Origin of the sequence: Kribbella solani (assembly GCF_014205295.1) — a bacterium.
GTDB classification, from domain to species: Bacteria; Actinomycetota; Actinomycetes; order Propionibacteriales; family Kribbellaceae; genus Kribbella; species Kribbella solani.
Window position 1 is genome coordinate 915926 of record NZ_JACHNF010000001.1, and the last position, 115092, is coordinate 1031017.

106 protein-coding genes (2 of these 106 only partly in view) are annotated in these 115092 nt (G+C 68.2%); 57 read left to right on the top strand and 49 right to left on the bottom strand.

Annotated features, from left to right (window positions below):
* The 9 genes from HDA44_RS03960 to aqpZ all read left to right on the top strand — a co-directional run.
* On the top strand, positions 1-23 hold the end of the coding sequence (locus HDA44_RS03960) for a dipeptidase (protein WP_184831423.1). It extends 1186 nt beyond the left edge of the window; only the last 23 of its 1209 coding nucleotides appear in the window; its start codon lies off the left edge, out of view; it ends in the stop codon at positions 21-23.
* On the top strand, positions 20-1654 hold the full coding sequence (locus HDA44_RS03965) for an ABC transporter substrate-binding protein (RefSeq protein WP_184831425.1): 1635 nt from the start codon (positions 20-22) through the stop codon (positions 1652-1654). The genes HDA44_RS03960 and HDA44_RS03965 overlap by 4 nt, the downstream gene beginning before the upstream one ends.
* A gap of 16 nt (positions 1655-1670) precedes the next feature.
* The gene (locus HDA44_RS03970) at positions 1671-2639 is read left to right on the top strand and encodes an ABC transporter permease (RefSeq protein WP_184831426.1); all 969 of its coding nucleotides are present in this window, start codon (positions 1671-1673) and stop codon (positions 2637-2639) included.
* Complete coding sequence (locus HDA44_RS03975; RefSeq protein WP_184831427.1) at positions 2639-3607, top strand: ABC transporter permease; 969 nt, start codon at positions 2639-2641, stop codon at positions 3605-3607. The genes HDA44_RS03970 and HDA44_RS03975 overlap by 1 nt, the downstream gene beginning before the upstream one ends.
* Positions 3604-4782, top strand: a complete 1179-nt coding sequence (locus tag HDA44_RS03980) for a M24 family metallopeptidase (protein WP_184831428.1) — start codon at positions 3604-3606, stop codon at positions 4780-4782. The genes HDA44_RS03975 and HDA44_RS03980 overlap by 4 nt, the downstream gene beginning before the upstream one ends.
* Before the next feature lie 12 nt (positions 4783-4794).
* Complete coding sequence (locus HDA44_RS03985; RefSeq protein WP_202887150.1) at positions 4795-5682, top strand: alpha/beta fold hydrolase; 888 nt, start codon at positions 4795-4797, stop codon at positions 5680-5682.
* Positions 5679-6665 carry an Lrp/AsnC family transcriptional regulator gene (locus HDA44_RS03990; RefSeq protein ID WP_202887153.1) on the top strand — a complete coding sequence of 329 codons (987 nt, stop codon included), beginning with the start codon at positions 5679-5681 and terminating at the stop codon, positions 6663-6665. The genes HDA44_RS03985 and HDA44_RS03990 overlap by 4 nt, the downstream gene beginning before the upstream one ends.
* Positions 6626-7672 (top strand): zinc-binding dehydrogenase, encoded by a 1047-nt coding sequence (locus tag HDA44_RS03995; protein WP_337905620.1) that lies wholly within the window; start codon positions 6626-6628, stop codon positions 7670-7672. The genes HDA44_RS03990 and HDA44_RS03995 overlap by 40 nt, the downstream gene beginning before the upstream one ends.
* Before the next feature lie 81 nt (positions 7673-7753).
* Complete coding sequence (aqpZ, locus tag HDA44_RS04000) at positions 7754-8512, top strand: aquaporin Z (RefSeq protein WP_184831430.1); 759 nt, start codon at positions 7754-7756, stop codon at positions 8510-8512.
* A gap of 38 nt (positions 8513-8550) precedes the next feature.
* Here the strand turns inward: aqpZ and HDA44_RS04005 are convergent, their stop codons facing one another.
* Positions 8551-8835: a hypothetical protein gene (locus tag HDA44_RS04005; protein ID WP_184831432.1), complete on the bottom strand. Its 285-nt coding sequence runs from the start codon at positions 8833-8835 to the stop codon at positions 8551-8553.
* 116 nt (positions 8836-8951) lie between these two features.
* On the opposite strand from HDA44_RS04005, the gene HDA44_RS04010 reads away from it, so the two are divergent.
* From HDA44_RS04010 to HDA44_RS04030, 5 genes are all read left to right on the top strand, one after another.
* The gene (locus HDA44_RS04010; RefSeq protein WP_337905621.1) at positions 8952-10178 is read left to right on the top strand and encodes a glycosyltransferase 87 family protein; all 1227 of its coding nucleotides are present in this window, start codon (positions 8952-8954) and stop codon (positions 10176-10178) included.
* A 62-nt stretch (positions 10179-10240) separates the two neighbouring features.
* Positions 10241-11800: a serine/threonine-protein kinase gene (locus HDA44_RS36940; RefSeq protein ID WP_238352356.1), complete on the top strand. Its 1560-nt coding sequence runs from the start codon at positions 10241-10243 to the stop codon at positions 11798-11800.
* A gap of 89 nt (positions 11801-11889) precedes the next feature.
* Positions 11890-13113: an IS30 family transposase gene (locus HDA44_RS04020; RefSeq protein WP_184830367.1), complete on the top strand. Its 1224-nt coding sequence runs from the start codon at positions 11890-11892 to the stop codon at positions 13111-13113.
* 223 nt (positions 13114-13336) lie between these two features.
* The gene (locus HDA44_RS04025; RefSeq protein ID WP_184831436.1) at positions 13337-14779 is read left to right on the top strand and encodes a GntT/GntP/DsdX family permease; all 1443 of its coding nucleotides are present in this window, start codon (positions 13337-13339) and stop codon (positions 14777-14779) included.
* Positions 14780-14810: 31 nt separating this feature from the next.
* Complete coding sequence (locus HDA44_RS04030; protein WP_184831438.1) at positions 14811-15449, top strand: VOC family protein; 639 nt, start codon at positions 14811-14813, stop codon at positions 15447-15449.
* A gap of 9 nt (positions 15450-15458) precedes the next feature.
* On the opposite strand, the gene HDA44_RS04035 is transcribed toward HDA44_RS04030, so the two are convergent.
* The 3 genes from HDA44_RS04035 to HDA44_RS04045 form a co-directional block, all read right to left on the bottom strand.
* Complete coding sequence (locus HDA44_RS04035) at positions 15459-16562, bottom strand: erythromycin esterase family protein (RefSeq protein WP_184831440.1); 1104 nt, start codon at positions 16560-16562, stop codon at positions 15459-15461.
* A 76-nt stretch (positions 16563-16638) separates the two neighbouring features.
* Positions 16639-17316, bottom strand: a complete 678-nt coding sequence (locus tag HDA44_RS04040) for a response regulator transcription factor (protein WP_184831441.1) — start codon at positions 17314-17316, stop codon at positions 16639-16641.
* 78 nt (positions 17317-17394) lie between these two features.
* Complete coding sequence (locus tag HDA44_RS04045; protein WP_184831442.1) at positions 17395-18747, bottom strand: sensor histidine kinase; 1353 nt, start codon at positions 18745-18747, stop codon at positions 17395-17397.
* A gap of 152 nt (positions 18748-18899) precedes the next feature.
* On the opposite strand from HDA44_RS04045, the gene HDA44_RS04050 reads away from it, so the two are divergent.
* From HDA44_RS04050 to HDA44_RS04075, 6 genes are all read left to right on the top strand, one after another.
* Entirely contained in the window at positions 18900-20273 is a 1374-nt protein-coding gene (locus tag HDA44_RS04050; protein WP_184831443.1) for an FAD-binding oxidoreductase, read from the top strand.
* Entirely contained in the window at positions 20270-20977 is a 708-nt protein-coding gene (locus tag HDA44_RS04055) for an SDR family NAD(P)-dependent oxidoreductase (RefSeq protein ID WP_184831444.1), read from the top strand. The genes HDA44_RS04050 and HDA44_RS04055 overlap by 4 nt, the downstream gene beginning before the upstream one ends.
* On the top strand, positions 20974-22104 hold the full coding sequence (locus tag HDA44_RS04060; RefSeq protein ID WP_184831445.1) for a phosphodiester glycosidase family protein: 1131 nt from the start codon (positions 20974-20976) through the stop codon (positions 22102-22104). Before HDA44_RS04055 ends, HDA44_RS04060 begins: the two co-directional genes overlap by 4 nt.
* Positions 22101-23006, top strand: a complete 906-nt coding sequence (locus HDA44_RS04065) for a decaprenyl-phosphate phosphoribosyltransferase (RefSeq protein ID WP_184831447.1) — start codon at positions 22101-22103, stop codon at positions 23004-23006. Before HDA44_RS04060 ends, HDA44_RS04065 begins: the two co-directional genes overlap by 4 nt.
* A gap of 50 nt (positions 23007-23056) precedes the next feature.
* Positions 23057-23356: a PadR family transcriptional regulator gene (locus tag HDA44_RS04070; protein WP_184831449.1), complete on the top strand. Its 300-nt coding sequence runs from the start codon at positions 23057-23059 to the stop codon at positions 23354-23356.
* Positions 23357-23611: 255 nt separating this feature from the next.
* Positions 23612-24439, top strand: a complete 828-nt coding sequence (locus HDA44_RS04075; protein ID WP_184842842.1) for an undecaprenyl-diphosphate phosphatase — start codon at positions 23612-23614, stop codon at positions 24437-24439.
* Between the two features lie 117 nt (positions 24440-24556).
* Here the strand turns inward: HDA44_RS04075 and HDA44_RS04080 are convergent, their stop codons facing one another.
* The 8 genes from HDA44_RS04080 to HDA44_RS04115 form a co-directional block, all read right to left on the bottom strand.
* Entirely contained in the window at positions 24557-25237 is a 681-nt protein-coding gene (locus HDA44_RS04080; protein WP_184831451.1) for a response regulator, read from the bottom strand.
* A gap of 40 nt (positions 25238-25277) precedes the next feature.
* Positions 25278-26564 carry a histidine kinase gene (locus tag HDA44_RS38400; RefSeq protein WP_202887160.1) on the bottom strand — a complete coding sequence of 429 codons (1287 nt, stop codon included), beginning with the start codon at positions 26562-26564 and terminating at the stop codon, positions 25278-25280.
* 73 nt (positions 26565-26637) lie between these two features.
* A complete protein-coding gene (locus HDA44_RS04090; RefSeq protein WP_184831454.1) occupies positions 26638-27483 on the bottom strand; it encodes an ABC transporter permease in 846 nt (281 codons plus the stop codon).
* Positions 27480-28409, bottom strand: coding sequence for an ABC transporter ATP-binding protein (locus tag HDA44_RS04095; protein WP_184831455.1), 930 nt, complete (start codon positions 28407-28409; stop codon positions 27480-27482). The genes HDA44_RS04090 and HDA44_RS04095 overlap by 4 nt, the downstream gene beginning before the upstream one ends.
* Positions 28410-28500: 91 nt before the next feature.
* Positions 28501-29757 carry a COG4705 family protein gene (locus tag HDA44_RS04100; RefSeq protein ID WP_184831456.1) on the bottom strand — a complete coding sequence of 419 codons (1257 nt, stop codon included), beginning with the start codon at positions 29755-29757 and terminating at the stop codon, positions 28501-28503.
* Positions 29758-29808: 51 nt separating this feature from the next.
* The gene (locus tag HDA44_RS04105; protein WP_184831457.1) at positions 29809-31071 is read right to left on the bottom strand and encodes a sensor histidine kinase; all 1263 of its coding nucleotides are present in this window, start codon (positions 31069-31071) and stop codon (positions 29809-29811) included.
* Positions 31062-31715: a response regulator gene (locus HDA44_RS04110; RefSeq protein WP_184831458.1), complete on the bottom strand. Its 654-nt coding sequence runs from the start codon at positions 31713-31715 to the stop codon at positions 31062-31064. Before HDA44_RS04110 ends, HDA44_RS04105 begins: the two co-directional genes overlap by 10 nt.
* A 63-nt stretch (positions 31716-31778) precedes the next feature.
* Positions 31779-32135 (bottom strand): cupin domain-containing protein, encoded by a 357-nt coding sequence (locus tag HDA44_RS04115; RefSeq protein WP_202887162.1) that lies wholly within the window; start codon positions 32133-32135, stop codon positions 31779-31781.
* Positions 32136-32178: 43 nt separating this feature from the next.
* Between HDA44_RS04115 and HDA44_RS04120 the strand changes: the two genes are divergently transcribed.
* A complete protein-coding gene (locus tag HDA44_RS04120) occupies positions 32179-33276 on the top strand; it encodes a LacI family DNA-binding transcriptional regulator (RefSeq protein ID WP_184831459.1) in 1098 nt (365 codons plus the stop codon).
* A 38-nt stretch (positions 33277-33314) separates the two neighbouring features.
* On the opposite strand, the gene HDA44_RS04125 is transcribed toward HDA44_RS04120, so the two are convergent.
* The 4 genes from HDA44_RS04125 to HDA44_RS04140 form a co-directional block, all read right to left on the bottom strand.
* Positions 33315-34070: an SDR family NAD(P)-dependent oxidoreductase gene (locus HDA44_RS04125; protein ID WP_184831460.1), complete on the bottom strand. Its 756-nt coding sequence runs from the start codon at positions 34068-34070 to the stop codon at positions 33315-33317.
* Positions 34067-35305 (bottom strand): DegT/DnrJ/EryC1/StrS family aminotransferase, encoded by a 1239-nt coding sequence (locus HDA44_RS04130; RefSeq protein WP_184831461.1) that lies wholly within the window; start codon positions 35303-35305, stop codon positions 34067-34069. The genes HDA44_RS04125 and HDA44_RS04130 overlap by 4 nt, the downstream gene beginning before the upstream one ends.
* A 257-nt stretch (positions 35306-35562) precedes the next feature.
* Entirely contained in the window at positions 35563-36861 is a 1299-nt protein-coding gene (locus HDA44_RS04135; RefSeq protein ID WP_184831463.1) for an ABC transporter ATP-binding protein, read from the bottom strand.
* Between the two features lie 119 nt (positions 36862-36980).
* Positions 36981-38135, bottom strand: coding sequence for an N-acetylglucosamine-6-phosphate deacetylase (locus tag HDA44_RS04140; RefSeq protein WP_184831465.1), 1155 nt, complete (start codon positions 38133-38135; stop codon positions 36981-36983).
* A 135-nt stretch (positions 38136-38270) separates the two neighbouring features.
* Here HDA44_RS04140 and HDA44_RS04145 point away from each other — a divergent pair, with 135 nt between their 5' ends.
* Positions 38271-39050 (top strand): 6-phosphogluconolactonase, encoded by a 780-nt coding sequence (locus HDA44_RS04145; RefSeq protein WP_184831467.1) that lies wholly within the window; start codon positions 38271-38273, stop codon positions 39048-39050.
* A 79-nt stretch (positions 39051-39129) separates the two neighbouring features.
* Here HDA44_RS04145 and HDA44_RS04150 read toward each other — a convergent pair whose 3' ends face one another.
* Positions 39130-40470: a Gfo/Idh/MocA family protein gene (locus HDA44_RS04150; protein WP_184831469.1), complete on the bottom strand. Its 1341-nt coding sequence runs from the start codon at positions 40468-40470 to the stop codon at positions 39130-39132.
* A gap of 9 nt (positions 40471-40479) precedes the next feature.
* Entirely contained in the window at positions 40480-41145 is a 666-nt protein-coding gene (locus HDA44_RS04155; protein ID WP_184831471.1) for an SGNH/GDSL hydrolase family protein, read from the bottom strand.
* 93 nt (positions 41146-41238) lie between these two features.
* Here HDA44_RS04155 and HDA44_RS04160 point away from each other — a divergent pair, with 93 nt between their 5' ends.
* Entirely contained in the window at positions 41239-42480 is a 1242-nt protein-coding gene (locus tag HDA44_RS04160) for a twin-arginine translocation signal domain-containing protein (RefSeq protein WP_184831473.1), read from the top strand.
* 49 nt (positions 42481-42529) lie between these two features.
* The gene (locus HDA44_RS04165; RefSeq protein WP_184831475.1) at positions 42530-43807 is read left to right on the top strand and encodes an alpha-amylase family protein; all 1278 of its coding nucleotides are present in this window, start codon (positions 42530-42532) and stop codon (positions 43805-43807) included.
* Between the two features lie 440 nt (positions 43808-44247).
* Here HDA44_RS04165 and HDA44_RS04170 read toward each other — a convergent pair whose 3' ends face one another.
* Both HDA44_RS04170 and HDA44_RS04175 read right to left on the bottom strand, forming a co-directional pair.
* Positions 44248-45150, bottom strand: a complete 903-nt coding sequence (locus HDA44_RS04170) for a 1-aminocyclopropane-1-carboxylate deaminase/D-cysteine desulfhydrase (RefSeq protein ID WP_337905622.1) — start codon at positions 45148-45150, stop codon at positions 44248-44250.
* 84 nt (positions 45151-45234) lie between these two features.
* Positions 45235-46227, bottom strand: a complete 993-nt coding sequence (locus tag HDA44_RS04175) for a LacI family DNA-binding transcriptional regulator (RefSeq protein WP_184831479.1) — start codon at positions 46225-46227, stop codon at positions 45235-45237.
* A 229-nt stretch (positions 46228-46456) separates the two neighbouring features.
* On the opposite strand from HDA44_RS04175, the gene HDA44_RS04180 reads away from it, so the two are divergent.
* The 6 genes from HDA44_RS04180 to HDA44_RS37870 are packed head-to-tail and all read left to right on the top strand — an operon-like array spanning position 46457 to position 52359.
* Positions 46457-48055 (top strand): ABC transporter substrate-binding protein, encoded by a 1599-nt coding sequence (locus tag HDA44_RS04180; protein WP_184831481.1) that lies wholly within the window; start codon positions 46457-46459, stop codon positions 48053-48055.
* Positions 48052-49056, top strand: coding sequence for an ABC transporter permease (locus HDA44_RS04185; protein ID WP_184831483.1), 1005 nt, complete (start codon positions 48052-48054; stop codon positions 49054-49056). The genes HDA44_RS04180 and HDA44_RS04185 overlap by 4 nt, the downstream gene beginning before the upstream one ends.
* Complete coding sequence (locus HDA44_RS04190; protein ID WP_202887164.1) at positions 49053-49973, top strand: ABC transporter permease; 921 nt, start codon at positions 49053-49055, stop codon at positions 49971-49973. Before HDA44_RS04185 ends, HDA44_RS04190 begins: the two co-directional genes overlap by 4 nt.
* Entirely contained in the window at positions 49970-50950 is a 981-nt protein-coding gene (locus tag HDA44_RS04195; protein ID WP_184831485.1) for an ABC transporter ATP-binding protein, read from the top strand. The genes HDA44_RS04190 and HDA44_RS04195 overlap by 4 nt, the downstream gene beginning before the upstream one ends.
* Entirely contained in the window at positions 50947-51918 is a 972-nt protein-coding gene (locus HDA44_RS04200; RefSeq protein WP_184831487.1) for an ABC transporter ATP-binding protein, read from the top strand. Before HDA44_RS04195 ends, HDA44_RS04200 begins: the two co-directional genes overlap by 4 nt.
* 18 nt (positions 51919-51936) lie before the next feature.
* On the top strand, positions 51937-52359 hold the full coding sequence (locus HDA44_RS37870) for a PASTA domain-containing protein (RefSeq protein WP_337905623.1): 423 nt from the start codon (positions 51937-51939) through the stop codon (positions 52357-52359).
* A gap of 77 nt (positions 52360-52436) precedes the next feature.
* Here the strand turns inward: HDA44_RS37870 and HDA44_RS04210 are convergent, their stop codons facing one another.
* Positions 52437-53078 (bottom strand): TetR family transcriptional regulator C-terminal domain-containing protein, encoded by a 642-nt coding sequence (locus HDA44_RS04210; RefSeq protein WP_184831489.1) that lies wholly within the window; start codon positions 53076-53078, stop codon positions 52437-52439.
* Positions 53079-53155: 77 nt separating this feature from the next.
* Here HDA44_RS04210 and HDA44_RS04215 point away from each other — a divergent pair, with 77 nt between their 5' ends.
* Positions 53156-53809, top strand: coding sequence for a GAP family protein (locus HDA44_RS04215; RefSeq protein WP_184831491.1), 654 nt, complete (start codon positions 53156-53158; stop codon positions 53807-53809).
* 23 nt (positions 53810-53832) lie between these two features.
* Here HDA44_RS04215 and HDA44_RS04220 read toward each other — a convergent pair whose 3' ends face one another.
* Entirely contained in the window at positions 53833-54474 is a 642-nt protein-coding gene (locus tag HDA44_RS04220; protein WP_337905624.1) for an HAD family hydrolase, read from the bottom strand.
* Between the two features lie 46 nt (positions 54475-54520).
* Here HDA44_RS04220 and HDA44_RS04225 point away from each other — a divergent pair, with 46 nt between their 5' ends.
* On the top strand, positions 54521-55543 hold the full coding sequence (locus tag HDA44_RS04225) for a DUF4037 domain-containing protein (RefSeq protein WP_184831493.1): 1023 nt from the start codon (positions 54521-54523) through the stop codon (positions 55541-55543).
* 7 nt (positions 55544-55550) lie between these two features.
* Here HDA44_RS04225 and HDA44_RS04230 read toward each other — a convergent pair whose 3' ends face one another.
* From HDA44_RS04230 to HDA44_RS04265, 8 genes are read right to left on the bottom strand one after another with little or no spacing between them, the layout of a single operon-like run.
* Complete coding sequence (locus HDA44_RS04230; RefSeq protein WP_184831495.1) at positions 55551-57068, bottom strand: sulfatase family protein; 1518 nt, start codon at positions 57066-57068, stop codon at positions 55551-55553.
* On the bottom strand, positions 57068-58831 hold the full coding sequence (locus HDA44_RS04235; protein WP_184831497.1) for a sulfatase: 1764 nt from the start codon (positions 58829-58831) through the stop codon (positions 57068-57070). Before HDA44_RS04235 ends, HDA44_RS04230 begins: the two co-directional genes overlap by 1 nt.
* Positions 58828-59643, bottom strand: a complete 816-nt coding sequence (locus tag HDA44_RS04240; protein ID WP_184831499.1) for an ATP-binding cassette domain-containing protein — start codon at positions 59641-59643, stop codon at positions 58828-58830. The genes HDA44_RS04235 and HDA44_RS04240 overlap by 4 nt, the downstream gene beginning before the upstream one ends.
* Entirely contained in the window at positions 59636-61453 is a 1818-nt protein-coding gene (locus tag HDA44_RS04245) for a dipeptide/oligopeptide/nickel ABC transporter permease/ATP-binding protein (RefSeq protein ID WP_184831501.1), read from the bottom strand. The genes HDA44_RS04240 and HDA44_RS04245 overlap by 8 nt, the downstream gene beginning before the upstream one ends.
* Complete coding sequence (locus HDA44_RS04250; protein ID WP_184831502.1) at positions 61450-62391, bottom strand: ABC transporter permease; 942 nt, start codon at positions 62389-62391, stop codon at positions 61450-61452. The genes HDA44_RS04245 and HDA44_RS04250 overlap by 4 nt, the downstream gene beginning before the upstream one ends.
* Before the next feature lie 4 nt (positions 62392-62395).
* Positions 62396-63910 carry an ABC transporter substrate-binding protein gene (locus HDA44_RS04255; RefSeq protein ID WP_184831503.1) on the bottom strand — a complete coding sequence of 505 codons (1515 nt, stop codon included), beginning with the start codon at positions 63908-63910 and terminating at the stop codon, positions 62396-62398.
* A gap of 10 nt (positions 63911-63920) precedes the next feature.
* Positions 63921-65498 carry a sulfatase family protein gene (locus tag HDA44_RS04260; RefSeq protein ID WP_184831504.1) on the bottom strand — a complete coding sequence of 526 codons (1578 nt, stop codon included), beginning with the start codon at positions 65496-65498 and terminating at the stop codon, positions 63921-63923.
* 39 nt (positions 65499-65537) lie between these two features.
* The gene (locus HDA44_RS04265; RefSeq protein WP_184831505.1) at positions 65538-66125 is read right to left on the bottom strand and encodes a helix-turn-helix transcriptional regulator; all 588 of its coding nucleotides are present in this window, start codon (positions 66123-66125) and stop codon (positions 65538-65540) included.
* A 139-nt stretch (positions 66126-66264) separates the two neighbouring features.
* On the opposite strand from HDA44_RS04265, the gene HDA44_RS04270 reads away from it, so the two are divergent.
* The 4 genes from HDA44_RS04270 (at position 66265) to HDA44_RS04285 (ending at position 69669) form a co-directional block, all read left to right on the top strand.
* Positions 66265-67269, top strand: coding sequence for an acetylxylan esterase (locus tag HDA44_RS04270; RefSeq protein WP_184831506.1), 1005 nt, complete (start codon positions 66265-66267; stop codon positions 67267-67269).
* A gap of 91 nt (positions 67270-67360) precedes the next feature.
* Positions 67361-67777 carry a VOC family protein gene (locus HDA44_RS04275; RefSeq protein WP_184831507.1) on the top strand — a complete coding sequence of 139 codons (417 nt, stop codon included), beginning with the start codon at positions 67361-67363 and terminating at the stop codon, positions 67775-67777.
* A 26-nt stretch (positions 67778-67803) separates the two neighbouring features.
* Entirely contained in the window at positions 67804-68838 is a 1035-nt protein-coding gene (locus tag HDA44_RS04280) for an RNA polymerase subunit sigma-70 (RefSeq protein WP_184831509.1), read from the top strand.
* A gap of 39 nt (positions 68839-68877) precedes the next feature.
* Complete coding sequence (locus HDA44_RS04285) at positions 68878-69669, top strand: IclR family transcriptional regulator domain-containing protein (protein ID WP_202887166.1); 792 nt, start codon at positions 68878-68880, stop codon at positions 69667-69669.
* Here the strand turns inward: HDA44_RS04285 and HDA44_RS04290 are convergent, their stop codons facing one another.
* The 5 genes from HDA44_RS04290 to HDA44_RS04310 form a co-directional block, all read right to left on the bottom strand.
* Positions 69670-71073, bottom strand: a complete 1404-nt coding sequence (locus HDA44_RS04290) for a serine hydrolase (RefSeq protein WP_184831510.1) — start codon at positions 71071-71073, stop codon at positions 69670-69672. It lies immediately after the preceding gene.
* A gap of 80 nt (positions 71074-71153) precedes the next feature.
* Complete coding sequence (locus HDA44_RS04295; protein ID WP_184831511.1) at positions 71154-72728, bottom strand: helix-turn-helix domain-containing protein; 1575 nt, start codon at positions 72726-72728, stop codon at positions 71154-71156.
* Between the two features lie 57 nt (positions 72729-72785).
* Entirely contained in the window at positions 72786-74129 is a 1344-nt protein-coding gene (locus tag HDA44_RS04300) for an NAD(P)/FAD-dependent oxidoreductase (RefSeq protein WP_337906814.1), read from the bottom strand.
* 4 nt (positions 74130-74133) lie between these two features.
* The gene (gene mdlC / locus HDA44_RS04305; RefSeq protein WP_184831513.1) at positions 74134-75726 is read right to left on the bottom strand and encodes a benzoylformate decarboxylase; all 1593 of its coding nucleotides are present in this window, start codon (positions 75724-75726) and stop codon (positions 74134-74136) included.
* A gap of 24 nt (positions 75727-75750) precedes the next feature.
* Positions 75751-76587: a fumarylacetoacetate hydrolase family protein gene (locus tag HDA44_RS04310; protein WP_184831514.1), complete on the bottom strand. Its 837-nt coding sequence runs from the start codon at positions 76585-76587 to the stop codon at positions 75751-75753.
* A gap of 91 nt (positions 76588-76678) precedes the next feature.
* On the opposite strand from HDA44_RS04310, the gene HDA44_RS04315 reads away from it, so the two are divergent.
* From HDA44_RS04315 to HDA44_RS04350, 8 genes are all read left to right on the top strand, one after another.
* Complete coding sequence (locus HDA44_RS04315) at positions 76679-77173, top strand: VOC family protein (RefSeq protein ID WP_184831515.1); 495 nt, start codon at positions 76679-76681, stop codon at positions 77171-77173.
* 47 nt (positions 77174-77220) lie between these two features.
* Entirely contained in the window at positions 77221-78252 is a 1032-nt protein-coding gene (locus HDA44_RS04320; RefSeq protein WP_184831516.1) for a Glu/Leu/Phe/Val dehydrogenase family protein, read from the top strand.
* A 1-nt stretch (position 78253) separates the two neighbouring features.
* Positions 78254-79885, top strand: coding sequence for a bifunctional 3-(3-hydroxy-phenyl)propionate/3-hydroxycinnamic acid hydroxylase (locus HDA44_RS04325; protein WP_420488550.1), 1632 nt, complete (start codon positions 78254-78256; stop codon positions 79883-79885).
* A gap of 70 nt (positions 79886-79955) precedes the next feature.
* Entirely contained in the window at positions 79956-81548 is a 1593-nt protein-coding gene (locus HDA44_RS04330) for an ABC transporter substrate-binding protein (RefSeq protein ID WP_184831520.1), read from the top strand.
* A 13-nt stretch (positions 81549-81561) separates the two neighbouring features.
* Positions 81562-82506 (top strand): ABC transporter permease, encoded by a 945-nt coding sequence (locus HDA44_RS04335; RefSeq protein ID WP_184831522.1) that lies wholly within the window; start codon positions 81562-81564, stop codon positions 82504-82506.
* Positions 82507-82509: 3 nt separating this feature from the next.
* On the top strand, positions 82510-84390 hold the full coding sequence (locus HDA44_RS04340) for a dipeptide/oligopeptide/nickel ABC transporter permease/ATP-binding protein (protein WP_184831524.1): 1881 nt from the start codon (positions 82510-82512) through the stop codon (positions 84388-84390).
* Positions 84387-85388 (top strand): ABC transporter ATP-binding protein, encoded by a 1002-nt coding sequence (locus tag HDA44_RS04345; RefSeq protein WP_184831526.1) that lies wholly within the window; start codon positions 84387-84389, stop codon positions 85386-85388. The genes HDA44_RS04340 and HDA44_RS04345 overlap by 4 nt, the downstream gene beginning before the upstream one ends.
* A gap of 11 nt (positions 85389-85399) precedes the next feature.
* Positions 85400-86815 carry an aldehyde dehydrogenase family protein gene (locus tag HDA44_RS04350; RefSeq protein ID WP_184831528.1) on the top strand — a complete coding sequence of 472 codons (1416 nt, stop codon included), beginning with the start codon at positions 85400-85402 and terminating at the stop codon, positions 86813-86815.
* 124 nt (positions 86816-86939) lie between these two features.
* On the opposite strand, the gene HDA44_RS04355 is transcribed toward HDA44_RS04350, so the two are convergent.
* Positions 86940-88037 (bottom strand): dipeptidase, encoded by a 1098-nt coding sequence (locus HDA44_RS04355; protein WP_337905625.1) that lies wholly within the window; start codon positions 88035-88037, stop codon positions 86940-86942.
* A gap of 150 nt (positions 88038-88187) precedes the next feature.
* Here HDA44_RS04355 and HDA44_RS04360 point away from each other — a divergent pair, with 150 nt between their 5' ends.
* On the top strand, positions 88188-88925 hold the full coding sequence (locus tag HDA44_RS04360; protein ID WP_184831532.1) for a beta-phosphoglucomutase family hydrolase: 738 nt from the start codon (positions 88188-88190) through the stop codon (positions 88923-88925).
* A 45-nt stretch (positions 88926-88970) separates the two neighbouring features.
* Positions 88971-91340: a glycosyl hydrolase family 65 domain-containing protein gene (locus tag HDA44_RS04365; protein WP_184831534.1), complete on the top strand. Its 2370-nt coding sequence runs from the start codon at positions 88971-88973 to the stop codon at positions 91338-91340.
* A 32-nt stretch (positions 91341-91372) separates the two neighbouring features.
* On the opposite strand, the gene HDA44_RS04370 is transcribed toward HDA44_RS04365, so the two are convergent.
* Together HDA44_RS04370 and HDA44_RS04375 are read right to left on the bottom strand one after the other, a co-directional pair.
* On the bottom strand, positions 91373-91627 hold the full coding sequence (locus HDA44_RS04370; protein WP_184831536.1) for a GlsB/YeaQ/YmgE family stress response membrane protein: 255 nt from the start codon (positions 91625-91627) through the stop codon (positions 91373-91375).
* 126 nt (positions 91628-91753) lie between these two features.
* Positions 91754-92662 (bottom strand): hypothetical protein, encoded by a 909-nt coding sequence (locus HDA44_RS04375; RefSeq protein ID WP_184831538.1) that lies wholly within the window; start codon positions 92660-92662, stop codon positions 91754-91756.
* An 88-nt stretch (positions 92663-92750) separates the two neighbouring features.
* Between HDA44_RS04375 and HDA44_RS04380 the strand changes: the two genes are divergently transcribed.
* Complete coding sequence (locus HDA44_RS04380; RefSeq protein WP_184831540.1) at positions 92751-93851, top strand: DNA glycosylase AlkZ-like family protein; 1101 nt, start codon at positions 92751-92753, stop codon at positions 93849-93851.
* A gap of 50 nt (positions 93852-93901) precedes the next feature.
* On the opposite strand, the gene HDA44_RS37875 is transcribed toward HDA44_RS04380, so the two are convergent.
* The 4 genes from HDA44_RS37875 to HDA44_RS04400 form a co-directional block, all read right to left on the bottom strand.
* Positions 93902-94093: a DUF1918 domain-containing protein gene (locus HDA44_RS37875; protein ID WP_184831542.1), complete on the bottom strand. Its 192-nt coding sequence runs from the start codon at positions 94091-94093 to the stop codon at positions 93902-93904.
* A gap of 65 nt (positions 94094-94158) precedes the next feature.
* Positions 94159-95574, bottom strand: coding sequence for an ATP-binding protein (locus HDA44_RS38405; protein WP_184831544.1), 1416 nt, complete (start codon positions 95572-95574; stop codon positions 94159-94161).
* A 95-nt stretch (positions 95575-95669) separates the two neighbouring features.
* Positions 95670-96347, bottom strand: coding sequence for a response regulator transcription factor (locus HDA44_RS04395; protein ID WP_184831546.1), 678 nt, complete (start codon positions 96345-96347; stop codon positions 95670-95672).
* Entirely contained in the window at positions 96253-97254 is a 1002-nt protein-coding gene (locus tag HDA44_RS04400; protein ID WP_184831548.1) for an EamA family transporter, read from the bottom strand. The genes HDA44_RS04395 and HDA44_RS04400 overlap by 95 nt, the downstream gene beginning before the upstream one ends.
* Positions 97255-97296: 42 nt before the next feature.
* Between HDA44_RS04400 and HDA44_RS04405 the strand changes: the two genes are divergently transcribed.
* The 6 genes from HDA44_RS04405 (at position 97297) to HDA44_RS04430 (ending at position 104971) form a co-directional block, all read left to right on the top strand.
* Complete coding sequence (locus HDA44_RS04405) at positions 97297-97788, top strand: MarR family winged helix-turn-helix transcriptional regulator (RefSeq protein WP_337905626.1); 492 nt, start codon at positions 97297-97299, stop codon at positions 97786-97788.
* A gap of 146 nt (positions 97789-97934) precedes the next feature.
* The gene (locus tag HDA44_RS04410; RefSeq protein WP_184831552.1) at positions 97935-98933 is read left to right on the top strand and encodes a glycosyltransferase; all 999 of its coding nucleotides are present in this window, start codon (positions 97935-97937) and stop codon (positions 98931-98933) included.
* A gap of 32 nt (positions 98934-98965) precedes the next feature.
* Positions 98966-101509 carry a YfhO family protein gene (locus tag HDA44_RS04415; RefSeq protein WP_184831554.1) on the top strand — a complete coding sequence of 848 codons (2544 nt, stop codon included), beginning with the start codon at positions 98966-98968 and terminating at the stop codon, positions 101507-101509.
* A 40-nt stretch (positions 101510-101549) separates the two neighbouring features.
* Positions 101550-103109 carry a glycosyltransferase family 4 protein gene (locus HDA44_RS04420; RefSeq protein WP_184831556.1) on the top strand — a complete coding sequence of 520 codons (1560 nt, stop codon included), beginning with the start codon at positions 101550-101552 and terminating at the stop codon, positions 103107-103109.
* An 82-nt stretch (positions 103110-103191) separates the two neighbouring features.
* On the top strand, positions 103192-104655 hold the full coding sequence (locus HDA44_RS04425; protein WP_184842860.1) for a glycosyltransferase family 87 protein: 1464 nt from the start codon (positions 103192-103194) through the stop codon (positions 104653-104655).
* A gap of 55 nt (positions 104656-104710) precedes the next feature.
* The gene (locus tag HDA44_RS04430) at positions 104711-104971 is read left to right on the top strand and encodes a WhiB family transcriptional regulator (RefSeq protein WP_184831558.1); all 261 of its coding nucleotides are present in this window, start codon (positions 104711-104713) and stop codon (positions 104969-104971) included.
* Between the two features lie 98 nt (positions 104972-105069).
* Here the strand turns inward: HDA44_RS04430 and HDA44_RS04435 are convergent, their stop codons facing one another.
* Genes HDA44_RS04435 through HDA44_RS04450 form a run of 4 tightly spaced genes read right to left on the bottom strand, consistent with a single transcriptional unit; the run spans position 105070 to position 109295 of the window.
* On the bottom strand, positions 105070-105945 hold the full coding sequence (locus HDA44_RS04435; protein ID WP_184831560.1) for an ATP-grasp domain-containing protein: 876 nt from the start codon (positions 105943-105945) through the stop codon (positions 105070-105072).
* The gene (locus HDA44_RS04440; protein ID WP_475584079.1) at positions 105887-107254 is read right to left on the bottom strand and encodes an MptA/MptB family glycosyltransferase; all 1368 of its coding nucleotides are present in this window, start codon (positions 107252-107254) and stop codon (positions 105887-105889) included. The genes HDA44_RS04435 and HDA44_RS04440 overlap by 59 nt, the downstream gene beginning before the upstream one ends.
* A complete protein-coding gene (locus tag HDA44_RS36625; protein WP_202887170.1) occupies positions 107254-108510 on the bottom strand; it encodes a DUF2064 domain-containing protein in 1257 nt (418 codons plus the stop codon). The genes HDA44_RS04440 and HDA44_RS36625 overlap by 1 nt, the downstream gene beginning before the upstream one ends.
* Entirely contained in the window at positions 108507-109295 is a 789-nt protein-coding gene (locus tag HDA44_RS04450; protein ID WP_184831564.1) for a glycosyltransferase, read from the bottom strand. Before HDA44_RS04450 ends, HDA44_RS36625 begins: the two co-directional genes overlap by 4 nt.
* 122 nt (positions 109296-109417) lie before the next feature.
* Here HDA44_RS04450 and HDA44_RS04455 point away from each other — a divergent pair, with 122 nt between their 5' ends.
* Genes HDA44_RS04455 through HDA44_RS04465 form a run of 3 tightly spaced genes read left to right on the top strand, consistent with a single transcriptional unit; the run spans position 109418 to position 111482 of the window.
* Complete coding sequence (locus HDA44_RS04455; RefSeq protein WP_184831566.1) at positions 109418-110113, top strand: response regulator; 696 nt, start codon at positions 109418-109420, stop codon at positions 110111-110113.
* Complete coding sequence (locus HDA44_RS04460; protein ID WP_184831569.1) at positions 110113-110328, top strand: hypothetical protein; 216 nt, start codon at positions 110113-110115, stop codon at positions 110326-110328. Before HDA44_RS04455 ends, HDA44_RS04460 begins: the two co-directional genes overlap by 1 nt.
* Positions 110329-110339: 11 nt before the next feature.
* Positions 110340-111482 (top strand): sensor histidine kinase, encoded by a 1143-nt coding sequence (locus tag HDA44_RS04465; protein WP_238352357.1) that lies wholly within the window; start codon positions 110340-110342, stop codon positions 111480-111482.
* A gap of 35 nt (positions 111483-111517) precedes the next feature.
* Here the strand turns inward: HDA44_RS04465 and HDA44_RS04470 are convergent, their stop codons facing one another.
* Positions 111518-112561 carry an NAD-dependent epimerase/dehydratase family protein gene (locus tag HDA44_RS04470; RefSeq protein ID WP_184831573.1) on the bottom strand — a complete coding sequence of 348 codons (1044 nt, stop codon included), beginning with the start codon at positions 112559-112561 and terminating at the stop codon, positions 111518-111520.
* A complete protein-coding gene (locus HDA44_RS04475) occupies positions 112558-113343 on the bottom strand; it encodes an S-methyl-5'-thioadenosine phosphorylase (protein WP_184831575.1) in 786 nt (261 codons plus the stop codon). The genes HDA44_RS04470 and HDA44_RS04475 overlap by 4 nt, the downstream gene beginning before the upstream one ends.
* Positions 113344-113428: 85 nt before the next feature.
* On the opposite strand from HDA44_RS04475, the gene HDA44_RS04480 reads away from it, so the two are divergent.
* Entirely contained in the window at positions 113429-113923 is a 495-nt protein-coding gene (locus HDA44_RS04480) for a hypothetical protein (protein WP_319044868.1), read from the top strand.
* An 80-nt stretch (positions 113924-114003) separates the two neighbouring features.
* On the opposite strand, the gene HDA44_RS04485 is transcribed toward HDA44_RS04480, so the two are convergent.
* Positions 114004-115092, bottom strand: partial view of an HAD-IC family P-type ATPase gene (locus HDA44_RS04485; RefSeq protein WP_184831577.1) — the final stretch only. Its footprint extends 1251 nt past the window's final position; the window shows 1089 of its 2340 coding nt (coding positions 1252-2340); its start codon lies beyond the right edge, outside the window; its stop codon occupies positions 114004-114006.

Genomic DNA, 115092 nt, shown 5'->3' on the forward strand with positions numbered 1-115092 from the left:
TTCTGAAGGAGGTCTGGGTGTGACACCTCGTTCGCGGGTCGCGGCCGCTGTTGCGGCCGCGACCGCAGTGATCGCCGCACTGGCGGCTTGCGCCCCCGAGGCGCCGGGCAGCGGCAGTGACGCAGGGACGGGCGGCCAGGCGGTCGCCGATCCGACTTTGACGATCGCGACCACCACCGACGTGGTCAACTTCAACCCGCTGGTCGGCAACAGCCGCAGCGACTACTGGATCACCAACCTGATGTACCCGCACCTGCTCTCGATCGGCGCGGACGGCCAGAAGGCACCCGAGCTGGCGGAGAAGTGGGGGTACGTCAACAGCACCACCGGCTTCTACGAGCTGAAGCCCGGCATGAAATGGTCCGACGGCAAGCCGCTGACCGCGAAGGACGTCGCGTACACGCTGAACGCGGTGAAGAAGGACGCGCCGGCCGGCACGCTGTACGGCCAGCTGACCAACTTCGCGTCGGCGACCGCGGTCTCCGACACCCGGGTGGAGATCAAGCTGTCCAAGCCGGACGCGTCGCTGATTCCGGAGATCGGGTTCTGGGGCAACGTCGTACCGCAGCACGTGTTCGAACCGGCCGGATCGGTTGCCGCGTTCGCCAACGACGGCAAGAACGGCGGCTGGGTCAGCGCGGGACCGTACGTGCTCAAGAGCGTCCAGCGCGGCCAGAGCTACACGATGGAGCGGGTCGACAACTATCCGCTGGTCCCGGGCGGCAAGCCGAAGGCGGCGAAGGTCGTCTACCGCGTGTACCCGGACGTGAACGCGGAGATCCTCAGCCTGAAGAACGGCGACGTGGACGCGATCGCGAACACGCTGCCGCCGGCGCAGGTGAAGAACCTGAAGAGCACGCCCGGTATCACGGTCGAAGAAGTACCGGGACTCGGGTACGCGCATCTGACCTACAACATGACGAAGCCGGCGCTCGCGAAGAAGGACGTCCGGCTGGCGCTCGCGCAGACCGTTGACTACAACGCGATCCGCAAGGTGGTACTGCAGGACCAGGCGGTGTCGACCGGTTCGAGCCCGATCATGCCGGTGCTGAAAACATTCTACGACGATTCGCTGAAGGAGTACGAGTACAACCCGGACGCGGCCCGCAAGCTGCTGGAGCAGGCCGGGTACGTTGCCGACGGCAACGGGAAGTTCCCGCTGAACTTCCGGATGATCTACTCGTTGCAGGACCCGGTCACCACCCAGTGGGCGAACCTGGTCAAGGACGGCGCGGCCAAGGCCGGGGTGACGGTTCAGTTGCAGGGCCTGGAGCGCAACACGTACCTGGCCAAGACGAACGCTGGTGACTTCGACATCTACGCCGGCAACTTCGCGATCATGGACGACCCGGCCACGAACATGGCGCTGACCTATCTACCGAAGGGCGCGATCAACTACTCGTACGTCGACGATCCGCAGCTGAACGCGCTGATCGAGAAGGCACGGGTGACGTTCGACCAGAAGGAGCAGGTGCCGATCCTTCAGCAGGCGGCGAAGCTGGTTCACGACAACGTGTACGACAACGTGATGTACACGCAGAACCTGTTCGTCGCGCATCGCAGCGAGTGGAGCGGGTTCTCGGTCAAGCCGAGCGAACTGCTCTCCATCGTCAACCCGGTCTCGGTCGCGTCCGCCACCAAGACCGCGAAGTAGGGCGGGAGATCCCCGGATGTCGTTGTTCTCGTTCGTGCTCCGCCGGATCGGCCGGGGCGTACTCACCCTCTGGTTCGCGGTGACGGTGACGTTCCTGATGCTCCGGTTGCTGCCGGGCGACCCCGCGCTCGCGATCGCGAGTACGAACATGACGCCCGAGATCCGGGCCCGGCTGCTGAACCAGTACGGCCTCGACCAGTCGCTGCCGGTGCAGTACGTGAAATACCTCGGCCGGCTGGTGCAGGGCAATCTCGGCATCTCCTTCAGCCAGAACATCAGCGTGACGGACTCGCTGATGGAGATGCTGCCCTGGACGTTGCTGCTGGTCGGGGTGTCGTTGCTGGTGACGATCCTGCTCGGTATCCCGCTCGGGGTCGTGGCCGCGTCCCGCGCCGGGGGAGTCGTGGATCGGGTCGTGCAGGTGGTTGCCGTCACGGGTCAGTCGTTGTTCGTACCGAGCGTCGGCATCCTGCTGTTGTACGTCTTCGGCCTGCGACTCGGGTTGTTTCCGATCGGTGGCGCGTACACGGACGGTACGTACGGCGGCGCCTGGTACTTGTCGGTGTTCACGCATCTCGTCCTGCCGGCCGTGTCGCTGGTGCTGGTCCAGCTGGGGGCGTACGTGCTGACCGTACGCTCCACGTTGATCGAATCGCTCGGTGAGGACTATGTGGTGCTCGCCCGCGCGAACGGTCTGCCGTACCGGCGGGTGCTGTGGAAACACGCGCTCCGGAACGCATTGTTGCCGACCACAACGTTGATCGGTCTGCAGATCTGCCTGTACCTGGTCGGCGGGGTGATCCTGATCGAAACCGTGTACGCGTACCCGGGGATCGGGCGCGGGATCTACGACGCGGTGGTCCGGCTCGACTTCCCGCTGCTGCAGGGCGCGTTCCTGCTGCTGGCCGCGGTGGTCGTCGTGGTCAACATGATCACCGACATCGTCTACGGGCTCCTCGACCCGCGCGTGAAAGCAGGTTCCTGATGACCACGTCGTCCACCAGCGAACCGTCGGCCGGCAAATCGTCGATCGGCGAGGCGTCCGCCGCACCGTCCGCCGCGGCGGACGGCGTGCGGGATACCGCGCGGGATGCTGAGGTGGTGGCAGTCGCGCCGGCGCCGCGCGCCTCGCGGCTCACTTGGCGGCGGTTCCGGCGTGAGCCGCTCGGCATCGCGGCACTCGCGGTCCTGATCCTGCTGGTCCTGGTCGCGGCCGCCGCGCCGCTCCTGGCCCGCTACCCCTCCGGCTACGGCGAAGCCGTCCTCTCCCCACCATCCGGCGCGCACTGGTTCGGCACCGACAGCCTCGGCCTGGACGTCTTCGCCGAAGTGGTCTGGGGTGCACGGCAAAGCCTGCTGGTAGCCGCCTCCGCCTCACTGATCGCGATCGTCCTCGGCACACTGCTAGCCGTACTCGGCGCGTACTTCCGCACCCTGGACACCGTGATCAGCGTGATCGTCGACCTCACCCTGTCGTTGCCGGTGCTCCCGTTGATGATCCTCGTCGCGGCCCTCGCCGGACCGAGCACCCTGACCATCATCCTGGTGATCGCGGCGTTCTCCTGGCCGGAAGTGACCCGCGTGGTCCGGTCCCAGGCACTCGCGATCGTCCGCCTCCCGTACGTGGACGCGGCCCGGCTGATGACCAGTTCACCGTTCTGGATCATCCGCCGGCACGTGATCCCGGCCGTCGTACCGCTGATCCTGGTGTCGGTGGTGCTGACCTCGTCGCGCGCCGTCCTGTCCGCGGCCGGGCTCGCCTTCCTCGGCCTCGGCGATCCGAACACCTGGTCCTGGGGCCGGATTCTGTACGAGGCGCAGCAGGCCGGCGCGATGTCGACCGCCTGGTGGCTGCCGCTGTTCCCGTCACTGGCGATCTTCCTGCTCGTCCTCGCGTCGACCTTGCTCTCGACGGCGTACAACGACGCCCGCAACCCCCGGAGGAACGGATGACCTTCCCGCAACGTCTCGACCGCGCGTTCTACGCCGGCCTGCAAGAGCGGGTGCGTACGCGCGTCGCCGCCGCCGGTCTGGACGCGGTTCTCACGGACGACCCGGAGGACGTCGCGTACCTGACCGGGTTCTTCCATCACCCGTGCGAGCGGCCGGTCGCGGTCTGGCTGGACGCCGACGGCCGATGCGTACTACTGCTGCCGGAGCTGGAACGCGAACACGCCGAATCGCAGGACGCCGCGGCGGAGCTCGTCGACTATCCGGAATACCCCGGTACGACGCCGCCGTTCGAGCTGCTCGCGCGGGCGATCGGCCCGGCGCATCGCCGTACCGGACACACCACCTCGATTTCGTACGCCCGCCTGAGCGCCGCCTCGGCCGCGTTGTCCAGTGCGGATTTCGTACCGACGGATCTCGTCACGGTCGCCCGGTACGTGAAGGAGCCGGAAGAGATCGCGCTGCATCAAGAGGCAGCGCGGATCACGGACGTGATGCTGACCCGGGGCGTGGAGCTGGTCGCGGACGCGGTGCGCAACGGCGGTGAACTTCCCAGCGAGGCCGAGCTCGCCGCGTACGTGACCCGCGTCGGCACCGGCACGATGTACGCCGAGCACTCCGGGGTTGTCGTGGTCTCGCCGCTCGCGGGCGGACTCGTGTACGCCGGCGCGAACTCGTCGTACCCGCACGGCCTGCCGTCGGGGTATCGGCTGCGACCCGGTGACACCTTCATGCTCTCGCTCGGCTGCGCGGTCGGCGGCCGATTCGTCGAAGGCGAGCGGACTTTCGTACTCGGCGAACCCACCGACGAGCAGCGGCGGTATCACGAGACGATCCGGCTGGCCCAGGAGCTCGGTGGGCAGGCGATCAAGCCGGGCGTGGAATGCCGGGACGCCAACGAAGCCTGTCTGGCGGTCATCCGGGATGCCGGACTCGGCGAGTACTTGCGCCATCGGCAAGGTCATGGGATCGGGCTGGGTATGCACGAACCGCCTTGGCTGGAGTCGGGCGATTCGACCGTGCTGGAGCCCGGAATGATCGTTTCGAACGAGCCGGGGATCTACGTTCCGGAGCATGCCGGGTACCGGATCTCGGACTCGATGCTGGTGACTCCTGACGGCGCGCGACCGCTTACCTCGTACCCGAGAAGTCTTGACGTCTGTGTCATTCCCTGCTGAAGGAGCCTTTTGATGAACGACGTGTCACCCGAGTTCGCCGCCGCCACCTCCGCGGCGGCGATGGTCGAGATCAACGGGAACCGGCTGGCGGTGGAGGTGCTCGGTCCCGAGGGCGCGCCGGTGCTGATCGCGCATCACGGCGCGCCGGGCCTCGGCTCCCGGGCCGAACCGCGGGCCAGCTTCGGCCGACTGGCCGACACGTACCGGGTGATCGTTTTCGACGCCCGCGGCTCCGGCCAGAGCGAGGGGAACGGGACGTTCAGCCACGAGCAGTGGGCCGCCGACATCGACGGTCTGCGGGAGTGGGCCGGCGCCGAACAGATCATCATGGCCGGTGGATCGTACGGCGGTTTCATGGCGATGGAGTACGCGATCCGCTATCCCGATCGCGTCCGCGCTCTCGTACTGCGGGACACCTCGCCGGACAACTCGAACGAGGAAATGGCACTGGCGAACGCGCTGGCGAACGCCCGGGTGGAGATCGACCGGGAGAAGCTGGACCGCATCTTCGCCGGCACCGTCCACGACGACGCGGACCTGCGGGACTGCTGGCGCGAGATCCTGCCGCTGTACGACTACGTGTACGACCCGGCGGCGGTCGAAGCGCGGGTCGAGGCCACGCCGTACCGGTACGAGGCGCACAACTACGCGTTCTCGGTGAACATGCCCAACTACGATCTCAAGGCCCAACTGCCCGGCGTGATCGCGCCGACCCTGATCACCGTCGGCCGGACGGACTGGATCACGCCGGTGGCATGCAGTGAGCAGATCGCTAGTCTGATCCCCGACTCCCGGCTGGTGGTGTTCGAGAAGTCCGGGCACTCACCGCAGATCGAGGAGGCGGAGGCATGGACGGCAGCGGTACGGCGATTCCTGACGGAGGTTTGTCCCGTTCGATGAGGGCTCTTGACGATCTCGACCGGCGGATCATCCTTGAATTGCAGGCCGACGGCCGGGCCAGCTGGACCTCGATCGCGGCGGTCTGCGGCACGTCCGTACCGACCGTGGCGCGCCGGGCGCAGCAGCTGATCGCGGACAACCTGCTCAAGGTCGCGGTGCTGTCCAGCCTGGGCAGTACCGGGCCGGTCGAGACCTTCTTCACCCGGATCGGCTGCCGGCCGGGCTCCCAGCTGGACGTCGCCGCCGAGCTGGTGGCCAGGCCGGACGTGCGGTGGGCGTCGATGATCACCGGGACGTACGACATCGGCATCGAGCTGGTGGTGAACTCGGGGCCGACGCGCTATCCGCGGACCATGCTGGAGCTGCAACAGATCAACGGCGTCGAACGCTGGTACAGCGACCTGCTCCTGCACGTCTACAAGGTGTCGCACGACTGGTACAAGCAGGTGCTCGACGGCAAGGACCTGGAGCCGCCGGAGGTACCGCTCTGCTCGCCGGACCATTTCGACAAGGTCGATCTGGCGATTCTCGAACGGCTCCGCGAGGACGGGCGGGCCGGCTTCCAGACGATCGCCGACCAGCTGGACCTGAACGAAAGCACGGTCCGGCGCCGGTTCGAACGGATGATCAACGACGGCTGCGCGGCCGTCTTCACGATCGTGCCCGCGCCCGCGCTCGGCCTGGAAGCCGAAACGCTGATGTGGGTCACCGTCGAGCCGGCGAAGCTCAGCGCGGTCGCCGCCACGCTCACCCGGCACCGCTCGGTCCGGTACCTGGGCGCCACGCTCGACGGCAACGCGCTGCTCTGCGAGGTGATCGCCGAGTCGACCGGGAGTCTGTTCGAGTTCACCACCGAGACACTGGCCCGGATGGACGGCGTGATCGGCTGGAACGCGTCGGTCGAGCTGCTGTCGCTGAAACGCGGGTTCGTCGAAACGCCGTGGTGGCGCGACCAGCTCGCCGAACACCGGCCGGCGCGATGAAGGCGATCGTCATCGAGCGGAAGCTGGAGCTGGCCGAGATCGAGGTGGCGACACCGGAGCCGCTGCCCGGACACGTGCGGTTGCGGATGGCGTACGGCGGGATTTGTGGGTCGGACCTGCATTATTACCAGGACGGGGCGATCGGCGCGTACGTGCTGCGGGAGCCGTTGGTTCCGGGGCATGAGTTGTCCGGCACGGTCGATCTCGATCCGGCGGGGGAGTTGGAACCCGGTACGCCGGTGACCATTCACCCGGCCACATTCGGTACGCCTGAGGTGGGGATCGAGGATCGGCCGCATCTCTGGCCTGATGGTGCGTACCTGGGCAGTGCGTCGACCTGGCCGCATACGCAGGGCGGGATGAGTGAGTACCTGGTCGTGGCCAAGGGCATGGTGCGTACGCTGCCCGAGTCGTTGCCGCTCCGCCGGGCCGCGCTGGCCGAACCGCTGGCGGTTGGACTGCATGCGCTCGAGATCGCCGGGGGAGTACCGGGCAAGCGCGTACTGGTCTCCGGCTCGGGTGCGATCGGCCTGCTGACCGCCGCGGCGGCGCTGGCCGCGGGCGCGGCCGAGGTGGTCACGACCGATGTCCTTCCCGGTCCGTTGCGGCGCGCCCGCGAGCTCGGCGTTCACGGGACGATCCAGGTGGGTACGGACGAGCTGCCGTCGATGGCGTACGACGTGGTCTTCGAGTGCACCGCGGTCCCGGCGGCGATCAGTACTGCACTGGATGCAGTCCGGCGCGGTGGAATCGTCGTCCAGGTCGGCATCCCGCCGAACGAGCCGCGCGCGGTGAATCTCGCGCCGTTGATCGCCCGAGAACTGCAACTGCGCGGCACGCTGCGCTTCAACAACGAGCTCGACCAGGCGATCCGGCTGCTCGATCAGGACGCCCGATTCGAGGCCGTCATCACTCATGAATACCCGGCGGAGCGGTCCGTCGAGGCGTTTCGTACCGCCGCCGATTCCGATGCCTCCGGCAAGGTTTTGCTCGCCCTTTGGCACTGAATTCACTGAATGTGCGCAATTGATGTCGTACTGTGATGAGGTGTCTGTACTTCACGGGGCACATCGACAAAGGAGGCGGTCGTGGAATCATCCACTCCTGCGGCTCGGATCGGTGCGGAGTTCCTGGGTACTTTTTGGCTCGTTTTCGGCGGTTGCGGCGCCGCCGTCCTGGCTGGTGTCGTGCTCACCCCGGACAAGGTTCCGGTCGGCGTCGGCTACCTCGGCGTGGCGCTGGCCTTCGGCCTGACCGTGCTGGTGATGGCGTTCGCGGTCGGGCACGTGTCCGGCGGTCACTTCAACCCGGCGGTCACGATCGGGCTGGCGGTGGCGAAGCGGATCGAGTGGAAATGGGTGCCGACATACATCGTCACGCAGGTCGTCGCCGCCACCGCGGCCGGCGCGGTGCTGCTCGCGATCGCCAGCGGTAAGGACGGTTTCAGCGCGTCCGCCAGTGGGTTCGCCACCAACGGGTACGGCGATCGGTCGCCCGGTGGGTACTCGCTGCTGGCGTGTGCGATCGTCGAGGTCGTCCTGACGGCGTTCTTCTTGTACGTGATCCTCGGTGCTACCGACGATCGGGCGCCGAAGGGGTTCGCGCCGATCGCGATCGGGCTTGCGCTGACGGGTATCCACCTGGTCGGTATTCCGGTCACCAACACCTCGGTGAATCCGGCCCGGTCGCTCGGTGTCGCGTGGTTCGCGGGCAGCAGCGCGCTCGGCCAGGTCTGGCTGTTCATCGTCGCCCCGATCGTCGGCGCGGCGATCGCGGGCGTGAGTTACGCGGTCATCACCAACGCCCGCGGCGTCGAAATCGACGAGGGCGTCGCCAACAACGTCTAGCTGTAGCCACGCACGGTGGTGCGGGCACTGCCTCGCGCTCAGAAGGCGGTGGCGGTTTGTACTGCCTGCAGCAGAGCGGCGAGATCAGGGGACTGTTCCCATTCGGCGGCCGAGTAGCGCCAGACATGGATCGTGCCCCGAGACTCCGGGCGGCCGTGGGCGATCTCCACGATCCGCTGACCCTTGCGGTTGGGGCCGGTGGTGCGTACGTGCATGTGCCGCACGTGGAACCGGATCGCGTTCCCGTGGCCGAAGATCTCAAGGACTCGGCCGTCGAACACGTAGAAGTCCCTGCCGACGGTGGCCGTCATCTCGCCGCTCATGCGGCGTAAGGGTACCGTCGGCGCCATGTAGCTGCATTACCGCTCAGTTGTTATTGATGGAAAATTGCAATCGTACTGATTGGATTTCGTTGTTGATCTGGTGGCATCATCGGGCGGTGCTGAAGGGTGGGAGTGGTCGTCAGTGGGCGATGGCGGCCGTGGTTCTGGTCGCCCTCGGGGTGTTGTTGCCGTTCGGCTGGGATCACACCGGCGCGGACCTGAAGGTCTACCGGGTCGGTGGTTTGGCGCTGCTGCAAGATCCGCTGCACCTTTACGACGTACACCCGGTCGGGATTTCGCTGCCGTTCACCTATCCGGTCTTCGCCGCGGTAGTGATGATTCCGGCCGCGCTGTTGCCGTGGGCAGTCACGTACGGGGCGTCGATCGCGGTGTCCCTGGTCGCGTTGGCGATGATTTGGGCGATCGGCCTGCGTTCGTTCCCGGTACGGCCCAAGTTTGCCGTCCTGCTCGCGCTCTTCGCCGCGTCCATTCTGCTCGAGCCGGTGCGCGAAACCTTGTCGTACGGGCAGATCAATCTGATCCTGTGCGCGCTGATTCTGTACGACGCGCTGGATCTCAAGCACCGCGGTCGCGGCATCGGGATCGGAATCGCGGCCGGAATCAAACTGACGCCACTGGTGTTCCTCGGTTTTCTGCTGGTCACCAAGCAGTACAAAATGTTCGCGCGGGCATCGGCCGCGTTCGCCGGAACGGTCGCGCTCGGATTCCTGATCACGCCGGACACGTCCTGGCGGTACTGGACCAGTCTGATCACCGACACGGGCAGGATCGGCGCGCTCGCGTACACCGGAAATCAGTCCTGGAACGGTTTCCTGGTCCGGCTCACCGGTGACCCGGCCGGCGGCGGCCCGATCTGGCTCGCCGTCGCCGTCCTGACCGGCCTCGCGGGCCTGTACCTGGCACGTACGCTCTGGCTGGCCGGTCAACGGCTCGCGGCGGTTTCCGTCACCGGGCTGATCAGTCTGCTCTGCTCACCTGTTTCGTGGAGCCACCATTGGGTCTGGATGCTGCCGATGGGCATCGCGCTCGTCTCCGCCGTGCACGGCCGCCGGCGGGTGATCGTGGGTGCCGCCTGGTACGCCGCGTTCGCGCTCGCCCCGATTTGGTGGCCGCCGTACAGCGGCGATCACGAGTACGACTGGAACTTCTGGCAGCAGATTCCGGGCAACAGCTACATCTGGCTCGGCCTCGGCGCCGCGGTGTTCCTCTGGTTCGGCGTACGCCGCGACCGGCTCGCGAACGCCGAGGTGCCGAAGACCATTTCCGGTACCGGACGTGGTGACGGCAGGCGCGCGTCGAATCACAGCTTGTACACCGAGTAACCTTGCTCTTTGGCATCCGGACCTGCGGATTGCCTGCGGATTGCCATGAGTACGGGGGATGGATGCTGATTGCACGGCGGTACCGGCTGGGCGTGTCCTTGGGACGCGGCGGCATGGGAGAGGTCTACCGCGCCACGGACGAACTGCTCGGCCGTGAAGTCGCGGTCAAACTCATGCTCAAGTCCGGCGCGGACACCGCCGCGGCCGAACGGTTCCAGCGCGAGGCCCGTGCCGCCGCCCGGCTGAGCGACCAGCACATCGTCGGCGTGTACGACTTCGGCCAGGAGAACGACAAGTTCTACCTGGTGATGGAACTGGTCGAAGGCCGCTCGGTCGCCACCGAGCTGACCGAGGACGGCCCGCTGCCCTGGGCGCGCGCGATCGAGATCGTCCAGCAAGCCGCTGCCGGGCTCGCCGTGGCGCACGCGGAGAACGTCGTCCACCGCGACATCAAGCCCAGCAACCTGATGGTCAGCGCGGACGGCCGGGTCAAGGTCGCGGACTTCGGCATCGCGCAAATACAAGGCGCCGAAACCAACGACCTGACGGTCACCGGCCAGATCCTCGGCACCCCGCACTACCTGTCGCCCGAGCGCGCCAGGGGCCTGCAGGCCGGGCCGGAGTCAGACGTGTACGCGCTGGGCTGCGTCCTTTACCAGCTGGTCGCCGGCCGCCCACCGTTCACCGGCGACCACCCGACGGCGGTGCTCTACCAGCACGTGGACGCCACGCCCGTCCCACCCAGCCAGCTCCGCCCCGAGCTGGCGGGCCCGTTCGAGCCCATCCTTCTCCAGATGCTCGCCAAGTCCCCCGAAGCCCGCCCCACCGCCGCCAAGCTGGCCACCCTCTCCCCATCGGCCGGCTCGTTCCCCACCCCAACCGCCAACACCCCAATCGCCGCGGCCTCCGACCCAACCCGCCCCGACACAGCCGCCGCAACAACAGCCGCCGGCGCTGCAGGCGTAGCGGGTGCGGTCGCCGCAGGCGCAGGCGCGAGCGCCGCCGCGTACACGGCTGCGGGTGCAGGTGCCGCAGGTACAGGTGCAGGTGCTACGGGCACAGGTGGTGCAGGTGCACGTACGGGTGCCGCGGGCGCTGGTGCTGGTGCTGGTGCCGACGGTCGCGCCGGCGCTGCGGCCGGAAAGCCGAGTGCGGGAGCGACCCTCGCCCGCCGCGCGAAGAAGCCGCTTCTCGTCGCCGCCCTGGCCGTGCTGGTGCTTGCAGGTTCGGTCGTAGCGGGAATCGCCCTGCGCAAGTCCGACGACCTCCCGGCAACCGGCGACGTCGGCCAAACCCCCAGCACCACCGTCGACACGCCGACCCCCCAGCCATCCGCCGACCCAACCCGCACCACCCGAACCACAGACCCCACCCGCACGACCGAGACCACTCCCACCACCGCCCCGACAAAGCCAAGCACCACCCCCTCCACTACGCCGACGACAACCCCCACCACCTCACCCTCCACCACCCCAACCACCGCCCCCACGAAACCAACCGAGACCCCCACCCCAACCCCCACACCCACCCCCACTCAAACCCCATCCACAACACCCCCCAGCACCCCCAAAACCCCATCACCCCCCGACACCCCGCCACCAACAAAGACCCCAACCCCCTAACCCCCACCCCCGCCATTTAGGTGGTTAACCTCCACGGTTGCCCGGCGGGGTCCAGTGGTCGAAGCAACGCCTGATGGAAGGTGTTGTGTATGCCGATGAGGTATCCGTACGGAGTGCGGGATGAGTTTTTCGCGCTGGTGGGTGGTGGGTGGTCGGTGCAGTCAGCGGCGTCGGCGGTCGGCGTGTCGTGGGATACGGGTTCGTTGTGGTGGCGAACATCGGGGCTTGTGGAGCCATCGTTGCGGCAGAACAGAGCTGGTGGGTTGCCGGGCAGCGTGCCAGCAGCAGTCCCGGGTGGGGTCGCGGGGACGCGAGCTCGGCGGCCGTTGACCAGTGAGGACCGGGCGGTGATCGCTGTGCTGTTACGGCAGGGGTTGTCGTATGCCGGGATCGGTGAGGCGATCGGGCGGGACAAGTCGGTGATCTGGCGTGAGGTGGCCCGCAATCGCGGCCGGGACGGGTCCTATTGGGCGCCGGTGGCTCACCGTGCCGCTCATGAGCGGCGGCGCCGGCCCAAGGAGTTCAAGCTGGCCGCCGATCCGGGGCTGTGCGCCCGGATCACCGGCTGGATGGACACCGGCTGGTCCCCGGGCCTGATCGCGGCAGTACTGCGCCGTGATCACCCCGGCGACAGCGCGCAGGAGAGGATGGCTCGTGTGTCGCACGAAACCATCTACCAAGCGCTGTATGTGCAGACCCGCGGCCAGCTGCGACAAGACCTGCACCGGCAGTTGAGCCTGCGCCGCACGGCCCGCAAACCCCGCGGCGGCGACCATCGCCAGGCCCGAAACCCGTACCGGGAAGCGTTCACGATCAGTCAACGCCCCGCCGAGGCCACCGACCGTGCCGTGCCCGGACATTGGGAAGGCGACCTGATCATCGGCACCGGCAACCGCTCCGCGGTCGGCACACTGGTCGAGCGCACCACCCGGTTCACCATCTTGCTGCACCTGCCCGGCCAGCACGACGCCGACACCGTGGCCGAGACCATGATCACCCAGATGCGCACCCTGCCCGACCACCTGCGCCGCTCCCTGACCTGGGACCGCGGACGCGAACTAGCCGCCTACCGGCGCATCCAGCTCGATCTGAACATGCCTGTCTACTTCTGCGACCCCCACTCCCCCTGGCAACGCGGCACCAACGAGAACACCAACCGGCTCCTGCGGTTCTGGCTCACCAAAGGCACAGACCTGTCCACCCACACCGCCGCCAGCCTCGACCAGATCGCCACCACCCTCAACCAACGACCCCGCCCTACACTCAACCTCAAAACCCCAGCCCAAGCACTGGCCGAACTACTCGTTGCTTAGACCACTGGACCCCGCCCCCCTTCACCCCACGCAGGCGGGGGACGAAGGGGCAAACTGCGTGGTTAACCGGTCTCTTGGCTCGCAGTCTCCTCCACCGAATACGGAAAGACGGCGACACTCCGCGATCTTGTGGCTACAGGACGTGGATGAGATCGGTGGGAGACTGCCGAGTAGGGCGTCTTCGGCGGTCTGGGTCTAGTGGCGCCCGGGGAGCGGTGAAGTGATGGGTTTCGCCTACACGCTCGGCGCGGTACCGCTGGTGGCGGACGCGGATATTCATGCGCCGTGGAGCGGGCACGACACCCGGGTGCTGGTGGTCGCGGTGATCGGGATCGGGATCATCGTCGCGCTGATCGTGGCGCTGAAGATCCACGCGTTCCTGGCGCTGACGATCGGCTCGCTGTTCGTCGGGCCGGCGTCCGGGATCGCGGCCGGTGACATCACCAAGTCGTACGAGAACGGCGTCGGCAGCGTACTCGGGTATGTCGGTGTACTGATTGCTCTCGGCGCGATGATCGGGAAACTGCTCGCGGACTCCGGCGGTGCGGATCAGGTCGTGGACACGCTGCTGCGCGGCAAGGCCGGTGCGCTGCCGTGGAAGATGGCGCTGATCGCCTTCATCATCGGCATCCCGATGTTCTTCGAGATCGGGCTGGTGCTGCTGATCCCGGTCGTCGTGCTTGCCGTCCGGCGGACCGGCGCCCGGGCGATGCTGCTCGGCATCCCGGCCCTCGCGGGCCTGTCGGTACTGCATGGATTCGTCCCGCCGCACCCCGGCCCGCTGGCCGCGATCGGCGTACTGAACGGCAACGTCGGCATCACGCTCGCGCTCGGTCTGCTGGTGGCGATCCCGACCGTGGTCGTGGCCGGTCCGCTGTTCGGCCGGCTGGCCGCGAAGTGGGTGACGATCGGGGCGTCGGGTGCCGCGCTGCAGGTCAGCGGCGGCGCCGAGCAGGAATCCGATCACGAAACCGATTCCGATCAGCCGAAGCGCACCCGTACGCCGAGCTTCACCATGACTCTGGTCACCGTCCTCAGCCCGGTGGTGCTGATGCTGATCAAGGCCGCGTCGGATGTGTGGATGAGCAAGCACGCCGCGCTGTACCCGGTGCTGCAGTTCATCGGTGATCCGGTGGTCGCGCTGCTGCTCGCCGTGCTGCTCGCGATGTACACGTTCGGTACGGCGGTCGGCTTCGGCATTCCCGTCCTGAGCAAGAAGATCGGCGCCAGCCTGTTGCCGATCGCGGGCGTGATGATGATCGTCGGCGCGGGCGGTGGTTTCAAACAGGTACTGGTCGACGGCGGGACCGGTACCGCGATCGCGAAGATCGCCATCGCGGCCAATCTGTCCGCGCTGCTGCTCGGCTGGATCGTGGCCGTACTGATCCGGCTGGCGACCGGTTCGGCGACGGTCGCGACGGTGACGGCGGCGGGGATCGTCGCGCCGCTCGCGGGTGGTGAGAGCGCTACCCACCTGGCGCTGGTAGTGCTGGCGATCGGTGCCGGTTCGTTGTTCTTCTCCCATGTCAACGATGCCGGGTTCTGGCTGGTCAAGGAGTACTTCGGGATGACCGTTGGCGAGACCATCAAAACCTGGTCGGTGATGGAAACCGTCATCTCGGTGATGGGTCTGGGGATGACGTTGCTGTTGTCCACCTTCCTCTGATCGGGTCTGGTCCGGGCTGTAATCTCGGGTCATGGCGAGCGCGTTGGTTGAGCCACTGCTGGACCACCTGGTGCTGGCCACGCGCGATCTGGAGCAGACCGTTTCGGACTTCACCGCGGCGACCGGAATCCGGCCGGTCGAGGGCGGCCGGCACGAGCAGTTCGGGACACGGAACTATCTCGTCGCGCTCGGCCCGCTGGCGTACCTGGAGATCGCCGGACCGGACGCGGACAACCCGATGCCGGCCGCGAAGCTCCCGTTCGGGATGGGCGCGGTGCGCGGCTCCCGGTTGCTGACGTGGTCGGTCCGGCCGCCTTCGCTCGAGGCCGCCGTCCGGGCCGCCGCGGCCGAGGGCGTGGACCTCGGCCCGATCCGTACGGTCGGTCGAGTCACGCCCGCCGGAAAAGCCCTGAAGTGGCGGATCGCGGCGGCCGAACCGGCACCGTACGACGGCCTGGTGCCGTTCCTGCTCGACTGGGGAACGACGCGCCATCCAGCGGAATCGGGCCTCCCGACGGTCGAGCTACTGGACTTCCGCGCGACGCACCCGCGGCCGGCCGAGGTCGCCGGCGTCCTGGCGGCGCTCGGCATCAGCCTGCTGATCGAGCCGGGCAAGACGACCCTCGAAGCGACGGTCGCCGGCCCGGCCGGCACCTACTTGATGCGCTGAAAGCTTCAATCAGGGTGTACTGAGGTGCAGCACGGCGTCGGCGCCCGCGACCGTCGCCTGATCGAGCGGGAAGTAGCCCTGCTCCGGGGTGAGGTCGGTCCGCGTCGTTCCGGCGGTTACCTCGTCGGCGCGGACGAGACCCGGGCGGAGCATGCTCTCGTACGTTCCGGCCGGCGGCTCCGCCAGACCGAGCGCGCCGCTGGCACCGAGACTGCCGGCGATGAACGTGTACCCCGGGCCGAGCAGGGCGCTGACGATCGACCCGGCGCAGGACCAGCTGAGCTCCATTTCCGCGAGTCGCCAGGTGCTCGGATTCCTTTGCAGGTGGCGGTTGTGGGCGAAGAGCAGGGTCGGCGCGGCAGTGCTGATGTCGAGCAGGTTCTCGGCCATCAGTGCATCGCGAACCCCGAGCATCCGCGACGTACGCGTGGCCTGATCGAGCTGCTCGGCGGACTGCCGGTGGTAGCGCAGCAGGCCCACGGCCGCGGTGAGGTTGGTGCGGGCGCGCGTCCAAGCGGTGCGCGACGTGACCGCGACCAGCTCGGGAGCGCGGGCGAGGAGCTGGACGTGCAGATCGTCGGCGTACGCGCGGAGTACCTGAGCGTCCGCTGTCATACCAGGAGAAGCAGCCGGATCGAGGATTGCCTCGGTCCGGCTCCAGCGGTCGTCGGCGCCCGCGGCGGAGGCCAGGTCGAGCTCGACGCCGAGATAGTCACGGACGTGTTCGAGGTACGCGAGCGGGCTGGGCGCGCTCATCATCTCGGTCGGCGTGTCGAACCCGTGGAACGCCAGCCGCGCGTCCTCGGGCCGGTCCTGGTTGTGGTCGTGCATCCAGGCGACGAGCTGCCGGTTCGGTTCGAGCTCGCCGAGGCCGTGCGAGAAGCCGGTGCTGAGCGCGGTGTCGAGCGTACCCACGCCGTACCGGACGTAGTCGTCGACGGCCATCGCCCGGACCCGATCGGTCTCCAGGGTGATCGAGCCGAAACCGTCCCCGGCCAGCTCGCCGAACAACTTGTTGCGTACGGCACCGAATTCGGGCTCCTGGTGAGTCGGCTCGCCGACTCCGAACACCCGCGTCGCCGAATTCCGGAACTCGTCAATTGATCGCGTCATACGCATCAACCGTATCGTTGAACTGCCTGTTGATGCTTTTGAACGACGGCTTCCCGCGGCGGGTGACTGGGCGGGCTCAGCCGCCGGCCGGGTCGATGCGGTAGCCGAGGCCGCGGACGGTTTCGATCGCGTGCCGCTCGTACGGGGCGTCCAGTTTCAGCCGCAGGTAGCGGATGTACACCTCGACCACGTTCGGGTCGCCGTCGAAGGCGGGGTCCCAGACGTTCTCCAGGATCTCGCCCTTGCTGACGGTCTCGCCGCGGTGCCGCATCAGGTACGCGAGCAGGCCGTACTCGCGCCGGGTCAGCGTGACTTCCTTGCCGGCGCGTTCGACCCGGCGGCGGACCGGGTCGAGGATCAGGTCACCGGCGCTCATCACGACCGGGCGTTCGGGGGCGCCGCGCCGGATCAGCGCGTGCAGGCGGGCCACCAGGATCAGGAAGCTGAACGGTTTGGTCAGGTAGTCGTCGGCGCCGAGGTCGAAGGCGTCGGTCTGGTCGTACTCGCCGTCCTTCGCGGTCAGCATCAGTACCGGTGTCCAGACTCCGCGTTCGCGGATCTGTTCGAGCACCTTGTAGCCGTTGAGTTTCGGCAACATGATGTCGAGCACGATGACGTCGTACGCGTGTTCGGTCGCGGCCCAGACCGCGTCCTCGCCGTTGTGCACCACCTCGACCACGAAGCCGTCCTCGGTCAGACCGTGCCGGACGGTCTCGGCCAGGGGGACCTCGTCCTCCACCATCAGTACCCGCATGATTTCAGTGTCGGCGCAGTTCGCTGAGAGCAACCTGAGTATGCCGAGATCGACAAAAGACTGTAATCCGGGCGGTTCTCAGCGCAGCGGGAGCGTGACCGTCGCGAGGGTACCGGCGCCGCCGTCGGGCGCGCTCAGGGTGACCGTACCGTGGTGCGCCTTGATGATTTCCTGCACGATCGACAGCCCCAAACCGGAGCCGCCACTCGACCTGGCCCGGCTCGCGTCCAGCCGGACGAACCGTTCGAACACCCGCTGCTGCTCGCCTTCGGGGATCCCGTCGCCGTCGTCCTCGACCAGCAGCACCGCGGTCCCGTCCTGCCACGCGGTGCTCAACCGGACCGTACTGTGCGCCGCGAGCACCGCATTCTCCGTGAGGTTCCGGATCACCTGACTCAGCCGCAGCGGATCGCCGAGCACGCGCACCGGGTGTACGTCGGTGAGTACGGCGATCGCGCTGTGATTACGTTCGCGCAGCCGCAGTACCTCGGTGTCGACCAGATCGTCCAGGTCCACCTCGGCCCGCTGCATCGGCAGGGCGGCGTCATCGGCCTTGGCCAGCAGCAACATGTTCTCGACCAGCCGCCGCATCCGCTCGGCCTCACCGGTCATCAGTTGATGCAGATCCTGCCAGGACTGACCTTGAGCGGCCGGCTGGATCACGTCGAGTCCCGCGGCGACGGTCGCGAGTGGTGATCGCAGTTCGTGACTCGCGTCGGCAACGAACCGGCGCTGATTCGCCTGCCCGGTCTGCAGTCTGTCGAGCATTTCGTTCATCGTCGTGGCCAGCCGGGCGATCTCGTCGTCGGTCCGTGGCACCGGCACCCGTTCGGTCAGGTCGCTGGACTCGATGCCCTGTACCCGTTGCCGAATCCGTTCGACCGGCCGCAGCGCCTGCCCGGCAAGCAGCCAACTCGCGACGCCGACGATCAGTAGCAGGACCGGAAAGCCGAGAGTCAGGTACTGCGTCACCGTCGAGACCGTCGAACGCTGCGTGCCCACGGACGATGCGACCACGACGACATAGTCCTGCCCGCCGTACGCGACGCCGCGCGCCACGATCAGGTAGTCGTGATCGTCGTCGAACAAGGGCATCTCGCCCACTTCGGCGCGATTGACCGCGCCCGGAAGCGGCCGCAATCCGGTCAGCGCCCGGCTGTCCGCCCGCGCCGACGACGCGGCAACGACATAGCCCGATCGGTCCAGCACCTGAACGATTTGGCTGGTCCGAGTGGTCTTGGCCAGACCGAGTTCGTTCACCCCTTGCGTACTCACCTGGGTGGCGGCGCGGCCGTCCGCGGCGTCGGAGACCGTGGCGATCAAGGCGCGCTGCAACAGTACGAGCAGCACGGCGGCGCCGAGCGCCATCGCGATCGCGACCACCACGACGGCGGCCGCGGTCGATCGGCTCCGTACGCTGGCGCGACGCAACCTCGAGCTCGCTTTACCGGCCAAGTGGAGCACTCCTTAGAGGGTGTGGTCCGGGCCAGTGTCGCGGTCGGTCGCTGAGTGACTCCTGAGACCCGGGACTCCGGTTGGCTGACTCAGCACGCTCTCAGTGCGTGCTCCCTAGCGTCGGCCTCATGACCCTCGAAGAACCCAGCACGCTTGCGCTGTCCGGCTGGGGCCGGACGGTCCACCGGACCTCTCGGGTCCGGCGGCCGACGGTCGACGGGGGACTGGTCGACGTGGTGCTGAGCGAGCCGCGGATCACCGTTCGAGGGGCCGGCAAGAGCTATGGCGACGCGGCGCTGCCCAGCGACGGGATCGTGCTGGACATGACGTCGCGGGACCACATCATCTCCTTCGACGAGGGCAACGGCGTACTCGTGGTCGAGGCCGGCGCGCTGCTCAAGGACCTGATCGACCAAACGCTGCCACTCGGCTGGCGGCTCCCGGTGGTGCCCGGCACGGAGCGGATCACCGTCGGCGGCGCGATCGCCAGCGACGTCCACGGGAAGAACCATCCCGGCGCCGGGGCGTTCGGCGCGTACGTACTCTGGATCGCCTTGCTGCGTTCGGATGGGACGATCACTCAACTGTCCGCGGCGCAGGACGCCGACGCGTACTGGGCAACCGTCGGCGGGATGGGCCTGACCGGCGTGATCCTCCGCGCGGCGATCCAGCTGCAGCGCGCGGACACCGGCTGGATGATCCGCAACCGGCAGCGGACTCGTTCACTCGATGAGACGCTGGCCGCGATGCAGGCGCTCGCCGTACGGCAGGAGCTCGACCCCGATCGGTACGCGGTGGCCTGGCTGGACGCGCACGGAAAGGGCGGGAGTCTCGGGCGCGGCGTGGTCGACGAGTACTACCCGGCGGGGACGCTCGATCTTCCCGGTGCGGTCGCGCCGTACCCGGAGAATCGGGTGCCGGGGAATCGTCCGCGCCGGTCGTTGCCAGGTCCGGGCCTGGTCTCGGCCGCGACCATCGCGGCGGCATCGGCGGCGCGCTGGCGGTTCAGCAGATCGTCGAACTCCCAGCTCGTTCCGTTGCGTACGGCGTTGTGCCCGCTGGATCGCGCGGAGTCGTGGCCGGCGGCGTTCGGGCGGATGGGACTGGTGCAGTACCAGTTCGCGGTTCCGCCTCCTGCCGCCGAGACGATCCGGGACGTGCTGGTCTTCCTGACCGAGCACGGGATGACGCCGGCCCTTGCCACGTTGAAGAATTTCGGCTCCGGTACGGCCGGGCCGCTGTCGTTCCCGATCCCCGGCTGGACCTTGGCAGTGGATCTTCCGGCGCGCTGGCTGCCGCACCTCGACTCGCTTCGGCCCGTCGACGCGATGGTCGCGGACGCCGGCGGCCGGGTGTACCTGGCGAAGGACACGGTCACGGATCGGGAGCTGATCCCGAAGATGTACCCGGACCTGCCGGAGTGGCGCCGGACCCAGAACCGGCTGGACCCGGATCGGCGCTGGAGTTCCGCCCTCGCCGAGCGGTTGGGGCTGCTGTCATGACGTCCGGAGCGGTGTTGCTGGTCGGCGGATCGTCCGAGATCGGCATGGCCGTACTGCATGCGCTGATCGGACCGGCGCCGCGCCGCGTCATCCTGGCCGGGCGCCCGAGTGGCGAGCTGTGGTGGAACGCGGAGAAGCTCCGCGACGCCGGGTACGCGGTGGCCACGACGCAGTACGACGCGGCGCTCGGCAGCGCGGAGCTCGACGACATGCTGAAGCAGGCCTGCGCCGGGGACCCGCTGCAACTCGCCGTGGTCGCGGTCGGATCGATGTCATCGGCAACCTTCGGCGAGGGGCTGATGGTGAACGGGCTGGGCGTGGCTTTGTTGCTGCGGGCATTGGTCCAGCGCAAGCCCGAACAGATCGTGTTCCTGTCGTCGGCGGCAGCCGTACGCCCCCGGCAGTCGATCGCCGCGTACTCACTGGGCAAGCAACTGGCCGACTCGACGGCGGTGCTGCTCGCCCGGCAGGCGGCCGAGACCGGCGTCCGTGTACTTGTCGTCCGGCCCGGCTTCGTCAGCACCCGGATGACCGCCGAGCTGGCGAAACCACCGCTGGCCACGACGCCCGAACTGGTCGCCAAGCGGGTCGTGCGGGCGGTCGAGAACCAGCAGACGGTGGTATGGGTACCGCGGGCGATGGGGCTGGTGGTCCGGGCTCTCAATCTCCTGCCGCGCAGGCTGCTTCCGGTGGCGTACCGATGAAGGCGAACCGGACGAAGAAGCGGCGCATCAAGAAGCGCTGGATCGCGCTGGTGATCGCAGCGTTACTGGTCGTGCCAGCGGTTTCATACGTGCAGGCGCTGCTCTACCCGGGCAACGCGAGTTTCTCGGTCCGTACCGTCGAGTGGTTCCGCGACCACGGCGGCGGCTCGATCATCGACGCGATCGAGACCTGGAAGTACTCCCACCAGCAGCCGCCGGCCACCGGCGTACCGAGCGATGTCACCGCGACCGCCCCGAACGCGAAACAACACGCTCCGGAACCCACGGCCGCCTCGGGTCTGCCGACCGTCCAGCTCCTGCCGGGAGTGAAACCGCTGCCGCAAGAAGGTACCTGGGCGGTCGCGCGGCAGTCGGCAGCAGGAAAACCGTTGCTGTGGACAACTTGGTTCCGTCCCGATCCCGGCCACCTCCCGGTCTCGGCCGCCGCCGCGCTGCTGCCGCGCGACAGCTACCGCCTGACCCTGATGCCGGGTACGCGCGAACCGGTCGTCGGAATGCCCTCCAAGAACGGGTACGACGTGCCCGCCGCCGATCGTCCCGCGCTGGTGGCGACCTTCAACGCGGGGTTCAAGATGCACGACTCGCACGGCGGCTGGTGGACCACCTGGTCCAACGCCGTCCCGCTGGTCGACGGCCGCGCCTCGGTGGTCATCCACCGCGACGGATCGGCCCAGATCGGTACCTGGAACGGGACCGTCCGGATGACGCCGGACGTGGTCGCGGTCCGGCAGAACCTGGACCAGCTGATCATCGACGGGCGGATCGTCGACGGTCTGGCCGCGAACCGGGACGCGCGCTGGGGATCGACCCGCAGCCAGTTCCAGTACACCTGGCGGTCCGGTCTCGGGACCGATGCCCACGGCAACTTGATCTACGTGGCCGGGAACAAGCTCACGCTGGCCAGCCTGGCGACCGCGATGCACCAGGCCGGGATCGTGCAGGGCCTGGAGCTGGACATCCACGCGGCGATCGTGAGCTTCAACATCGAGCAACCCGGCCCGAACGGGACGGTCACGCCCCGGAAGCTGCTGAACTCGATGAATCCACCGGCCAACCGTTACCTGGTCGAGGACCAGCGTGACTTCTTCTATGCGACCGCCAAATGACTGATCTGCATACCCCGCTACCTGTCGCGCGCCGCGAGTCGACGGCCCGCGCGCTGCTCCGGCTGAGCCGTCCACAGCAATGGCACAAAGCGCTGATGGTCTTTGCGGCACCCGCCGCGGCCGGGGCGCTCGAGTCGCCGACCGATGTGCTCGAGGCGGCGATCGCCGCGATCGGGTTCATGTTCCTCGCGATCGCGATCTACGCGTTCAACGACATCCGGGACGCGCCCGACGACCGGCGGCACCCGCGCAAACAAGAACGTCCGGTCGCGTCCGGCGCGATCAGTCCGACGCTGGCGGCCGCGTACGGCGTGACCGCCGCGCTGGTCGGAATCGCGATCGTCAGCACGCTCGGTACCGCGACCTTCGGTCTGGCGATCGCGTACCTGACCGCGCAGCTGCTGTACGTCCTCGGGCTGAAACACGTCGCCGTGGTGGACCTGATCCTGGTCGCGCTCGGCTTCGTACTCCGGGCCGCCGCCGGCGCGACCGCCACCGGGTTGCCGATCTCGCACTGGTTCCTGCTGGTTTCGTTGTTCGGGGCAATGTTCCTGGTCACGGGCAAACGCAAGGCGGAGCGTACGAAGATCGGGAACGCGGCCAGTCGTCCGGTGCTCGCCGCGTATCCGATGTCTTGGCTGGACCAGGTGCTGACGATCTCCCTGCTCGGTACGGCGCTGTCGTACGGCATGTGGGCGTTCCAGTATCTGGGTCACGACGTGTACCGCGAACTGCTCGCGGTTTCGTTCCTGCCCTTCTTCACCGGGCTGCTGCGGTACGCGCTGCTCGTCTCCACCGGCCGGGGCGAGGAGCCGGAACACGAGATCTTCCGCGACCGTGTCCTGCTCGTCGCGGGCATCACCTGGGCAGCCATGCTCGGCATCGGCCTGTACTGCGCGTGATCCGGCCCGGTGGTACGCATCACGTAGTAGTGTGGCGCCGAGGAGGCGCGATGCAGGCGAACGATTCCCAGACGCTGGTGCTCTCGGCGCTGGCCGACGGCCCGAAGCACGGGTACGCGATCAACAACGCGATCGAGGAGCTCACCGGCGCGCGGCTGGGCGCTGGCAGTCTGTACGGCGCGCTGTCCCGGCTGGAGGCGAAGGGCCTGATCGAGACGCTGGAAGAGCAAGGCCGGCGGCGGCCGGTGCAGCTCACCCCGGCCGGCCGCGAGGTCCTCGAACAGGAACTGCGCGCGATGGCCCGGGTGGCGACCACGGGCCTGCGCAACCTCGGAATCCGGCTGACGTGACCGCGCGGCGCCGCGTTACCCGGCTCCTGATCAGTCTCTATCCACAGCCGTTCCGGGAGCGTTGGGGGCCGGACCTGGCCGAAGCTGGTCTCGAACCCGGCGCATCCTCATGCTCGCATAGTGCACGGCGCGTACTACGCGATGCGTACTAAACCCTCTCGGTCCGTCCTCAGTGCGGGGCCGGTACCGTCGCGGCTGGCCGCAGAACGCCGAACCACTGAACCCCACTGAACCAAGGAGCAGTCGAAGCACATGATGAGCATCTGGGACTCGATCGTCCTCGGCGTCGTCGAAGGACTTACCGAGTTTCTGCCGGTGTCCAGCACCGGCCACCTGACCATCGTGTCGAAGCTGCTCGGGCTGCCGATCGACGATCCGTCCATCACCGGGTACACGGCGGTGATCCAGGTCGGCGCGATCGCGGCCGTGGTGCTGTTCTTCTGGGGCGACATCCGGCGGATCGTGGTCGCCTGGGTCCGCGGGCTGGCGAACGCCGAACACCGGACCGAGTTCGACTACCACATGGGCTGGTACGTGATCGCCGGCTCGTTGCCGATCGGAATCATCGGTTTCCTGGCCAAGGACCTGATCTCCGGACCGCTGCGCAGCCTGTGGTGGGTGGCGGGGTCGCTGATCGCCTGGTCGTTCGTGATGGTCGCGGCGGAGCGGTTCAGTACGAAGGAACGCCCGCTGACCCGGATCACCATGCGCGACTCGGTGGTGATGGGTCTGGTGCAGTGCCTGGCGCTGATCCCCGGTGTCTCGCGCTCGGGCGCGACGATCTCGGCCGGCCTGTTCCGCGGTCTGGACCGGGTCGCCGCGACCCGGATCGCCTTCCTGCTGGGCATCCCGGCACTGCTCGGAGCCGGGGTGTACGAGCTGAAGGACGCACTGCACGGCGACGTCGGCGCCGCGCCGCTGATCATCGGCACGCTGGTCAGCTTCGGCGTCGCGTACGCCTCCGTCGCCTGGCTGCTGCGCTTCGTCGCCAAACACTCGATCGAGGTCTTCGCCCTCTACCGGGTCCTGCTCGGCACTGTCCTCCTGGTCCTCCTGACCGCCGGCACCATCGCCGCGACCTAGCCTCTTCGGCAGCTCGACAGTACGTATAGGTCCACTGCCCCCTGTCTTCTGGCACCCGCCCGCCTGCACCGGGGCCTGCCGGCCGGACACCTCCTGTCGAACTGCCGACGTTTCCCCTCAGGGAAGGCGTGGGTTGGGGGAGGCCAGGCCGATGTCGTAGGCGTAGATGACTGCCTGGATGCGGTCGCGGGCGCCGATTTTGGCGAGGACGCGGCCGACGTGGGTCTTCACCGTCGACTCGGACAGGTGCAGGCGCTCGGCGATCTCCGGGTTGGTCCAGCCGGTGGCGATCGCGATCAGGATCTCGCGTTCGCGGTCGGTCAGCAGGCGTACCTTCGCGTCGTCGGGCGAGCGGCCGTCCGGGGCGGTGCGGGGGAGCTGGCCCGCGTACGCGTCCAGCAGCCGCCGGGTCAGACCGGGTGCGATGATCGCGTCGCCGGCCGCGACCGCGCGGATGCCGCCGAGGAGTTCCTCCGGTCGCGCGTCCTTCAGGAGAAAGCCGCTGGCCCCGGCCCGCAGGGCGGCGTGCGCGTACTCGTCCAGGTCGAACGTGGTCAGTACCAGCACCCGGGAACGGTTGCCGCTGGCCACGATCTGCCGGGTCGCCTCGATCCCGTCCATGCCGGGCATCCGGATGTCCATCAGCACCACGTCCGGCCGCAGCTCGGCCGTCCGGCGGACCGCTTCCGACCCGGTCCCCGCCTCACCCGCGACCTGCGTCTCCGGCACCGACTCCAGCAAAATCCGAAGCCCCAGCCGATGCAACGGCTGATCATCAACAATCAAAACACTGGTCACGCAACCTCCCGACCCAAGCTCAGAAGAGGAGGGAAGTTCTTCATGGGGTTCGCTCCGGGGTTAGTTGTAGGGCGGTTTCCACTGTCCAGCCGCCGGCTGGGGTGGGGCCTGAGTGGACTACTCCGCCGTACAGGGCGGCCCGTTCGCGGATGCCGATCAGGCCTTGGCCGGCAGCGGAATCGGGTACGGGCAGGAAGCCGGCCGACGGGCCGCTGTCCTCGACCCGGATTCGCAGCCGATCCCGCACGACCTCCAGCGAAACCTTGGCCGCCGTCTCCGGACCGGCGTGCTTCAGCGCGTTCGTCAACGCCTCCTGAACGATCCGGTACGTCGCCAGCTGCAACCCACGATCCGCCGGCAGTTCCCCCACCGTCCGGTACGTGACCTGCGGACCCGCCGCCCGAATCCGCTCGCACAGTGCATCGACGTCCGCGATCCCCGGCTGTGGAGTCAGCTCCGCTACGGCGGCCTCGTCGCGGAGCGCGCCGAGCGTACGCCGCAGATCGTTCAGCGCCTCACGACCGGTCTCGCCGATCAGCGTCAGCGCCTGCGCGGATCGATGCGGGTTCACGTGCGCCGCGTACGCACCGCCGTCGGCGAGCCGGATGATGACCGACAGGTTGTGCCCGAGAATGTCATGCATTTCGCGCGCGACCCGGGCCCGCTCACCGGCGACCGCGAGCATGCTGCGCTGATCCCGCTCGATCTCCAACCGGGCGGCGCGATCCCGCAACCCGGCCAGCTGCGAGCGTCTGATCCGCACCACCAGCCCGAGCGCGATCGCGGCCGTGGTCGCACAGACCAGGAAGAACGCCACCTCGGGTACGGACGTGACCGAGCCGAGTCGTACGACGGCCAGCGTCAGCACCGCGACCGTGATGGTGCATGCCCAGAGCAACCGACGTAGCGAACTGTGCAACGTCAGGCTGTACAAGGCGATCAGCAACGCGACATCCGCGCGCAGGAACACCTGCAACGCCCACTGCACCGCGAACACGGTCGCGGTGAGGACGAAGGCAACCATCGGTGCGCGCCGCCGGAGCAGCAGCGGCAGGATCAGGCCGAGCTGGAACCCGACAACGGCCAGCATCGGCAGCTGGACAAACACCCCGTTGATCTCGCGGGGTGCGTCGTGGCGGATCAGGTCCGGTACGCAGAACAGCAGGAACGCGCCAATGACCACGAGGGTGTCGAGCGCCCACGGGCGGGCGCGGTCGGCGCGACGCAGCCGTCCGCCGATCCGGCCGAGGCGGATCACCCAGGGGTGCCGCCACAACGGATCCGGATCAGCGACGGACTGCAGGTTCTCGCCGGTCACCGTACCCACGCTTCCATTGTGACCGGCCGTCAACACCATGCCGTCAACACCATGCCGTCACCACCGGCCGCCGAGACCGCGGTCAGGCGTCGCTCCGGGCGAGTCGCCAGGCCGCGGCCGCGAGCGCCAGCACGGTCCAGGCGATGAAGACGACGAAACCAGGTCCTGCTGACAGCGTGTGAGGATCGTGATGCAGTACGTACATCGACTGCCCGGCCTCGCTCGGCAGGTACGGCTGGATCGCGTTGCCCCAGGACTTAGGCAGCAGCGAGATCAGTCCGGGTACCAGCATCAGCGCGCCGACCAGCGCCGAGATCGCCCCGGCGACGGACCGGATCAGCGTACCGAGCGCGACCCCGATGACCCCGATCAGCGCCAGGTAGAGCACCGCGCCGAGCAGGCTCCGCAGGACGCCGGAGTCGGAGATCGTCAGTGCCGCGCGGGTGGAGTGCAGAATCCCGCTGTCGACGAAGAAGCTGATGAACACTCCGACGAACGCGATCACCAGCGCGACCACGCCGTACACGGCGGCTTTCGACCAGAGCACCGGCAGCCGGCGTGGTACGGCGGCCAGCGTCGAGCGGATCGCGCCGGTCGAGTACTCACCACCGATCACGAGCACACCCAGTACGCCCAGCGCGAGCTGCGACAGGGGTACGCCGAACAGCGAGAGGCTCAGCGTCGTCGCGGCGGCGAAATCCGGGTCGAGCTGGCGGCCGGACGTGACGCTCGAGCGGTACCGCAATGCGGCGATGATGCCGAAGGCAACCAAGAAGAGCAGGCCGAGACCGAGCGTGATCCAGGTCGATCGCAACGACCACAACTTGGTCGACTCCGAACGGAGTACGTGTGCGGTGGTGACCCGGTAGCGTGGTTTCGTGCCGGCGTTGGGAGCGTGTTTCGCCGGGGGAGAGGTGGTCGCGGTCATGCCGCACGCTCCTTGAGTTCGGTGCTGCCGTGGTACACGACCTCGTCGCGGGTCAGGTCCATGAACGCCTTCTCCAGCGAGACTTTCTTGGTGGTCAGCTCGTACAGCGCGATGCCGTGTTCGGCCGCCGTGGCGCCGACGGCGCGTGCCGACAGGCCGTTGACCTCCAGCTCCTCGGAGCCCGCGTGCCCGAGGATCTCGACGCCAGGCCCGGCCAGCGCGTCCCTGAGCTTGGCGGCGTCGGCGGTGGATACGCGCACGGTGTCGCCACCGGCTTCCCGGACCAGCTCGTCGACGGTGGTGTCGGCCAGCAGCCGGCCGCGGCCGACGATGATCAGCCGGTTGGCGACCAGTGCCATCTCGCTCATCAGGTGCGACGAGACGAACACGGTCCGCCCTTCCTCGGCCAGCCGGGTGAGCAGGTTGCGAATCCACAGCACGCCTTCGGGGTCCAGCCCGTTCACCGGTTCGTCCAGCATGATCGTCGCCGGGTCGCCGAGCAGCGCGGTGGCGATACCGAGGCGCTGTCCCATCCCGAGCGAGAACTGGCCGGACCGCTTCTTCGCGACCGACTGCAGACCGGTCAGCTCGATCACTTCGTCGACCCGGCGCTTCGGGATGCCGTGGGTCTGCGCCTGCGCGAGCAGATGGTTGTACGCGGACCGTCCCGGATGCGCGGCCTTCGCTTCCAGCAGCGCGCCGACTTCCTGCAGGGGAGCGGAATGCTCCTTGTAGTGCTTGCCGTTCACGGTGACGGACCCGGTCGTCGGCGCGTCGAGTCCGACGACCAGCCGCATCGTCGTCGACTTGCCGGCGCCGTTCGGTCCGAGGAACCCGGTCACGGCGCCCGGCCGGACGGTGAACTCGAGTCCGTCCACCGCCGTCGTCTCGCCGTACTTCTTGGTCAGCTGTTTCGCCTCGATCATGATCCCAACCTAGGAACCACGACCGCCCGGAACAGTAGTACCGCGGCCCCATCTTCGGGCCGGTGATGGTACCGCGGTACTACTCCACGGATCAGCCGAACGTCTTCAGCAGGATCGCGACCGCCTTCTTCTCGGCGGCCGGGTCCTTGGTCTCACGGACCGAGCTGAACAGGCCGTCGTTCTGGCTGTCGATGTACGTCCACGCCTTCTGATCGAGCGGCTTGAGCTTCTCCTCGTCGTCGTCCCAGGCCTTCTCGTACGCGTTCACCTTGGTGTTCAACGCGGCCTGATCGTTCTTGGCCACGTCCGTGTTCATCCCGGTGACGAGCGTACGGAACCGGGCCACCTCCGCCTTGGGGAAGTGCGACGTGGCCTGCTGCGAGGTGAGGTGTACGTTCGCCTCGGCCGGGTTCGGGCCCTCGTTCTCCGCGGCGGCGTTCGCGTGCGGCTGAGCGGACGCCCAGTTGAGCAGGATGCCCGCCGCGATCGCCGATGCGGCCATCACGCCGACCATCGGCCATTCGCGCGACCGCTGGTGGTACTTGGCCGCCCGGTCGCGGTGCTCGTGCCCTTCGATCACATCGGACTTCGTCACGGTCAAGTACACGACGGTGGCCAGGATCGCGCCGAGGAAGATGATGCTGGTGACGAGCGTACCGAGGCCGAGGCCCTGGTCCGGAACCTTCGGGGACGCCAGCCAGTCGCCGAGGTTCGCGCCGAGCGGACGGGTCAGGATGTACGCCAGCCAGAATGCCAGCACCGGGTTCGCGCCGAAACGCCAGCAGCTGACGATGATCGCGATCAGCGCGAGCGGCAGCAGCACCGAGACGCCCGGGCTCCAGCCGGTGAGTTCGAGGGTCCAGTCGCCGGCCGCGGTACCGAGCGCGAAGGTGACCAGGACGGCCAGCCAGTAGAACGCTTCCCGCGGCCGGGTGACGATGCTGTGGATGGACAGCGTACGTTCGCGGGTCCACCAGATGCCGAACACGACCGCCAGCGCGACGGTGAACACCGACGTGCTGATCCACAGTGGCACGCCGAGCTGGTCGGTGAGGATGTCGGTGTACAGCGTGCCGGTGACGCTGACGACCACGACGGTCAGCCAGTACGCGGCCGGGCGGTAGCGGTTGGTACGGATCTGCCAGGTGAGGACCGCGGCGAACACCACGGTGAAGATGACCGCGGTGGCGAGGAGTCCGACGCCGAGCTGCATGTTGATCCAGTCGGCGAAACTCTCTCCCACGGTCGTGCAGAGGATCTTGATCAGCCAGAACCAGACAGTGACCTCGGGCACTTTGTTGAGCAGTACCCGTGGAGCGGCCGTACGGGACGCGGTATCTGTTGTCATGCGGGCCAGGCTTGCGCGTCGTACCTGCACACAACCTGATCAGCTGGTGAACTACCTGACCGGGAAGCTTACTTCCACGTGACCGTTGCCGTCGGCCACCGCCTGGACGCCGATCCCCGTCGCGGTGGCGATCCGGCGCACGACGGCGAGGCCGAGGCCATGCCCGTCCGAGCCGCTGTGACCGGGCGCGAACACCTTGTCGAGTTCGTCCGGCTGGAACCCTGGACCGTCGTCGATGACATGAACGACCGCGCGATCGCCGGCCACCTCGGCGCGGAGGGTGACGGTTGACCGTGCGTGCCGGGTGGCGTTGTCGACCAGCGGCGCCAGTACGGCGGCGGCGACGTCTGCCGGTACGGCGAGGTCGAGCTCAGCCGGAGCGTCGAGCCGCACGCGCTGATCACGTCCGGCGAGGATCTTGTCCAGGACGGTCGTCAGCCGGCAGCTCGCTTCGTGCCGCGTACGCGAGCGGGCCGCGTCGAGGATCGTGCTCACGGCGGCACTGAGCCGATCGGTTTCGGTCAGTACGAGCTGCGGATCGACCTGCGTACCGGCCAGTTCCGCGAGCTGGGCCTCGCCGCGCAGGACGGACATGGGCGTACGCAGTTCGTGCGCGATCTCGTCGGTGAGCCTGCGCTCGTCGGCGATCGTGTCCGATACCCGGTCGAGCAGCCGGTCGAACGTCTGCGCCAGTTGACCGAACTCGTCCCGCGGCGGACCGGTCCCGAACCGGCGGTCCGGATCGTGGTCACCCCATTCGTCGGCGAGCGTGGACATCCGGCGGACGACCCGCAGCGCCCGGCTCACCACCAGGTACGCGACACCGCCCGCGAGCACGATCGCGAGCGCGCCCAGGATCAGCGACATGACCAGACTGCGCTGCTCGGAGCTCTCGTACGGCGTCAGGTCGACCATCACGACCGCGGTGACCTGATGGCCCGGCACCGGGACGGGTTCGGCGTACAGCAGGAAGTGGTCGACCGTGACGAAGTCGGCGCGGGTCGACTGGCCGAGGCGCTCGACGGTGGTCGCGGTCGCGGAGTGCAGAACGCCGTCGAGCAGGCGGCCGTCCGCGTACACCCAGGTGACGGTGTCGAACGCGTCACCGGTGCCTTCGACGCTGCGAATCTTGCCGTCGGCAACTTCCACGGTGGCCGCGACCGCCTCGGCGCGGGTGCGGGCGAGCGTCCGGGTGTCCGCCTCGGTGGCCCGGGTCAGCAGCACATGACTGAGGACGACCAGTACGGCGACGACCAGCGTCGCGGTCAGTACGGCGAGCGAGACGATCCGGGCGCGGAACCCGGTCAGTCCCATCGGTACCCGACTCCGCGTACGGTCGCGACCCGGTCCGCGACGCCGAGGCGATCGAGTTTCACGCGGAGCCGCCGCAGGTACGAATCGAGGGTGTTCTCGCTGACGTACGCCCCGTGCGGCCAGCCGGCGGCGACCAGCGCATGCCGGCGGACGACCTCGCCGGGGACCGAGATCAGCCGGCCGAGCAGCCGGAACTCGGTCGGCGTCAACGGCTCGCCGGTCTCGCCGCGGCGTACTTCGTGACTGGTCGGGTCGAGCACGACCTCGTCAACCGTTACCGCGACGGTCGTCCGGCGCAGCAGCGCCCGAATCCGGACCAGCAACTCCGGGATGTCGAACGGCTTGGTCAGGTAGTCGTCGGCGCCGGCCTCGAACCCGCTCACCTTGTGATGCACGCCACCGAGCGCCGTCAGCATCAGCACCGGCGCATCCACGCCATGTGCCCGTAGCGCGAGACAGACATCTCGCCCATCGGCGTCCGGCAACCCGATGTCCAGGATCACCACATGCGGCGCGGGCTCGAGCCGGCCGAGCAACTCGGCACCGGACGCGGCGGCGGTCACCGTGTGCCCGTCACCTTCCAGAGCCCGCCGCAGTACACCGCGCAACGCACGATCGTCCTCGCACACCGCAACCCTGGCCACACCCTGCACCGTACCGGGTAGGCCGGTGTGGATCAGTCTGGGTCAGGGGTGGCTCGGTGTCGTTCAGTCGGGGCGGCGCTTGATCTGCATCCCGGGGCGGCGCCGATGCACGGTCAGGTACGACAAGCCGTCCGGGCCGGCGGTGAGCTCCCGGCGGGAGCCGTGCGGGAGCCAGACCAGGCTGCCCGTCGAGACCGGTTCGCCGATCGTGCCGCTGCCTTCGACCACCACCAGGAGGACGTCCAGATCTGGCTCGACGTGTTCGCCGACGTGGCGGCCGGGTGGCAGGTGGACGAGATTCGCGTCCAGTTGGCGGCCCGATTCGGCCAGCGTCCACCAGGCACCGCTCTCCGGCGCGTCCTCACCCCGGCGTCCGTCGGTCAGGATTCGCGCCGTTGGCTCACTCTCATCCAGGGTCATGACGTGCAAAGTCCTTGTCTGTCGCTGCTGTAAGGTTCAAGTTATGTCATCGCCGGGACAGCCGCAGCGCCGGGCCACGTTGAAGCTGGTGGCCGAGTCGCTGGGCGTTTCGATCACCACGGTCTCGAACGCGTTCAGCCGGCCGGACCAGTTGTCGGAGGCGCTGCGGGAGCGCGTGCTGGCCGAGGCGGCCCGGCTCGGGCTGAGCAGTCCGGACGCGGCGGCGCGCAGCCTCCGGCTCGGCCGGCCGGCGTCGGTGGGCGTGATGTACACGGATCGGCTGTCGTTCGCGTTCTCCGATCCCGGCGCGGTGCTGTTCCTGCAGGGCGTCAGCCGGGTCTGCGAGGAGAACGGCCAGGAGCTGGTGCTGATTCCGAGTACGTCCGCCGCCGACGCCGCGGCGACCGCGGTCGGCCGGTCGATGATCGACGGCCTGATCGTGTACTCGGTCGCCGACGACGACCCGGTACTGGCCGCCGCGGCCGATCGGCGGATGCCCTTGGTCGTGGTGGACCAGCCACGGATCAGTACGCTGCCGTGGATCGGTGTCGACGACGAGGCCGGGTGCCGCGCGATCGCCCAGCACCTGATCGGGCTCGGCCATCGCCGGCTCGCGGTGCTGTCGACCGAGATCGACCGGGAGCGGCGCGGCGGCCGGGTCACGGTGGCGCGGCAGCAGGCAATCACGTTCGCGACCACGGCGGCCCGGCTGCGCGGGTACCGGACCGCGGCTGAGGACGCCGGGATCAACTGGTCGACGGTTCCGGTGGTGGAAACGCGGGAGAACTCGGAGGCGAACGGGTACCAGGCGACCGCCGCGCTGTTGCGGAGCAAGCAGCGGCCGACGGCGGTGCTGGCGATGACCGACCAGCTCGCGTTCGGCGCGCTGCGAGCCGCGGCGAAGGCCGGCCTGTCCGTGCCGGAGGACTTGTCGGTGGCCGGGTTCGACGACATTCCGGCCGCGCGGGTCGAGCCGTACCTCACGACCGTCGCGCAGCCGCATGAGGAGAAGGGGCGGCGCGCCGCCGAGCATCTCCTCGCGCAGCTCACAGACCGCTCGGCACCACCGCGCCAACAACAACTGAAAACCACCCTCCGCCTACGCGAAACGACCGGCACCGCACACCCCACCCCCACCTGATCCCGCCACCACCCTCCGCCTACGCGAAACGACCGGCGTCATAGCGTGTGGCCGCCGTTGACCGCGATGCGTTGGCCGGTGATGAAACCGGCGTGGGGCGATGCCAGGAATGCCACCGTGGACGCCACGTCATCCGGCGTGCCGAGGCGATACAGCGGAACCCCGGCGCCGTACGCGTCCTTGTCGTGCTGAGGGACCGCCGCATGTCGCTCGGTCGGGATGAAGCCGGGGGCGACGAGGTTGACGGTGATTCCGGCCGGACCGAGTTCACGCGCCCAGGAACGGGTCAGTCCGAGTTGCGCGCCCTTCGCGGCGACGTACGCGCTGCTGCACGGCGTACCCAGCTCGAACGCTTCGGAGCCGATCGAGATGATCCGGCCGAACCCCTGCCTGCACATCGCCGGGACGGTCGCCTGGGCCAGCAGCAACGGGCTGTGGACGAAATAGTCGAGTTGGTCGAGCATCAGGCCCCAGGTCAGATCCTCCAGTTCGACATCGGGTTGCGGGCCGGTCGCGTTCAGCACGAGTACGTCGATCGAGCCGAGGGTGGCGACGATCTGCGTGTGCAGGTCGGCGACCTCGTCGGGCCTGGTCACGTCGGCCTGGAAGATCTCGGCGACGCCACCGGCTTCGGTGATGCGGGCGCGAACCTCCTTCGCGGCGGCGCGACTGGAGTTGAAGTTGATCGCGACGCTGATGCCGTCGCGGGCGAGCGCCTGCGAAATGGCCGCGCCGAGGCCGCGCGATCCGCCGGTGACCAGCGCAACGGTTCTTCCACGTGGGTGGGCGGTCATGGCTTCTTGCCGGACAGCGTGTCGGCGGTACGGCGGACGCCGGTGATCAGGTGGTTGATCTGATCCTCGGTCAGGTGGGTGTAGATCGGTAGCTGGATCTGCTGTTCGAAGTACACCTTCTCCGCGACCGGGCACTCGCCGAACCGGTGGCCGAGCGCGCGGAACTCGGGCAGCAGGTGGATCGGGAAGTAGCGGAGCACGATCTCGATTCCCTCGACCTGTTCGAGCAGCTTGATGAAGTCGTCCTTCGGCGCGCCGACGACAGCCGCGTCGTAGAAGATCGTGTACAGGTGGTAGACGCTCGGCGCCTCCGGCCGGGCGCGTTGCAAGGTGATTCCGGGTACGCCGGTCAGGCCGTCGTCGAGGCGTCGCGCGATCTCCTGCCGGCGGGCGTTCAGCTGATCCAGTTTCGCCAGCTGCGCCAGGCCGAGCGCGGCGGAGATCTCGCTCATCCGGTAGTTGTTGCCGATCAGGTACCTGTCGTCGCGGTAGCTCTTGCTGAAGGCGGAGCGAACGTGCGGGTCGCGGTAGTACGCCGGCTGCCGGTACGGGCCGATCCGGTCGGAGTCGCGCTCGACCAGTGCTCCCCAGGTGTGGATCGTGCCGAGTTCACGGGCCTTCTCCGCGTACGCGTCGTCGTTCGTGACGAACGCGCCGCCCTCGCCGGTCGTCATGTTCTTCAGCGAATGGAAGCTGAAGCAGCCGATGTCGCCGATCGTGCCGACGCGACGGCCCTTGTACGTGGCACCGGGCGCGTGCGCGCAGTCCTCGACCACCGACAGGCCGTACTTGGTGGCGATCGCCATGATCGGGTCCAGGTCTACCGCGCGACCACCGTGATGAACCACCCAGATCGACTTCGTCCGCGGGGTGACCAGGGCTTCGACCGAGTCCGGGTCGAGGTTGAGGCTGTCGGGGTCGATGTCGGCGAACCGGATCGTGCAGCCGCGCGCCTGCAGCGGCCAGGTGGTGACCCAGAACGTTTGCGGAGTGGTGATCACCTCGTCGCCCGGGCCGAGCTCGAGTACCTGCGCGGCGAGGAAGAGCGCGGTCGTGCAGGAACTGGTCGCCTGGGCGTGCCGGGCGCCGAGCAGGTCCGCGAACCGGCGCTCGAACTCGCGGCCGAGCGGGCCCATCGCGAGGGTGTCACGGGTGAGCGCGTCGGTGACCGCGTTGATCTCGTCGGCGCCAAGCGGGTTGGACACGCCGGCGTACGGAACCACGTACTGGGTCATGGGTATTCCTTCTTCTCGAACGTTCAAGATGGCAGCTACTGTAAGGTTCAAGAACAGCTGACACAAGAGAAGGAGCACACGGCACGGAACGGCACGGAACAGCACGGGACGGCATCGGCGCGCGGGAGCCGGCGTCGTTTCAGGGGTTAACCCCTCAGCTGGCCCCTCCACCTCCCGCATGCCGGGGGTGAAGGGTGCATTTCAGGGGTTAACCCCTGAAATGCGCTTAGCCCCTGAAATGGTCTTGGGGTGGGCGGTCAGCGGTTGATGCGGTCCACGCGGTGGCCGGTGTGGTCGAAGATGTGGATCTGGGTGGTGTCAAGGGCCAGGTGTACCCGGGTGCCGCGCGGGAGGTCGGCGTCGGCGGGGAGTTCGAGGACCAGGTCGGCGCGGCGGTGCGACGGCGGGCTGAGCGGCTCGGCCGGCGGGGGAGTGGGCGGCCGGAACCGGGCGCGGAGTTTGGCGACGAACGACGCCGTCCGGTCGCGCGCCCCCGGACCTGACCAGACCGAATCCGCGGCCTGCTGCGCATGCGCCGGGACGACCCGGCCCACCTTGTCCGGATCGACGATCTCGATCCCGCACTGGACGAACGCGATCGACTGCTGACCGTGGAACTCGAAAGCACGCAGCGTACCGGTCAGCTGATTCGCCGGATCATCGTCCTTGACCAGCGAGAACGCGCTCGACCGGGCGCCGACGATCACCCGCGCGCCGTCATGATGACGCAGGATCAGCGATCGCCGATCGGTCGGCGGAAGCGCGATCGACTGCGTACCGAAATCCAGCGCGACCCGGTGATGCGCGGTGACCTGCACCGTCGCCGCCATCAGGTTGATCCGCGGCGTACCCAGGAACCCGGCCACGAACGCGGTCGCGGGATCGTTGTACACCTGGGTCGGCGTGCCGACGTCCTCGATCCGGCCGTCCCGCATCACCGCGATCCGATCGGCCAGCGTGAGCGCCTCGACCTGGTCGTGGGTGACGTAGATCGTGGTCACGTTCAGGTCCCGCGTCATCGCGCCGATCTCCTGGCGGAGTTCCGTACGCATGGTGGCGTCCAGGTTCGACAGTGGTTCGTCGAGCAGGAAGACGTCGGGCCGGCGGACCAGTGCCCGGCCGATCGCGACCCGCTGCCGCTGACCGCCGGACAAGGTACGCGGCATCCGGTCCAGCACCGAGCCGATGCTCAGGATGTCGGCCAGGCCCGCCGCGGTCTCGCCGGCCGCCGCATCGTCCTGCCCGGCGATCTGGAGCGGGAACATGATGTTCTCCTGGACCGTCCGGTTCGGGTACAGCGCGCCGGTCTGGAACACCATCGCCACGCCGCGGTCCCGGGGCGCGAGCTGGGTGCCGTTCGTACGGCCGAACCAGACGTCGCCGGCGGTCACCCGTTCCAGACCCGCGATCATCCGCAGCAAGGTCGTCTTCCCGCAGCCCGACGGGCCGAGCAGAACCAGGAACTCGCCGTCCGCGATGTCCAGCGAAAGGTCGTCGACGGCCAGGTGTTCGCCCTCGAACACCTTGGATACCCCGTCGAGCCGAATCGCCGTCATGAAGGTTTCTTATCGGAAGAGCGGTCTCAGCGGCAAGGACCCGACCGTAACGAGTCTGCTGGACAGTCGGCGGGGACGATCTCGTGACGGTTGCTGACGGCAAACAAGGGGTAGCTGTCTCAGGGTTCGGTCAGTTTTCGGTTGCCGTTGACGACGGTGCTTACGACCTTGTCGAGGGCGGGGCTGAGGAGTACGAGGTCGGCGCGGGCGCCGACTTCCAGGCGACCGCGGTCGGTGAGGCCGAGCAGATCGGCCGGGATCGTGGTGGCCATCGAGAGGGCGGTTTCGAGCGGGAGGCCGCCCGGGCCGGTTGCCCAGCGCAGGCAGTCCAGGAGCGACGCGCCGCTGCCGGCCAGATACGGAGTGCCTTGGAGGCGGAGGCCGCCGTCCGGGGTGACGGTCACCGCGCCGCCGACCGCGGTCTTGTAGTCGCCCGGCGCGCATCCGGCCAGGGCAGCCGCGTCACTGGTGAGTACGCAGCGCCCGGCGCCCTTCGCGCGGACCAGCGCCGCGAAAGTGTCAGCCGGCAGGTGGTGGCCGTCGGCAATCAGCCCCGCGGTCAACCCGTCCTCGACGAGCTGCGGCCAAATCGGATTCCGATGCCGATCGATCCGCGCGGGCAGTCCGTTCCCCAGATGAGTACACAACCGCCCACCCGCCGCCGCAAACGCCCGAACCTCCACCCCCGAAGCCAACGAATGCCCCACCGAAACCACCAACCCCCGCCCGCCACCGGGTGGGCTGGTGAGGTGCTGGGTGAATTCGATGGCGCCCTGGCGTTCGGGGGCGAGGGTGATGATGGAGATCGCGCCTTCGGCGGCTGCTTGCCAGCGGGTGAACTCGGCCAGGTCGGGGTCGCGGATGACGGCCGGGTCGTGCGCGCCGCGGGCACCTTCGGCGGATGAAATGTACGGACCTTCGAGGTGTAGACCGGGCGCTCCGTACGCGACGTCCGGATCGGCCACGCGAGCAGCGGCCGCCCGCGTGATCAGGGCAGTAGTAGTCGCGTCGTCGGCAGAGATGATCGTCGGGAAGACCGTGGTCACACCCTGCCGCCACAACACCCGGATCAGCTCGGACAGCTCACCGGCCGGACGGTCCGGATCGTTCACGTCCAGCCCGCCGTACCCGTTCAGCTGGAGATCGATCAGACCGGGGATCAGCAACAGGTCGGGAGCCGACGAAAGCTCGCTGATTTCCTCGATCCCATCGGCCGAGTACCGGACCCGTACGCCCCGCCCCGCGGCTGTCCGGCCCTCCAGAACCTCACTCATCCCAGCGCCCTTCTCGAACGGTCCGATGCAGGCTCAACCCAACTGCATCTTGGGACTGACGGCAATACCTGCTAGTTTGCTGCAAACGTTTGTAGTCTATCCGTTCCTGTTCAGTCCCGTCCCGAGGAGTGCACCGTGCCCGACACCAAGATCGAGGACCTGCGGCTCGAGGTCCACGCCGCCACCGCGGACATGGCCGCGGCCGCCGCCGCGCACACCGCCGACGTACTCACCCGCGCGGTCGCCGAGCGCGGCGCCGCCCGCGTCGTGATCGCGACCGGCAACTCGCAGCTCGCCTTCGTCACCGCCCTCGCCGGGTACGAGGTGCCGTGGTCCCGGATCACCGTCTTCCACATGGACGAGTACGTCGGCATCGACGCGGACCATCCGGCGTCGTTCCGGCGCTGGATCCGGGAGCGGATCGCCGAACCGTTCGGCCCGGCGCGGGTCGAGTACATCGACGGCGAGGCAACGGACGTCGAGGCGGAGTGCCTCCGGTACGAGGCGCTGCTCCGCTCGGCACCGATCGATCTGACCTGCATGGGCATCGGCGAGAACGGGCACCTCGCGTTCAACGAGCCGGATCAGGCGGATTTCGCGGACCCGCGCTGGGTACGCCCGATCACGCTCACGCCCGAGTCCCTGCACCAGCAGGTCGGCGAGGGCCACTTCCCGGACATCGCCTCGGTGCCACCGACCGCGATCTCGCTGACCATCCCGGCGTTGCTCAGCGCTCGTACGGTCCAGGTCGTCGCCCCGGAAGAACGCAAGGCCGCCGCCGTACGCAACACGCTGACACTGCCGATCAGCCCCGCCTGCCCGTCCACGATCCTCCGCCGAACCCCACACGCCATCCTCTACCTCGACGCCCCCTCCGCCGCCACCTCCCAAGATCTCCTCCCGACCCCCGCCTGACGCTGGGCTTGCCCCCTGAAATGCAGGGTTGCCCCCTCGGATTTCGAGGGGGCAACCCTGCGTTTGAAGGGATATCCCCTCAGCTGGAGGGTTGTGCCAGGAGCGCGGGCAGGTTGATGGGGTGGTGGGTGGTGAAGGATTGGATCAGGGCGTCGCCCATGGTGACGGCGTACGCGGCTTCGGTGCTGGTCGCCATCAGGCCGAGGGCGGTGGATTCCGCGGTCGGCGTGGTGAACAGGTCCCGGCGCATCAGCGGATCGGCGCCGCCGTGGCCGCCTACCTCGGCGTGGACCTCGATGACTCGGGTCGGGCCGAACAGCTCGGCGACCGTGATCCGGTCCGACTCCGGCAACGCGGTTCCGTCGACGGTACGCCCGTGCAGCAGGTCGATCGACCCGTGCGTACCGGCGATGCTCAGCCGGAAACCCTCCCACGTACTGGAGAAGTCGATCGAGTACGTCAACGCTGCCCCGCCGGGATAGCGTACGACCGCGCAGTACGTGTCTTCGATGTCGATCTCGTCGTCGTAGATGTAGAGCGGTCGCGGGTACTGGTTCGAGTAGTGCAGCCCGAACAATCCTGTCCGCGCATCATCGTCCGGGAAGGTGCCGGAGCCTTGCTGGGCAAGGTAGTACGGGTCCTTGGCGCGCTGTTCGGCGACGGGCAGCTCGCCGGCCGGCCGGTGTGGACCGTCGGGACCGTAGTAGTTCAGGCTGCCGTACCCGAAGATCTCCTCGGGCGCCTCGCCGATCCACCAGTTGAGCAGATCGAAGTGGTGCGACGACTTGTGCACCTGAAGTCCACCGGAGAGCTCGCGGCGGCGATTCCAGCGGAGGAAGTAGCTGGCGCCGTGCCGGAGGTCGACGTGGTAATCCATCACCACGCGCGTGATCCGGCCGATCGTGCCGGCCTGGATCAGCCGCTTCACCTCGCGGTGCGCGGCCGCGTACCGGAGGTTGTGGGTGACGCGGACGGTGCCGGCCGAGGTGCGTTCGGCGGCGAGGACGGCGGCCGCGGCCGCGGCGGTGGTGACCATCGGCTTCTCGGTGATGACGTCCACGTCGCGGGCGAGCGCGCCGAGGATGTAACTCTCATGCGTGTGGTCGGGTGAGGTGACGATGACCGCGTCCGGGGTGAGCTCGGCGAGCATGTCGTCGTACTGGGCGACGTCGAAGTACGGGATCGGCGCGCGGCCGAGCCGTTCCAGGGACTGGTTGAACTCCGCGACCCGGTCCGCGTCGGCGTCGACGATCGCGACCACGTCGGCGTACGCGGAGAGGTCGTCGTCGCTGCCGTAGTCGAAGCCGCCGTCGGCGGTGCGGTCGGCGGTGCGGTCGGTCAGGCCGAGGATCGGGAGGACGAAGCTGGCCAGGCCGCGATTGGACAGGCCGCACACGGCATACCGGCGGATCGGGGACATCGGGTCTCCTCAGTTTTCGAGCAGCCGGCAGCACGCACTGCCGGCGGCGAACAGGTCCAGAGTCTCGAACAGGGTCTTTGCGATCACCCGATGGCCGCGACCGCTCGGGTGGGTCGGGTCGGCCATCCACTCGGCCGGCGCCCAGCCGTTGCCGGCCGTGGTCCAGTGCGCGAAGTGGTCGACGAGCAGTACGTCGCGTCGGGAGGCGACGGTTCGGATGGTTTCGGCGTACGCGGGGAGGTGGTCGCCCAAGTTGTAACGACTGGTTCTCAGTACGGCGGTCGGTGTCTGCGCTACGACTGTTGCGCCGGTGTCTTGGAGCGTGCTCAGCAGGGTGTCGTACTGATCGGCGAACTTATCGAGGCCGTCCGGGCCGGCTTTCGCGTCGTTGGTGCCGACGCCGATCAGGACCAGGTTGGGGGACTGGGCGAGGGCGGCCGGCAGTCTGTTGAGGGTGTCCGCGGTGGTGGCGCCGGAGACGGCCCAGCGGACGAACGAATCGGTGGTGCGGGTCAGCTCGTACCGGACCCGTTCCTCCAGCAGTTGGACGTAGTCGCGCTCGGCGCCGGTCCAGTGCGCGCCCTGCGCGATGCTGTCGCCGATCGTCGCCCAGCGGATCGGCTCTTCGGACTGCACGGCGGCCGCTACGGCCGTACTCCCGGTCGTGTTCGCCATGGCCGACACGATAGCAACATTCTCTGCTATTGCGACAAACGTTTGCAGTCCGTATCGTCCAGCGCACCGCCTCCGTCGCAGAGGAGTCCGCCCGTGACTGATCAATCCGGAATCACTCGCCGCAGTTTGCTCGCCGGTACGGCCGCTGCCGTGCTGGCCGCAGGTACGACAGCTGAGGCGTACGCCTTGCCGTCAACGATCGACCGCACTGCCCTTGCTGCTCTGACTTTGCCGAACCCGCCTGCCGCTGGGATCGCTCGCGGCCAGGTGTTCGACAACGCCATCCCGGACCGCTCCGTGTACGCCGGGCTGGTGTCCTTCGTCTGGGGCGCGTCGAGTCTGGCGCAACCGGCCGGCGCGGTCCCGTCGGCGTACATGCCGGCCTTCCGTGATTTCGACAAGACCCACACGCTCGCCTGGTACGAGACCAATCACCCGGACTGGATCGCGTACACGGCCGACACCCCGGACCGGTCGGCGGTGGCGTGGGAGTTCAACAACCAGACCTACGTCCCGATCGACTTCCAGAATCCGGACGTACGCACGTTCTACTGGAACTCGTTCGTCCAGCCGAAGATCGACGCCGGGTACCCAATCATTGCCTTTGACAACATTGGTACGTTCAACGGTTACGGGAACGCCGGGCACTACCAGGGCTCGCGGTGGGTCCAGCAGTACATCGGTGGTACCGCCGGCCGGGTCGACTCCGCGTGGTCGACCGCGGTACTTGATTGGATGTCGTACTTGTCCCAGCGGTTGCACGCCGCCGGGATCGGGATGGCCGCGAACATCACCTGGAACGCCTCGGTCCAGCTCGCCGACATGCTGCAGGCGGTGAGTTTGGTCGACGTGTACGTCGACGAGCAGGGCTTCACCGTGCATCGGCCCGGGAACTACAACGACGCGGCGTGGGACGCGAAGTTCAGCTTCACCCGGCAGATCGCCGGCCAGACACTGCACCTGGCGATCAACCAGACCACCGAAGACACCCTCGCGACCGCCACCCAGGCACAGATCGACTGGGCGGTCGCGAACTATCTGCTGTATCGCGAGCAGAAGAGCATGTTGACAATCTGCGGCGTCGGCGAATACCACGTCTTTGTCGATTGTCAACAATTGCACACCAACATCGGCGCCCCGTCCGCCGCTCCGGTGCTGGACCCGTCCGGCGCGTACACCCGGCGGTACCAGCGCGGGATGACGTTGGTGAACAAGTCCGCCTCGGCGACCGCCGTGGTCACGCTGCCCGCCGGGACCTTCACCGACCTGCACGGCGCGACCGTCTCCGGGCAGCTGTCGATGCCGCCCAACTCGGGCAGCGTGCTGGCGAACTGACGCGTGCGCGGCACGGCCCGCGACACGACCATTCACGAGAGGAATGTGCATGAGACTCCGCCGATTGTCCTCGGCCGCGCTGGTTCTCACAGCCGGTCTTGGATTGTTGACACCCGGATTGTTGACACCTGCCGCACAGGCGGCCGAGCCCGTACCGAATCAGGCCGGCGGTACCTGCCAGCCGCCGCAGACTGGTGTCCCGTTGCCGGTCACCAGCGACCACGGCGTACTGCAGGCGCAGGTGTTCGACCGGCAGGTCCCCGACCCGTCGGTGTACGCCGGCCGAGTCGGTTTCGTCTGGGGTGCTTTGAAAGCGGCGCAACCCGACGGCGTACTGGCCAGCTCGTACGTCACCGCGTTCCGGAACGCACCCGCGCGTCAGTTCACGCCCGAGTGGTTCAAGACCAATCACCCGGACTGGATCGAGTACACCGCCGATCGGACGACGCCGGCCTGGGAGTTCAACAACCAGGTGTACACGCCGATCGACATCAGCAACCCGGCGGTCCGGCAGTGGTACATCACGAACCTGCTCGACCCGGCGATCGCGGCCGGCTTCAAGGTGATTGCCGTCGACAACATTGGCGTACGCAACGATTTCAAGGTCAGCGGGCACTACGACGCGAACGGCGCGTGGGTACAGCAGTTCGGCACCGATCCGAAGGACCCGGCGTGGGTCGGCGACGTGCTCGATTGGCTGCGGTTCCTGCGTGACTACCTGCATTCGCGCGGGGTGGCGGTCGCGTTCAACCTGACCTTCAACGGCAGCCTGCACGACGAGTTCCAGGACAAGTCGCCCGAGTACATCGCCGCGCTCGACGAGATGATCGACATCTCCGACATCTGGCTGAACGAACAGGGCTTCACCGTGCACCGGGTCGAGAACGTCACCGACGACGAGTGGCAACTCATGTTCGACCTACTCCGCCGCCACCGCTGCAAGCCGGCCGTGATCCTCAACAAGCTCCCCACCGACTACTGGTACGAGTCCACCCCCGCGCAGCGCCAATGGGTAGTAGCCAACTATTTCCTCTACCGCGAATCCCCAACGATGCTGGAAAGCACCGGCCGCAAGGACTACGCCGCCTTCAACGAAATCCCAGAAATGACAGCAGACCTAGGCCCCGCCATCACCCCACCCGTACACCGAGGCCCCACCCTCTGGACCCGCCTGTACCGAGACGGCCTGGCAGTCGTAAACCCCACCTCAACCCACCCCGCCCAACTATCCCTCCCCGCAGGCACCTGGACAGACCTACACGGCACCCAATACACCGGCAACATAACCATCCCCGCCAACACCGGCCTGGTACTCAAGAAGAACTAACTCGAGCGCTGTCCTCCGGGTCTGCGTCGTGGTTCGAGCCGGAGACTCGGAGGACCGGCCAGCCTGCGTTGATACGTTGACGTGGTTGTGGTGCCGGTGGTGGTTTCAGCAGCCGCCGGACTGCCCGGATGGTTGCCTCGCGTGTGCGGCGCTCATCAAGAATCCGGCGCACACCATCCAGAATGTGCTGGTGTCAACGCTCCTGGCGACCAGCCGTCCAGGCTCGCGCTGGAGTTGTCAGTCAGAGGAGCGATTTCCACCGGAACGTGGATCGAGCGCACGTCGCCGGTCGGCTACTACCGCGGAGCGATGTACCACGGAGCTGTCCAACTCGTGGTCAGTCCACACGGGCGCTCAATGGCCGGTCGATGGCTCGGTTTCGGAAAACAGTTCGAGGTGAACACAGGTGATTGGAAGCTCGATTGGCTCGGCGACTGAGCTCACACCTCGGGGACCGTGCCGGAGCCGCTGATCAGGGCGACGATTGCCGTGCCCGCGGCGAAAGCTCCGCCGCGTACAAGGTCGAACAGCGCGTACATCATCTTTGCTTCGTAGACCCAGTCAAGCAGTACGCCGTGCCGCTCCTCGAACTCTTCGATGAATGCGTCGAGTTCAGCTGTTCGTTTCGCGTACCCACCGAAGTGATAGTCACTTTCGAGTCGCCAGTTGCCCGCCCGGCCGCCGTACGCGGACCGCTGCAGTTGGACGATCTCATCCTCCAACGACGTAGCGCCCTTCAGGACCGGAACACCGATGACCATCTGGTCCTCGGCCAGCCCCGCGGCAATGCCCGCCAACGTCCCGCCGGTACCAACCGCACAGAACAGTGCGTCGAATGGCTCCGTCAGCTCGGCTGTGAGCTCCGCGCATCCCACGACGGCCTTCTTGTTGCTGCCTCCTTCAGGCAGTAGACAGAAGTCGCCGAATTCCTGGTGCAGGTCACTGATCACCGGTTCCGTTGTCTTGGCCCGGTAGGTGGTTCGGTCGAGGTAGGTGAGTCGCATGCCGCGCGCTTCGGCGTACGCGAGTGATGGATTCAACGGCAGGTGCTCTTCGCCACGTATCACGCCGATCGTGTCGAAGTCGCCGTAATATCCGGCTGCGGCGGTTGCCCGAATGTGGTTCGAGTACGCGCCACCGAACGTCAGCAGAGTGCGGAAGCCCTGGTCGCGCGCCGCGGACACGTTGTACTTCAGCTTCCGCCATTTGTTGCCCGGGATCTCCGGATGGATGAGATCGTCACGCTTCAGCACGACACGTACACCCGCACCGGTCAGACGATCGTCAACCAGCTCCGAAACCGGCGACGGCAACCGGGGAGCCAGTACCCGAAGTTCCTCCACCACCCCACGATCGCACACCAAGCTACCGGGTCTTTTGGTGCGCGCCGGCCTGGCCATGCGTTGGCCCGGCTGTTTCTTTTGTCTTCAGTGGAGGTTGGTGGGGGCTACGCCGGTTGAGCCTCGGATTACCAGGCGGGTTTCCAGTTTTACGGTTTGGGGGGTCAGGTCGGGGTCGCGGAGGTGGTCGAGGAGGAGGTCTACGGCGGCGGAGCCGAGTTCGGCGGCGGGGACGTGGATGGAGGTGAGCATGGGGTGGGTGACGGTGGAGAGGGGGCTGTCGTCGATGCCGATGACGCTGATTTCGTTGCCTACCTGCATGCCGCGTTCGGTCAGGCGGGACATCACGCCGAGGGCGATCAGGTCGTCGTACGCGATCGCGGCGGCTACCTCGGAGGACTGGAGCAGGTCGGCGGCGCGCATGCCGGCCTGGATCTGTGGCTCGAAGGGGCCCAGCTCGCGTAGCTCGACGTCGTTGGCGGCGCAGGCGGCGGCCAGGGCATCGCGGCGTTGCTGGTTGGACCAGGAGCGGCGCGGGCCGGACAGGTAGGTGATCCGGCGGTGGCCGAGCGAGATCAGATGTTCGACTGCCTCTTGCATGCCTTCGTTCTCGTCGATCACGACGCTGCCGGCGCCTTCGACCTCGCGGTTCACGAAGACCACCGGGAGCTGCTGGGCGAGCCGGGTCAGGTCGGCGGGGGCGGTTCGCGGTGAGGCCAGGATGAGGCCGTCGACCTGGCGGCTGAGGCCGCGGGCGAGTTCGAGTTCGTCGGCGACGTGTTCGTCGGTGTCGGCGATCAGCACCGCGTACCGCTTGTCGCGGGCGCGGGCCTGCACGGACTTGATGATCGGCGGGAAGAACGGGTTCGCGATGTCCGGTACGACCAGGCCGACGGTGTCGGTCCGGCCGGACACCAGCGACCGGCCGGCGCGGCTCGGGGCGTACCCGAGTTGCCGGGCGACGCGTTCGATCCGGGTCCGGGTCTCGGCGTTCACCTTCTCCGGGTCGGTGAGGGCCCGGGACACGGTCGAGGTCGACACGTTGCAGGCCGCGGCCACCTCGGCCAGCGTGACAGCCAATGCAGCTCCCCAAGTCGGGTACGGATGGATCTTGGCATCGTAGCGCAAACGATTGCCGCTGTTGCTGACCCTGATCGTACCCACTTCTATCGGTTTCGACTGCAAACCGTTGACTCTTGCTGCAAACGTTGGCAGTCTCATCTCACCCCGCTCATCACCCCCCCGGGGGCCGCTCCGGCCCGCGGGACCGAAGGGAGATCCCGTGCGCCCCAATCCCACCCGCCGCAGAGTGAAACTGACAGCTGCCCTGACCGGTCTGGTGCTGCTGTCCGGGTTGACGGCCTGTTCGGGTGGCGCCGGCGACACCCGCGCCGCGAACACCCAGCCGCTGACGGTCGCCGCGTACTCGCAGCCGACCCTGCAACCGAACTTCAACCCGTTCTCGGTGAACGCGCTCCGCGGCACCATCGGCCTGATCTACGAGCAGCTGTTCGACTTCAACACCGCGCACACCGGCGAGTTCATGCCGAGCCTGGTGACGAAATACACCTGGGGAACGGGCGGCAAGGCGATCGATCTTGCTCTGGACAACCGGGCGAAATGGGCCGACGGAAGCGCGCTGACCGCTGACGACGTGATCTTCACGTTCGGCTACCTGAAGCAGCACGAGCTGCTCGCGCTACCGGTGGACAAGGTCACCAGGACCGCCGACGGCGTACACGTCACCTTCACCAAACCGGCGTACGCGGCGATCCAGGACCTTGGCCGGACGGTGATCGTGCCGAAGAAGATCTGGGCCGGCAAGGACCCCGACACCGACACGAACGTGCAGCCGATGGGCAGCGGGCCGTACTCACTCGGGCAGGTCACCGGTCAGCAGGCGACGTTCAAGGCGCGCGCGGACTACTGGAAGCAGCAGGTCCCGGTCCCGCAGATCACGTACGTCACCACCAGCAGTACGAACCTGCTGACCCAGCAGCTGGTCCGGCACGAGATCGATCTCGCGTACGCGGGAATCCCGGATGTGAAGAACCAGTTCGTGCAGCGGAGCCCGGCGCAGAACCATCTCTGGCCGATCTACGCCAGCATGAAGCCGTTGATGCTGAACCTGAAGCGCAAGCCGTTCGACAACGTGCATGTCCGCAAGGGCATCGCGCTGGCGATCGACCGGCAGGCGGTCACGGACGCCTACAACCCAGGTGTGTACCAGCCGGTTGGCCCGACCGGTTTGTACCAGGGGACGTGGTCGTCGTGGATCGCGCCGGCCGATCGTGATCCGGTGAAGCCGGACCAGGCGGCCGCGCTGGCCGAGCTGGCGCAGGCCGGGTACAAACAACAGGGCGGCAAGCTGATCGGTGCCGACGGCAAGCAGTTGAAGCTTCGGATCCTGACCGTCAGCTCGTTCGCGGACGGGATGGCGTACACGCAGGAGCTGGCCGGTCAGCTCGCCGCGCTCGGCATCGACGCGGCGGTGAACGGCGTACCGTCGGCCGCGTACACCGGGGACGAGGACAAGCGGGACTTCGACGCGATCTACGGCGATGCCTTCACCTTCGGCACGAACCCGTACACGTTCTACAACAAGATGCTGTCGAAGAAGTCGAAGACGAACGTGGTCGGTTGGGACGACCCGGCGACCGAGTCCGCGCTCGGCGCTCTCGCCCAGGCCGCGCCGGACGCTCAGCTCGCCGCGTCCAAGCCGTTGCAGCAGATCATGCTGACCCAGCTGCCGGTGATTCCGGTGGCGGTGAAGGGCACGCCGTACATGTACAACACCGAGCACTGGACCGGTTGGCCGAGCGCCGACGACCCGTACACGACGCCGGACCCCGGTGCGATCAGCGGTGTCTTCGCGGCCAAGCTGTTCCTGTCCCTCAAGCCGGCATGAGACGTCTCCGGGGCGCGCCGTTCGTACAGCGGATCGGGTTCTACCTGATCGCCGCCTGGTCCGCCGTCACGATCAACTTCGTCCTGCCACGGTTGATGCCGGGCGATCCGGCGTCGGCGATCCTGTTCAAGATGTCCGAGCTCGGGCCGGTGTCCGAGCAGCAGGAGGAGCTGGTGCACCGGCTGTTCGGCGGTGCTCGCGGGCAGTCCTGGTGGCACGAGTACGTGAGTTATCTGAACGGCATCATCCACGTGGACTTCGGGCGGTCGATCTCGTTCTACCCGGCGACGGTCTCGTCGGTGGTGAAGTCCGGGTTCCTGTGGACGTTGCTGCTGGTCGGCAGCGCGACCGTGATCGCGTTCGTGATCGGTACCAGCCTGGGCGTCGTGGCCGGCTGGCGGCCGGGCCGAGCGGTCGACTCGGTCGGCAGCCTGGTGTCGATCTTCCTGCATTCGGTGCCGTACTTCTGGGTGGCGCTGATCCTGGCGTACGTGTTCTCGTTCACACTCGGCTGGTTCCCGCTTTCCGGTGGCGCCGATCTCGGTCTGGTCCCCGGATTCACGCCGGAGTTCCTGAACAGCGCGGTCCGGCACGCGATGTTGCCGGCCGCAACGATCGTGCTGACGTCGGTGAGCGGGTGGATGATCCACATGCGCAACATGATGGCGTCGGTGGTGAACGAGGACTACGTCCTGCTCGCGCAGGCGAAGGGTCTGCCCGGGCATCGGGTCGTGTTCTCGTACGCGGCGCGGAACGCCGTCCTGCCCAGCATCAGCGGGTTCGCGGTCTCGATCGGGATGGTGGTCGGCGGGTCGCTGCTGACCGAGATGGTGTTCAACTATCCCGGTCTCGGCAGCCTGCTGAACCAGGCGATCGTGAACGTGGACTACCCGTTGATGCAGGGCCTGTTCCTGATCATCTCGCTGACCGTACTGGCGGCGAACTTCGTGGTCGACTCGCTCTACGTGCTGATCGACCCGCGGACCCGGGAGGCGTCGTGATCAGACGACTTTGGGCGGGCGGCGACCGGAAGGTGACGGTCGGGCTGACGGTCCTGGTACTGATGCTACTTGTCGCACTGGTCGGACCAGTGGTCGTAGGTTCCTTGCTCGGCCAGTCGCCCACCAAGCTGCACGCCGGCCCGCCGCTGGCCGGGCCGTCCGGGGAGCACTGGCTCGGTACGACCTCGTCCGGAGTGGACGTGTTCGCGCAGTTCATCACCGGTACGCGGGTGTCGGTCTTCGTCGGACTGGTCGGCGGGACGATCTCGACCTTCCTCGCGGTCGTGTTCGGGCTGGTCAGCGGCTATCACACCGGAAAAGTGGGCGCTGCGCTGACCGGGTTCGTGAACATCTTTCTGGTCATCCCGGGACTTCCGCTGCTGCTCCTGATCGCGAGCTACACCCGAGGTCGGGGCGGCTGGGCGGCGGTCGCGTTGATCATCGGTCTGACCAGTTGGGCCGGCGGCGCGCGGGTCAAGCGGGCGCAGACGTTGTCGCTGCGCAACCGTGACTTCGTGGCGGCCGCGCGGTACAGCGGGGACAAGCAGTCGCGGGTGCTGTTCATGGAGGTCGTACCGCACCTCGCGCCGGTGATCGCGTCGACGTTCCTGTTCGCGGTGGTCGGCTCGATCGCGGCGGAGGCCGGGCTGGACTTCATCGGCGCCGGCAACACGAACACGGTCAGCTGGGGCACGATGCTCTACTGGGCGCAGTCGCAGGGCGCGTTGCAGAGCGGCGCCTGGTGGTGGTTCCTGCCGCCGGGCCTCGGCATCGCCCTGGTCGGTACGGCGGCCGGGTTGGTGAACTTCGGCATCGACGAGCTGTCCGACCCGCGGCGCCGTACGCTCCGCACCGGCGGACGCCCGAAACGAGGCCCGAAACGGCGGAAGGTCAATCGTACGGAGGTGGCGGCATGACGTTGCTCGAAGTACGTGACCTGATCGTCGAGTACGGCACGGATCAGCCCGTACGCGCGGTCGACCAGGTGTCGTTCGACGTCGGACGCGGCGAGATCTTCGGCGTACTCGGCGAGAGTGGCAGCGGGAAGACCACGTTGATGACCGCGATCACCCGCCTGCAGCGACCACCGGCCCGGATCGCCGGCGGTACGGTGACGTACCGCCCGCCGGAAGGCGAGCCGGTCGAGCTCGTCGGCTGTACGCCGCGCCGGCTGCGGGAGCTGCGCTGGGAGCGGGTCGCGGTGGTGTTCCAGAGCGCGATGAGCTCGCTGAACCCGGTGATGCGGGTCGGTACGCAGTTCGCGGACGCGATCCGCGCGCACCGGGCGGTGAAACGATCCGAGGCGTGGGACCGGGCGGCGGAGTTGCTCGAACTCGTCGGCATTCCGCGCGACCGCGTACGCGGCTATCCGCACGAACTGTCCGGCGGAATGCGCCAGCGGGCGGCGATCGCGCTGTCGCTGGCCTGCCGGCCGGACCTGGTGGTGATGGACGAGCCGACGACCGCGGTCGATGTGGTGATGCAGCGCCAGATTCTCGACAATCTGAAGGAACTGCAGGCAACCTTCGGCTTCTCGGTCCTGTTCGTCACGCACGACCTGTCCCTGCTGGTCGAGCTGGCTGACCGGATCATGGTGATGTACGCCGGTCGCGCGGTCGAGATCGCGTCCGCCGAGAACATCTACCGTGATCCGAAACACCCGTACACACAGGGATTGCGGGACTCGTTCCCGTCATTGCACGGCCCACGGCGGGAGTTGCGCGGGATCGGCGGTACGCCGCCGGATCTGCGCCGGTTGCCGACCGGTTGCGCGTTCGAACCTCGGTGCCCACATCGCGTCGACGACTGCCGGGAGTCCTTGCCGTTGCTGATCGAACGCGACCGCACGCAGGCAGCGTGCCTGCTGCTCGACCGTCAGGAGGTGGCTCGATGACCGTATTGCTGGAAGCCGTCGAGGTCACCAAGCGGATGGCGCTGCACGGGCGTCAGCACGGCCAATGGTTCACCGCGGTCGACTCCGCGTCGATGACGCTCGAGTCCGGCAAGGTGGTCGCGCTGGTCGGCGAGAGCGGTTCGGGGAAGAGCACGCTGGCGCGGATCCTGACCCTCGGCGACGAGCCGTCCGGCGGAACGATCCGGTTGGCCGGGAAGGACGTCAGCTACAAGCGGCGTACGGACCGCCAGGCGCACTTCGGGCAAGTGCAGTTGATCATGCAGGACCCCTTCGCGTCGCTGAACCAGTTGCATCGGGTCCGGTACATCCTCAGCCGTCCGTTGCGGAACTTCGGCACTGCTGACGGTGACTTGACCGCCAAGGTCATCGAACTGCTCGAACGGGTGAATCTGACACCGGGGGAGCAGTACATCGACAAGTACTCGCACGAGCTGTCTGGTGGCCAACGGCAACGAGTAGCGATCGCACGGGCGCTGGCGGCGGACCCGGTGGTACTGATCGGCGACGAGCCGGTGTCGATGCTGGACGTGTCGATCCGGCTCGACGTACTGCGCCTGTTCGCGGACCTGTGCGCGCGGGACGGTCTGGCGATGCTGTACATCACTCACGACATCGCCAGTGCACGGTACTTCGCGGATGAGATCAACGTGATCTACGCGGCTCGCATGGTCGAGGGCGGTCCGGCCGAGGAGGTGACGCAGCGGCCGCGCCATCCGTACACCCAGCTGCTGCTCGAGTCGTCGCCGGACCCGGATCGCGGCAGTCCCCGGCGTACGCTGCCAATGGCCGATGCCTCGAACGAGTCGGCCGACCGGGAGCAGGAGCTGGCCGGCTGCCCGTTCGCGGCCCGCTGCCCACATGCGATGCCGATCTGCGCCGAGAAACCACCACCAACCACCACGTTCGCCGACGGTCACTGGTCGCGCTGCTGGTTACACGAGGAGTAGTTGGGGTATTTGTAGTAGGTGACCCGGGCATCGATCGTCATCATCCTCACCACGGCCCCGCTGCTGTTGCTGTCCGCCTGCGGCACAGCCACCCCCACCACCCAGCCAACAGCAACAGCAACAGCAACGGTCACCGCAACCGCGACGGTTACCGCGCCTCAGAGCACCACCACCCAGCCGTCGGCTGTCCCACCGTCAGCTGCGCGTCCCTCCGTGCAGGCGGGCGTCGTACCGAATGTGGTCGGGCTGAACCACCAGCTGGCCCAGGACACCATGCAAGCGGCCGGCTTCTACTACCTGACCGAACAGGACGCCACCGGCCAGGGCCGCCTGCTGATCAACGACCGCAACTGGGTAGTCGTCTCCCAATCACCCGCCGGCGGCACCAAAGCAGCCGCCGACACGAAAATTGTCCTGCGCTCCAAGAAGATCGGCGAGTAGCCGACGTACCGAAGGACGGGTAGTGGGCGGCGGACACGCCCTACCCGTGCACGGCGTCACGCTCAAGCGCCCGGACACTACCCGTCCTTCGGCACATCAGTCCGGCAGACGGTCACGAAGTCTTTGAGTAGGCGCCGGGCGTCGGCTGCCGTAACCTCGCGCGGAGTGTGGACCAGCTGCGCCGCGAGGCCGTCGACGAAGGTGTGCAGCAGGGCCGCCCAGCGTTCCACCTCGGGATCGTCGTGCTCCCGGAACGTCGCCTCGGTCAGGCCGCGCTCGGGTTCGTAGCCGAGCAGCGCCGCGGCGCACTGCCGGTAGAGGGCTCGCTGTTCTCGCCAGGTGGTCGATCCCGGCGTCGGCGATTCGCGTTCCCAGGCGACGACGGCCGACCAGATCGCGTACTCCTCGCGTCGCGTCGCGTCGATCGGGAGGAACTCTTCCAGGATCGACACGACCCGTCCGGCCAGCGAGGCGCCGCGTCGCGGCCGGGCGACCCGGGGGTACACCCGGTCGCGCAAGGTGTCGGTCGCCGCCTGGACGACGAACTCGCGCAGTGCGTCCTGGCTGGCGAAGTAGTGCCGCAGGGAGCCGGTCGACTTGCCGGTGATCGCGGCGATCCCGCGGACCGTGACGCCGTCCAGGCCGCGCTCGAGGATCACCCGGAGGCCGGCGTCGGCGATCTCCCGGCGGCGCTGTTCGTGATCGACCAGACGAGGCACGGCAAGATGCTAACACGCCCGTGTTAGCATCGTTGGCAAGACGGATGTGTTATCAAAAGGTGGAGGGGGAGCTCGGGGTGTCGCTCGAGATGATCGCGGCGGTGGCCGGACTCGCGGTGCTCGACATGCTCAGTCCGGCGGTCGCGGCGACGACGATGTACGTCCTGCTCCGGCGCCGGAGTGGTGCGTTCGGGCTGTTGACGACGTACCTCGGCACGGTCGCCGTCGCCTATTTCCTGCTCGGCGCCGGTCTGATGTTCGGGCTGTCGACCTGGTTCGACGCGGTCGGCGAGACGACGATCCGGTGGGGGCAGGCTGTCCTCGGTGCCGCGCTGCTCGTCGGCAGCTGGTGGGTTCCGACGGAACGAAAACCCGATCGCGGCGTGGATTCGCGGCCGCTCGGCCGGCGGCGGATGGTGGTGCTCGGCCTCGGGACCTGGGTGGTCGAGTTCGGTACCGCGCTGCCGTTCTTCGGCGCGGTCGCGATGATGCTGTCGGCGGACGTCCCGATCGGGCAGTGGGTGCCGGTGCTGGCCGGGTACGTCGCCATCATGATCGCGCCTGGGCTACTGATCTTCGCCGGCTGGCGGCTGGCGGGTGACACCGTGCGGGGCAGGCTCGAACAGCGGAGCGCGAAGCTCGCGACCGGTTCGCGGGCGTGGTTGCCCTGGCTTGTCGGCATCGCCGGATTCCTGGTGCTGCGCGATGCCGTGGCCCACCTGCTCGACTGATTGCCGGGTCGGCGGGTGGTCGGTCAGAGGAGGCGTAGGGCCTCGGCTATTGAGGTGGTGACGGGGGCGCCGGTGGCTTCCAAGGAGGTGCGGGTCATGGCGCCGGTGGCGACGAGGATGCACTGGGTGCCGGCGGACTGGGCGGCTTGGGCGTCGTCTACTACGTCGCCGATCAGTACTACCTCGGTCGGGTCGAGTTGCTGGGCCGCCAGGTGGCGTACCAGGCTGTCGGCCTTGGAGCCGCCGCCTACGTCGCCGGCGAGGCCGTCCACGCGGGTGAAGTACGACGTCAGGCCGTACTGGTCGACCGTCGGTGTCAGGCGTGCGTGGAACCACATCGACAGCAGGGACTGGGTCCGTCCGCTGGCGTTCCACTCACGTAGTACGTCGTGGGCGCCGGTCGCGAGCTCGCAGGTGTGCAGGAGCTCGTCGTAGCGGTCGTGGTACAGCTTGTCGACCGCAGCCCACTCCTGCTCGTCCAGTTGGCGCTGCAGGATCTGCTCGTACGACACCCGCATCGGGCGCGCGTACGCCTCCTGCCACTCGCTCCAGCTCAGGTCAGCGCGACCGAACCCGGCACAAACTCCGTTGACGGCGGCCAGGACGGCGTGATTGTCATTGAGCAGTGTGCCGTTCCAGTCCCACACCACATGCGTAGCCTTCACCGGAGTAACTGTAGACGTGCAAACCAGAGCGAAAGGTGGTCCCCTCGTGGCGGAGTTCCGGGCGGCAGCCGAGGTGGCGGCCGGGTTTCACACCGACGTGATCGCGCCGCTGGTGGGCGACATCGGCTACGCGGCCGGTCTGCTCGGGTGGGGCTCGGATGTCCTCGGCTACGACACCGCACGCTCGATGGACCACGGCTGGGGCCCGCGAGTGACCGTACTGGTCGATGCGGACGAGGTGGATCGCGTACGGAAGGCCGTGGACGACGGACTACCTGATGAGTACGACGGGTACCCGGTGCGCTTCGGGTGGGACAGCCTGACGCCACAGCACCATGTGACGGTGTCGACGCTGGGCGACTGGCTGACCGGACAGCTGGGGTTTAACGCGTCCCAGCCGATTGCTGTTGCCGACTGGCTGGTGACACCACAGCAGCAGCTACTCGGCGTGGTGGCCGGACAGGTGTACGCGGATGACGGCCGGCTCGCTCCGGTACGTGCAGCACTGTCCTGGTACCCGGACCAGATCTGGCACTGGTTGATGGCCTGCCAGTGGTCCCGGATCGCCCAGGAGGAGGCGTTCGTCCAGCGGACGGATGAGGTGGGTGACGTACTCGGCTCACGGGTGGTCGCTGCGCGGTTGACGCGTGACCTGATGCGGCTGGCACTGCTGCAGTCGCGTACGTACGCGCCGTACACCAAGTGGTTGGGTACGGCGTTCGCAAGACTGGATGACTCGGATGGACTCGCCAGTGCGCTGTCCGGTGCAGTGGACGCCGCGTCGTACGCGGACCGCGAGCAGGCACTCGTCACCGCGTACGAGCTGGTAGCCCGCCGGCACAACGCACTAGGCGTCACCGACGAGCTGGATCCGTCACCGCGGCCGTACTTCGACCGCCCAGCTCAGGTCATCGGTGCCGACCGCTTCGTCCAGGCGTGTCTGGCAAACGTCACGGACGAAGCGGTCAAGCGGCATGGTCTGATCGGGTCAATCGACCAGTACGTGGACAACACGGACGTACTCAGCAACCCGCAGGTGTACCGCAAGCTGGCCGCTGTCTACCGTTGACGGCCGCTCACTCTGACTTGGGCCGCTCGCCGTACCGAGTGGCCATCGCGATCGACTTCTCGTCGGCCCATGACCAGCTAGGGCGTTCTGTTGAGGGGCCCTCGTACGGCAGGTCGGCGTACCGCGCCTGTAGCTCGGCCAGTTGTTCAGCGAGCGTCGCACGGTGCTCCGCGTACGCCGGGTCGTCTGCGACGTTCACCAGCTCTTCCGGGTCGGTGCGGAGGTCATACAGCTCCCACTCCGACTCGAACAGTCGCTCCGACGAGCCTGGTACGCCCAGACCGGCGCCGTAGTAGTGGATGAGCTTGAACTCCTTGGTGCGTACGCCGTAGTGCGCCGGAGCGTGGTGGATCGGGTCATCGTGCTCCCAGTACCGGTAGTACATCGCCTCGGGCCAGTCCGGTACCTGCTCGCCACGTAGTAGCGGCAGGAAGCTCCGGCCCTGCGACGTCGGTAGCGCGGATGCGGTGTCCAGCCCGGCCATGTCCAGGAAGGTCGCTGCGAAGTCCACGTTGGTCACCATGGCATCGCAGGTGCTCCCGGCGGGCAGGGCGGCCGGCCAGCGGATCAGCATCGGCATCTGCAGCGACTCGTCGAACATCAGCCGCTTGTCGAACCAGCCATGGTCACCGAGGAAGAACCCCTGGTCGGACGTGTACACCACTACCGTGTTGTCACTGACACCCTCCTCGTCCAGTACGTCCAGGAGCCGGCCCACGTTGTCGTCGATCGACTGCACGCACTGCAGGTAGTCACGCAGGTAGCGCTGGTACTTCCACCGCATCCGAGCTTCCCGGTTCTCCGGTCCGCGCAGTTCGTCCGGCAGGTCCTCGCCAAGCTCATCCGCACCCAGGTCGTCCGCCACTGACATGCGTACGCCACGAACCGCCTGACTACGGGTGCTGTGGTCGTCGTACAGCGTGCTCGGCTCCGGGATCGATCCGACCGGGTAGAGGTGCTTGTGCTTCTCATCCGGCACCCACGGCCGGTGCGGCGCCTTGTGGTGTACGAGCAGCAGGAACGGCCGTTCCGGGTCCCGCTGCCGCAGCCAGCCGATGCTCTGATCGGTGACGATGTCGGTGGCGTACCCAGACACGGTCGCCGCGCCGTCCGGTCCGATCATCAGCGGATCGACATAGTCACCCTGACCAGGGAACACCCGCCACTCGTCGAAATGGCGCGGTGCGGACTCCGCGCGCTCGCCGAGATGCCATTTGCCGAACAGTGCGGTCTGATAACCGGCGTCCTTCAGTACTTCGGCGAACGTAGGTACCCGGTAGTCGAGCTCGGTGAAGATCGACGCCACCCCGTTCACATGGCTGTACGTACCGGTCAGGATCGACGCCCGCGACGGGGAGCAGATCGAGTTCGTGCAGTACGTCGCGTCCATCCGCACCCCGTCCTGGGCCAGCCGGTCCAGGTGCGGCGTGCTGTTGATCCGGCTGCTCGTGTTGTCGCAGTACGCCGAGATCGCATGCGCGGCGTGGTCGTCGGACATGACGAAGACGAGGTTCGGGCCCGGCATCAACTCACCTCTCCGGTGACAAGTTCGGCAGTCAGGGCAGCATCGATCTCCAGCATCATGTCCGCGGTCATACCCGGATGCGACGCGAAGATGTCGAGCAGGGGAGCCGAGGGGATCAGCCGGCGCATGCCAGTCAGTCCGGCGACGATGTGAGTTGGTAGTATGGCCGGGTAGCGATCCAGTACGTCGGACAGCGTCAGGGTCCGTAGTGGTGAGTCCGCGGCAAGCTCACTCCGCCGGACTGATGGCTGGAGTGCTCGTTGCACTTGCTCCCACTGCTGTCCGATCAGTAGGTGCTCGCTGAGCACCGGTCCGTCAGCAGGAAGGCCGAGGCGTTCGTACTGCTCGGGTGGCGCGTCGTTGGCACGCATCTGGTCGACCAGGAGCGTGCAGAGCCGCAACTCGAGTTCGTCGTCGCGGAGTGGGCTCTGCTGTTGTGGATCGGTCTGTAGGTCGAACAGCAACGTGCCGTGCCACCACGGGTTGCCGACCGGTGGTCCGGCGACACGTAGTACTGGCACGCCTTTGGTGAAGGTGAAGCCGTCCACCAGCTCAGCGTCCCGTAGCTCGGCCGGTGTGAAGCGGGCGCGCATGTGGGTAGGCATCAATGTGTAGTTGTACAGCGGACCGTTTGACTGATCGGCGCACGCACGCATGTACACGTAGCGTCCGTCGGTGACGTTGACATGACCGCCATGCGCACCGAACAGCGCCGCCTCGCGTGACCCGCCCGCCAGCACCGGCTGCCCCTGCATGTCGTCCGGAACACCCACACCGAAGTAGTCGAGCAGCGTCGGCGCGAGGTCGATTGTCTGCACCAGCTCCTCGGTACGCTCGCCGGACCGGCGCTGCCGGGGATCCCAGACGAACAGTGGCGTGTGGATCGTCTCGTCGAACCAGGGCTGCACGCTCTTGCCCCACCAGCCGCGCTCACCGAGCAGGAAGCCGTGGTCGGTGCAGACAATCAGCATCGTGTCGTCCCACAGCTGGTGCTCATCGAACAGATCGAGTACGCGGCCCAGCGACCGATCGCACATCGCCAGTAGAGCCAGGTACTCACCCCGGGCCCGCTCCACCTCGTCGGGCGACTCGATCACCCGCCGGTACGAGGGCCAGTCGAACACCGGTGCATCCGTGTCCACCCCCGCCAACTGCCGGTACTCCTGATAGCTGAAGAAGGGCTCGTGCGGGTCGAACGTCTCGATCTGTACGAACCACCCGTCCTCCGCCCGGTTGGTCTCGATGAACTCGATCCCGGCGTCGAACGTGCGTGTCTGACTGTGCTGCGCCTCGTCCTGCAGGTACTGCCGGTTAACCCAGTCCTGCCGGCTGAGGAACGACGTACCGTTCAGCGTCGCCGGCACTTCGGGATCACGGACCTGGCCCTTCCACCGATCACCTTCCTGCCCGCGGAAGAACTCGTACGTCGAGTACCTGTTGTGGTACGTCGCACCGCCGTCCTCCCAGTAGTGCTGATGATCGGTCGCGAGATGCGTGTGTACGCCGCTGGTCCGCAACAACTCCGGCATCGAGTCGTCGTACGGCTCCAGCGGGCCCCACGAGCGGTGCAGGAAGTTGTACCGCCCGGTGTGCAACTCGCGGCGGGCCGGCATACAGGGCATGCTGCCCGCGTAGCAGTTCTCGAACAGTACGGTGTGCTCGGCGAGCCGGCTGAAGTTCGGCGCGTGCACCTCCGACGCACCGTACGGCGGGAGCATGCGCCGGTTCAGTGAGTCGTACATGACCATCACGGCACGCTTCATCCAGCCACCTCGAGCCGCTCTTGCCGGCGGGCCGCCTGCCGGTCCGGGTCCGGGATCGGCGCGGCCATCAGCAGCCTCCTCGTGTACGGGTGCGCGGGCCGCTCCGTGACGTCGACGGCGTCGCCGTACTCGACGATGTCGCCGCGATAGAGCACCGCCACCCGGTGACTGATGTGCCGGACGACCGCCAGGTCATGTGAGATGAACAGATAGGCAACGCCGGTTTCCTCCTGGATCGAGATGAACAGGTCGAGCACCCGCGCCTGGGTGGACAGGTCCAGCGCGGACACGGGCTCGTCGCAGACGATGAGTTTGGGTCGCAGCGCGAGCGCCCGGGCGATCGCGATCCGCTGCCGCTGACCACCGGAGAACTCCCGCGGCAACCGGTGAACGGCGTCCTGCGGCAGACCGACCTGGTCGAGCAGCGTGCGCACCCGCCCGGTCGCGGTCTTCCGATCGGCCGAACCACGCGCGATCAGCGGCTCGACCAGGATGTCCTCGACCGTCATCGACGGATTCAGCGAGCTGTACGGGTCCTGGAACACGACCTGGATGTCGTCGCTGAGCTTCCGCCGCTCGCGCCGCGGCATCCCGACCAGTTGCTGCCCGCCGAACCGGATCGAGCCCGAACTGACCGGTACCAGCCCGAGCACCGCCCGGCCGATCGTGGTCTTGCCGGACCCCGATTCACCGACCAGGCCGAGCGTCTCACGCGGTTTGATGCCGAACGACACGTCGTGCAGCGCGCGGAATCCCTTCGACCGCCAGCCACGCGCGGCGTACTCGACCACCACATTGCTTGCCTCAAGCATGGTTCACCTCCAGGCGGGTACGCGGCGCGCTGTCCTCGAGCGTCGATCCGAGCAGGGTCTGGGTGTACTGGTGCCGCGGCCGCGCGAACAACGGCCGGACATCGTTCACTTCGACGATCCGCCCGTCCTGCATCACCGCCACCCGGTCGCAGATGTCGGCGACCACGCCGAAGTTGTGCGTGACCAGCAACATCGCCATCCCGAACTCGGTTTGCAGACCGCGGAGGAGATCGAGTACCTCGGCCTGCACGGTCACGTCCAGCGCGGTCGTCGGTTCGTCCGCGATCAGCAGCTCCGGTTTGCCGGAGACCGCGCCGGCGATCAGTACGCGTTGTGCCATCCCGCCGGAGATCTCATGCGGGTACGCGGCGAACGTACGCGGTGGTTCCGGGATGCCGACCCGTTCGAGCAGGTGCAGTGCCTCCGTCACGGCTGCCTGTTTGGACAGGCCGCTGACGAACCGCAACGGCTCGACCAGTTGCTCGCCGACCCGGAAGCACGGGTCCAGGTTGGACATCGGCTCCTGCGGGATGTACCCGATCCGCTTGCCGCGCAGGGCGCGTCGCTCGGCCTCGGGCAGCCGGGCCAGCTCGCGCCCGTCGAACAGGATGCTGCTGCGACCGAGCAGGGTGCCGCCGGGGGAGAGCAGGCCGAGCACCGAGAAGGCGGTCTGCGTCTTGCCGGAGCCGGACTCGCCGACCAGTCCCATCACCTCACCGTGCCGAACGTCGAGATCGACGCCGCGAACGACCGCGCGGTACTCGTCCCCGCTCGGATAACCGACGGAAAGCTCGGTAATCCGCAGCAACGGCAGCTCGTCGGCACACGGCGTCGCCGAGCCGCCCGGTTCCAGGCGGTCCGCGACCGAGTCGCCCGGTTCCAGGCGGTCCGCGACCGAGCCGCCTGGTTCCAGGCGGTCCGCGACCGAGCCACTCGGCTCCCGGCGCGACGCGGCCGGCGTCGGGAGCGTCGGTGGTTTCGGTGGTTTGCGTGGGCGTTCGGTGCGCTGGATGACGTCGCGGATTGCGTTGCCGAGCAGGACCAGCGAGGCGACGGTCAGCGCGATCGTCATCCCGGGCCACCAGATCGCGACCGGGGACGTGTAGATGTTCGTGAACGCGTCCTGCAGCATGCCACCCCAGGTAGGAGTGCCCGGATCGCCGAGCCCGAGGAACTCCAGGCCGGACTGGACCACGATCGCGATCCCGGCCACCACCGAGGCCTGGATGACGATCGGCGCCCGGATCACCAGCAGCACGTGCCGGCCGATGATCCGCGGATCACTCAGACCCGAGACCCGGGCCGCGTCGACGTAGAGCTCATGTTTGACCGCCATCACCTGGCCGCGAACCAGCCGATGGAAACCGGGGGAGAGCATCACTCCGAACGCGACCATGGCCAGGTAGATCGACGAACCGAGCGCCTGGAACAGGGCGAGCAGTACGATCATGGTCGGCAACGCCATCAGCAGGTTGGCACCCCAGCCGAGTACGCCGTCGAGCAGACCGCCGTAGTACCCACTGAGCAGCCCAGACACCACCCCGAGCAACAGTGCGACGGACAGCGCGATCAGTGCGCCGGCCAGGGTGTTGCGGCCCGCGTGCAGTAACCGGCTGAGGATGTCGCGTCCCGCACCGTCGCCACCTAGTAGGTACCCGCCACCTGGTCCGGCGTTGATCTTGTCCAACCGGAGCGCGGTAGGGCTGTGCGGTGCAATCAGTGGCGCAAGAACGCTCGCCAGCACGATGGCCAGCAGGATCACCAGTGCCACGACCGCCAGTGGGTTGCGGAGGACCTTGCGGACTGTCATTGGACACGCACCTTGGGGTTGACCCAGCCGCTGACGATGTCGATGACCAGGTTGACGATGACGACCAGAACGACCAGCGTGACCACGACACCCATCAGAACCGGTACGTCGCCCTGCAGCGCCGCGTTGATGGTCAGCGTGCCGAGGCCGGGGATGGCGAACACCTTCTCGATCACCACGGCACCACCGAGCAGTGCGATGAACTGAAGCGACAGAACGGTCAGTGCGGGGCTGGCGGCGTTGCGCAGCGCGTGCCGGAACAGCACCGAGCGTGGACTGATGCCACGAGCCCGCAGCGTACGAACGAAGTCCTGGCGCAGTACGTCGATCACTGCGCCGCGTACCTGCTGTGCTGCTGACGCGGTGCTCCCGATCACCAGGGACGCCACCGGCAGTACGAGGGCCGCTGCCCAGCTACCAGGTGACTCCGAGAGCGGTACGTACCCGGTCGCGGGCAGGACGCCCAGGGTGACCGAGAAGAACACCACCAGCACCAGCGCGACCCAGAAGTTCGGTAGTGCGAACCCGGCGACGCTCAGTACCTGGATGACTCGATCCAGCCAGCCGCCTCGTACTGCGGCAGCCACACCGAGGCCCACGCTGATCAGTGCGGTGAGTGCGACGGCCAGTACCACCATGGAGAGGGTGACAGGGAGCCGGTTGGCTATGGCCTGGGCGACTGGTTCGTTGGTGAACCACGAGATGCCTAGGTCGCCCTGCAGCGCGTGCTGCGCCCAGGTCCCGAGCTGTGCGAGTAGTGGCTTGTCCAGACCGAGCTCCGCGTCCTTGGCAGCTAGCTGGTCCGGTGTGGCGTTCTCACCGAGTAGGTTGCGGGCGACGTTGCTAGTGGCCGAGAAGGCGAGCAGGAAGGTGATACCGGCGATCACCACGACCAGTACGGCACAAGCGATCAGTCTGCGTCCGATGAATCCGATCATGCCGTCACTCCTTCGGCGCGAACGCGCTGACCGGGGGCACCACGTTGTACGCCCCCATGGCGACCGCGGTCTTGGCATCGCTGAGGTAGACGCTGTTCTCCCGGTACCACGGGTCGAACCAGGCGTTGTCGACCAGCCACTTGCTGACCGCCTGCATAGCGGCCGGGAGCTGTGCTTCGGGAGCGGACTGAGCAGCGGCCAGCAGCTTGTCGAGCTCTGGGTCACCGGCCTTCAGCGGGTTCCACGGCGACTTCCGGGTGACCGCCTTCTGGATGTCCTGCCAGGCGGACTGACTGCCCAGCGTCATGAACGCGACCGGGTACTTCCCGGACAGGATCGCCGGAATGATCGCGTTCGCCGGTACCTTCACCCACTTCACCGTGATCCCGATCGCGCCCAGCTGCTGCTCGATGATCGCGTTGTACTGCGCGAACCCGGGCGACTCCGGCATCGTGATCGTGAACCCACTCGCGTACCCGGCCTCGGCGAGCAGCTGCTTCGCCTTCGCCACGTCGTAGTTGTAGATCCCGTCCAGCGCCTTGTCGTACCCGTCACCGGCCGCGTTGAAGATCTGCGTCGTCAGCGTGCCCTGACCGTGGGAGACGTTCTTCAGGATCGCTTCGCGGTCGAACGCGTAGTTGATCGCCTTCCGTACCCGCAGGTCCTTCAGCGCCGGAACCAGCTTCCCATCGCGGTCCATCAACATCAGACCGTTCCAGTTCACCGGCGTGGTGTTGACGGTCAGACCACTGCGTTTGGCGTCCGCAAGGGAGTTGGTGTCGGTGATGGTGGCGTTCACCTGACCGGACTTGAGCGCGTTCAGCCGGGCGGTGAGGTCGTTCATCGGCTTGATCACGATCTTGTCGTACGGGAAGGCGGCGGCGTTCCAGTAGTCCGGATTCCGCTTGTACGTATAGGTGCTTCCGGCAACCGTTCCGGCCCGGTCCAGCACGTACGGCCCGCTGCCGACCGGGGTGGTCGCGACCTCTTTCGTCTTCAGCGACTTCGGGCTCGCCATCACACCGCCGACGCTGGCCAGGTAGTCGATCAGACCTGGATCGGGTGTCTTCAGCTTCAGGTTCAGCTCGGTCGGGCTGACGATCTGGTACGTGGCGATCGACCGGCTCATGTACGAGTTCTGCCCGGTACCGGCCGCCAGGTTGGTCAGGTTGTCCTTCACCACGGTCGCGTCGAAGGCCGTACCGTCGGTGAACTTCACGCCGCTCTTCAGCTTCAGGTTGAGCGTGGTGCGCTTCGCGTCGTACGCCCAGGAGGTCGCGAGCCAGGGCTTGAGCTGATTGTCCTTGCCGCGGGACAGCAACGTGTCGAAGACCGGTGACCAGTACTGCATCTGGTTGCCGATGTTCAGCTGGGTCGGGTCGAACGAGTTGTTGTCCAGGGCGTTGGCGATGGTCAGGGTCTTGGCGGCGGTCCCCCCGGCGCCGGCGCCGGAACAGGCACCGGCGCCGGCGACCAGGGCGGCGGCGGCCAGAACAGCACCGCAGCGGCGGATGAGCATGCTGAGCTCCTTAGGGTGCGGTGAACCGAACCTCGGCGCTGGGCTCGAACCCGATACGCCAGCTCTTGATCCAGATCGGTCCGGATGGGATGAACGGGTCGGTGTACAGCTGCCAGTCGCGTTCGCTCGCCGCAGGCGGACGAGTACTCCAACCGGCAATCGATCCAGCCGTCGGACACGTGACCGCGACCAGCCCGGCACGGACCTCGACCTCGGGTGTTTCAGTGCACGGCCGTCGACCGTCCGGGCGCCACTCGGCCAGCAGCTCGGCTTCGGGTCTGCCACCGAGATCACCGACCTGGTCCAGCCAGTCGTCGAGCGCATCCGACAACCGCTGCTGAACGTCGGCGTACTCGGGGCGGCCGGCCAGGTTGAGTTCCTCGTGCGGATCGGCCTCGACGTCGTACAGTTCTTCGGGCGCACGCTTGCCAGCGGCAACAATCGACCGCTGCAACTCGGTCAGGATCGACGGCGCCACCCCGAACGCCAGCTGCTGCCGCGCCTCCTGCGCGAAGAGCCGTCGCAGTTCTTTCCAGGTCCACAGATTGTCCGGGTACTCGGTATGCGCCATCGAGGACCGGTCCGGATGCAGATGCCGCGTGTACCGGAAGTGCCGGTCGCGGACCGTCCGCGAGGTGTCCTCCGCCTCACCGATCCGGTCCCGCGCACCGACGACGTACGGGCTGACCCGGCCGGGCTGGCCGGCATTGTCGACAATCACCTCACCGTGCAGGTGCTCCGGCACTTCGAGCCCGCACAGCGCCAGCATCGTCGGCGCGAGATCCATCAACGCGACCGGTTCGGCGTACGTCGAACCCGCCCGGATCTTCGCGGGCCAGCGCATGATCAACGGTTCGCGGAACCCGAGCTCCGTCGCCCACCGTTTGCCGCGCGGCATCCCGAGCCCGTGATCACTCCAGAAGACGACAATCGTATTGTCGGCAATCCCATCGTCGTCGAGCTGGTCGAGCAGTCCGCCGGCCCAATGGTCCAGTTGGCTGATCAGTTCGAGATACCGCCGCCACGACTTGCGGTACACCTCGGTGTCCGGGTGGTATGGCGGCACCTCGACCTGCTCCACTCGCCGCGCGTCCGGTGTCTTCGCCGCGAACTCCTCGTCGCTCAGGTAGAGCTGCGACTCATGCGTGATCAGGCTGTGGAACGCCATGAAGAACGGCTGCTCCGGATCGTCGCGTAGCCGCCAGTGCGCATGATCGCCGAGCTCGTCGTACACCGGATCGGGGACGTCGAGCTGGAAGTCGGTGAACGCGGTGTTGCCGGTCCAGTAGCCCGCGGCCCGGAAGTACTCCGGCAGCAGCTTGACCTCCGGCGGGGGAGTGGCCCGCGTACGCATGTGCATGGTGCCGATCGCGGGCGGGAAGCAGCCGGTGATGATCGCGCTGCGGGACGGACCGCAGACCGGCGCCGCCGAGAACGCGCGGTCGAAGCGCAGACCGTCGGCGGCCAGCGCGTCGAGGCGTGGCGTCCGCGCCTGCTCGGCGCCCGGCCAGCTGCCGGCGTAGCAGCCGAGATGCGGATTGATGTCGTGGGTGCTGATCCACAGGACGTTCGGCCTGGAATTGGGCATGGGTGTGCTCCTGAAGGGCGACCGCGCCGTCCGGCGTGGTCAGTCGACGGCGCGAATGCGACGCTCGGAACCGCGACGCTGCAACTCCGCGCGAAGCTCGATGCACCAGGCGACGTGCTGGTCCATGTACTGCGAACCGAGCTCGTGCGTCCGCTCCTCGACCAGGGCCTGCAGGCCGGCGTCGAACGGCAGCTCGGGCTCCTCGGGGACGCTGCGGTCCCGGTCCCGGAAGCGCTTGATCTGCAGCTGCCGGGCGAGGATCTCCCGATCGAGCAGCTCGATCACCTGGTCGGACTGGAGGAAGCCGCAGAATGCGAGCCGCCCGTAGAACCCGGGATCCCTGGTGTAGAGGGTGGCCGGGGAGTACGGAGCCGTCAGCCAGTCCATGAACACCGTGATCCCTTCGTCGGTGACCCGGTAGGTCTTGGCGTCCTGGGCGCCCGGCCGGGGCTCGACCGTGTGCCAGACCCAGCCGCGCTCCTCCATCGACGACAGGCAGCGGTAGACCTGGCTCATCTGGGTGTTGGGCCGCAGGAACGTCCCGCGGGCGTCCATGTACCGCTTCAGGTCGTACCCGGTGCTCGGGCGCATCAGCAGCACGCCGAGAAGGATGTGCTCGAGCTTCACGATCGCCTCCGGACGGTATGCCACAAGTGGAATACCCGAGAGGACACCACAAGTGGAATACCCCGTCAAGAGTTCGATCCTCGTCCGGTTATGGACATCGCTTACCAATCAGCAGTCGCCGGGCGTAGGTTTCTCCTTCATGGCCATGTTCGACCTTTCCCTCGACAAGCTCCGCGAGTACCGGCCCGACGTGGCCGCTCCCGCCGACCTGGTCGACTTCTGGCGCCGTTCGATCGAGAAGGCGCGCACCGAGGACCTGTCCGCTTCGTTCACCCCGATCGACAACAAGCTCGCGGTGATCGACACCTACGACGTCAGCTACGCCGGCTTCGGCGGCGCGCCGGTCAAGGGCTGGCTGCACGTGCCGGCCGGAGCCACCGGTCCGCTCCCGACCGTCGTGCAGTACCACGGGTACTCCGGCGGCCGTGGCTTCGCGCACGCGACCACGCTGTGGGCGCAGGCCGGGTACGCGCACTTCGTGATGGACACCCGCGGTCAGGGCTACAGCTCCGGCGGACTCAGCGGTACGCCGGACGCGAGCCCGTACGCGGGCCTGAACCACACGCCGGGCTTCATGACCGCGGGCATCACCGACCCGGAGACGTACTACTACCGGCGCGTGTTCATCGACGCGGTCCGGGCCCTGGACGCGGTCAGGACGTCCCCGCTGGTGGACCCGGACAAGATCATCGTCACCGGCGGCAGTCAGGGCGGCGGGATCTCGATCGCGGCCGCCGGTCTCGCGCCGCTGGCCGGGATCGAACTGCTCGGCTGCGCTCCGGACGTCCCGTTCCTGTGCCACTTCCAGCGGGCGCTGGAGATCACCGACAAGGACCCGTACGGGGAGATCGCCCGGTACCTGAAGGGCTTCCGGCACGACGTCGACGCGGCGCTGACCACGCTGAGCTACTTCGACGGCGTCAACCTCGGCCGGCTGGCCACGGCGCCGGCGCTGTTCTCGGTCGCGCTGATGGACCCGATCTGCCCGCCGTCGACGGTGTTCGCCGCGTACAACCACTACGGCAGCGAGCAGAAGGACATCGAGGTGTACCACTACAACACCCACGAAGGCGGTCAGACGTACCAGGACGTCGCGCAGCTGGACTGGTTCGCGAAGATCTTCGGGGCGGCCGCGGCGAAATAATCGCTCGACCGATGAGTTTTCGGCCCGGGCGTCGTTACACGGTCATACGCGTCGGTCAGACTGGGACCGACCGGACCAGTGGAGGCCGTGGATGGACTGGAAACTCGAGCTCGTGATCGTGCCGGTATCGGACGTCGATCGGGCGAAGAAGTTCTACACCGAACAGCTCGGGTTCGCCGAGGACGTCGACCACCGGGCCGGGGACTCGTTCCGGGTCGTGCAGCTGACCCCGCCGGGGTCGGCCTGCTCGATCACGATCGGGACCGGGCTGACCACGGCGGCACCGGGCACGTACCAGGGGCTGCACCTGGTGGTGAACGACATCGAGGCGGCGCGCGCCGAGCTGGTGGAGCGTGGGGTCGAGGTGAGCGAGCCGTTCCACTTCTCCGCGCAGGGCAAGCAGGACGGCCTCTCGCCGAACCGGGCCGACTACGAGACGTTCCTGTCGCTGGAGGACCCGGACGGCAACAACTGGCAGATCCAGGAGGTCGGCCGGGTCAAGGCGTGACGGCACGCCGGTCCGGGGGAGCTGCCATGACTGCTTCGGGTGCCGGCCGGTCGGTGGAGGCGGCGGCGTTCGCGGGTGACGAGACCGCGTTCGCCGCGCTCGCCGAGCAGCACCGGCGCGAGTTGCACGTACATTGCTATCGGATGCTCGCGTCTTTCGACGACGCCGAGGACGCCGTCCAGGAAACCTTGCTGCGCGCCTGGCGCGGTCTCGATCAGTACGACGGGCGTACGTACTTCCGCGCCTGGCTGTACCGCATCGCCACCAACGTCTGCATCGACCTCACTCGGGGACGTACGCGCCGCATGTCCACGCCCGAGGCGAGGCGTGGTTCCGCGGGGGAGTTGGAGGGAGTGACCAGGCGTGGTTCTCCGGGTGATCTGGTTTGGTTGCAGCCGTATCCGGATCGGCTGCTGGACGAGGTCGCGCCGCCGGCCGATCAGCCGGACGCGGTCGTGGTGGACCGGGAGACGATCGAGCTGGCATTCCTGATCGCCCTGCAGGCGCTGCCCGCCCGGCAACGCGCGGCGCTGATCGCTCGCGACGTGCTCGGCTGGTCCGCCGCGGACACCGCCGGCCTCCTCGAAACCACCGTCGCCGCCGCGAACAGCGCGCTGCAACGAGCCCGCGCGACGATGCAGCAACGGCTCCCCGCGCGCCGTACGGACTGGACCGCGCCGCAACCGACCGCGGCAGAGCGAGAGATCCTGGACCGCTTCATCGACGCCCACGAACGCTGCGACACCGAGGCAGCCATCGCGATCGCCGCCGAGGACCTCCGCGTCACCATGCCACCGGACCGGCTGAGCTTCGACGGCCTCGCCGCCTGCCTGCCCCTCTTCGAGCGCGCCTTCGGCCCGAACCGCGACGGCGACTGGCGCCTGGTACCCACCTCCGCCAACCGCCTCCCCGCCGCGGCCTCCTACTTACGCCGCCCCGGCGACACCTTGTACCGCGCCTTCAAACTGGACGTCCTCCAGATCAACGCCGGCCGAATCACCGAGATCACCACGTTCGGCGCCTCCCGGTTCCCTGCTTTCAACCTGCCCGACCACTTGTAGCAAGCGCACGACCCAGGCCTGGTTGGGTAGTGTGGTGGGGTGCCGGATGTCAGCTCGCAGGGTTCTGGGTATCGAAGCCGAAACTCCACCGCCGATCGGGCGCTGGACATCCTGCTGCTGTTCGACGACGACACTCTCGTACTCTCCGGCGCCCGCGTGGCCGACCATCTGCAGGTCGCGCGGTCGACCGCCTACCGGTACCTGCAGAGCCTTACCTCGATGGGCTTCCTGGAGGAGAACGACGGCGGCGGCTTCCGGCTGGGCCCGCGGGTGCTCGATCTGGCCCGGCTCGCGCGCAAGGGTGTCGGCCTCTCGGAGCTCGCTCAGCCGGTGATGCGGGAGCTGGCCCGTACCACCGGATTCCCGGTGCTGCTCACCCGTCGAACGGGTTCCGCGGTCGTGTGCCTGGAACGCGAGGACGCCAATCAGGCCTTGCGGCTGTCCTACGAGCGGGGCGAGATCCTGCCGCTGAACGCCGGGGCGGCGGCGCTGGTGCTGCTGGCGTGGGCGCCGGAGCAGGTGATCGACGAGGTTCTCGACGCTCCGCTGCCTCGCTTCACCGAAGCGACCATCACCGATCCCAAGCAGTTGCGGTCCCGGCTGGCCGAGATCCGGGACCACGAGTACGTCAGCAGCAGGGCAGAGCTTGATAGGGACGTGCTCGGCATCGCGGCCCCGGTTCGCGGTCTGGGTGGCGAGGTGGTGGCGGCGATCAGTGTCGCCGCGCTGTCACACCGGATCTCCGACGAGGAACTGCCGGCCGTCGGGCAGCTGGTGACCAAGGCCGCCGAGCAGCTGTCGGTCCAGGTTGCCCGGATGGAGATTGCCTGATCAGTCGGCCGGCCAGAAGATCCGTCGCAGCTCGGCGCGGATGTTCCGGGCGCCCGAGTCATAGTTGGACAAGGCAACCAGTGACCGGTCCTGGTCGGGGAACACGTCGAGGAACGACGAGATGCCGGGACCGCCACCACCGTGGCCGTAACTCACCACGTCATGTTCGGTGTGCACCTGAAAGCCCAGTGTGTAGAGGGCCCCGCCGATCCGGCTGATGCCGTCAGTGCTGTCGAGCAGCGTCGCCTTCACCTTTGCCCCGACCAACCTGTCGTTCCGGAGCGCGTCGCCGAACCGCGTGAGGTCGATCGCGCTGCAGTAGCCTCCGCCCGCGGGCGCCCCGCGCCGCGGCAACGTGTCGAGGTGCGGAACTCTCGGACCGACGACCGCGCCGGCCGCGGTGTAGTTGGTGTAACCAATCGCTTCGTCGGTCAGCTCGTCGGCGCTGGGGAACCTGCTCGCCGTCATCCGCGCGACGTCGAAGACGTGCTCGCGGACGTAGTCGAAGTACGAGCGTCCGGTCTTGGCCTCGATGATGGCACCCAGCACGATGAAACCGCCGTTGCTGTACTGGAAGCGGCTGCCCGGCTCGAACAGCAGCGGGTCGTCGTGGATCAGGGCCAGGTGATCGTCGACGGTTTCGAGGGTTTCGCGCGCGCCGGCGAAGAACCGGTCGTTGAAGAAGTCGCCCAGTCCGCTGGTGTGGTGCAGCACCTGCCGGATCGTGATCCGGGAGGTGAGGTCCAGGCGGAAGCCAGGTAGATGGGTGGCGACGGTGTCGTCCAGGTCGAGCAGATTCTGCTCGGCAAGCTGGCCGATGCAGACCGACGTCATCATCTTGTTCATCGAGCCGACGTTGAAGGGCGTACCGGACAGGTTCGGCCGCTCGGTCTCCCGGTCCGCCCAGCCGTACGCGCTCTCGTAGAGGACGTCGTCGGCCTGGGTCAGACGTACGACGCCGGAGAAGAGGTCCGCGTCCCACAGCTCCTGCAAGTAGCTGGTGGCCTGAGTGATTCGGCTGTCGAGATTGCCTTCGGCGGGCAGCCAGTCCGGCGCGCTCGCCGGTTCCAAGTCGAAAGCGTCGACGGTGGAATCGTCGCCGATGCGCACCGTGAGCTCGTACCAGTTCCGGATCAGCGGAGCGAACAGCAGGCACCGGATCCGATTGGTGCCGTCGGCATCGATGCTCATGATCATCAGCTCGCCGGTCGACTTGGCCATCGCCAGCAGGTTGACGGCGGCCGTGGCCGGATCGGCGGAGGACTCCGGCCGGGCCGGAGTGGGCGGCGACGGCAGGTCTCCCTGCCAAGCGACGGTCAGGAACGCCGTCAGCTCGGCGGGATCACCTGAGTTGATGGCCGCGATCAATGCGCGGACGAGGTCTTTTCCGTACTTGTCGGTCACCCTTCGATGATTGCAGCGAGGGCAGTTGCCGGTGTTGTGACTTCAGCCAACGGCGGACCGGCGGCGATGGTCAGATCCGACTAATCGGCCCGGCCGCGCAGCGTGGTGAGTTGGACGAGCACCGCCAGCCTGGATCTCGGGTCGTCCAGGTCGACCTGGCCGATCTCCTGGATCCGCTTCAGGCGGTAGCGAAGCGTGTTCGGATGGACCTTCATCGCGGCCGCCGCCGCGGCGACATCGCCGAACGCGTCCAGGTAGATGCTGAGTGAGTCGGTCAGGTCGGTTCCGTTCTCCGCGTCGTACGCGTGGAGCCGTGCGACCGGACCGCTCCGGCGGTCCTGCTCGTCGTCGAGCAGGTCACCCAGCTGGTCGAGCACGGTCTCCAGGTAGACGTCGTCGAAGGTGGCCACCGCCGCGCGTCCCGCGTCGCGCAGTACACGCACGGTCCGCTCGGCCTCGGACCGGGATCGGCCCACTCCCTGGCGCGACGGCGCGGGACCGCCGATGCCGATGACCGTCGGCGCCCGATCGCCCATCCGGGCCACGAAGTCGGCCGCGGTCGCCTGGATGCGGCTGACGCCGTGACCGGGGGTTTTGCTCGCGGAGATCGAGACCACCGCGTAGACCATCGCTCCGATCACCGCGACCGCCGAATGCGGGTGGATGGCGGTCAGGTGCAGGTCGAGTGAGATCGCCAGCCGCTGGCTGTCCGCCTCGAACGTGGCGCCGGTGGTTCCCAACGGCTGGCACGCGAGCACACAGAGCGGACCGGGCTTCAACCCCAGGCGGGCAGCCGCGTCGCTCGCTCCGTCGCCGTCCTCAAGGACCGTGCGCAGGAGCTCGGCGCTGAGTCGCCGGCCGAGGTCGTGCGCGCTCCGTTGCCGGAGGATGTGCAACGCGGCCAGCTCGGCCGCGTCGGCCAATGCCTGCAGGCGTTCCGTGGACAACGGCTCTTTGGTTGCCACCCACAACGATCCGAGGATTTCCTCGCCGGCCCGGATCGCCACCGCGACCCGCGGCACCATGGTCGCGTCGAAACCGGGGACCAGGATCGGTTCGCGACTGCGGTGCAGCTCGCGGAAGACGCCCATCTCCTCGAGCTGCTGCCGCGCCTGCGGTGGCACGCGCCGTTCGAGCACGGCCTGGATCCGCTCGCGATCGGCCTCGGCCTGCCGGCCGGAGAAGGCCAGCACCCGCGACGCCGGGTCCTCCACCGTGACCGGCGCGTCCATCAGGGCGCTGACGGCGTTCGCGAACGCGAACAGGTCCCCGACCGGGTTGCTGTCGTGCAGTTCACCGTCGATCATCAGCCAGCGCTCGAGCATGGCGTGCAGCAACACCGCGACGTGGAACCAGGACGCGTCACGGGCGAGACCCAGCACGGGTACGCCGTGGGTCTGCGCCGTGGCCCGGATCTTTTCGCTGACCTCGGCCGGGACCTTGATCATCAACGCGGCTGCCTTGCTCACGCTCAGCCGGGCGATGACCTCGCAGATCTCGGCCTCGGTGGCCAACCCGACACCCAGAACGAGTTCACCGGACCCGATCGCCAGTTCGTCGCCGGCGGCAAAGATCGTGACGCCGGCGATCTCGGTCTCGAGGGAACCGGCCGGGGCCAGCACCTCCAGCAGGCTCGGGCCCAGATCCTCGGCCATCCGCCGCAGCCGAACCCGCCCAGGACTCCTCGCGGTGATCGGCATCCGGTCCACGCCTCATCGTAACTGGGCGCCGGTGAGGCTGTCCCGGAGCTCAGCGGTCCACGACTGCGTCAGGCCAGGCTTCGAGAAGCGCGCCGATCGGCCGAGGTGCTGCAACGAGAACGGCTTCAGACTGGCCGGCTGCGAGCCGCTGGTGAGATATCTGGCCAGCTCCAACCCACTTGCCAGGCCGAGCGAGACGCCCATCATGGCGTGACCGGTCGAGACGAAGACATTGCCGTACGGAGCGAGCTGATCGATCACCGGCAACCCGGACGGCAGCATCGGCCGGAGCCCGACCCACTCGTCGGTGATGCTCTGGTCGAGGTCGCCGGCCGGCCAGTTCACCACGTAGGGCGACGCGGCGAGTACCATCGCGCGGATCCGCCGGCGGTCGATGCGCGAGTTCAGGCCACTCAGTTCCATCGTGCCGACAACGCGGGTGGAGTCCTCGTGCGGTGCGATCCCGGTTTTCGCGTCGGCGATGTCGATGACGCGGGTCGGTCGCGGCTCCAGGCCGACGGTGAAGCTGTACCCCTTGCCTGCCTGTAACGGCAGTCGAACACCGAGCAGCCGGGTCAGGAAGGCCGACCAGGAGCCGGCGGCGATGACGACGTGATCCGCCGCGTACACGTCCTGCTGGGTAGCGACCGCGGTCACCCGCTGACCATCGACCTGGAACGCGACCGCCTGCTCGTGCTCGCGGATCGTGCCACCGTTGGCGAGGATCTCCCGGCCGAGCGCGTCGCAGACCGACTTCGGATCGACCAGCAGGTCGCCCCGCATCAGCAGTGCGCTCGCGACCTTCCCGGACAGGATCGGCTCGGCCGACCGGGCTTCGGCACCGTCGAGGACCGAGTAGTCGGCCTTGATCGACAGCGCGGCGAGGAAGCTGAGCTCGTCAGCGGCCTTGGCCGCGCCGGTCGCGTCGCGGAAGACGCGCAGGCTTTCCCCGGACCGGATCGCGAACGGATTGCGCTCGTGCAACTGGTGGAAAAGCTCGACGCTCTCCCCGCCGAGCTGAACCAGGGCGTTGCGGCCGGCCTCGAACGTCGACCGGCCGCCGGCGCGCCAGAAGCCCCACAGCCATTGCACGAAGCCCGGATCGAGCTGGGGCTTCAGGTACACCGGCGATGCCGGCCGGCCCAACGACTTGAGGGTGTACCCAACGATGCCGGGCGCGGGCAGCGGCGCGGTCGTCTTCGGCACGATCCACCCGCCGTTGCCGAACGAGCACCCCATGCCGACCGGGCCTTGGTCGAGGACGGTGACTTCGCATCCGTCGAGGGCCAGATAGTGCGCCACTGACAGGCCGATGACACCAGCACCGACGACAGTGACTCTGGGTTGGCTGGAAATACGATCACCACCTTCGCTGGTCGAGCGATGTCGGAACGACGATCACCCGCGGACCGGGTGAATCCATTGCCTGCTTGAGTACTCCCGCGAGCTCACGTCCGCTCCCGACGCGTTCGGCCGGTACGCCGTACCCGGCTGCGATCGAGCAGAAGTCGATGCCGGAGATGTCGAGCCCGGGTACGGCGGTGATGCCCATCGAGGCGGCGAACGGCCGGAGCGCGCCGTACGTTTCGTTCTGCAGGATCAAGTACGTAACGTCGATGCCGTACCGGGCGGCGGTCCACAGCGCCGGAATGCTGAAGTTGGCGGCGCCGTCCCCGATCAGGGCGACGACCTTCCGGTCCGGGGACGCCAGTTTCACGCCCAAGGCCCCGGGCATGCCGAAGCCCAGACCACCCGCGGCCGCGAAGTAGTAACTGCCCTGATCGGCGAGGTTGATCGTGTCCCAGAACGCGTCCGTCGTCGACGTCGACTCGGTCACGTAGATCGTCGAATCGGGAACGACCGAGTTGAGCGTGTCGAACACGCGCGCCGGGGCGACCGGCCAGTTGTCTTCGTCCTGCCGAGGCCCGGACGTTCGCCGGGGGACTGATGCCGCACCGGTCTCGGGGAGTCGTTCGATCAGTCCGGCCAAGGCGCTGGGGATGTCGCAGACGTACGCGTCACCGGCCCAGGCTCGCGCGGCTTCGCCCGGGTCCGAGGTCAGCTGGATCAGCGACGTCCCGTCCGGCAGGATCGGGCCGGGCTGGTAGTGGTGGTACCGGAAGACCGGTGCACCGATGACCAAGATCAGGTCATGCCCGGCCAGTACGTCGGCGAGGCCCCGCATCGAAGTCGGCAGTACGCCCTGGAAGCGCGGGTGCCGGGTCGGGAACGGACAGCGGTACGGCGACGGGGCGATCCACGTCGGGACCGACGCGCGATCGGCGAGCGTCACCGCGAGTTCGTTCGCCTCGGTCGCGTCGACGTCGCCGCCGAGGACCAGCGCGGGCCGGGTGGCGGCCCGCAGCCGGGCCACGATGTGATCGAGGTCCTCCGCTGCCAGGCGGCCGCCGTGCCGGACCTGCCGGTCCGCGATCGATGGCGCGTCGGCGTCGAGCTCCTGATCCCAGTCGTCGTACGGGATCGAGAGGTAGACCGGTCCGCGGGGCGGGCCCATCGCGGTGTGGACGGCCTGCGCCATCGAGCGCGGCACGTCGGCCGGCAGCGCCGGTTCGAGGGCCAGTTTCACCAGCGGCTGCGGCAGGACAGTGGCCTGGACGTTGCTGAGCATCGCCTCGCCGCCCAGGTGCGCGCGAACCTGTTGCCCGGCGGTGACCACCAGCGGGCTGTGGGCGTACCACGCGTTCGTGAGCGCGCCCATGGCGTTGCCGGTGCCGGCTGCCGAGTGCAGGTTCACCAGGGCCGGCGCGTTCGACGCCTGGGCGAAGCCGTCGGCGATGCCGACCACGACGCCTTCGTTCAGCCCCAGTACATAGTTGAAGTCCGGCGGCAGCTGCCCGATGAAGGGCAGCTCGTTCGAACCGGGGTTGCCGAAGATCGTCGTCAGGCCGTTCGTACGCAGGACGTCGAAGGTGGCGGACAGTACTGTCTGCATCGAATCCCCTTTGCTGATCGCGGTCTACTCGGCCGGCTCGAGCCGGCACCGGTTGGAGATCGATCCGATCCCCTCGATGCTGGTCTCGACAGTCTGACCGTCGGTCAGGAAGACCTTCGGTGTACGTCCGGCGCCGACGCCACCCGGTGTCCCGGTAGCGATGATGTCACCGGGGCGAAGGGTCAGGATCGTGCTGACATAGCTGACGATGGCGGCGGGTTCGAACAGCAGGTCCGCCGTCGACGCCTTCTGCATGGTGACTCCGTCGACCTTGCACTCGATGGTCAGGCCCAGCGCGTTCACCGGGAGCTCGTCGGGAGTCACCAGGACCGGTCCGACCGGTGTGGTCGCCTCGAACGTCTTGCCGGCCAGGAACTCACGAGTCCGGTGCTGCCAGTCCCGCACGGTGATGTCGTTCAGCACCGTGTACCCGGCGACGGCGTCCAGCGCGTCTGCTTCGGCGGCATGCCGGCAGGCGGAGCCGATCACGATCGCGAGCTCGGCCTCCCAGTCGATCTCGGTACTGACCCGGGGCAGCACGATGTCGTCGGACGGGCCGATCAGGGACTCGCTGAACTTCGCGAACAAGGTGGGGTACTTCGGCCGGTCCCGGCCCATCTCGTCGATGTGGCTGCGGTAGTTCAGCCCGAGGCAGATGATCTTCCCCGGCCTCGGCACCAGCGTCGTCACCTGGAACTCCGTTGCGTTCAGCAACGGACCCGCGGCGGCGGCGTGCGTACGCCAGTCCGGCGCGGCCAGCAAGGCACCCAGATCGTCGAAGGGCAGCGGAACGGCCTGCCCGGCCGGTTCCAGCCGGGCGGCCCTGGTCCGGCCGTTCGTCTCGATGGTCGCCAGCCTCATCGCGTCTCCGATCCACGATTGACAACCCGCCAGGTCGTCGCTTTATAGTCCTGCATATTGGAACAGTAGCACTGAAAAATAGGAGTGCAAGATGGCGATCGTCGAGCTGGGACATACCGGCGTCTGGGTACGGGACCTGGTCGCGATGCGGGACTTCTACGAGCGGGTGCTCGGGCTGACCGTGACCGATCAGGACGACGAGCTGGGGATCGTGTTCTTCTCGTCCAGGCCGGAGGAAGAGCATCACGAGTTCGTGATCCAGCTGGGCCGCACCGCGGCGCCGGACGTCAAGCTGACCCACCAGATCTCGTGGCGGGTCGACTCACTGGCGTCGCTGCGCTCGCTTCATCAGCGCCTGCTCGCGGAAGAGGCCCCGATCCAGCAGGTGGTGACGCACGGGAACGCGTACGGCATCTACTTCTTCGATCCGGAAGGCAACCGGAACGAGCTGTACTGGCACACCGGGGTCGAGGTGGCGCAGCCGTTCCGGCGGTCGATCGACCTGACCCGGACGCCCGAGGAGATCGCCGCCGAGGCGGAGCAGCTGCTGACCGACGGCTCGACCGCCTACCAGCCGGTCGAGTAGTCGCGGCCGCGAATCGCCCGACCCGTCCTTCTCCCGAGAGGCTGACCATGACGATCACCGCGAGCCCAGGATTCGATCAGCACGAATCGGTGGCGTTCCATCACGATCCGGCCAGCGGTCTGCGAGCGTTCGTCGCGGTGCACCGGAAACGCCATGGGCGCGGCTGCGGCGGCATCCGCTACCGGGTGTACGCGAACGAGCAGGCGGCGGTCGACGACGTACTGAGGCTGTCCGCGGCGATGACCCGCAAGGCGGTACTGGCGGAAGTACCCGCCGGTGGAGCGAAGACGTGCATCCTGGCCGACCCGTCGCGTGGAAAGACGGTCGAGTTGCTAGAGGCGATGGGCCGGGTGGTGGAGTCGTACCACGGCAGCTATGTCTGCGCGCCGGATGTCGGCATCACCGCCGACGACCTGACCGTGATCCGGGGCGTCACCGCGCACGTGGTCGGCGTGGGCACCCCGAGCGGGCCGTACACCGCGCGCGGCACGTTCCGGGGCATCGAGACGATGGCGGCCTGGAAGCTCGGCCGCGATTCGCTCGACGGCGTACGGGTGGCGGTGCAGGGTGCCGGGAGCGTCGGCGCCGGTCTGGCGCACCTGCTTACTTCGGCCGGCGCAGTGGTCACCATCGCCGACCTCGACGCCGATCGGGCGAACGCGGTCGCGGCCGAGGTCGGCGCCGAGGTGGTCGACGCCGGAGCGATCCTCGAACTGGCGGCGGACATCCTCGCGCCCTGCGCGCTGGGTGGAATCCTCACGCGGGACACGGTCGAGCGGCTGAAGGTTCAGGCCGTGGTGGGTGCGGCCAACAATCAGCTGGCCGACGCCGCCGCCGGTACCGCTCTGGCCGTCCGGGGTATCGCGTTCGCGCCGGACTTCGTGGTCAGCGCCGGCGGCCTGATCGCCGGTGAGCACGAACTCACCGGCTTCGACGAAGCGGCGGTTCACGGTCACATCGACCGGATCGGCGGCACGCTGCGCCAGATCCTGGAGCTGAGCGCGAGCGCGGGCATCAGCGAGACGGCGGCGGCGGAGCGGATCGTCTCCGAGCGCCTCGCCGCTGCCGATGGGCACTGACATGGCCACCGGCCCGGAGGCCTCCGCCGACTCCGCACCCGTCGTGATCGTCGGTGCGGGGCCGACCGGGCTGGTCACCGCGAACCTCCTCGGCCAAGCCGGCATCGAGACGCTGCTGCTGGAGCGCGAGCCGGATCTGAGCGACGAGCCACGAGCCGTCAGTTTCGACGACGAGTCGCTGCGCTGCTTCCAGCGGGCAGGTCTGCTGCCGGTGCTGGACGGCGTACTCGTCCCCGGCACCGGCACGAAGTACTTCGGCACCGGCGGGCGTCCGCTCTTCTATTCGCGCGGCCCGCGGACACCACCGAACGGGCATCCGATCAAGAGCCCGTTCCAGCAGCCTGAGCTGGAGCGTGCACTCCGTGACGCGCTCAAGAATCACTCGACGGTGACGGTGAACTTCGGGACCGAGGTGACCGGATACTCGCAAGATCCGCTCGGCGTCACGGTGCAGGCCGTACGCCAGGGCGAGCCGGTGACCCAGCGGGCGAGCTACCTGCTCGGCTGCGACGGTGGCCGAAGTTCGATCCGCTCGCTCAGTGGCGCCACGCTGACCGGCTCCTCGTACCAGGACAAGTGGCTGGTGCTCGACACCACCGAGAACCCGTTCCAGTACGACTTCGCCGTCCATCACGGGGATCCCGTTCGGCCGCACGTCATCATCAGCGGGCAGGACGGCAACTGCCGGTACGAGTTCCTGTTGCCGCCGGACTTCAGCGGTGAGGCGAGTCTGGCGATGGCGCGGGAGTTCCTCGCGCCGTACCGGCAGATCAGCGAGGGCCAGATCAAGCGGGCCCGGATCTACTCGTTCCACGCCCTGGTGGCGGACAAATGGCAGCAGGGCAGGGTGTTTCTGCTCGGCGACGCGGCGCACATGATGCCGCCGTTCGCGGGCCAGGGCCTGAACAGCGGTATCCGGGACGCGGACAATCTGGCCTGGAAGATCGCGGCCGTGGTCGGCGGTATGTTCCCGGCGGAGCTGCTGACGACGTACCAGATCGAACGGCGGCCACATGCCGAGGCCATGGTCGAGCTGTCGCAGCGGCTGGGCTCGGTCATCATGACGCGCAGCCGACTGAAGGCAGCGCTGCGTGACCGGGTGGTCGCGGTGATGCTCCGCGTACCAAGAACGCGCAGGTACTTGGAGGCCATGCGGTTCAAGCCCCTGCCCCGGATCTCCGCCGGGTTCAGGTTTGGCCGCCCCAACGATCCGGCCGGGCGCGAGGTGCTCGGACGTTTGCTCCCGCAGCCGACGGTGACCCGATCGGACGGCACCACCGTGCTGCTGGACGAGGTACTGGGGGACGGATTCGCCTTGCTGGCGGTCAATCCCTCGAACGACGAACTGCCCAGCGCGATTCTGGATCGGCCGGTCTGGCAGCGGCTGAGGCCACGACTCGCCGGTCTACGCACCGGCGGCTCCATCCAGTCCGTAGCCGGCGGTCCGGAGATCGTCACCGACGCTGACGGGCTGCTCGCCCCGCTGCTCGGCGGACTCCAGGACGTGATGTTGCTGCTGCGTCCGGACCGGTTCGTGGCCGCGGTCTTCACGGCCGGCGAAGCAGCCGCGATCGAATCCAAGCTCGCCCATTGGCTTGGCCTAGGAGACAACCCATCGCCGGACGGGTTGTGAGAGATCACCAACAGACGGGCCGGGGGAAGTCTCATGCTGAACCCAACCACGAGCCATGCGGGAGAACACAGTGAGCGCACTCTGGAAGGTCACCGCGTTGGCGGGCGGTGTGATGCTGGCCCTCGCGGCCTGCGGAACCGGCGGTTCCTCGACCGGCAACGCCGCGTCCACCGCGAAGCTGGTCAGCGGAGCAACCTTTACCTACTCCACCAGCACCAGCCTCGGTAGCCTCGATCCCTATCAGACGACGCTGAACGACACGTTCGTCTTCGACTCGTTCCTGTACGGCACGCTGATCGTACTCGATGCCAACGGCAACGTTCAGGCGCAGCTGGCGGAGAAGTGGTCGGCCGAGGGAACCAAGAAGGCGACCTTCACCCTGCGCGCGGGCGTGACCTGCTCGGACGGCAGCCGTTTGCAGGCGAGCGACGTCGCCGCGGTGATGAACTACCTCGCCAAGCCGGCCAGCAGGTCTCCCTTGCTGGGCCAGCTGGTACAGCCCGGGACGACCGCGACCGCCGACGACGCGACGCGGACCGTGACCATCACCAGCGGGAAGCCGGATCCGTTCCTGGTCGAGTCCCTCGGGTCGACGCCGATCGTCTGCAAGGCCGCGCTGGAGAATCCGAAGCTCCGGGCCGAGGGGAAGGCCGGCAGCGGCGCGTACAAGATCTCCGAGATCGCGCAGGGCGATCACTACACGGCCGAGCTCCGGACCGACTACGCCTGGGGCCCCGGGGACTGGAAGAGCAACGGGGCGGGCGTGCCCGCGAAGGTGACCGCCCGAGTCGTGTCCAGCCCGACGACCGCCGCGAACCTCTTGCTCTCCGGCGAGCTGAACTCGGCGCGGTTGTCAGGAATCGAGCAGGTGCGGGTGGCGGCCCGGAAGCTCCCGAGCGTCAACACGCAGCTTCCCGCGGAGCTGCTGTTCAACCAGGCGGCCGGTCGCCCGGCCGCGGATCTTGCTGTCCGGACCGCGATCGTCCAGGCGCTCGACCTGGCGAAGATCGGCAAGGTGCTCTCCGGCGACAAGGGTGAGCCGCTGCGTCAGATCCTTCAAGGTGGCGTCCCCAACTACTGTCCGGGGAACACGGTCCAAGGCAACCTCCCGGCCACGGACGTCGCCGCCGCGAAGGCAGCCCTGGACAAGGCGGGCTGGACGGTCGGCGCCGACGGCATCCGGGCGAAGAACGGCCGCCAGCTCGCCTTCGTGATGATCTACAAGTTCACTTCGGGACAACCGACGGCTGCCGCCGAGCTCATTCAGGAGCAGCTGAAGGCGATCGGGGTCAAGGTGACGCCGAAGGTGGTCGACGGCCCGGCGGCGGGCAACGCGCTCGGTACCGACAACTGGGATCTGCTGATGGCGAACCTGCAGGTCAACAACCCGTACGCGTTCGTACCCTCCTTCTCCGGTGCCGCCTTTCCGGACGGTGGCACGAACTTCGGCAGCGCGCACAACGCGGAGTACGACCAACTGACCGCGAAAGCGGCGGCGATGCCGGGCAAGACCGGATGCGAACTGTGGAACCAGGCCGAGGCCGCGCTGGTACGGAACGTCGACATCGTGCCGTTCTACGCGCTGGACACCCCGATCTTCGGCAACCGGGCGACGTTCACGATCGCGCGGTTCGCCTGGTCCATCCAGATGACCGCCAACTGAGCCGGGCGCGAGAATGCTGAGCTCTACGTTCCTGACCCGGCGGATCGGCCGGCTGCTCGTGTCGGTCTGGGTGCTGGTGTCGGCATCCTTCGCGATGATTCACCTCGTCCCCGGCGATCCAGTGCGGTCGGCGCTGGGCTTGACGGCATCGCCCGAGGTGGTCGAGGCCAGGCGCGAGGCGCTCGGCCTGAACAACTCCCTCCCGACGCAGTATGTCGACTACCTGCGCAGCCTCCTGCACGGCGACTTCGGCACCTCCATCGTGTCGAACCTGCCAGTGTCACAAGTGATTCAGGAGCGCCTGCCCGCGAGTCTGCAGCTGGCAGTGCCCGCCTTCGTCGTCCTGATGGTGCTGGCGGTCGTTCTCGGAGTGGTGACCGCGGTCTTGACGCGCGGCGGGCGGCGGCCCGGTCTGCACCTCGGTTACACGGCTGCCAGCACGATCCTCGGGGCGATACCGGACTTCATCCTCGCGGTCGTACTGGTGGCGGTCTTCGCGGTCGGCCTCGGCTGGCTGCCGGTCGCCGGTCGCGACGGCATCAGTTCGTTCATCCTGCCCGTACTGACACTGTCTCTGGGCGCCGCCGCGGTGCTGTCGCGCGTTGTCCGGGCGGAGCTGCTGTCGGTGCTGGACAACGACTTCGTCCGGACCGCCAAGTCAAAACGGCTGCCGGCCCGGATCGTCTATCTACGGCACGCGTTGCCGAATGCGCTCACCGCGACGCTGACCATCGGCGGTCTGCTGCTGGCCGGGCTGGCCGCGGGCATGGTGCTGGTCGAGAACGTCTTCCAGTGGCCGGGCATGGGCACGGTCCTGGTGCAGTCGATCCAGCAGAAGGACTATCCGATGGTGCAGGCGCTGGTACTCGTCTATGGAGGTCTCACCTTGACGATCAACCTCTGCGTCGACCTGCTGCTTGCCTTTCTCGACCCACGGTCGACCGTGAAGGCGAGCTAGGCGATGGCGAGGCATGACTCGGTCTGGCTCCGGATCGTGCGGACGCCGCTCGGCGCCTGCTCGGCCGCGCTACTGGTGCTGGTCCTTGGGACCGCCGTGCTGGCGCCGGTGCTGTGGGGTGACCAGGCCGCCGCCACCGACATCGATGCGCTGTCCCAGGGTCCGTCGGCGGCGCATGTGCTCGGCACCGACTCGTTGGGCCGGGACATTCTCTACCGGCTGCTGGTCGCGACCCGGCTCTCGATCGAGCTCACCCTGGCAGCGACCATCGCCGGTGTCACGCTCGGGCTCCTGCTGGGGCTCGCGCCCTTCGTGCTGGGCCGAGTGCCGGGCCGCTTCGTCACGGCGGTCGTGAACATCGCCGTCGCCTTCCCGGCCCTGCTGCTGGTGCTCTTCTTCGCGGTCGTCTTCGGTACGACGACCCGCGGCGCCGTGCTGGCGCTCGCGGTCGCGATGGCGCCGTTCTACGCACGGCTGACCCAGACGCTGGCCGCTTCGGTGGCCGGCCGGGATTTCGTCGCGGCGGCTCGGGTCGCGGGAGCCGGCCGGTTCCGTACGCTGGTACGCCATATCATCCCCAACATCAGTGGGCAGCTGATCATCAACGCGATGATCGGTGCCGCCGGCAACCTGGTCGCGTTCGCGGGCCTGTCCTTTCTCGGCATCGGCGTGCAGCCCCCGCAGTACGACTGGGGGCGGACGCTGAACGAGGGGCTGCCGGCGATCTACACCAACCCGGCGGCCGCGCTCGCGCCGGCGGTCACCGTGGTGATCGCCGCACTCGCGTTCAACCTGTTCGGCGAAGCCACCGCGCAGGTGATGGGCGTACGGGTTCCGAGTCGCCGCTTTTCCGGCCGGCCTCATCAGGTGCCGAGGACAGAGGAACCCGATCAGGTCAGCGGCGAACCGCTGCTGGCGGTGAAGAACCTCCGGGTGTCCTTTCCGGGGCGCGACGGGTGGACGACGCCGGTGCGTGGTGTCAGCTTCAGCATGGGAGCCGGCGACGCGGTCGGAATCGTCGGGGAGTCCGGCTCGGGCAAGTCCGTCACGGCGCTCGCGGTGGCGAAGCTGATCGAGCGGCCGGGTTCGGTCGTCGCGGACGAACTCAGCTTCGAGGGGAACTCGTTGCTCGGTGCCGCCGACCACCGGCAACGGCGGATGCTCGGCACGTCGCTGGCGATGGTCTTCCAGGATCCGATGGCCTCGCTCAACCCGGCCATGAAGATCGGCCGGCAACTGTCCGAGGTCCCGGTTCAGCACCAGGGCCTCGATCGCAAACGGGCGCTGGACAAGGCGGTCCGCGCGTTGCAGGCGGTCCGGATCCAGGCGGCGGCTCGTCGCGTACGGCAGTATCCGCATCAGCTTTCGGGTGGGATGCGGCAACGGGTGATGATCGCCATGGGGCTGATGGCGACGCCGCGGCTGATCGTGGCCGACGAGCCGACCACCGCGCTCGACGTCACCGTGCAGTGGCAGGTACTGCGCCAACTGCAGGAGGCCCGAGCCGATCAGGGCGCCGGAATCCTGCTCATCTCCCACGACATCAGCGTCATCTCCAGGACCTGCGATCGCGTCCTCGTCATGTACGCCGGCCGGATCGTCGAGGACCTGCCGACGGCCGCCATCTTCACCCGGGCCAGCCATCCGTACACGCGGGCGCTGCTGGCCGCGGTGCCGGATATCGAGACCGACCGTGAGCAGCCACTGGCGGTGATCCCGGGCCGGCCACCGGAACCGGATCAGATACCTGCCGGCTGCGCGTTCGCGGCCCGCTGCCCGGCGGCAGACGCGGTCTGCGGCAGTGATGATCCGGTCCTGATCAGCATCGGCGACCGGCACCGGGTCGCGTGCTGGCACGCACACGATCCCGAGGTGGCAGGATGAACGAGTTCCGGTTCGCCGAGGTCGACGTCCAGTACGGAAGCGGCCGGCAGGCGATGAAGGCGGTCGACCAGGTGTCCCTGGTCGTACCGGCGGGCAAAGTGGTCGGGCTGGTCGGCGAGTCGGGCTCGGGAAAGTCCACGCTGGCCAGGGCCGCGGTCGGTCTGGCGCCGATCAGTGCCGGCCAGGTTCTGCTCGACGGCGTCGACGTCCGCAAGGCCCGTCGGCGTGGCCTGCCGCCGCCGATCCAGCTGATCTTCCAGGATCCTTCCTCCGCGCTCGATCCGCGGATGAGCGTGGGCGCGTCGATCGCCGAAGCGATACCGCGGCCGGTGCGACGGAACCGCGCCACCCGGCAGGCGGAGGTGGCTCGCCTGCTGGAGCTGGTCGGCCTCGACCCGGACCGGATGGCGATGCTGCCCGGGTTGCTGTCCGGCGGCCAGCGGCAACGCGTCGCGTTCGCCCGGGCCCTGGCCGCACGGCCGAGCGTACTGATCGCCGACGAAGTCACGTCCGCGCTGGATGTCTCGGTCCAGGGCGGCGTACTCAACCTGATGCGGGACCTGCAGAGCCGGCTCGGCCTGAGCATGCTGTTCATCTCGCACAACCTGGCAGTGGTGCGGTACATCAGCGACTACATCGCGGTGATGTACCTCGGCCGGATCGTCGAGGCGGGTCCGGTCGACGAAGTACTCAAGGATCCGCGACACCCGTACACCCGCGAGCTGTTCGACGCCGCGCCGCATCGCAACGTGCAGTCCACGCTGCTCGACGACGAGATGCCCGCGGAGCTGGCCACGGTCGAGCCGCCGGATCCGCACCAGCCGCCGCCCGGCTGCCGGTTCCACACCCGGTGTCCGGTCGGCCCGTTGCTGCGGACCGACCGCGACCTCTGCGTGCAGGCCGATCCGCAGGCCGCGGCCGCTGAGCGAGCGCACCAAGCTGCCTGCCATTTCGCCGACAGCCCAGCCGGCAGTCCCGCCGAATCAGCTATCAAGTGAGGTGTGATGACGTGACCGATCATCAAGAGTTGTACGTCGGCGGCGAGTGGGTACGACCGGCGGGCCAGGAGCGGCTGACGGTGCGATCGGCATCCACCGAAGCGATCATCGGGTCCGTTCCGGCCGCGTCCGCGGCGGACGCCGACGCGGCCGTGCGGGCCGCGCGAGCTGTCTGCACGGATCCGGGTGGCTGGTCGGCCTGGCCTCCGGCGCGGCGTGCCGACGTGCTGGACCGCTTCGCCGATGAGCTCGACCGCCGCGCCGAGGACATCATCACCGCGATCTGCCGGCAGAACGGCATGCCGCTCGCCATCGCCCGCCAGATCGAGGCGGGTTCCGCCGCCCGCCTGCTCCGGTACTACGCGCGGCTGATCCGCGAGCTCCCGATCGAGGAGACGCGGCCCGGATTGCTGGTCAAGGAAACCCTGGTACGGCGCCGCCCGATTGGAGTGGTTGCCGCCATCCTGCCGTGGAACGTGCCGCAGACACTGATGTTCGCGAAGGTGGCGCCGGCGTTGGCGGCGGGCTGCCCGATCATCGTGAAGCCGTCGCCGGAGACCGTTCTCGACGCCTACCTGGTGGCCGAAGCCGCCGAAGCAGCCGGGATTCCGCGTGGCGTGCTGAGCATCCTGCCCGGCGGCCGGGAGCTCGGAGCGTACCTCGTCTCGCATCCTGAGGTCGACCGGGTCGCCTTCACCGGTTCCACCGAAGGCGGCCGCGCGGTCGCGGAGGCCTGCGCGCGGCTGCTTCGGCCGGTGTCGCTAGAGCTCGGCGGGAAGTCGGCCGCCATCGTGCTCGACGACGCGGACCTGGAGCCGGACGAAGTCCGCGCGGACCTGTTCGCCGCGACCTTGGCCAACAGCGGTCAGGTCTGCTTCCTCGGCACCCGGGTGCTCGCGCCCCGCAGCCGGTACGCCGAAGTGGTCGAGTTGTTCGAGCAGATCCTCAAGTCCGCTCCGGTGGGTGACCCGCTCGACGAGCGGACGCTGATCGGGCCGATGGTGAGTGCGCGGCAGCGTGATCGGGTGCAGGGCTACATCGAGGCCGGCCGGGCCGACGGCGCACGGGTAGTGGTCGGCGGCGACCGGGTCTCCGGACCTGGCTGGTTCGTTCAGCCCACGCTGTTCGCCGACGTCGACAACTCTGCCCGGATCGCCCAGGAGGAGATCTTCGGGCCGGTCCTGTCGGTGATCCCGTACGACGCGGACGATGACGCGGTCCGGATCGCCAACGACTCGCAGTACGGACTGGGTGGGACTGTCTGGTCTGGCGATCCCGAGCGCGCGCTGGCGGTCGCTTCGCGGGTGCAGACCGGCACGATCGGCATCAACGGGTACGCCCCGGAGCCGACCGCGCCGTTCGGGGGAGTCAAAGCCAGCGGGATCGGCCGGGAGTACGGGCCGGAGGGACTCGCCAGCTATCAGTAACTCCAGTCCGTCTACTTCCCGGCCGGGCGGCCGACCCCGGCCGGCGGGCACTGACCCCGGCCGGGCCGGCGCTGATCACGGCTGGGCCGGCGCTGATCACGGCTGGGCCGGCAGCGTTGGCGCCTCATCCGTCGGTGGGGTGCCGGGCGAGTCCCGGGCCGTGTGACCGTTGCAGGGTCCGGGCGACGGCCTCGGCTTCGCCGAGCACCCGCAACACGTTGCCACCGGCAAGCTTTGTCAGATCCTCGTCGGACCAGCCCCGGCCGGCCAGCGCCGCGAACAGTCGCGGATAGCCGGTCACGTCCGCCAGCCCGCTCGGCAGCGCGTCGCAGCCGTCGTAGTCACCACCGATCCCGAGCTGATCGACGCCGGCGACCTCGCGAATGTGATCCAGGTGCGCGATCACCTGCTCGATGGTCACGACGGGCCGCGGGTGCGTCGCCTGCCACGCCGCGCTGGCCTGGCGCCACTCGAAGAACTCCTGGGAGACGAAGTCGGGAGCGAACGTGGCCATGCACACTCCACCGTTGCCACGCAGACTCTCCAGTACGTCGTCGGGAACGTTCCGCGCGGCCGGGCAGATCGAACGGGCGGACGAATGCGAGAAGATCACCGGCGCCGCGGTGACTCGCAGCGCGTGCCGCATCGTGTCCGCAGACACGTGGGACAGATCGACCAGCATGCCCAGCCGGTTCATCTCCCGGACAACCTCCGTACCGAAGGTGGACAAGCCGTGATGCACCGGTTCGTCGGTGGCCGAGTCCGCCCATGGCGTGTTGGTGTTGTGCGTCAGGGTCAGGTAGCGCACGCCGAGTTGGTACAGCATCCGCAGTGCACCGAGCGAGTTGTCGATCGAATGTCCACCTTCGGCGCCGATCAGCGCCGCGATCCGGCCGTGGGCGAACGCGGTCTCCACGTCCGCGACCGACGTCGCCAGCGCCAGGTCATCGGGGTAGCGGCGAACCATCTCGTACACGCAGTCGATCTGTTCCAGGGTGGCCGTCACGGCCTGCCCGCCCGGGAGAGTGGCCGGTACGAACACCGACCAGAACTGACCGCCGACGAGTCCGGCCCGCAGCCGGGGCAGATCGGTATGAGTGTGGAGCGACGTGTCCGCGCCGATGTCGAGCCGGCCGAAGTCGTAGTCCGTCAACTCGCGAACGGCCCAGGGCAGATCGTTGTGCCCGTCGATCAGTGGCCGCTCGCGAAGCAGCCGATTCACGCGCGTGAGAGCGGCACGCCCGCCCGTCATGTCCATACTTCCAGCCAACCATCCACCACTCCCGCGGGGCTTGTGAAAGCAGACAACCAACTCCCGCACCTCTCATCCGCCTCCACACAAGAGTGGATCGCGGGGGCTAGGGTGGACGGCATGTTGGGACTTGCCGCGGGGATCCGGGTTTGTCTGTTCGACCTGGATGGGGTGTTGACGGATACGGCTGCCGTGCACGCCGCGGCCTGGAAGGAGATGTTCGACGAGTTCCTGCGGGCCGACTCGGCGGCGCGGGGGATTCCGTTCCGGGCATTCGACGCGCGGGCGGAGTACGACGCGTACGTGGACGGTAAGCCGCGTGCCGATGGCGTCCGGGACTTCCTGGCCTCGCGGGGGATCAGCTTGCCGGACGGGAATGCCGACGACCCGCCGGCCGCCCGGACCGTGAACGGGCTGGGGAACCGGAAGAACGACGCGGTTCAGCGCCGGATCCGGACCGACGGCGTGCGGGTGTTCGAGGGTTCGCGGAAGTACTTGCAGGCGGCCGAACAGGCGGGGCTCCGGCGGGCGGTGGTGTCGTCCAGCGCGAACACCCGCGAGGTGCTGGACGTGACCGGGCTCGCCCAGTACGTCGAGCAGATCGTCGACGGGGTGACGATTCGTACCCAAGGGCTGAAGGGCAAGCCCGCGCCGGACACGTTCCTGGCGGCGGCGAAGGGGTTCGGGACGGAGCCGTCCGCGGCGGCGGTCTTCGAGGACGCGCTGGCCGGCGTGTCCGCTGGGCGTTCGGGCCACTTCGGGCAGGTGATCGGCGTCGATCGCGTCGGCCAGGCCGGCGAACTGAAGACCCACGGCGCCGACATCGTCGTCCGCGACCTGGCGGACCTGCTGACATGAGCGTCGGCGAACGGCATCCGATCCGGCTGACTTGTTGGAGGGCGTGTGATTGACCGTGGGCACCATCCGATCGAGCCGTGGCGGTTGCGGGAGACGCGGCTGGCGCTGGACAAGCTGGCCCAGTCCGAGTCCTTGTTCGCGCTCTCGAACGGTCACATCGGCCTGCGCGGCAACCTCGACGAAGGCGAGCCGTACGCGATTCCCGGTACCTACCTGAACTCCTTCTACGAGCAGCGCCCACTCCCGTACGCGGAGGCCGGCTACGGGTACCCGGAGTCCGGTCAGACGCTGGTCGATGTCACCAACGGCAAGCTGATCCGCCTGCTGGTCGACGATTCGCCGTTCGACGTACGCTACGGCTTCCTCACCAAGCATGAGCGGTCGCTCGACTTCCGGACCGGCATCCTCGAACGCGACGTGGACTGGACGTCACCGGGCGGCAAGCGGATCCGGGTACGCAGCCGGCGGCTGGTCTCGCTGACGCAGCGCGCGGTCGCCGCGATCGAGTACGTGGTGGAAGCGGTCGACCAGCCGGCCAGGTTCGTCATCCAGTCCGAGCTGGTCGCGAACGAGGCGCAGCCGAAGCTGTCCGACGATCCGCGCGTGGCCGCTGTACTGGAGAATCCGTTGAAGCCGGTCAGCCACGACGGCGGCGAGCACGGCACCGTACTGCTCCATCGCACCACCCGCAGCCAGCAGTTGATGGCCGCCGCGATGGGACACGAGGTGGAGACCACGGCCCGGTACGCGATGGACCAGGATGTCCGCGAGGACTGGGCCCGGACCACGGTGATCTGCCAGTTGCAGCCGGGCGAGAGCCTGCGCGTGGTGAAGTACCTGGCGTACGGCTGGTCCAGCCTGCGCTCCGAGACCGCGATCCGGGACCAGGTCGCCGCGGCGCTGGCGAGTGCGCGGTTCTCCGGCTGGGACGGGTTGACCAAGCAGCAGGTCGAGTTCCTGGACGACTTCTGGGACGGCGCCGACGTCGAGGTGGAAGGGCATCCGGAGCTGCAACAGGCGGTCCGGTTCGCGTTGTTCCACGTACTGCAGGCGGGCGCGCGGGCCGAGCGGCGGGCGATTCCGTCGAAGGGCCTGACCGGCGCCGGGTACGACGGGCACACGTTCTGGGACACCGAAGGTTTCGTGCTGCCGGTGCTCACGTACACGCTGCCCGATGCCGCGGCCGATGCGCTGCGCTGGCGGCATTCGACGCTGGAGATGGCGAAACAGCGTGCCGAGGAGCTCGGTTTCCGTGGCGCGGCGTTCCCGTGGCGGACGATCCGCGGTCAGGAATGTTCGGGCTACTGGCCGGCGGGGACGGCGGCGTTCCACATCAACGCGGACATCGCCGAGGCGGTGATGCGCTACCACCGGGCCACCGGCGACGAGGACTTCCTCGCCGAGGTCGGACTCGAGGTGCTGATCGAGACCGCCCGGCTGTGGATGTCGCTCGGGCACCACGACCGCGACGGCCGCTGGCACCTGCCCGGCGTGACCGGACCGGACGAGTACAGCGCTGTTGCCGACGACAACGTTTTCACCAACCTGATGGCGGCGCGCAACCTGCGGTCCGCGGCCGAGGTCGCCGCGAAGATGCCGGGCCGGGCCCGGGAGCTGGGCGTCGACAGCGAGGAGGAGGCGTCCTGGCGGGACGCGGCCGTCGCGGTGTACGTGCCCTATGACGAGGACCTGCAGGTACATCCGCAGTCCGAAGGCTTCACCGGGTACGCGGTGTGGGAGTTCGAGGCGTACAAGGACAGGTACCCGCTGCTGCTGCACGCGCCGTACTTCCAGCTGTACCGCACCCAGGTGGTGAAACAGGCCGATCTGATCCTGGCCGCGTACTGGTGTGGTGACGCGTTCACGCCCGAGCAGAAGGCCCGTGACTTCGACTACTACGAGCGCCTGACGGTACGGGACTCGTCTTTGTCAGCGTGTGTCCAGGCGGTGATGGCTGCTGAGGTAGGACATCTCGACCTGGCGTACGACTACGCGTACGAGGCCGCGCTGATCGACATGCGCAACCTGCACCACAACACCGGCGACGGGCTGCACATGGCGTCGCTCGGCGGTGCCTGGAGCGCGCTGGTGGCCGGGTTCGGCGGGTTGCGGGATCGCGATGGGGTGCTGTCGTTCGATCCGGCGTTGCCGATCGGCCTGTCCGGGTTGAGTTTCACGGTCCGGTGGCGCGGGGTGCGGCTGAAGGTGGAGATCGATCCGGTGTCGGTGCGCTACACCGTGCACGACGGGCCGGACGCGTCGATCGTGCTGCGGCATGCCGGTGAAGAGGTGACGGTCAGCGCGACGCGGCCGGTGGTCCGGACACTGGAGAAGCGCCGGCCGTTGCTGCCGCGTCCACCGCAACCACCGGGCCGCGAGCCGCGGCCGGCGATGGCGATCAACGAGGAGCAGTAGGACCGGCGCTTCCGGGTACCGTCGTGGTGCGGTCAGTTCTTCTTGCGCGCCGACAGCGACTCGGCGGTGCCGACCAGCAGGACCGACGAGATCACCGCGACGATGAAGCCGAGGATGTTCAGCTCGAAGATGCCGCCGGTCCCGAGGATGCCGGCGATGGTTCCGCCGATCACGGATCCGGCCAGGCCGAGCAGCAGGGTGGCGAGCAGACCGAGCTTCTGCTTCCCGGGCGTGAACAGCCGGGCCAGTGCTCCGATGATGAGTCCGGCGACGATGAAGCCGATCATGGCTGAGATCCTCCGAGAGTTCGAACGTTGTGCCTCCAGTCTGGGGCGCTGGCAGCACCGGGACGAGTGGAGTTCTCCCTGACCGGACCCGGAGCCGACCCTGGGGGTACGCGATCTGGCCGGCGGTCAGGATTGCGCGGCGGTGCTGAAGATCCGGCTGTTCGCGAGCAGCCGGGGAGCACCCGCGAGCCGCCCGAGCACGCTGTTCCCGAGCTGTTCGGCCGCGGCCTGGCTGCCGCCGAGCAGCGCTTTGTACGCGGCCTGGCAGGCGGCGCGCGGGCCGAGGATCTCCACGTACAGTTCGATGTCCGACATCCCCGGATGGGTCTTGAGTACGCTCAGGGTGCTTTTCGCGCAGCGGATCAGGGCCGGCCGGGTCCGGTCCGAGCTGTGGTTCACCAGCAGAAGGTCCGCGAGTGCCTTGGCGACGAAGTACTCCGCGCTGGACGGCCGGTCCTGGAAATACCGGACGGACGCGGTCATTTTGGCGTCGTCGGTGAGCGCGCAGATCGCCCAGAGCGGTGGCAGCGTGATCACCTGCGCCGGCGGAACGTACGCCGGAACCGCGCGCACCGCCGCCGCGCCACCGCTGTTGTTGACGGCGATCAGGGCTGCCCGGGACGCCTGGTCCTTCGGGTTGGCGTACGGCGCGGCGACCAGCCGGCTGGTGAAGTCCGCGTCCGGTACGACGATGACCGTGAGACTGCCGGTGTTCTTCAGCAGCAGCGAGGTACGGCTCGGGTCGGTGCTCACGGTCAGCTCGACGCCATCGGTCTCGGACTCGGCCGGCAGCGGCACGGTCGACTGCTTGCAGTCCTTCGCGGGCTCGGCCCCGGTCGGGCTGGCGGCACTCGGCGGCACCACGACCGACGGACCACCCGACGGCACGACGATCGACGGATCACTGGTTGGCACGGCGATCGACGGATCACCCGACGGCACGCTCGACCCTTCCGCGGCCGAGCACCCGCCGACCACGAGCGCCGCGCATACCACAACCGCACGGAGCACGACCGCCCGACCACGTACCGCCACGATCCCCCCTGACCCCGAGCCCAAAAGGTCCCCACCCACACCCGGTTCCTCTCAGAATACTGTCCCAGACATGCCCTAGCCTCGTTTCGTGACTGTTCATCAGTTGTCGAGGCGGGACGCGCGGCGGTTGGCGGTGCGGGCGCAGCTGCTGACCCAAGAGCGGCCGGCGGATCTGTACGAAGTGGTGCGCGGGCTGAATGTGCTTCAGTTGGACCAGACGGCGTACGTCGCGCCGAACGCGGACCTGATCGCGTGGAGCAGGCTCGGCTCCTCGTACGACCCGGCTGAGCTGTCCGATGCGCTGGCTTCACTGGAACTGCTCGAGTTGCGTGGGTTCGTCCGGTTGCCGGAGTCACTCGTGCTGTTCCGGGCGGAGATGGCCGCCTGGCCGGGCGACGGGAAGCTGCTGGATTGGCAGGAGTTCCGCCGCGATTGGGTCCTGGCGAACGAGGGCTGCCGCCTGGACATCCTGGAGCGGTTGCGACAGGACGGTCCGCTGGTGATGCGCGACCTGCCCGACACCTGCGTACGCCCCTGGCAGTCGACCGGCTGGACCAACAACCGGAACGTCTCGCAACTCCTCGAATTCATGATCCAGCGCGGCGAGGTAGCGATCGCGGGCCGCGACGGGCGGGACCGGCTGTGGGACCTGGCGTCGCGCGTGTACCCCGACGACCCGGTCCTACCGGCGGAGAAGGCGATCCGGGTCCGCGACGAGCAGCGACTGCGCTCGATGGGCATCCTGCGCGCCAAGGGACCGGCCTGCCCCGGCGAGCCGCTCGATGCAGGAGAGGCGGGGGAGCGCGCCGTCGTCGCCGACGTCCGCGGCGAGTGGCGCATCGACCCGGAGCTGCTCGACCAGCCGTTCACCGGGCGTACGGCGATCCTCTCGCCCTTGGACCGGCTGGTGTACGACCGGAAACGCTTGACCGAGCTGTTCGAGTTCGACTACCAACTGGAGATGTACAAACCGGCCGCCAAACGCCGCTGGGGCTACTTCGCGCTCCCGATCCTCCACAACGACCGCCTGATCGGAAAGCTCGACGCCCAGTCGGACCGCAAGTCCGGAATCTTCCAGGTGCATGCGATCCACGAGGACGAGCCCTTCACCAAGACCCAAACCACCGCGGTACACCGCGAAATCCGCGACCTGGCCGACTGGCTGCGACTACAGCTGATCCTGCCCTGAGCGCTGCTGGCCTGGTTCGCTACTGGTTCGGGTCGCTGCTGGTTCGGGCGCTACTGGTCCGGGTGGACGATGTGCGCGTCGGGGCCGGGGAAGAACAAGGACTCGGTGTCCGTGTCGGTCCAGTGCACGAGGTATGGCGGCGCGCCGCCGGGGTCATGCACTTCGACGATCTTCCCTTCACGCCGGTGCGCCAGCAGATGGCTGCTCTCGACTACTACCTGGTCGCCGGTCGTCGCCTTCACGACGCCCACCTCCTCGTGGAGTCCGTACCACCAGCTTGGTCCCCCCAACCGCCAGGCACCACCCCTCAGTTCACGTCAACCGCCGGCGGGAGGGTGACGGTGGCTGTGGTGCCGCCGATGGGGGAGGAGGTGAGGGTGATGGTGCCGTGGTGGGCGCGGGTGATTTCGCGGGCGATGGACAGGCCCAGACCGGAGCCTCCGCTGGCTCGGGAGCGGCTGGTGTCGAGGCGTACGAAGCGCTCGAACACGCGCAGCCGGTCCGCCTCCGGGATACCGTCACCGTCGTCCTCGACGGTGATGATCGCGGCGCCGTTCTGCTCGGAGGTGGTCAGGCGGACGGTGGAGTGCGCGGCGCGGGCGGCATTGTCGACCAGGTTGCGCAGTACCTGACTGAGCCGGGCCGGGTCACCCGTGACCCGGACCGGATGGACGTCGCTCTTCACGGTCAGCTCGGGTTTGGAGCTGCGCAGCCGGTGAATCTCGGCCTCGACCAGGTCGTCCAGATCCACGTCGGTCGGCCGCATCCGGATGCCGGTGTCGTCGGCCTTGGCGAGCAACAGCAGGTCCTCGACCAGGTGCCGCATCCGCTCGGTCTCGGTCTCCATCACCTTGCCGAGCTCGCGCCACGCCTTGCCGGTGGTGTCGGCCCCGACCACCTCGAGCGCGGCGGTGAGCGTGGCCAGCGGCGACCGCAGCTCGTGGCTGGCGTCCGCGACGAATCGCCGCTGCGTCGCCTGCCCGGTCTCCAGCCGGTCGAGCATCTCGTTCATCGTCACCGCGAGCCGGGCGATCTCGTCCCTGGTCGCCGGCACCGGTACCCGCTCGGTCAGGTCCCGCGACCCGATGCCCTGCACCCGGGAGCGGATGCGTTCGACCGGCCGCAGGGCCTGCCCGATCATCAGCCAGCCGGCGATCCCGACCACGATCAGCAGCACCGGGAACCCGATCGCCAGGTACTGCGCGACGGTCGCGACCGTCTGCCGCTGCGTCTCCACCGACGACGCGACCACCACCGTGTACGTCGTGCCCTGGTACGCGGCGCCCTGCGCGACGATCAGGAACGAGTGGTCGTCGTCGAGCAGCGGCATCTCGCCGACCTCGGCCCGCAGCAGCGCGCCGGCGGGCGGGCGCAGATCGGTGAGCGGCGTGTTGTCGACCCGCGACGAGGAGGCGGCGACGATCCGCCCGGCCGGATCGATGACCTGGACCAGCTGGCTGGCCCGGGTCGTCTCGGCCAGTTCGCGCCCGAGCCCGGCCGTACCCGACGAGCTGACCTGGCGCGCGACATCGCTGACCCTGCCCTCGGCCGCGTCGGAGACCTCGGTGATCAGCGCGCGTTGCAGGAGCAGCAGCAGCGCCACCGCGCCGATCATCAGCGCGACGGCGACCACGATCACGGCCGCGGCGGTGGACCGGCTCCGCACGCTGGCCTGCCGGAGGCCACCCGCGGTCCGGTACCAGCCGTCAACGCGACGTCGCACCACCGAGCTCACCTACCAAGTCTCGCAGGCGCATTCTCTCGCGCGAGCACACCCAGTGTCGCAGGCGCACCAGGTTCCGCGGGTTCCTCAGCAGGTCAGCCGCCTTCAGGGTTCAACCGGTACCCCATGCCGCGGATCGTCTCGATCGCGTGCCGGGCGTACGGAGTGTCGATCTTCTTCCGGAGGTACCGCACGTACACCTCGACCACGTTCGGGTCACCGTCGAAGGCCGGGTCCCAGACGCCGGCCAGGATCTCGGTCTTGCTGACGGTGTCGCCGCGGTGCCGCATCAGGAACTCGAGCAGCCCGTACTCGCGCGGGGTCAGGGTGATCTCCCGGCCGTCCCGTTCGACCCGCCGGCGGGCCACGTCCAGGGTCAGGTCACCAGCGGTCAGTACCACCGGGCGCTCCGGGCCGCCGCGCCGGATCAGCGCTCGCAGCCGGGCCACCAGGACCAGGAAACTGAACGGTTTCGTCAGGTAGTCGTCGGCGCCGAGGTCGAACGCGTCGGTCTGGTCGTACTCGCCGTCCTTCGCGGTCAGCATCAGCACCGGCGTCCAGATCCCGCGCGCCCGGAGCAGTTCGAGCACCCGGTACCCGTTCAGCTTCGGCAGCATGATGTCCAGCACGATCACGTCGTAGTTGTGCTCGGTCGCCGCCCAGACCGCGTTCTCCCCGTCATGAACCAGCTCGACCACGAACCCGGCGTCGGTCAACCCCCGGTGGACCGTGTCGGCCAGCCGGAGCTCGTCCTCGACCATCAGCACTCGCATACCGACCATCCTCACCGCTGCGCACTGAGAGTCCGCTGAGAGGTGCGTCACCACGGACAGTGAATCGCAGTTGACTGCAGGCGATACCGAGCAGGACCAGTGCGAGTCCGAGGAGCTGGCGGCCGGTGAGTACGTCGCCGGACCACAGGACGCCGAGGAGTACGCCGGTGACCGGGTTGAGCAGGCCGATCAGGCCGACGGTCGCGGCGGGGAGTTTGCGGAGGCCGGTGAACCAGGCGGTGAAGGCGAGCGCGGTGGCGACCAGGCCCACGTACGCGAAACCGGCGATCGCGGGACCGTCCAGCCGGGGTGGAGCGCCTTCGACGGCGATCGCGAACGGGATCAGGATCAAACCGCCCGCGACCAGTTGCCACGCGGTCGTCGCGACGGGACCAGCGTCCGCCCGGCCCCACTTCTTGGCCAGCACGTAGCCGCCGGACGACATCACCAGCGCGGCGACCGATGCCGCGACGCCGCGGCGGTCGACGGCGACCGATCCGGTGCCGAGCAGCAGCACGACGCCGGCGATCCCGGCGGTCGCGCCGGTGAGGACGAGCGCGGTCGGCCGTTCGCCGAGCAGGCCCCAGGCGAACAGAGCGAGCGTGAACGGCGCCGCGGACATGATCGTCGAGGCCAGGCTGACCGGCAGCAGTTGGGACGCGACGTAGATCAGCGCGAAGAACGCACCCATGTTGCAGACCCCGAGCAGCAGCGACCGCCACCACCACGCGCCGTGGGGGAGCCGCCGGGTCAGGGCGAGCAGCAACAGGCCGGCCGGCAGCGCGCGGAAGACCGCGCCGTACAGCGGATGTCCGGCCGGCAGGTACTCGTGGGTGACGAAGTAGTTCGTCCCCCAGGCGATCGGCGCGATCGCGGTGACCAGGCTCCAGCGGACGGTATTTTCCATGGAAGACATTGTATCTTCCCAGGAAGATATATGCTGACCGGTGTGACCGAGGACCATGTCGCCAGGATTCAGGCCCAGTGGCGGATCGAGCGCCCGGACGTCGACACCAGCCCGCAGGGCGTGATCGGCCGGCTGCACCGGATCGCGAACTCGCTGACCGGCGAGCTGACGTTGCTGTACGAGAAGTTCGGCCTGACCGAGGGCGAGTTCGACGTACTCGCCGCGTTGCGCCGCGCGGGTTCGCCGTACGAGCACGCGCCCGGGGAGCTCGCGCTGCACACGATGGTGACCACCGGCGCGATCAGCAAGCGGGTCGATCGGCTGGAGGAGGCCGGGCTGGTCCGGCGGCGCCGCAGCGATGCCGACGGGCGCGGTCGGGTGGTTCGGCTGACGCCGGCCGGCCGGCGGTTGTTCGACCGGGCATTCAGTGCCCATATGGCCAATGAACAAAGGCTTCTCGAAGTCCTGACTCCGGACGAGCGGGCCCAGTTGGAGCGGTTGCTGACGGCCTGGCTGGGCCGGCTCGAATCCTGACCGCGAGTGCCGGTGCCATCACTGTCGGCTGAATTCTGGTCTGGACGAGAATTTTTTGGTCGCCCGATGCAACATTCCGACCTGCCGAGACATCTAGACAGTAACGGGGGAAGTTCTGGGCAGGCACGGACAGCTGGCGGAGGACCATGAGCATCTTGGGGGAGTTCCCCGGTACCGAGATCGCGGTGATCGTGCCGTGTTACAACGAGGCCGCGGCGGTCGGAAAGGTTGTCCACGAGCTGCGCGAATCGTTGCCGACGGCGATGATCTACGTGTACGACAACAACTCGACCGACAACACCGCGGCGATCGCCACGACCGCGGGCGCGATCGTGCGGCACGTTGCCCAAAAGGGCAAAGGCAACGTCGTCCGGCGCGCGTTCGCCGACGTCGAGGCCGATGTGTACCTGCTGATCGACGGCGACGACACGTATGAGGCAGCCCGCGCCGCGGTCCTCGTCGAGGCCCTGCTGGCCGGGCCGTACGACCATGTGGTCGGGGTCCGCAAACATTCGAACGTGGCCGCCTACCGGCCCGGGCACACCTTCGGGAACCGGATGCTGACCGGCGCGGTCGGCGCGCTGTTCGGTCGCGAGATCACCGACATGCTGAGCGGGTTCCGCGCGTTCTCCCGGCGGTACGTGAAATCGTTCCCGGCGTTGTCGCGGGAGTTCGAGATCGAGACGGAGCTGACGATTCACTCGCTGCACCTGCGGATCCCGGTCGCCGAGGTCCAGGTCGGGTACAAGGAACGCCCGGTCGGCGGCGAGAGCAAACTGCGCACGTATCGCGACGGCTCGCGGATCCTGCGCTGGATCCTGCACCTGGCCCGGGTCGAGAAGCCGACCTTGTACCACGGCGTGCTGGCCGCCGTCTTCGGCGTGATCGCGCTCGCGCTCGGCGTACCGATCGTCGTCGAGTATCTGCAGACCGGGCTCGTGCCGCGATTCCCGACCGCGGTGCTGGCGTCCTCGATCGGGCTGATCGGGATCCTGATGCTGGTGCTCGGCTACCTGCTCGACGTGGTCGGCCGCGCCCGGCAGGAGGCCGCCCGACTGAGTTATCTCAGACATCCGGCGCCGACCCAGTTGGTGCAACCACCTGCCCTCGCGCTGGCGTCCGAGCCGAGCCGGCCGACGGAGTGATCCGCCGACTTGCCGCCGGGCGGCGGTGGCACGTGTCCGTGCCGGCTGCCCTGGCGGCGGCCCTGACGTTCGTCGTCAGCGGGATGATCCGCGGCACCTACCCCTTCGGCGACCGGCCCCGCAGCACCAACGACCTCGGTCAGCAGTTCGTCCCGATGTACGCGCATCTGCGCGACATCCTCACCGGCCAGGCGCCCGGTGACCTGATCTTCAACTGGTCAAGTGGTTTCGGCGTTCCGTTCCTCGGCGACTCGATGGCGTACGTCGGGTCGACGCTGTCCTGGATCGTGCTCGTCCTGCCGCGCGACCACATCGACCTCGCGCTCTTCCTGGTCGACGTCGCGGCGATCGGTCTGGCCGCCGGCGCGATGGCGACGTACCTGCGGTGGCTGCGTCCGACCGGGCCGTTCTGGCTGGCGGTGATCGGCGGCGTCTCGTACGGCGCGTGTGCTTGGGCGATCGACGACGCGGCGTACATGAGCGTCTGGCTGAACGGGCTGGTCGCGTTCCCGGTGATCTGTCTGTTGTGCGAGTGGATTCTGCGCCGCCGCTCGATGCCTTCGCTGCTGGTCACGCCGTTCGTGATCGCGCTGCTGTGGACGTCGCACTTCTATACGGTGTACATGGCAACCATCGGCGCCGCGATCGTCGTGGTGGCGCGCATCCTCGCGTACGACGCGGCCGTGTCCTGGCGGGAGCGCCTCACCGGCGCGTTGCGCTGCATGCTCGCGGTCGGCCTGGGGATCGGGCTGGCGGCACCGTTGCTGTTGCCGACGTTCCGGTCGGTCAGCGCGGCCCGGCCGAGCCCGGATGTCTCGTTCAAACCGATCGGCGCGCTGGACTTCCTCTCCCGGTTGCTGGCCGGCAGCGAGGGCGTCGGGTCCACGCCAGGCCTCGCGGTCGGGACGTTGATGTTGCTGCTGGCAATCAGTTTCCCGTTCAACCGGGCGATCCCGGCCCGGGAGCGGATCGTCTGGACCGCGGTCGTGCTGCTCACGGTGGGCAGCATGCAGGTCCGGATCACGCACGAGGTGTGGCACGGTTTCGACAGCCCGAACGGCAGCCCGTTCCGGCAGGCGTTCGTGATCGCCGGGATGCTCGTGATCGTCGGCTGGATGTCGGTCGCGTCGGGCGTACGGGGGCTCCTGGTGGTGACCGCGCCGCTCGCACTGGTCGGGATTCTGTACGGGCTGACGTGGAACGTCCGTACCATCACCACGACCACGCATCTGGCCGTGCCGCTGCTTGCCGCCACCGCATTGATCGCGTGGCTGATCTTCCGGCGACCGCTACCTGTCGGCGTGCGCCGTGGCGCGATCGTGCTGCTGCTGGGTGCGGTGTTCGTCGAGGTGACGCTGTCGTCGGTGGCGATCGACGCGCAGCGAAGCAAGATCCTCAGCGCGAGCTCGCCGTGGGGCGAGCTGCACTCCACTATCCGTGCACTGGTGCAGTCCGCGGATGATTGGCCGAACCATCGAACGGCGCCCGGCGCCGCGCTGACCGTCAACGACCCGATGCTGATCGGTGGACAAGGCTCGCAGTACTACTCGAGCACGATCCCGGACACCGTCTCGGCGCAGCTGCTCAGCCTCGGCTTCGGGTACAGCTCGTACGGCCGGGCGACCGTCGATCCGCGCAATCCGGTCGTCGACGCGATCTTCGCGATCGGCGCCAGGGTTGTCACGGACCCGGCCGATGACGCGCCGCGGCTGGAGAAGTACGACAGCGCGCCGCTGGTGACCGTACGCCCGGTGAAGGCCTGGACGTCGCCGGATCCCGGTCCGTTCGGCGCGCAGGAGACCGCGCTCGGCGCGGATGTGTACACGATCCCGAAGCTGCGGGCGGAGCAGACCCCGGACGCCACCGTCGCCGACCGCGGCGGCGCCATCACCATCCAGCCCACAACCGGCACAACGGGCTCGGCCGGCACATCCGGCACGACGGGCTCGGCCGGCGCGACTGGTGCGAAGCGGTCGGTCCAGGTGCGGTTGACCGCGCGCTGCGCGCCGGGCTCGGAGGTTTGGCTGGCGGCGCCCACCACCGTCGGTGAAGTGGTTGTCGACGGGCGCGGCTGGAGGCCGATCCTCACACCGGTGGCGAAGCGTCCGGGCGTGTACACCGGCGCCCCGATGATGCGGCTCGGAACAGTCGGTGCAGACGGGTCCTACCGGGTCGAGCTCCGGCTCCAGGGCCGTACCCGGCTGCCTTCCGCCGCGGTCGGCTGTCTGCATCGCGACAAGCTCACCGCCGCCGTGCACCAGCTCGGCAAGCCGGCCGAGGTGAAGGTCGGCGGTCACGGCATCGACATCCGGCTCAACCGCGGTACCGCGGGCGCGGTCGTCGTCAGCGTGATCCGGATCGACGGCTGGCAGTGTTCGGTCGACGGCGCCGCCGCGCGCAAGCCCGGCGACCGGGCCGGGTTGATGGCGATCCCGGTCTCGGCCGACTCGTCGAAGGTCTCCTGCAACTACCGTCCACCCGGCATCCGCCTAGGCCTGGTGCTCGGAGCCGGAGCTCTGCTCGGCGTGCTGCTGATCGCCGCCGCCCTGCTCGTGCTCCGTCGACGGCAGACCTGATACGTGCAACCCGTTCGGCCGGTGTTCCCGTTTTGTAGTCATGAGCAACGAAGCCGGCAATCCACACGTTGTGATGTTCGTCGCGAACGACGTCAGCAACGACACCCGCGTACTCAAGGAAGCCGGCGCGCTGGGCCAGGCCGGGTACCGGGTGACGTTGCTCGGGGTATCGGCGACGGGCGAGACCACGACCGAGACGATCGACGGCGGCGTGCCGCTGACCCGGATACCCGGCCGTTTCGTGTTGCGCGACGAGCGGACCCGGCGGCGGAGCGCGCGGCGCGGACGACGGCTCTTCAAGGCGTGGATCGCGCCGGCCCGGAAGGCCCGGATCGCTGCCAGGCTGGCGGATCTGAAGGCTGAATCGGGCCGCGCGGCCGCCGGCCGACGCGCGCGGACCATCGGTTCGCTCAGCTATCAGCGCGGCCGGGCGGTGCGCGTGCTGAAGTACCGGCGCTGGCAGGTGGAGTCGAAGGCGCTGTCGCTCGGCCGGCGGGTGACGAGTTTCGAGGCCCGGAAGGTCGCCGAGGTCTGGCGATGGTGGGACGGCTGGTGGCCCGCTCGGCAGCAACTGGCCAGCTGGCGCTCGGTCGTACCCGAGGCCTACGACTACGAGGCGATCTTTGCCGACGTACTGGATCGGTTGCGGCCGGACGTACTGCATGCGCACGACATGCACGTGATCGGCGTCGCGACCCGTGCCGCGGGACGGGCAGCGTTGCGCGGCCGGACCGTGAAGGTGGTGTACGACGCGCACGAGTACGTCGCCGGACTGTCGCAGTACGGCGGGCGTACGCCCCGGATGATCGCGGCGTGGGCGCAGCACGAGCGCGAGTACATCGGATCGGTGGACCGCGTCATCACGGTCAGTCCGGCGATCGCGCGACGGTTGCACCAGCAGTACCGGCTGGATCGGGAACCAGCCGTGGTGATCAACAGCCCACGGCTGGAAACGCTCTGCAGCGGCAGCGAGGTCGTCGACGTACGGACCACGATCGGGTTGCCGGGCGACGTGCCGCTGCTGGTCTACAGCGGTGGGATCACGCGGGCCCGCGGCGTCGAGACCGCGATCGCGGCGCTGCCGAGGCTGCCTGAAGCGCATTTGGCAGTGGTCTGCGTGCCACACACCCGCACCCGGCCGGTCGACGAGCTGCGGAAACTGGCGGCCCGGGTGGGCGTCGAGGACCGCGTGCACTACTTGGACCCGGTGCCCACCGGCGAGGTCGTGCGCTTCCTGCGCGGCGCCGACGTCGGACTGATCCCGATCCTGCGGTACCCGAGTCACGAAATGGCCCTGCCGAACAAGCTGTTCGAGTACACGTTTGCCGGGCTGCCTGTGGTGACCAGCGACATGCCGACGCTGGAGGAGTTCGTCGGGAAGACCGGTATCGGGGAGGTGTTCGTCGCGGAGGACGCCGACGCGCTGGCCGCGGCGACCGGGCGGGTGCTGGCCGATCTGGCGACGTACCGTGAGCGCGTGCAGGACCCGGGCGTACGGAACGAGATGTCCTGGGAGACGCAGGCGGTGCACCTGCGGGACGTGTACGCCGAACTCGTCGGACTGCCGGTTCACTCTGATCGGAGTGCCGTCCCGGGCTGACGCGGCGGCGGTGGGTAACCTCGCGCAGAGCCGGGCCGGGTGATCGGACCCGGGCTGTCGCGAGGTGCGCCGATAGGAGATGATGCCCACCGTGACCGGACCACAACGCGAGCTCACGCGGACTCCGTCGGCGGCCGATCCGGCCGTGGCCGGGCTGACAGTCGGGCTCGGCGGGCCGTCCGGGCGGTTCGCCCGGCTCAGCTCGTCCTGGTGGACCCCGTTGCGGATCGCGCTCGCGGTCTGCACGATCACGTTCGGTCTCGGCGTACTGCAGAAGGCGCCGTGCATGGAAGCCGGCTGGGATCGGCAGAGCTGGCGGCCGTTCAAGGCGCTGTGTTACTCCGACATCGGGTTCCTGTACCAGGAGCGCGGCTTCGCGGAGGGCAACCGGCCGTTCCTGGACACCGGCAACTACCCCGTACTCGAGTATCCGGTGCTCACCGGTGGTTTCATGGAAGTCGCCGCGCAGATCACCTGGCTGATGACCGGCGACCCGAAGAAGGACGTCACGGTCGAGCAGAAGCGCGACACGGCCGGGGTGTTCTTCCTGGTCAACACCGTGATGCTGTTCCTGTGCGCGTTGGTCATCGTCGGGTTGACGGTGGCTACGGCACGTGGAGTAGCGCGCAAGCCCGGCGCGGCCCGTGGGCAGCCGCTGGACGCCCTGTACGTCGCTGCTGCTCCGGCGCTCGCACTGACGTCGACGATCAACTGGGACTTGTTCGCGGTCGCGCTCACCGCCGGCGCGATGTTCGCCTGGTCACGCGGGAAACCGGTGTGGTTCGGCGTACTGCTCGGGCTGGGGACGGCGGCGAAGTTCTACCCGTTCCTGTTGCTGGGGCCGTTGCTGATCGTGTGCATCCGCGGCCGGAAGTTGTGGCCGTGGGTCCAGGCACTGGTCTCGACGGCGGTCGCGTGGGCGTTGGTGAACGCACCGATCTACCTGCTGGCGAAGAACGAGTGGCTGTCGTTCTGGCAGTTCAACGACGAGCGGGAAAGCGACTACGGCTCGATCTGGTACGTCCTGAAGCTCGCCAAGCACGAGGTCGCGGACGTCAACCAGCTGAACATCGTGATCTTCGCGGGGCTCTGCCTGTCGATCGCGATCCTCGGTCTGATGGCGCCTCGACCACCTCGCTTCGCGCAGCTCGCGTTTCTCGTGGTGGCGGCGTTCCTGCTGATCAACAAGGTGTACTCACCGCAGTACGTCCTGTGGTTGCTGCCGCTGGTCGCGCTGGCCCGGCCGCGGTTGCGGGACTGGCTGATCTGGCAGGCGTGCGAGTGTTTCTACTGGATGCTGGTGTGGATGCATCTCGCCCAGTTCCTGGCGCCCGGCAACCCGGACGTACCGGACCGGATCTACTGGCTGTCGGTGATCCTGCGGATGGCCGGCACGCTGTGGCTGATGCTGGTGGTCGCCCGCGACATCCTGCTGCCGGAGAACGATCCGGTCCGGCACGGCGACCTGGTCGACGACCCGTCCGACGGTGTCCGGCCGCGGCGGCGAGGCAGGCTTGCCACCGCCTCGGCAATGTCTACTAACTAGATCATATTTCGAGACAATGATCGCCGGTGGTCGCCGGCGATCTACCGTCGGTGTCATGAGGCCGACGCTGACCGTGATCGTGGACCCCGCCGACCGCTGGATGAGCCGGGCCGCGTGCATCGGCCAGGCACCCGCGTACGACGAGACCGCGCCCCGCTGGGAACAGCGGAAGGCCCGTGAACTCTGCCTGAGCACCTGCCCGGTACTGGCCGAATGCCGCGACTGGGCGCGCCGCACCAAGTACACCGGCACCGCCGCCGGCGAAACCCTGCTCTACGGCCGCCGCCGCGGCCACCCCGAATCCGCCGCCAGCTGACCCACCCCGCCCGATTTCCTTTCAGGCGTTAACCACCGAAATTGCCCCTTCACCCATCGCATGCGGGGAGTGAAGGGGCAGTTTGAGAGGTGAACCCCTCAGCTGGTTTTGGAGGTGAGGCGGGTGGCCAGGGCGGTGGCCAGGGCGGTGGCGAGGTGGGTGGCGGCGGTGGGGGACTGGGGGAGGAACAGGTAGGGCTCGATGAGTTCGATTTCCATCAGCAGGAAGCGGCCGTTCACGACGACGCCGTCGACCCGGGCGTACAGCGGGGTCGGGCCGGACGCGGACAGCGCCGCCTGGGCGGTCGCCAGTACGTCGGCGGGCGGGTCGGTGGGGATGACCTGGCCGCCGTACGATTCCTGGACCCGGTAGTCGCCGGCCGCCGGGCGCTTCACCACCGCGTGGCTGAACTCGCCGTCGAAAAACAGCAGCGACCACTCGCCCGCGGACTGGATCTCCGGCAGGAACGGCTGCACGAGGTACACCAGGTCGGGCAGCTCGGCGAGTGCCTGGTCGAGCTCCGGCGAACCGGCGAGCGCACGAACCGTGTGCAGCGCGTTACCGCTCACGGTCGGCTTGATCACGATCTCCTGACCGGTCAGGCCGGCCACGACCTCGCGCAAGCATGCACCCGCCGCGACCTGGGACGGGACGATCGCCACGCCCTTCTCGCGCAACTCCAGCAGGTACTGCTTGTCGCTGTTCCAGCGCACCTGCTCGGTGTCGTTCAGTACTGGTACGCCCGACTTGTCGAGCAGGGCGAGCCATTCGGTGAACTCGGCGTAGCGCAGGAAGTAGTCCCAGACCGTACGCAGCAGCACCGCGTCGTACGCCGACCAGGTGACCGACGGGTCGGTCCAGACCTCGACGACCGGGTCGAGTCCGGCGGCGCGAAGGGCGTCGAGGAGCGGGCGTTCATCCGGATGCAGTTCGGCGTACCCGGCCGAGGTCGCGATGGCGATGCGTTGTGTCACGTTCGTCAGTGTTCGTTGCCGATGGCGGTGCGGTCAAACCTGATTTGGCAACAATCCGGCGACGCAGCGTGATCACGATCACGACGACCGCGAGGGCGGCGAGGTGGATCAGGCCCTGGCGAGTGGGGTGGCCGAAACTCGCGTACGCGAGGTAGGCGGCGAGTGGGACGGCGAGCCATTCGGGGCGGTGCGCGAGTACGGCCAGGGCGATCAGCGGGAGGCCGTACCAGGGGTAGGTCGGCGTGGCGATCAGCAGCGCGGCGCCGTACAGCCAGCAGCAGGTGAGCGCGATCGGATCGCGGCGGGTGCGATGGAACGCGAGCGCGGCGAGGGCGATCGCGAGCGCCGCGGCGGTCAGCTGGCGGGCCTCAGGAGGTAACAGGAGCGCGAGAATCGCGGATCTGGAGCTGCCGTCGGAGAACCCTTCCTGGTCGAGGTAGCCGGGCAGGAAGCCGGCGACAAGGATGCCGACGGCAAGCACGTGCGGGAGATAGGTAGCGATGAAGGTGCTGAGGGCAACCAGTGGGCGGCGGGTGCGGAAGGCTGGGAGGAGTAGCAACGGGAGCAGCTTGACGCTGCCGGCCGCGCCGAGCAGGATCGCGGCGAGCTTCGGGCGGCGGGCGGTGGTGATGACGGCAGCGGCGATGAGGAGGGCGGCGAGGACGTCCACGTGGGCGGCGTTGGCGGCCTCGATCGCGACGATCGGTGACCAACCCCACAACGCGGCCCAGCGCGGGTCTTGTACCGCGAGTAGCCAGGTGAGTGCGATCGCGATCAGCGCGGCGGCCAGTTGAACCCCGAGGGTGCCGGCGGACCAGGGCGTGACGAGCGCGACCACGGTGAAGTACGCCTCGGCGATCGGTGGGTAGATGGTTGGCACGCCTGGGCGGTTGATTCTGGTTCGCGCGTCGTCGACGGGGAGTTGCGCGGGGTTCTTGGGTACGCCGGTGACGCCTGACTTCTGGGTCGGGGACAGGCCGGGGAAGAGGATGGGGTCGCGGAGCTTCGCCAGCGTGTCGTCGAGGGGCACCTGCGCGTACGGGGAGTGGCCGGAGAGTTGTACTCGCCCGTCCCAGACGTAGCGGTAGGCGTCCGTGCTGGTGATGGGCGCGTGGGTCAACCCTGGTACTTGGCAAACCACCGCCACAGCTACCACCGCACCAACCGTCAGACCCCGCCCGAACCGCCACACCGCGCCGGCGACCAGAACAGTCCCCACGACTACCACCCACTGGTGGGCTGCCGCGGCCACAACCACCCCCGCGGTCGCAGCCGCAACAACACCTGCGAGTACCCACTGGCCGCGCATCAGCTGGTTCGGCGGAGGGTCAGGAAGGCTCGGTGGGGAGTGCGCCAGTCTTCGGTGGGATGGAGGTTGGAGTGGTGGGCGTGGCGGATCAGCGCGTGGGTGCCTACCCTTGCCCAGGGCAACGGGCTGGAGCGGCGGCCGGTGGTGCTGTGGAGGACGATCGGCGCGGTCTCGTCCAACTCGTCATCCGGATCGACCTCTACCAGTACGAGACCGTCCGGGCGGACCAGTTCGGCGCAGCGGCGGAGGAGTACGCCGGGTGCACCACCGATCCCGATGTTCCCGTCCATCAGCAACACGCTGCCCCACCGCCCCTCGCCGGGCAGCGGGTCTTGTACCGGACGGTGCAGCGCCGCCGCCCCGCGAGCTGTCGTCAGTGAAACCGCCCGCGGCGACACATCCACGCCGAGCGCCGGGATTCCACGCTCGGCCAGCGCGATCACGATCCGCCCTGGACCACACCCGACGTCCAGTACTGGTCCCTCGCACCGGCTGAGGGCTAGCCGATCCACTTCATCCGCGGGCGCCGACCACCGATCGAGCTCCGACAACGCCGGCACGGCGCGTCCATCGATGCCGGTGGCAACCACTCGCGCCTTGCCGCCGAGCGCCTGTTCGAACAAGGCCCCTGGATGTGCCGCGTGCTGCAGCCGCCGATGCAGCCGCGACATCCGTAGTGCTGGAAACTCTGCTGCCAGCCAGGCGGCGTCGCGTGGCGTGTCCATGTCTCGCAGCGTCGGCAACATACGTACGCGCAATCCCAGTGCCAGCAAACGGCGTAGCTGATCGCGACCGGTGTAATCGGTGGACATCGGTACGCCGACCAAGGCCCGTCGGTCCGGCTTTCGGAGCCCAAGGCACCAATATCCACCGTCCTCCGTGAGCCCCAGCACCGCGTCGTGCCCGGACCAATGAAACCCGAGCAACTCCGGGCGCAGTTGCGGGGTATCCATCCCGACCAGCAACATCGGCGTACCGTCGTACACATCCTCGAACGCGGCCGCCAGCCGCTCATCCAGCCCATCCCCGCGCTGCCCGACCACCTCGAACCCGGCCGGCAACCAGGACCCCGGTTCACCCTCCAGTACAACAACCCGCCGCCCGGCCGCCGCCCGCTGCACCGCACTCAACGTGTCACCAAGCGAAGCCCGTGCCAACGCCGCCGCCTCGACCGCACTGAACTCCCCCTGCAACCGAGTCTTAACCCGCCCAGCCACAGGCGCCTTCGCGATCACAATCACCGTCCCCCGAGTCACCGCCCCCGCCCCTTCCACACGCGGCTCAACCACACGCGGCTCAACCACACGCGGCTCAACCACACGCGGCTCATCCGCGCCGGCGTCTTCCGCGCCGCCGCCCTCCACGCCTGCGCCTTCAACACCGGCGTCGTCGGGCCTGTCAGTACCTTCGACATGTCCAGTACGGCTCGTGCGGCGCCGAGGGGTGTGCCTGTTACTTTCGAGCGTCCCGAGCGCGGTAGGTAGTCGACGTCGATCTCCACGATCCGCCAACCGGCGTCGGCCGCGCGCACCACGGTCTCCAACGGGTACCCGGACCGCCGGTCCGCGATCACGAGGTTCAGCAGCGGCTGCCGGCGGGCGGCGCGCATCGGTCCGAGGTCGTGCAGCGCGACGCCGGTCCGCCGCCGGATCCGGCGCGACAACTCCGCGTTCGCCAACCGCAGATGCCACGGCCACGCCCGCCGCGACACCGGCCGCCGGCGCCCGACGGCCAGGTCCGCGTACCCCGCGAGTACCGGCGTGATGACCCGCATCAGCTGCTGAGGATCGAGCGACGCGTCAGCATCCATGAACGCGACCACCTCGGCCCGCGCCGCCTCCAGCCCGGCGTGGCACGCGGCGCCGTACCCCTTGACCTTGCAGTGTACGACCGCCGCGCCCAACCCGGCCGCGATCTCCGCCGAGCCGTCCGTGGAACCGTTGTCGACGACAACGGCCCGCACGTCCGGTGGGAGCCGACCGAGAATCCAGGGCAGGGCGGCGGCCTCATTCAGGCACGGCAGCACGAGATCGACGAACACGCTTCGACGGTACGGACGAACCACCGCCCCCGGCGCCCCAGCGCGACTACGGGTCGCTTACGTTGGTGGGCGTAGCGGTGCTGGTGGGGCGTGGGACCGGGTGGACGATCTACGCTCTGAAGGTGGCTACTCGTGTGCTCGTCGTCGATGACGACCCGACCGTGTCCAACGTCGTCTCGGCGTACCTGACCAAAGCCGGGTACGACGCCCGCGTGGTGGCCGACGGCGCGTCCGCGGTCGAGGTCTGGCAGCAGTGGAAGCCGTCGGTCGTCGTACTGGACGTGATGCTGCCCGGACTCTCCGGCCTGGACGTACTCCGCCGGATGCGCGCGGCCGACGACGGCGCGGCGGTGATCATGCTCTCGGCGCGCGGCGAGGAAGAGGATCGGCTGGTCGGGCTGGAGGTCGGCGCGGACGATTATGTGGTCAAACCGTTCAGCCCGCGCGAGCTGACGCTGCGGGTGCAGGCGATGGTCCGTCGCGAGGAGCGCCTGGCCGGGCTCGATCTGACGCCGACCAAGCTGAGCGCCGGCCCGGTGCTCGTCGACACGGCGGCGCGGCGCGCGTACCTGAACGATGCCGAGTTGTCGCTGACGCATCGGGAGTTCGACCTGCTCGCGTACCTGGTGGCGCATGCGGGCAAGGCGTACACGAAGGTGGAACTGCTCCGCCGCGTGTGGGGCTGGGACTTCGGCGACTCGTCGACCGTGACGGTGCATGTCCGGCGCCTGCGAGAGAAGATCGAGAGCGACCCGTCCGACCCGAAACTCGTGCTCACGGTCCCCCGCACCGGCTACCTCTTCTCAGCCGGCACCTGATGAACACCACCACCCGCACGAACACCACAACCCCGCCGATCGCGGCCACCCCGTTGAACGCGGACACCCTCGTGAACGCCCGGACCCCGCTGAACGTGGGCACCTGCCTGAATGCCCGGACCCCGCTGAACGCGGACACCTTGCTGAGCGTCGGGGTGCTGTTGGGTGTGGGTGTCTTGCTGTGGGCTGGGGTGCTGATGGGGGTGGGGGACTGATGAGCAAGGATATGTTCACGATTTTGGGGCTTACCACGTTGTGGACGTTGGTGGTGGCCGCGGGTGGGGCGGCGGCCTTGTGGCGGTTTCGGGGGCGGTCGTTGCGGATCACCATCATCGTGGCGGCGCTGGCGCCGTTGGTTGCCGCGCTGGCGGCGGTCCTGCAGAGCGTACGGGCGATGTTCATTTCGGCGCACGACTCGTGGGTGGTGCTGTGGACGCTGGCGTTCGCGGCGTTGCTCGGGCTGGCGATGTCGGTGCTGCTGGGGCATTGGATCAGTGCCGGTTCGCGGGCGGTCGGGCGGCAAGTGCGGCAGCTCGGCAGTTCGTACGAGCCGCTGGAGGGTGCTGGTGGGACCGTGCCCGCGGAGCTGGCCGAGCTGACTGACGAGCTGGAGATGACCCGGAAGAAGCTGGCGGCTTCGCATGACCGGGAGCGTGCGTTGGAGGCGAGCCGGCGGGAGCTCGTCGCGTTCATGTCGCATGATCTGCGGACTCCGTTGGCTGGTTTGCGAGCTGTTTCGGAGGGGCTTGAGGACGGGGTGATCGACGACGTGCCGGGCGCGTTGCGGCAGATGCGCGCGACTGTTGACCGGATGACTGGGTTGGTGGATGACCTGTTCGAGTTGTCCCGGTTGTCGACGGCTCCTCCGCCGCGGCGGCGGTCGGCGGTGAGTTTGCGGGAGCTGGCTGAGGACGTTGCCGGGGAGAACGGCGAGCACGCGCGGGCGGAGGGCGTACGGCTGACGGTCGCGACGCCGGCCGGTGATGATCGGCTCGCGGTCCAGGGCGATCCGGATGAGCTGAGCCGTGCTGTGACGAACCTGGTGGGTAATGCGATTCGCCATACCGCGGCTGGTGGAGAGGTTACGGTCACCGTGGACCGTGAGGCCGATGGCCGGGTCCGGTTGGCCGTCACGGATGCCTGCGGCGGCATTCCCGCTGCTGACTTGCCGAGGGTGTTCGACGTCGGTTGGCGCGGAGACGCCCAACGCACCCCGGAAACGGTGCCCTCCGCCAGCGGAAAAAGTGGAATCGGCGGTGGGTTGGGGTTGGCTATTGCTCGTGGGGTTGTTGAATCGCATGAGGGCACGATTGGTGTGACCAACACTGCCACTGGGTGCAGCTTCAAGGTGGATTTGCCTGCAGGCTGACCTACGCCCAGCAGGTCGGGGCGCCAGTGGCCAGCTCAACTGCAGTCAGTAGCGGGTGGGTCGGCGGTCAGGAGGTCGGCTAGGCCCGTGGTGAGGGTGTGGGTGGGTTTCCAGGACAGGTCGGCGCGGAGGCTGGCCGACGAAGCGGTGATGTGGCGTACGTCGCCGAGACGGTACTGCCCGGTGATCACCGGCTCCGGTCCATTGTAGATTGTTGACAATCCGGCGGCGAGGTCGCCGATGGTGTGGATGCTGTCGGTGCCGACGTTGTAGACAATCGACGGCGGCTGATCGGGGAGCGCGGCGGTCGCGGCGGTGACCGCGGTGGCGACATCGTGGACGTGGATGAAATCCCGGCGCTGACGGCCGTCCTCGTACACGCGCGGCGCCGTGCCACGGTCGAGGGCCGACCGGAAGACCGATGCGACCCCGGCGTACGGCGTGTCCCGCGGCATCCCCGGCCCGTACACGTTGTGGAACCGGAGCGCCGTCACCCGCCCGCCGGTCTCGCGGGCCCAGGCGGCGGCCAGGTGCTCGCCGTGCAGCTTCGTCGCGGCGTACGTGTTCCGTGGATCGAGTCGTGCATCCTCGGTGACCAGGCCGGGGGAGAGCGGCGCGCCGCAGTACGGGCAGGGTGGTTCGAACCGGCCGGCGTCCAGGTCCTCGGTACGGCGTGGCCCTGGCGCGACTTGTCCGTGGACGGCGCAGTCGTAGCGCCCTTCGCCGTACACGACCATCGAGCTGGCGTACACGAGCCGGCGAACCGATCCGAGGGACTTGAGCAGTACGGCCGTACCGAGACTGTTCGAGGAGACGTAGTCGTCGATGTCGTCGAGGTGTACCCCGAGCCCGACCTTCGCCGCCAGGTGGATGACGGTGTCGACCCGTTCGACCGCGGCGGCGACCGTACTGGCATCGCGAACATCGCCGACAATCAGACCAGGCCGGGGCTCCGGCCGCCGCGCATGAACGTCAGCGCGAAACGAGTCGAGCACGACCACCTCGTGGCCCTCAGCAACCAACTGCCGATGTACCTGCCGCCCGATGAACCCAGCGCCGCCGGTAACCAGAACCCTCATACCGCGACCACCGGCTCTGCCGCGGCGGTGCCGTCCAGGGAGTGCCGGCAGCTGCAGTCGGCGTCGGGCAGCTGGGTGATAACGGCCTTCAGCAAGGTTTGCAGCCGTTCGATGCTGTCCGTGAACGCCGCGAAGACCTCCGCCTGGGTAACGCCGCTGCCGGTTTCGACGCCGGCGTCGTGGTCAGTGATGACGGCCACCGAGGTGTAACAAAGAGCGAGCTCGCGGGCGATCGCGGCCTCGGGTGCGCCGGTCATACCGACCACCGACCAGCCCTGCGCCGCATGCCAGCGCGACTCGGCCCGGGTCGAGAACCGTGGTCCGTTGATCACCACCATGGTTCCTTCGGGTACGACGTTGCCGAAGGCAATCACCGTCGCCCGGCCGGCGGGGCAGTACGGGTCGGCGGCTGAGGTGTGAACGACCGGCGCACCGTCGTACACCGTGTGTGGTCGCCCCCAAGTGCGGTCCACGTACTGGTCCGGGACGACGAAGGTGCCTGGCGTGAGCTCGGGGCGGAGCGATCCGACCGCGCACGGGGCGAGCACCTGGCGTACGCCGAGCGCGCGCAGCGCCCAGAGGTTCGCCCGGTAGTTCACGCGGTGTGGCGGGAACCGGTGGTCCGCGCCGTGCCGCGGGATGAACGCGACCTGCCGGCCACCGAGCTCCCCGACCACCGGGTGCTCGCTCGGTGGGCCGAACGGGGTGTCGATCGCGATCGTCTCCACGTCGGACAGGAACGAGTAGAAGCCGGACCCGCCGAGTACGCCGATATCAGCCATGATCACGACGCTAGTGCCGGAGCCGGTGCCGGTAACCGGAACCGGCTGGACCGTCAGCGCTCCGTAAGGGTGATCGAATGGGTCCGTGGAGATCTCCTGGCTGCTGATCGCGATCGGCGCGGTGCTGCTGCTGTTCGGCGCGTACGCGAGCTGGACCGCCGGCCGGTTGGACCGGTTGCATGCGCGGGTGGACCTCGCCCGCGCCACGCTGGAGAAGGAGCTGGCTCAGCGGTCTGCGCTGGCGGCTGAGGTGGCTGGTGCCGCGGTACTTGACCCGGCGTCGGCGTTGTTGCTGCTGGACGCCGCGCATCACGCGCGGGCCGCGTCACTCGCCGCGATGGAGGTACGTGAGCAGGCCGAGTCGGCGCTCACTCGCGCGATCCATGCCGTCGGCACCGATACCGAGCCGTGGGCCGGTGAGCTGAACCTGGCGATGCGGCGCGTGCAGTTGGCCAGGCGCTTTCACAACGATGTGGTCGTGTCGACCCGAGACCTGCGTCATCGCCGGCTGGTCACGTGGTTCCGGTTGGCAGGGCGGGCTCCCATGCCAACCACCATCGAACTCGAAGACGGCAGCTGACCGCGCGCTTCAGCCGGCGGTGAGTGTGACGGCGATTGACCGCGTGCTTAAGGCGGTGGTGAGTGTGACGGCAGCTGAACCTACGAATGGGTTGGCCGGAGGCGTGCGCTGACGGCGCGGACGATTTCGATCAGCAGGATGCCGATGGTGCCCATTGCCAGGCCGCCGAGGACTCGGTGGGTGCTGACCTCCAGCAGGAAGATGCCGTGGCCGAGCGGCGGTACGAGGACCGCGATCGCCGCCAACGCAGCCATCGTCGCGACCAGCCCCGTCTTCCACAGGTTGAACGGCCGAGCCTGGATCGACAGCGTCCACAGTGACACGACAAGCACGACGACGGTTGTCACCGTACGCGCCTCGGCCACGCTCGCGCCGCTGTCGAACACCCGCACCAACCGGTACCCGGCGAACGCGCAGATCGCGGTCACCACGCCGACCGGAACCGCGAACCGCAACACCCGTCCGAGGAACCCGGGCACGTACCGCTGTTTGTTGGGCGCGATCGCCAGGAAGAATGCCGGGATACCGATCGTCAGGTTGGAGATCAGCGTCAACTGGATCGGCGCCAGTGGGTACGCGACGAAGGTGGTGGCGGTGATCACCGTCAGCAGCAGCGAGTACACGTTCTTCACCAGGAACAGACTCGCCGCGCGCTCGATGTTCGCGATCACCCGGCGGCCCTCGGCGACCACGTCCGGCAGGTGCCGGAACTGCCCGTCCAGCAGCACCAGCTGCGCCACCGCGCGGGTCGCCGCCGAACCGTTGCCCATCGCAACCCCGATGTCGGCGTCCTTCAACGCGAGCGCGTCGTTCACGCCGTCACCGGTCATCGCCACCACATGCCCGCGACGCTGCAACGCCGCGACCATCGCCCGCTTCTGATGCGGACTGACCCGCCCGAACGCCGACGACCGATCCAGTACGTCGGCCAGCTCGTCAAGATCCTCAGGCAGCGTACGGGCATCGACGGCATCGTCCGCGCCGTGCACGCCCGGTACGCCGACCGCCGCGGCAACAGCACCGACGGTACGAGGGTTGTCGCCCGAGATCACCTTCAGCTCGACACCCTGCTCGGTGAAGTACTGCATCGTCGGCGCCGCGTCGTCGCGGATCCGCTCGGCCAGTACTACCAGCGTGACCGGTACGAGCTGCTCCGGCAGTTCATCTCC

Coding starts and splice junctions, on each gene's coding strand:
- HDA44_RS03970 (WP_184831426.1), top strand. CDS start 1,671: ATGTCGTTGTTCTCGTTCGTGCTCCGCCGGATCGGCCGGGGCGTACTC.
- HDA44_RS03975 (WP_184831427.1), top strand. CDS start 2,639: ATGACCACGTCGTCCACCAGCGAACCGTCGGCCGGCAAATCGTCGATC.
- HDA44_RS03980 (WP_184831428.1), top strand. CDS start 3,604: ATGACCTTCCCGCAACGTCTCGACCGCGCGTTCTACGCCGGCCTGCAA.
- HDA44_RS03985 (WP_202887150.1), top strand. CDS start 4,795: ATGAACGACGTGTCACCCGAGTTCGCCGCCGCCACCTCCGCGGCGGCG.
- HDA44_RS03990 (WP_202887153.1), top strand. CDS start 5,679: ATGAGGGCTCTTGACGATCTCGACCGGCGGATCATCCTTGAATTGCAG.
- HDA44_RS04005 (WP_184831432.1), bottom strand. CDS start 8,835: ATGAGCGGCGAGATGACGGCCACCGTCGGCAGGGACTTCTACGTGTTC.
- HDA44_RS36940 (WP_238352356.1), top strand. CDS start 10,241: ATGCTGATTGCACGGCGGTACCGGCTGGGCGTGTCCTTGGGACGCGGC.
- HDA44_RS04020 (WP_184830367.1), top strand. CDS start 11,890: ATGCCGATGAGGTATCCGTACGGAGTGCGGGATGAGTTTTTCGCGCTG.
- HDA44_RS04025 (WP_184831436.1), top strand. CDS start 13,337: ATGGGTTTCGCCTACACGCTCGGCGCGGTACCGCTGGTGGCGGACGCG.
- HDA44_RS04030 (WP_184831438.1), top strand. CDS start 14,811: ATGGCGAGCGCGTTGGTTGAGCCACTGCTGGACCACCTGGTGCTGGCC.
- HDA44_RS04035 (WP_184831440.1), bottom strand. CDS start 16,562: ATGACGCGATCAATTGACGAGTTCCGGAATTCGGCGACGCGGGTGTTC.
- HDA44_RS04040 (WP_184831441.1), bottom strand. CDS start 17,316: ATGCGGGTACTGATGGTGGAGGACGAGGTCCCCCTGGCCGAGACCGTC.
- HDA44_RS04050 (WP_184831443.1), top strand. CDS start 18,900: ATGACCCTCGAAGAACCCAGCACGCTTGCGCTGTCCGGCTGGGGCCGG.
- HDA44_RS04055 (WP_184831444.1), top strand. CDS start 20,270: ATGACGTCCGGAGCGGTGTTGCTGGTCGGCGGATCGTCCGAGATCGGC.
- HDA44_RS04060 (WP_184831445.1), top strand. CDS start 20,974: ATGAAGGCGAACCGGACGAAGAAGCGGCGCATCAAGAAGCGCTGGATC.
- HDA44_RS04065 (WP_184831447.1), top strand. CDS start 22,101: ATGACTGATCTGCATACCCCGCTACCTGTCGCGCGCCGCGAGTCGACG.
- HDA44_RS04070 (WP_184831449.1), top strand. CDS start 23,057: ATGCAGGCGAACGATTCCCAGACGCTGGTGCTCTCGGCGCTGGCCGAC.
- HDA44_RS04075 (WP_184842842.1), top strand. CDS start 23,612: ATGAGCATCTGGGACTCGATCGTCCTCGGCGTCGTCGAAGGACTTACC.
- HDA44_RS04090 (WP_184831454.1), bottom strand. CDS start 27,483: ATGACCGCGACCACCTCTCCCCCGGCGAAACACGCTCCCAACGCCGGC.
- HDA44_RS04095 (WP_184831455.1), bottom strand. CDS start 28,409: ATGATCGAGGCGAAACAGCTGACCAAGAAGTACGGCGAGACGACGGCG.
- HDA44_RS04100 (WP_184831456.1), bottom strand. CDS start 29,757: ATGACAACAGATACCGCGTCCCGTACGGCCGCTCCACGGGTACTGCTC.
- HDA44_RS04105 (WP_184831457.1), bottom strand. CDS start 31,071: ATGGGACTGACCGGGTTCCGCGCCCGGATCGTCTCGCTCGCCGTACTG.
- HDA44_RS04115 (WP_202887162.1), bottom strand. CDS start 32,135: ATGACCCTGGATGAGAGTGAGCCAACGGCGCGAATCCTGACCGACGGA.
- HDA44_RS04120 (WP_184831459.1), top strand. CDS start 32,179: ATGTCATCGCCGGGACAGCCGCAGCGCCGGGCCACGTTGAAGCTGGTG.
- HDA44_RS04125 (WP_184831460.1), bottom strand. CDS start 34,070: ATGACCGCCCACCCACGTGGAAGAACCGTTGCGCTGGTCACCGGCGGA.
- HDA44_RS04130 (WP_184831461.1), bottom strand. CDS start 35,305: ATGACCCAGTACGTGGTTCCGTACGCCGGCGTGTCCAACCCGCTTGGC.
- HDA44_RS04135 (WP_184831463.1), bottom strand. CDS start 36,861: ATGACGGCGATTCGGCTCGACGGGGTATCCAAGGTGTTCGAGGGCGAA.
- HDA44_RS04140 (WP_184831465.1), bottom strand. CDS start 38,135: ATGAGTGAGGTTCTGGAGGGCCGGACAGCCGCGGGGCGGGGCGTACGG.
- HDA44_RS04150 (WP_184831469.1), bottom strand. CDS start 40,470: ATGTCCCCGATCCGCCGGTATGCCGTGTGCGGCCTGTCCAATCGCGGC.
- HDA44_RS04155 (WP_184831471.1), bottom strand. CDS start 41,145: ATGGCGAACACGACCGGGAGTACGGCCGTAGCGGCCGCCGTGCAGTCC.
- HDA44_RS04165 (WP_184831475.1), top strand. CDS start 42,530: ATGAGACTCCGCCGATTGTCCTCGGCCGCGCTGGTTCTCACAGCCGGT.
- HDA44_RS04185 (WP_184831483.1), top strand. CDS start 48,052: ATGAGACGTCTCCGGGGCGCGCCGTTCGTACAGCGGATCGGGTTCTAC.
- HDA44_RS04195 (WP_184831485.1), top strand. CDS start 49,970: ATGACGTTGCTCGAAGTACGTGACCTGATCGTCGAGTACGGCACGGAT.
- HDA44_RS04200 (WP_184831487.1), top strand. CDS start 50,947: ATGACCGTATTGCTGGAAGCCGTCGAGGTCACCAAGCGGATGGCGCTG.
- HDA44_RS04230 (WP_184831495.1), bottom strand. CDS start 57,068: ATGCCGGGCCCGAACCTCGTCTTCGTCATGTCCGACGACCACGCCGCG.
- HDA44_RS04235 (WP_184831497.1), bottom strand. CDS start 58,831: ATGAAGCGTGCCGTGATGGTCATGTACGACTCACTGAACCGGCGCATG.
- HDA44_RS04240 (WP_184831499.1), bottom strand. CDS start 59,643: ATGCTTGAGGCAAGCAATGTGGTGGTCGAGTACGCCGCGCGTGGCTGG.
- HDA44_RS04245 (WP_184831501.1), bottom strand. CDS start 61,453: ATGACAGTCCGCAAGGTCCTCCGCAACCCACTGGCGGTCGTGGCACTG.
- HDA44_RS04250 (WP_184831502.1), bottom strand. CDS start 62,391: ATGATCGGATTCATCGGACGCAGACTGATCGCTTGTGCCGTACTGGTC.
- HDA44_RS04255 (WP_184831503.1), bottom strand. CDS start 63,910: ATGCTCATCCGCCGCTGCGGTGCTGTTCTGGCCGCCGCCGCCCTGGTC.
- HDA44_RS04260 (WP_184831504.1), bottom strand. CDS start 65,498: ATGCCCAATTCCAGGCCGAACGTCCTGTGGATCAGCACCCACGACATC.
- HDA44_RS04270 (WP_184831506.1), top strand. CDS start 66,265: ATGGCCATGTTCGACCTTTCCCTCGACAAGCTCCGCGAGTACCGGCCC.
- HDA44_RS04275 (WP_184831507.1), top strand. CDS start 67,361: ATGGACTGGAAACTCGAGCTCGTGATCGTGCCGGTATCGGACGTCGAT.
- HDA44_RS04280 (WP_184831509.1), top strand. CDS start 67,804: ATGACTGCTTCGGGTGCCGGCCGGTCGGTGGAGGCGGCGGCGTTCGCG.
- HDA44_RS04295 (WP_184831511.1), bottom strand. CDS start 72,728: ATGGCCGAGGATCTGGGCCCGAGCCTGCTGGAGGTGCTGGCCCCGGCC.
- mdlC (WP_184831513.1), bottom strand. CDS start 75,726: ATGCAGACAGTACTGTCCGCCACCTTCGACGTCCTGCGTACGAACGGC.
- HDA44_RS04310 (WP_184831514.1), bottom strand. CDS start 76,587: ATGAGGCTGGCGACCATCGAGACGAACGGCCGGACCAGGGCCGCCCGG.
- HDA44_RS04315 (WP_184831515.1), top strand. CDS start 76,679: ATGGCGATCGTCGAGCTGGGACATACCGGCGTCTGGGTACGGGACCTG.
- HDA44_RS04320 (WP_184831516.1), top strand. CDS start 77,221: ATGACGATCACCGCGAGCCCAGGATTCGATCAGCACGAATCGGTGGCG.
- HDA44_RS04325 (WP_420488550.1), top strand. CDS start 78,254: ATGGCCACCGGCCCGGAGGCCTCCGCCGACTCCGCACCCGTCGTGATC.
- HDA44_RS04335 (WP_184831522.1), top strand. CDS start 81,562: ATGCTGAGCTCTACGTTCCTGACCCGGCGGATCGGCCGGCTGCTCGTG.
- HDA44_RS04340 (WP_184831524.1), top strand. CDS start 82,510: ATGGCGAGGCATGACTCGGTCTGGCTCCGGATCGTGCGGACGCCGCTC.
- HDA44_RS04345 (WP_184831526.1), top strand. CDS start 84,387: ATGAACGAGTTCCGGTTCGCCGAGGTCGACGTCCAGTACGGAAGCGGC.
- HDA44_RS04360 (WP_184831532.1), top strand. CDS start 88,188: ATGTTGGGACTTGCCGCGGGGATCCGGGTTTGTCTGTTCGACCTGGAT.
- HDA44_RS04370 (WP_184831536.1), bottom strand. CDS start 91,627: ATGATCGGCTTCATCGTCGCCGGACTCATCATCGGAGCACTGGCCCGG.
- HDA44_RS04395 (WP_184831546.1), bottom strand. CDS start 96,347: ATGCGAGTGCTGATGGTCGAGGACGAGCTCCGGCTGGCCGACACGGTC.
- HDA44_RS04400 (WP_184831548.1), bottom strand. CDS start 97,254: ATGGAAAATACCGTCCGCTGGAGCCTGGTCACCGCGATCGCGCCGATC.
- HDA44_RS04410 (WP_184831552.1), top strand. CDS start 97,935: ATGAGCATCTTGGGGGAGTTCCCCGGTACCGAGATCGCGGTGATCGTG.
- HDA44_RS04420 (WP_184831556.1), top strand. CDS start 101,550: ATGAGCAACGAAGCCGGCAATCCACACGTTGTGATGTTCGTCGCGAAC.
- HDA44_RS04425 (WP_184842860.1), top strand. CDS start 103,192: ATGCCCACCGTGACCGGACCACAACGCGAGCTCACGCGGACTCCGTCG.
- HDA44_RS04430 (WP_184831558.1), top strand. CDS start 104,711: ATGAGGCCGACGCTGACCGTGATCGTGGACCCCGCCGACCGCTGGATG.
- HDA44_RS04440 (WP_475584079.1), bottom strand. CDS start 107,254: ATGCGCGGCCAGTGGGTACTCGCAGGTGTTGTTGCGGCTGCGACCGCG.
- HDA44_RS04460 (WP_184831569.1), top strand. CDS start 110,113: ATGAACACCACCACCCGCACGAACACCACAACCCCGCCGATCGCGGCC.
- HDA44_RS04465 (WP_238352357.1), top strand. CDS start 110,340: ATGTTCACGATTTTGGGGCTTACCACGTTGTGGACGTTGGTGGTGGCC.
- HDA44_RS04470 (WP_184831573.1), bottom strand. CDS start 112,561: ATGAGGGTTCTGGTTACCGGCGGCGCTGGGTTCATCGGGCGGCAGGTA.
- HDA44_RS04475 (WP_184831575.1), bottom strand. CDS start 113,343: ATGGCTGATATCGGCGTACTCGGCGGGTCCGGCTTCTACTCGTTCCTG.